Here is a 108,459-nt window from a genome sequence, read left to right as displayed (position 1 = left end):
AGGACTACGAGCTGAGCGAAAAGCTCTTGGAGCGGTTAAAGGACAGGGCCCAGGGTATTTTGATCGCCGGTGCCCCGGGTGAGGGCAAAACGACCTTCGCCCAGGCTCTGGCGGAGTGGTATGCCTCCATGGGCAGAATCGTCAAGACCATGGAGAAGCCGCGCGACCTCCAGGTGAGCGAGGAGATAACGCAGTACACCGCCCTAAACGGCAGGATGGAGCTGACTGGAGACATACTCCTCCTCGTCAGGCCGGACTACACGATATTTGACGAGATGAGGAAGACGAGCGACTTCAAGATCTACGCCGATTTGAGACTGGCCGGCGTTGGAATGGTAGGCGTCGTCCACGCCACAAAGCCCATAGACGCGATTCAGCGCTTCATCGGCAGAGTCGAGCTCGGAATGATACCGCAGATAGTCGATACCGTGATATTCATCAAAGCCGGCCGCGTTGAGAAGGTTCTGACGCTGGAGTACCTCGTCAAGGTGCCGAGCGGCATGAAGGAGGAAGACCTCGCTAGACCAGTCATTGAGGTTAGGGACTTTGAGACCGGCGAGCTCGAGTACGAGATCTACACCTACGGTGAGGAGGTAAGCGTCGTCCCGGTAAAGAAGGAGGAGAAGGCCCCCGCTTTGAAGCTCGCCGAGAGGAGGCTCAAGCAGGAGATAAAGAAGTTCCTCCCGGACGTCTATACTGAGGTGGAGATAGTCAGCCCGCACAAAGCTGTTATCTATGCGGACGAGTTTGACATCCCGGCGATAATTGGGAAGAAGGGCAAGAGGATCACAGATCTGGAGAAGAAGATCGGCATAAGCATCGACGTCAAGAGCTTCACCGAGCGCGAGGCAGAGAAGCCAAAGGAGAAGATACCCGTTGAAGTCGAGGAGAAGAAGAAAACGATAGTGCTCAGAGTTTCACCCGACTATGCCAAGAAGCCGCTCAAGTTCTACGGCGGTGAGCAGTACGTCTTCACGGCGACGCCGAGCAAGAAGGGCCTCGTAAAGGTCAGCAAGAGCACGCCAATAGGCAAGGAGCTCAAGAGGCTCATCGACGCGGGCATACCGATATGGGCAACCACATGAGCCCTGCCAAATTCGCAAACTTTTTATAGTTTGCTTCATTCTTTTTCTTGGTGGTAATAAGTGGAGGAGAGTTATGACACCCTTGAAACGCTCGGTGCTGTTGTGAGCGCCCTTGGGCTGGCGGTTATCCTGATAACTGAAGGTCGCGCTCTGGGGCTTGGTCTCCTCCCCATCACCATTGGCACAGTCGTCTGGAAGATGGGGGAGATGCGGAGGGAGCTGAAGGGTGAGCTCGCCCGCCTGAGGGAGGAGCTGGAACTCCTAAAAAGTATCTCCGGTGTTGAGAATGGTTAGGATCAGCACGCTGGGCTTTTTGATGGTCCTTGCATCCATCCCGCTGCTCATCCACCCCTTCGGCTGGGTTTTGTATGTCGGCATTGCCTTCCTCTTCATCATCACGGGTTTTGCGATGATGAAAATAGGGGGCGAACTCGAGAGCCTGAGGGGAGAGGTGGAGGACCTCCATTCCGAACTCATGAAGATGAGGGAAACTATGAGGGGGCGCGGAAATGAAGCTCGCCAGGGATCTCCCCGCTCTCTTTGCCGTCCTCATCGCGATGGCGATGGTGGCCTTTGGCACGTTTGAGTACAAGGAGACCGGCATCCTCCTTACTGGTTTTCCTCCTACTGGCCGTTGTCTCGGAGGTGGAGCGGCTCCAGGAGAGGATCGGCGAACTTGAGAACCGCCTCGCGGGCAATGGGGAGCGTGAACTGTGAGTCATATGGCATCCGTTTGAATACCGTCATGCTCCCCTCACAACCTTTTTTAACCCCTTCCCAGAGCCACAACCATGCTTGTGCTGGCATCCGCGAGTCCGAGGAGACGGGAGATACTGGGGAGGTTCATACGGGAGTTCGAGGTCGTTCCAAGCGAGGTCGATGAGCACTGTTCCCTTGACGATCCGAGGGAATACGCCCTGGAGCTCGCGCGGAGGAAGGCCAGGGACGTCTACAGCAGAGTGGGTGGGACGGTCATCGGCGCCGACACCGTCGTCAGCATAAACGGCCAGATCCTCGGCAAACCCAAGGATGAGGGGCACGCCTTCAGGATGCTCAGGCTCCTCAGCGGCAGGGTTCACCAGGTCACGACGGGATACTGCATAATCCATGGGGGGAAGGAGCACTGCGGGGCCGTGGTTACGGACGTTAAGTTCCGCGAGCTGGATGACGAGGTCATCAGAGCTTACGTGGCCACGGGTGAGCCGATGGACAAGGCCGGCGCCTACGGCATACAGGGGAAGGGCGGCCTCTTCGTGGAGTGGATAAGGGGCGACTACTACAACGTCGTCGGCTTCCCGCTGGAGATAGTGTGGAAGCTGAGGGAGCTTGGCTTCAGGGTTCTCTGACATTTCTGGGTTTCGAATTCTAAACCTTTAATAGATGTGATGCCCTTATTTATCCGGTGATAACATGAGGCTGATTCTCAAGCCCCTCTTTGACTCCGAGCTTTCAGCCGGTTTCGAGGAGATCGTCAGGACGAAACTCATCGGAAGGGAAGTGAGGACAGGAGAAAAGATAGAGATCACCCTTCTCGGGGAGCCGCTCCACTTCAAGGTTCTCTTGGCGGAGCCGTCCCCGATGAAGGTTGATAAGACCACGAAAATAGAGTTCTCGTTCGGAGACATCGACGTCGTCAACGTTGAATTCGAGAAGCCTGTCGATGACGTGATTCCAACGGGCAGAGGCTTCGTTGTCATCCTCGGTAGGGAGATAGTCGTGCTATCCAAGGACGGGCAAAAGCTGTATAGTGAGGAGTTCAAGGAACTTAAAGGAATTAGGGTAACCGAAGATTCGGTGGTGGTGATACATGGTGACGGCGTCAAAATCATTAGACCTTAGCGCCTTCACCTTTGAGGAAAGCTGGGAGGAAAAGAAGGAAAGGGCCAAGAAAATCGTTGAAATCCTCATGAAAACTTATCCAAGGGAGAAGCTCCTCATAGGCGACCCTTATCGAACACTCGTCCACTGCATAATCTCCCAGCGCATGCGCGATGAGGTAACCTACCGCGTCTGGGAGGAGCTTTTCAAGCGTTATAAGGACATCGAGACGATAGCGGCGACGCCAGTAGAGGAGATGCAGGGGTTCTTGAGAAAGCAGGGCGTCGGCCTCTGGAAGACGAAGGGCGAGTGGATTGTTAAGGCATCCCGGATAATCCTGGAGAAGTACGGCGGGAAGGTTCCGGACGATATAAACGAACTGATGAAGCTGCCGGGCATCGGGAGGAAGTGCGCAAACATCGTCTTGGCCTACGGCTTTGGGAAGCAGGCTATTCCAGTTGATACGCACGTCAACAGGATAAGCAAGCGCCTCGGCCTGGCCCCGCCCAGGGTGGTACCGGAAAAGGTGGAGGAGTACCTAACGGAGCTTATTCCAAGGGACAAGTGGATATACGTGAACCACGCGATGGTTGACCATGGGAGGAGCATCTGCAGGCCCATAAGGCCCAAGTGCGGGGAATGTCCACTTAAGGAGCTCTGCCCCTACGCTAGGGGCCTTGTGGGGGACGAGGACATAAAATAAAAGGGCTACTCCTCTTCCTCTTCTCCCGCGAGCTTCCTGAGCTTGTCGAGGTCAGAGCTGACGGCTATTAGGGTATCACCCTCAAGGATCACGTCATCCTTGCCCGGGTTGTAAATGTAGCGTGTCCCACGCTTTATAGCCAGTATCCTCGTTCCAATCTTGCTCGGGAGCTTGAGCTGTTTCAGGCTCTTACCTATGAGTATTGAGCCAGCTCTAACCGTTACCCTTCCGAGCTCTTCCTCGGTATCTTCCATTATCTTTCTGATAATGGGGTGCGGCTCTATGTCCCTGAGGATTATATCGGCTATTCCATAGGCGGCATCGCTGATGCGCTCGTTTATATCGGCCAAGTCGATTATACTCAAGAGACTCTCTGGGTCTTCCTCGTGCTTGGCCGCCCTGAGGGCGAGCTTTTTAACCTTTAATGTAAGGTCGTCCATCTTTTCCTCGAGTAGGTAGACCTCTTCGGCTATATCCTCGCTGTTGTACATGACAGATGAAAAGGCCAGATCTATCATCAGGGCGGAGAGATCTTTCATCTCAACTAAGCAGTTCCTTATCTCATCGAATTCACTCATTGGACATCACCTTGATAACTCCTCGGGCTATCTCCCTGAGATAGTCCAGAGCTGTTCTCGTTCCCCTTCCGATGATTATGTCTCCAGGCATTATCTTCGTGTCCTCATCGGGGTCGAATATCCACCTCTTCCCCCTTCTTATGGCAATAACCCAGACGCCAGTATTTGTGGAGAGATCCAGCTCCTCGAGGCTTTTTCCAACGAGAGTTGAGTTTGGCGAAACGACTATCTTCCCGATGGTCTCTTCACTTTCAAGGATGACCTCCGTTATTAGGGGGTGAATCTTCTCTTCCAGAACCATTTTTGCCAGATCGGCGGCGGCGTTTGATATGTCGTCTATTGAGCGGGCCATCTGGAGAATAGAAGTTATCTGTTCGGCTTCCTTCATGTTTCTGGCCGCCAGAACGGCCCTTACCATCAGGTGGTAGTTTAGGATGTCCAGGTACTCTTCAAGCTCAAGAACTTCTTCAGCCATCTCCTTCTCTTTAAAAAGTGCAGCCGAATATGCAAGATCAACCATAAGCTCCGCGGTGTTTTTCATCTCGATGAAGATGTCCTTAACGTTCTTTGGAACCTCAACTTCATTCCATTCCTCCATCGAAGTCCCTCCCCTGTTTTGAATCTCCGGGCAGGTTTATTTACTTTTCGCCTTTTGCAACTCTTATAAGGCCGTTTCCCCTAGATGGCCTGGAGGTGGAGGGAATGGGGGTGGAAGATGATGCTCCCTGTGAACGTAACCGTTGGAACCCGCGGATGACGGGAGAGACTGAAGCAGACTTTCCTAATAACGTTTCCAGCCCTATTACTCTGCTTAGCCCTTGATTTCGTTGGTGGGGGTGTTTTGTGTAAGAATTTTGATGAGATTGGAGTCACTTTCGACGTCGGCCACCTCAACACGACGACGAGAAACTTCGACCGCTTTTTGGAGCTCTTTGGGAAGAGAATAGTCCACATCCACCTCCACGACAACTCTGGAAACAGGGATGAGCACCTCCCGGTCGGTGACGGAACCGTCCCCTGGAAAGAGGCTCTCCCAAAGCTGCCCCCTGTGACGAGGGCCCTGGAAGTGAACGACCTTAAATCTGCCAGGAGAAGTCTCGAATTTTTGAAAAGCCTACATTGATGGACGTTTCAGTTCATTGGAGTGCGGTTTTTACAAAACGCAACTCTTTTATACATCTGGAATGAATTTTCCCCGAGAAGCAGTTTCTGGCGGAGGGATACCAATGGCGGAAAGGATAGTGGAAGAAATGAGGCCATTCTTCGACCCGAAGGCGGTCGCTATCATCGGTGCAACCAACAAGAAGGGAAAGGTTGGAAACGTCATTTTTGAGAACTTCAGGATGAACAAGGAGCGCGGAATCTTCAAGGGCAACATCTACCCCGTGAACCCCAAGCTCGACGAGATTGAGGGCTACAAAGTCTACAAGAGCGTTGCAGAGCTCCCGGATGACACTGATCTGGCCGTCATCTCGATTCCAGCCCCATTCGTGCCCCAGACGATGAGGGACATCGCGGAGAAGGGTATCAAGGCCGTTATCATCATCACGGGTGGCTTCGGAGAGCTCGGCGAGGAAGGAAAGAAGCTCGAGCGCGAAATCTATGAGATAGCAAAGGCCAACGGAATACGCGTTATCGGGCCCAACTGTGTTGGCGTTTACGTGCCCGACACGGGCGTTGACACCGTCTTCCTGCCCGAGGAGAAGATGGACAGGCCAAAGAGCGGGCCTATAGCCTTCGTCAGCCAGAGCGGTGCCTTTGCCGCTGCCATGCTCGACTGGGCCGCGATGGCCGGAATAGGAATCGGCAAGATGGTCAGCTACGGCAACAAGCTCGACGTTGACGATGCCGACCTAATGGACTACTTCATCCACGACGACGAGATAAACGTCGTCACCTTCTACATCGAGGGCGTTAAGGACGGAAGAAAGTTCATGGAGGCCGCCAAGAGGATAACCAAGGTCAAGCCTGTGATAGCTCTAAAGAGCGGAAGGACCGAGTACGGTGCTAAAGCAGCATCAAGCCACACCGGTTCTCTGGCCGGAGCGGACACGATTTACGACGCCGTCTTCAAGCAGACGGGCATAATCAGGGCAGAAGATTTTGAGCACATGTTCGACCTGGCCAAGGCCTTCGCGGCACTCAAGGACAAGCTCCCGAAGGGCGACAGGATAGGCATCATCACCGATGGCGGTGGAGCTGGAGTCATGGCCAGCGATGCAGTAGCTAAATTCGGCCTCAAGATGGCCGACCTCAGCGAGGAGACGATAAAGTTCCTTAAGGAGAACTTCCCGCCTCACGCTGTTCCAGGCAACCCGACCGACGTCGTCGGTGACACCGACGCCGAGCGCTACAGGGTAGCTATCGAAGCCTTCACCAAAGATCCGAACGTCGACGCGATAGTTATCATTGTCCTCTTCCAGGTGCCGCTCCTCGAGGAGGAGAAGATAATCGACATTCTCGCGGAGTACCAGAAGAAGAGCGACAAGCCGATAGTGGCAGTGGCGATGGGCGGTAAGAAGACCGACCACTACGCCAGGATACTCGAGGACAAGGGGGTTCCCGTTTATCCGACGCCTGAGAGGGGAGTTAGAGCTATGGCGGGCCTCGTTAAGTATGCCGAATACCTGAAGAGGCTTGAGGAGTGATGGTGGTGGTACTATGAAGGAGGAAGCCCTCAAAGTTATTGAGTCCGTTTTGGCTCAGGGCAGAACTGCCCTCGTCGAGTACGAGGCCAAGCAGGTCCTCAAGGCCTACGGTCTCCCCGTCCCGGAGGAGAAGCTTGCCAAGACCCTCGATGAAGCTTTGAAGTACGCCGAGGAAATAGGCTACCCAGTGGCCATGAAGCTCATGTCACCGCAGATTCTCCACAAGAGCGACGCCAAGGTGGTTCTCCTCAACATAAAGACGCCGGAAGAGCTTAAGGAGAAGTGGGAGGTCATCCACGAGAACGCGCGCAAATACAGGCCGGATGCAGAGATCCTCGGCGTTCTCATTGCCCCAATGCTCAGGCCCGGCAGGGAGATAATCATCGGCGTTACCGAGGATCCGCAGTTCGGCCACGCGATAATGTTCGGTCTCGGCGGAATCTTCGTCGAGGTTCTGAAGGACGTGACCTTCCGCATAATCCCGATAACCGAGCGCGACGCCAGGAAGATGATCCAGGAGATAAAGAGCTACCCGATCTTGGCTGGAGCGCGCGGCGAGGAGCCGGCCGACATAGACGCCATCGTCCAGCTCCTGCTCAAAGTCAGCGAGCTCGTTGACGACCTTAGGGACTACATTAAGGAGATGGACCTCAACCCGGTCTTCGTCTACGAGAGGGGCAAGGGTGCGGTGGTCGTTGACGCGAGGATCATCGTCAAGGAGCCGAAGGAGAATAGAAAGTGATAAGCACTGACTAAAAATGGAGGCGCGCCTGATCAGCGGGATTCAGGCGGTTTCTCAATCTTTTCTTCCCCGTTTGTTTTCTTTTCTCTGGCCGTCTCCTCTCTATAAACCTCCTGGATGTAGCCCAGGATATCGTGCATTATGAAGAAGCTTATCGCCGCGTCAACGGCTGAGTAGAGGTTACCCGCTATGAGGAAGAGCAGACCGAAGAAGAACGCCATTCCAGCGTAGATAAGGGCCACTTTAACGGCGGTTCTGTTCTCCCTGCCGACGCCGTAAGCCAGGAGGAGGCTGAAGAGGGCAAAGGCAAGGTATACGAGTGAGCTCCAAGCGTAAGCGTAGTAGAGGAGAAGGAGACCGTTGATAGAAAGGAGGAGAGTGGCGAGGCCCAGTCTTTTCATGTCATCCCCAGATAGCTCTCAAAGACCTCCACGTATTTAAACCCATCGTCGGGGAAGATGAGGACGTAGGTGCCCTCGCCGAACTCCTCCGAGACCCTCTCGTAGGCCTTCGCTACAGCGCCGGAGCTAAGGCCTATCAGCAGGCCGTCCCTTCTGGCGACGTCTATGGACCCTTCTATGGCCTCTCTCCGCGTTACCTTGACAACGCGGTCTATCTCCACCAGGGGGTACCACTTCTGGCCGGTTTCAAGGCGCTTTATCCCCGGGATCTTCTCCCCCCTGGCTGGCACGACGCCGACGACATAGGTATCGTAGCGCTCCTTGAGGTATTTGGCTATACCCGCTATGTGGCCCGAAGTTCCGATTCCTGCTATCAACACGTCGGGTTCCTTCCCGATGCTTTGCAGCTGCTCCTCGATCTCCCTGGCCGTAACGCGGTAATGGACATCAAAATTGTCGTCGTTCTCGAACTGGTTTAGGTTGGCTGCTCCTTCCTTCCTCGCCTCTTCCTTAACGAACTCGACCATCTCTTGGTCGATGGTCTCGGAGTCCGTGACCACGACCTCAGCGCCGAGAACCCTCAGGAGAACCTGCGTGGCCTTTGGAGTCGGCTTCGGGAGGTAAGCCCGGAACTTTATGCCAAAAACATTGCTCAAAGCGGCAAGGGAGATGCTGGTGTTGCCGGAGCTCGCCTCAAAAAGCTTCCTCGTGCCGTTGATGTCCCCGCGCTCCATCGCGCGCAGAAGCATGTTAAAAGCGGTTCTGTCCTTTATGCTCCTGCTGAAGGGGTTAAAGAACTCCAGCTTGGCAAAAGACATCCCCCCTATCAAAGGAAAGCCGCACAAGGGGGGTGGGCTTGTACTTCTCGTATAGCTCCATGGTGCTGTTAAACACGTTCATTTGCCATCACCGGAAAGAACTCCGGAGAACCCTTTAAAAGCTTTCCTAAAACGAACAGTTATACACAGAAATGGGTAATCAGAGAACGCCTTCCTTCATGAGCCTCTCCCTTATTCTAAGGAACTCTCCAAAGGAGCCCCTTATGACGGGGTGCCTCGGCACGAAGGGGCACGGCTCTTCGGGCTCGATGCTAACATCAAACGTCCCTATCTCCCTGGCTATCCTGACTATCTCCTCCTTGTCCATCCCTATGAGCGGCCTCAGTATAGGCAGGTCGCTGGCGGAGCTTATTATCACCAGGTTGTCGAGGGTCTGGGAAGCGACCTGACCGAGGGAATCTCCGGTCACTATCGCCCTCGCCCCAATTTCATGCCCTATCCTGCAGGCCTTTCTCACCATCGTCCACTTGCAGAAGAGGCACGTCCACTTGGCCTTTCCGAGCTCGGCGAGCTTCGAAAAGACCGGCGCCTGCTCCTCATAGGCGTCTATGACAACGGGCTCGTTGAGCTTTCCGTAGCGCTTGAGGATCTCATATAGCTCCATCACCTTGGACTCCTTTCTGCGGCTCTGCCTGAAGTGGACGGGCGTTATCTCCAGTCCCTTTCGGAGCATTAGGTAAATCGCGACCGGTGAGTCGATGCCCGAGCTGAGTAGTGCAACCGCCTTCATGTTTCGGGAAGGGGAAGGAGGATATATGAAGTTTTTCCCAACTTATGGTTGAGAACACAGCCGGAGCAGCCCGATGTAAACGAACCAAGTGAGTATTGTTATTGCGCCGATCATCTCCGGAATGGCCAAACCCTTGAAGACGCGGGCGTTGACTAGGTAAAACATCAGAAAGAACGTCAGAAGTGCTAGAACTGACCACAGGTATCCAAAAGAAATCCCAGAGCGGCCGAGCTTAATCCCGACGAGGGCTATATCTGCCAGTGCGAGGACGTAGAACAGAACCGCCGAAGGGGAATGATAGGGCAGCTCCTCTGGGAAAACCCCCACGAGGAAGAGTGAAACCGACGCAAAAATCATTAAGTAGCTGAGGCCGCTTCTGAATGCTCCAAAGGCAGCGATGAAGGTTATAACTGCGAAGGTCATCAGAAAGCCGTTGAAGTACCACCTCTCAGGGTTTTTGAGCGAACCCATGTCGCTGAGGGCGTTGTCGGTAAAGGAGAACCACGGGTTTTTGCTAAGCACGATTGTGAGGCCTGCAAGGAATATCACGGGAAGAAAGACCGAGATATATGCGGACAGCTTTTCGAATTCCATAGTCCCACCTCAGCACTCCCTTTTCTTCGGCTCCTCTCCGAATACTGCCTTGTAGAGTTTACGGAATTCCTCCCAGGAGCCCCTTATGACTGGGTGTTTTGGTATAAATGGTATCTCGTCCTCAGGAAGCGTGGAGAGCTCGAAGGTGCCTATTTTCTTGGCTATCTCGACTATTTCCTCCTTGTCCATGCCTATGAGCGGGCGGTATATCGGCAGATCGCTCGCCTGGCTGACGATGTACATGTTCTCGAGCGTCTGACTCGCCACCTGTCCTAGCGAATCTCCCATGACTATGCCCTTTGCACCGAACTCTTTGGCAATCTTGTCGGCGTTCCTCACCATCATGAACTTGCAGAAGACACAGGTGTACTTGTCCTTCTTCATCTCTTTGAGCTTCTGGATGATTTTCTCGCGCTCCTTGGGTTTAACCACTATCAGCTCGCTCTTCCCGCCGTAGTGGTACTTCTTCAGCTGGTTCCATATCTTCCTGACCTTTTCGAGGGTTTTCTCGCCCATGTAGATGTGAACTGGAATGACTTCCACACCGCGCTTCATCATGAGGAAAGCGGCAACCGGCGAGTCAATGCCTCCGCTGAGAAGGGCCACGACCTTGCCCTGCGTCCCTATTGGTAAACCTCCCCATGCCCTCACCTTGTCAACGAAGACGTATGCCTTGCCTTCCATCAGCTCAACGCCGACTTCTATATCGTAGTCGTGAAGGTTTACCTCGCTCTCCTCGTTTTCAAGTATGTACTCCCCAACTTTCGCCTGAATCTCTGGGCTTTTCAGGGGAAATTCCTTGGTTATCCTCCTCGCGGTGACCCTGAAGCGGGGCTTCTCGAGCCCAAGCTCGCGCTTCTTCTTCCTGAAGAGCTTGAGCGCGGTTTTGTTGATCTTCTCCATCTCAGCGTCAACTTCCATCGCCGGGGAGAGCGAGACGATGCCGAAAACCCGGGTGAGGACTTCTACTGCTTCTTTTGCCCTGTTTGTCTTCACCAGAACGCGGCCGTGCTTGGCCTCGACTTTCTTAAAGTCAATCCCTTCACTCACCAGAGCCTCGCGGATGTTGTTCATGAGGAGGTTCTCGAACCATCTCCTCGTCTGCCTCGACTTCGTTCCAATCTCACCGTATCTCACAATCACCACGTTGAACATGCCATCACCCCATCAAGTCAGGGAACTTGATTATTATCTCGACGTACTTCTGGATTCCCTCGTAGAGCAGCAGGGAGACCAGGTACGACGACAGCAGGATGAGTTCGTTCATTTCAAAGATATGAGCGGCTATCGCCTTCGCCCTCGGGGTGGCGTCGACTATTGTCCTCATGTACTTAGCCTTCAGGGACTGGTTGACCAGTATGAATCCGACAAGCAGCAGCACGCCGACGAGCCCCCAGGTCTGGCCGAGGGCAAGCATCAGGAACAGCGTTGATGCCACCACTATCCAGCCGCCGATGACCCCGAGCAGTATGACGAACTCTATCATTCTCCCACCGGTGGGAAATTGAAAGGAAAGGATAAAAACGTTTGGCTCATAGGAACTTCAGGACTTCTTCAATTCCTTTCCGCCTCTTCCGCGGCTTTACTTCCTCCCTCGGATAGCCCACCGGGATGAGGCCGACGAGGTAGTAGTTATCGTCGAGGCCCGCTAGCTCCCGGACTTTCTCCTCTATCCCCCGGAAGTTCGTCACGCCGATGTACACCGTGCCGAGGCCGAGCTCTACCGCTTTCAACATGAGGTTTTGAATCGCCATCGCCGCGCTCTCCACGCTCCATATGAACTCGACCTCGTCGAACTCTTTCCCTTTGAGGAAGCGGACACGCCTGTCGATGAAGACCGCGATGTAGACCGGCGCCCTGTACATGCCCTCCTCGTATATCCGGTTTTTGAGCTTCTCTATCTTCTCCTCGGGCAGGTTCACCGCCCGGTAGTACTCCACCATGCCCTCCGCTATCAGGTCAAAGGCCCTCTTTCTGGCTTCTTCGCTCCGAAACGCTACAAAGAGCCAGTTTTCCAGGCCGCTTGCCGTCGGCGCCCTTATGGCGGCTTTTACTAGCTCTCTGATGGCATCATCGCTTACTGGTTCATCCGAGAAGTACCTGACCGAAGTTCTCCTTAATATAGCTTCGTCCAGCTCCATGCTCTCACCGGACCGATATCGCCGCAGGGCTTAATCAATCTTTCCATTATTTAATCTGTCTTTTCCAGAACCAAAGGTTTAATAGAAGGGATGAGAACTCCCCTCGGTGAAAGAGCATGTACGGATGGAGAGGAAGGCTGGGCCTTATAGTGCCCTCATCGAACACAACCATGGAAATGGAGCTTCACAATTACCTCCCCGAGGGCCTTTCGCTCCACACCGCGAGGGTTCCGCTCAGGAACGTCAACGAGGAAGAGCTGATAAAGATGAACTCCCTGGCCGTTGAGGCAGCCAAGCTCCTCGGGGATGCGGGCGTCGAGTTAATCCTTTATGGCTGTACCAGCGGTTCCTTCATAGGTGGAAAGGACTACGAGAAGGAGCTTGAGGCGAGGATCGAGAGCGAGGCAAACGTTCCAGTGGTGAGCACCAGCACCGCCGTGGTTGAAGCGCTTAAGATACTCGACGCCCAGTCGATTTTAGTGATAACCCCATACACCGACGAGATAAACCGGCGGGAAAAGGAGTTCCTTGAGGCCAACGAGTTCGAAGTCCTCGACATCAGGGGGCTTGGAATTGAGGACAATGCCCAGATTGGAAAGCTTGAGCCTTATGAAGCCTACCGCCTGGCGAAGGCCAGCTTCATAGACGAAGCCGATGCAATCTTCATAAGCTGCACCAACCTGAGGACGTTTGAGATCATCGAGGCTTTGGAAGAAGACCTCGGCGTCCCCGTCGTTACGAGCAACCAGGCATCCTTCTGGCTGGCTTTGAGGGAAATGGACGTTATGGAGAAGATTCCGGAGCTCGGAAGGCTGTTCACGGAGTACTGAGGGGTTCGACTAACTTTATAGTCCTCCCCCTTTTTGGCGATGTTCTCTGCAGGAACGAAACCCTTTTAAGAACCGCGCTACATTTCTCGGATGTTAGTCACTAAGGGTGATACACATGGTCAGGGAGCTCCTTGAGAAGGCGAGGGAACTTTCAATATACACCGCTTACAATACCAACGTTGATGCCATAGTGTACCTGAACGGGGAGATGGTGCAGAGGCTAATAGATGAGTTCGGCGCCGATGCCGTGAAGAAGAGAATGGACGAGTATCCGAGGGAGATAAATGAGCCCCTTGACTTCGTGGCGAGACTGGTTCACGCCCTAAAGACTGGTAAGCCGATGGCCGTTCCTCTGGTTAACGAAGAACTCCACACCTGGTTCGACTCCCACTTCGAATACGATGTCGAGAGGATGGGAGGCCAGGCCGGAATAATAGCCAACCTTTTAGCGAACCTCGACTTCAACCGCGTTCTGGTCTACACTCCTCACCTGGCCAAAAAGCAGGCCATGATGTTTGTGGACAAGCCGAATCTCCTCTATCCAGTCGTTGAGAAGGGAAAGCTTGTTCTCAAGCACCCCCACGAGGCCTACCGCGAGAACGATCCGATAAAGGTCAACCGCATCTTCGAGTTCCGCGCGGGGACAACCTTTAAGCTCGGGAACGAGACGGTGACAGTCCCCTTCTCGGGCCGCTTTATCGTTTCGGCAAGGTTTGAGAGCATAAGGATTTATACCGAGCCCGAGCTTAAGCCGTTCCTGCCAGAGATAGGTGAGATGAGCGATGGTGCTATTCTCTCCGGCTACCAGGGGATAAAGCTCCGCTATTCCGACGGGAAAGATGCAAACCACTACCTGCGCGAGGCAAAGAAGGACATTCTCCTCCTCAAACGCGAGAAGGACGTTAAAGTTCACCTCGAGTTCGCCTCCATACAGAACCGCGAGCTGAGGAAGAAGGTCATATACAACCTCTTCCCTCTCGTCGACAGCGTTGGAATGGACGAGGCGGAAATAGCCCACGTTCTCAACGCTCTCGGCTACTCAAAGCTGGCTGACAGGATATTCACCTACAACCGCATAGAAGATACGGTCCTGGGCGGAAAAATACTCCTTGACGAGATGAACCTTGAAGTTCTTCAGATCCACACGATTTACTACATAATGTACATCACCCACGCCGACAACCCGCTGAGCGAGGACGAGCTGAGGAGCAGCCTTGAACTTGCCACGACCCTTGCCGCGGCGAGGGCCTCTCTGGGAGAGATACGCTCTCCTGAGGACTTCAAGGTTGGCTTAAACGTTCCCTACAACGAGCGCGGCGAATACGTCAAGCTCCGCTTTGAAGAGGCGAAGAGAAGGCTGAGGACACGGGAGTACAAGGTCGTGATAATTCCAACGAGGCTAGTGAAGAACCCCGTTTCAACGGTTGGCCTCGGCGACACGATCTCCGCTGGAGCCTTCACGAGCTACCTCGCATTGCTGAAGAAGAAGGGCACGCTTTGATTCCTTCAATTTTTGGTTTGGTGTGATGGACCGGTACTTTAAAAATAATGGTCTAATTTGTTAGGCCAATCCGGCTCTCAGTCCATCAGCACCTCTATCAGCCTCGCCTTCTCCTGGGCCTTCCGCAGGTGCTCCACCGTGACCTTCGTGTATATCTGTGTCGTCGAGAGGTTGGAGTGGCCGAGAAGCTCCTGAATCGCCCTTATGTCCACGCCGTTCTCAAGCATGTGCGTCGCGAAGCTGTGGCGGAGCTTGTGGGGGGTGACCTCAACGCCGGCCCTCTCACCGTACTTCTTGAGCAGGTGCCAGACCGTCTTTGTGGAGAGCCTGTCCTTTTTTCTCCTTCCCTCTTCAACGATTAGATATTCGCTGTCGTCGTCCCTGCTCTCGAGGTAGTCTCTGATAGCGTCGCTCAGGAAAGCTGGAATCGGGACGACCCTGTCCTTGGCTCCTTTACCGCCACGTACCACTATTAGGTTCCTCTCAAGGTCGATGTCCCTCCTCTTGAGGTTGCACAGCTCGCTGACGCGGAGGCCCGCCCCGTAGAGGAGGAGAACAATGAGCCTGTCGCGCTTCTTTGTCGGGGGGATAACTGAGAGGAGCCTCTTTACCTCCTCCCTCGTCAGGGCCTTCGGCAGACTTCTGGGGACTTTGGGAGGCTTTAGCTTTTCCGCCTCATCATCTGCCCCCTCAAAGCGGAAGTAGGCGCGCAACGCTTGAACAACAAGGTTTAAGCTCCTGTTGGAGTAGCCTTCTCTCCTGAGCCTTGCAAGAAAACGGAGGGCGGAGCGCGCGTTCAGCGTTCCGCCCCACTCGAGGTATCTCCTTATGTAATAGGAGTACATCCTAATCGTGTTGGGGCTCTTGCCCTCGAGGTCGAGGTAGGTTCCGAACTCCTCCACGATCTCTGCGATTTCACTCATCGCCGACGCCCTTCAGCAGGCGCTCTATGTCGTCGGGATTCACTTCGGGGTTTTCAACGATGTTCGTCTCCTCAGGCTTGGAGGCTGACGGCTTCCCCTCCGGCGGTTTGGGGGGCTTTGGCTCTTTCTTCTCCTCAAGCTCCTCCTTAACGGCGAGGCTCAGATAAACCGTCTTGAGGAGTTCCTCTATTAGCGATTCGTCCTCGGCAAAGATGTAACCCTGCCCGACGATTATCTTCCCGGCAAGACCAAGCTTTTCAACGGCCAGCGCGAGTATTCTCTCCTCCGGCACAGGCTCGGCCGGGAAGAGGCCCTTCCACGCGTCTTCTATCTTAACAGGTCTGCTCTTCTTGGTGAGGAGTTCTCTCAACCCCTCGTTTTCGCTCCTGAGCCGGGTGTATTCGGCGTGAAGCTCCTCGTACTTCTTCTGGAGCTCCTCGTGCTCTTTGTAGAGGGCCTCGTAGTCGTTGGCCAGCTGGTCGTACTTGCCCTTGACGTCAAGGAGTTCCTTCCTTATTTCCATGTAGCCGGGAAGAACCTGAAGGCTCTTAAGTCCGGCCCTCACGAGCGTGTTCCTCAACTCCTTCCTCACGAGTTCAACATCGACGTGTTCTAAATCGTGGCCAAGGGGGAGCTTCATCCGCTCGACGTGACCGACCATCTCGTTAAGTTCGTTGTAGAGCCTCTCCGCGAGATCCCTTCCAACCCTGTCGGCGTCGGTGGCTATTATGAGAAGGTCGGCTCCAGCGGCCGCGCTCTTCGCTATCTCCACGTTGGTCGTTGGGATTATCGCGGAAATCGTGATGTTGTACTCGCTTCCGAGTGCGAGCCCCTGGAGGGCTTTGCTTACCACCTCAACGTCGCTCGCGCCTTCAACGAGAATTCTAACATCGACTATGGTCATTCCCATCACCTCATGGGGCCTTTCCCCTTTGAAAAGTGGGGTGTGATCTTTAAAAATCCTCCCTCAGCTCGACCTCAAGGCTCGGTCTCTCAAGGACTACCCTGCCGTCCGGGAGGAGTGAGATGCTCAAGGCATGGATTTCAACTCCGGCCTTCCTAGCCTCTTTCAGAAGGCGCGCTATCTCCGGGTCTCCCTTTTCGTAGGGTGTGAACTTCTCCACCCCCGGCATCGCCCCGATGAAGAATATCATCGTCCTCTTGCCTTCCTTTGAGAGTCCTATAAGCTCCCTTATATGCTTCTGGCCCCGCGTTGAGGGACAGTCCGGGTACATGGCGTACTCTCCCCTATCTCCACCCCTCAGCACGGCGCTCTTCATTTCAGCGTGGATCTCCCCGTCGGGGCACTCGAAGAGGTAATCGAGGCGGGACTTCCCAGTCCGTACCTCCTTTCGCTTTATCCTGCAGTCTTTGAGCCATGGGACGAGGTTTAGCTCAAGGGCCCTTTCGAAGGCTTTGGCCTGGGTCCTAGTGTCTATCACCGCACCCCTTCCGCCCAGGTCCTCAAAAGCCACCAGGACAAAGTCCGTCTTTCCCCCGCTCTTCGGGGTGCAGAATGCCTTCCTACCGGGGGTCATGAACTCTTCCAAGCGGCCGGTGTTTGTGATAAGAGCTTTTCTGGTTTCCCCTTTGACATCAACCAAAGCGACGAAGCGGTTGAGCCTCTCGATGAAAGTGCAGGGGACGACGTTGAGCTCCAGCAGTACGGGCTTTCTCATGGACGGTATTAGGCCGGAAGGCGTTTTTAACTTTAAGGTACTCCTAAACGGTGGCTCGACAGGTGCGCTGTGAGGTCGAGTGCACGGGGGTGACGTGATATGGGCCTACTTTTCTGAAAGTCCCTTTCAGGACGGGCTGAGTCAGCCGTGGGTACCTAAAACCTTAAATATCTTTCACCCCACATTTAGATGGAAATCTAAACGGAAGGTGATGGAAATGGTTGACTTCGAACTGCTGAAGAGGATTATAGAGGCACCGGGCGTTACCGGCTACGAGTTCCTTGGAGTAAGGGACGTCGTCATCGAGGCTTTCAAGCCCTACGTTGACGAGATAAAGGTCGACAAGCTCGGTAACGTTATAGCTCACAAGAAGGGTTCCGGGCCGAAGGTCATGCTCGCGGGTCATATGGACCAGATAGGCCTCATGGTCACACACATAGAGAAGAACGGCTTTTTGAGGGTTGCACCGGTCGGCGGCGTTGACCCGAGGACGCTGATAGCCCAGCGCTTCAAGGTCTGGGTTGGGCCGAACGAGTACATCTACGGCGTTGGCGGAAGCGTTCCGCCGCACATCCAGAAACCAGAGGAGAGAAGCAAGGCCCCGACCTGGGACCAGGTCTTCATTGACGTTGGGGCGGAGAGCAAGGAAGAGGCCGAGGAGATGGGCGTCAAGATAGGCACCGTCATCACCTGGGACGGCCGCCTGGAGCGCCTTGGAAAGCACCGTCTGGTCAGCATCGCCCACGACGACAGGATAGCCGTCTACATCCTCGTTGAGGCCGCCAGACAGCTAGCCAAGACCGATGCGGATGTCTACTTCGTTGCAACCGTCCAGGAGGAGGTCGGCCTCCGCGGTGCCAAGGTTTCGGCCTTCGGAATCGACCCGGACTACGGCTTCGCCTTGGATGTAACCATAGCGGCCGACGTTCCTGGCACGCCGGAGCACAAGCAGGTAACCCAGCTCGGAAAGGGCGTCGCCATAAAAATAATGGACCGCTCGGTCATCTGCCACCCGACGATAGTTCGCTGGATGGAGGAGCTGGCAAAGAAGCACGAGATTCCCTACCAGTGGGACATCCTCCTCGGTGGCGGAACCGACGCCGGAGCCATCCACCTCAACAAGGCGGGCGTCCCGACGGGCGGAATAAGCATTCCGGCAAGGTACATCCACTCGAACACCGAAGTGGTTGACGAGAGGGACGTTGATGCCGCGGTTAAGTTGACCGTCAAGGTTCTCGAAGAGATTCCGGAGCTCAAGCTCTGATTTCTCCCCTTCTGTTCTTCCTTCCCCTCCGCCAACTTTAAAAATCGGCGGGGACTCGGCAGGAAGCTGGCTTTTCTGGCGGAGAGCTACCACATAGTGGCCACGAGGACCGTTGTTCCCCGAGAAACTTTGTGATACGGGACTTCAGCCCGTCCCTGCTCCCGCACACGCTCAGGTACGTCCGCTTCAACTTGGGTGCCTCCAGCTTTAAGCTGACCGGGAAAAACGGCAGGAGCAGGTTCATCGTCGCCGTTGAGAACAACATTGTGAGGGGAGTAGAGTACGAGTCGGAGTCTGAGAGCCTCATAACAGAGGTCGATAAGAACGTTCTTGAAGTTGGGGAGGACGAGTTTGGGGGATGAACCCAAAGGGGGATTACATGGTGGAGGTTAGCGAGTGATATCTCCGCTGCTCCCCGTGCTCCTTTCCCCCGGCTTTTCCTCGGGAGTGCTGTTTGTGGGGATTGAGCTCTAATCCATTGAAACGTCCGGGGCGGCCGATTCCGAGGCAGTGCGGTGCTTTTTTTCAAGTTCCCTCTCGAACTTGAACCATTCGTACAAGAACAGCAACGCTCCCACGATTATCCCCGCGATAATGAACGGGGTCTTTGAGGGCAGCGGAAGCCCGCGGTGCCATCTGTAGAGGAGGTAGTTCTGGTAGAAGAACAGGTAGCTCAGCCAAGAGACTAGGAGAGCCTCAGCCGTATATTCAATGAGCCTGCTAGTTCTCTCGTCCATTATTTCCACCTGGGGAAAAGTTAAAAGAGAGCCGTTAAAACTCTTTCCCATGAGCGAACCCAGCGACGCATTCGAGTACTTTCCCTACAGGGGCCTGAGGCCAAACCAGCGGGAGTTCATAGAGCTGGTGTCAGAGGCGGTTAGGAACGGGGAGAACGCGATAATAGAAGCTCCCACAGGCTTCGGAAAGACGGTGAGTGTTTTGGCCGGGATACTCCCCTACGCCAAGGAAGAGGGCTACAAGGTACTCTACCTCGCGAGAACCCACAGGCAGATGGACAGGGTTGTAGAGGAGCTCAAGGCCATAAGCGGGAAGAACCCTGTCTCTGGCGTCGAGCTCAGGAGCAGGAAGGAGCTGTGCCTCCACAATTACCTCACCCAGTTCACGACCGATGCCTACACCGCCATGGTTGTGTGCAAGAACCTGAAGAAGCTCGGAAAGTGCCCCTTCTACGAGAACGAGAAGAAGAAAAAGGCCGAATTTGATGAGCTTGTGCGCTTCTTCCTTGAAAGCCCCAGCCACCCAGCGGAGATTCTGAGCTACGCCGAAACACTCGAACTTTGTCCCTACGATTTGACTAAGCGTATGGCCGAGAAAGCCGATGTGATAGTGGCGAGCTACCTCTACCTCCTCAGTCCCTCGATAAGGGAGAACTTCATCAGCTCACTCGATATGGATTACTCCGACCTCATAGTGGTTTTCGACGAGGCCCATAACCTTCCAGATCAGGCGATTTCGGCTTTGAGCGACAAAATCAGCATAAACACTGTGAACAGGGCCATAAAGGAGGCCGACGAGTACAACGAGCACGAGATAGCAAACTTCCTCAGCATCTTCGGCAGGGGACTTGAGATTCTCTTCCAGGAGAAGCTTGGAAGCAAGGATGTCCAGGAGACGCCTATTCAGCCCGAACTCGTCTTCGAGCACGTCGTCAGCGTTCTCAACTTCGACACGCGCTGGCTCGTCAAGACGCTCAACGACATGGTTGCTGTTGGGGACTCGATAAGGGAAGACAGGATAGAGAAGGGCAAGCCGCCGCGCTCCTACATTGGTCGCGTTGGTGAGTTCCTCCTTCTGTGGCTGTCGTTGATAGGGAGGGAGGACTACCTCTTCATTCTGAGCAGGGACCGGGGTCTGAGCCTTGAACTCGTTGCCCTCGACCCCTCGAAGGCCCTCGGCTTCATCCGGGATGTCCAGAGTGCAATCTTCATGTCCGGGACACTCACACCCCTTGAGGCCTTCAGGGATATTATGGGCATCGAGAACGCCCGACTTAAGAAGTTCCCACGCATGGTAAAGAGCGAAAACGCGCAGGTGTTGGTTGCAAAGGACGTCTCGACGCGCGGAGAGGAGCGGTCGCTTCAGGTTTACAGGAAGATGGTGGACTACATAGTCGAGGCGGCGAAGATAATCCCCAAGAACGTCGGCGTTTTTACGGCATCGTATGAGGTTCTTCAAGGGCTTCTTTCGGCCAACCTGCAGGTTCGCCTTGAGGAAACTGGGAAGGCAGTGTTCGTTGAGAAGCAGGGTGTTTCATCCGCCGAGAACGACTCCCTCGTGAGGGCTTTCAAGGCCCACGCGAAGGGCAACGGCGCGGTTCTGCTCGGCGTCATGGGGGGCAGAAACAGCGAGGGTCAGGATTACTCCGGGGATGAGATGAACGGGGTTATCTTAGTTGGGATACCCTACGCGAGGCCGACCCCGAGGGTTCAGGCGCAGATACGCTATTTCGAGAGGAAGTTCCCGGAGAAAGGGCGCTACTACGGCTATTTCCTTCCCGCCCACAGAAAGCTGGTTCAAGCAGCTGGAAGGGTTCACCGCTCGGCCGAGGAGAAGGGGAGCATAATCGTCCTCGACTACCGCCTGCTCTGGCGCGGAATAAGGAAGGACCTGCCGGACTGGATGGTCGAGACTATGCGGCCCGTTGACCTCGGGCGGATGAGGCTCTACCTGAGGAGGTTCTGGACGAACGGACAGTGAACGAATGCTTCTCCTTTTGTTATGGCACTCTCAGGCGTCTTTTTGGTGTAAACCTCTTTAAAATGAGTTCCTAAGGGGGTTCTCTCCCAAAACAATCAAGACAATGGGCTTCAAGTAGAAAACTTTCATGAATGGCTTTCCAAAGGAGCTATGAACTTTGATGAAACTTTTGCTCGGCAAACAAACTTTGCAGAGTAAAGTTTGATCAAAGAGTGCCCTTCTGAAGAAAAGAGCAAAAGACCAGTCGTGCCCTGTCCAAGAGCAAGTTTTAAGGGGTTTAACATTAAACCACACTCTTTAAGCAGTTTCAACTTTAATCAGCGCCCTAAGGGCGCGCTTTAGGGAGTGAAACACTCATCAAAGGAGCAAGCGAGTAAAAACCCTTTCAGAATCCGAACATTGTAGAGAAGGCACATAATTTTCCGCCAGCGCTTGCGCAAGCAAGGGCTGTTGTGGTGCGGGGGCGGGGATTTGAACCCCGGAACCCCTACGGGACGGGACCCTCAATCCCGCGCCTTTGACCAGGCTTGGCAACCCCCGCGTCGCCAAACTATAAGGCTCATGGAGGCTTTATAAATTTTTCTGTCGCCTCTGCGCCCGGAACCGACCGAAAAATTTATAAATGCACCTCCCGTCTATGGTTTCGGGTTGAGGGCCGGTAGCTCAGCATGGTTAGAGCGCGGGACTCTTAATCCCGTGGTCGGGGGTTCGAATCCCCCCCGGCCCGCCAGATCGCGTTTCTTCTCGGCGCGTTCCGTTTGAGAAGGAATGCGTTTGAGCAACGTAAGGAGTTAGGAAAATGAGTTTTGAAAAATTGGGTTTATCTGAGGCCACGTTAGTGGCGGTAAGGCAAAAAGGCTTCTCACAGCCAACCGACATCCAGAGGGAGGTCATACCGCGTCTTTTGAGCGGGGAGACAGATATAATCGGCCAGTCCCAGACCGGAACTGGAAAGACAGCAGCTTTTGCGCTTCCGATAATCGAGGCGATTGACCCGAGGGAGAGGGGAGTCCAGGCGATAATCCTTACCCCGACGAGGGAATTAGCCCTCCAGGTGGCGGACGAGATCAAGAGCCTCCGCGGGAGGAAGAGGGTTTACGTCTACGCGGTCTACGGCGGCCAGCCGATAGGCCCGCAGATAAGGGCCCTTGAGAGGGGCACCCACGTTGTTGTTGGAACCCCCGGAAGGGTTCTCGACCACATAAGGCGCGGCACCCTTGATCTGAGCGGCGTTAAGTTCTTCATCCTCGACGAGGCCGACAGGATGCTCGACATGGGCTTCATAGACGACATCGAGGCGATATTCAGGGAGACGCCGGAGCAGAAGAGGGTTCTCATGTTCTCGGCAACTATGCCGCCCGAGATCAAGAGGCTTGCCAGGCGCTACATGGGTGATTATGAGGTCATAAGCGTCAGCAGCGACGAGCTTGTGCCCGAGATGGTCGACCAGGAGTACCTTGAGGTAGTCCCGGCCAGAAAGTTCACTGTGCTGAAGAAGATACTCGACGGCAACGAGGACTTTTACGGCATAGTCTTCTGCGCCACAAAGAGGGAAACGCATGAGCTGAGCGAGAGGCTTAGGAGCAACGGCTACAGGGCCGAGGCTTTAAACGGCGACATGAGCCAAGCCGCCAGGGAGAGGACCTTCTGGCGCTTCAAGAACAAGAAGACAAAAGTTTTGGTCGCTACCGACGTCGCCGCGAGGGGCCTTGACGTGCAGGACATCAGCCACATCGTCAACTACTCCCTGCCCATGACGGCTGAAGACTACGTCCACAGGATAGGCAGGACAGGTAGGATGGGCAAAAAGGGAAGGGCTGTAACATTCATCATGCCCGGCGAGTTCAGAAGGCTCCGCTACATCGCCCAGCAGGCGGGCGTCGAGATTAGGAAGTCGGAGTTGAGCGAGGAGATACCGCGCGAGTACCGCGAGAGGTACGAGAGGAGCCAGGGACATCCCGGTTCAAGGAACTACTCCAGAAACTCCAGCCGCTCCAGGAATTACGGCAGTGGCAGCGGAAAGAGAAACAATGGAAGGAGCAAGAAGGGCGGAAGGAAAAACTACTTCGACGGCTATTCGGACTACCGCTACTGAGCCCCACTACTTGACTTAATTGGGCACTCAGGTGAGCTGTGCCCCCGGGGAGCGAAGGGGACTCACGGCTCGCCGAGGCGCTCATCCCCCGCGGTTTCCCGGGGGCGTTACCCTTTTGCACCTCCGTAACTTAAGCTTTACCTCGTGACCACTGCGTTAACGCCGGCGGCAGCCAGGGTAAGGAGCTCGAATATCCTGTATGCGTCTTCAACCTTTTCCGCCTCGAACTCCACGGTCTTTCCATCGACGCGCTTCACTGCCGGCAGGAGCTCGGCCGCGTCGGCAAAGGCGCTGTTCAAGAAGCGCAGGATAACGTGTACAGGTTCTTCGGTTACCAATGGCTTTGCTTTCCCAGTTTTCAGCCTTTCAACCGCCTCCCTCACGCCTGCCTCGAGCATGCCCTTTACCCTCGCCATGCTGGGGCTCTTGGCGGCGTAGCGCGAGGACGCTTCCTTGAAGGGAATTCCAACGACCCACGGGGCGTGGTTCCTCACGTCTGTCTCTATGAGCCTCCTGTCTCCCCCCACGAGGATGACGGGGATTCCCCAGCTCCCGAGGAGGTAAGAGTTCAGAAGGAACTCGCTCACCTCCACGCCGTTTATCTCGAGCCTGTCCACGCTCGCCCCACTGTATGTGTGGTCGAAGGTGGCGTAGCCAGTGCCAGCCTTGGCGTGGTAGCCCAGGAAGAGGGCCGCGTCGCTCCCCTTCGCGAAGGCCACCATGCTCAGCGGCCTCGGAAAGCCTCTGACGAGCTCGACATACTCCGGCATCTCCTCCGGCAGGACGTTCACCATCGGCCCGTGGCTGTCGGCCACTACAACTTCGTCAAAACCGTTCTCGTGGAGCGCTCTGGCAAGGGTTTTTACGATCTCAGTCGCTATCCTCCTCGCCTCAGCGTACAGGGCTCCCTTGACGAAGAGGTGCTCCCTGCTGACTATGTACGGCAACCCCTCAAGGTCGAGGGAGATAAATGCGCGCATGAGTTTCACCACGATGTAAATCGAAGTGGTAAGGGATAAATCTTTCGGAACCTCGTATAACCTAGGAGAATATTCTCTAAAGGAACCAATAATTCCCGTTCATGAAAAAGGTTTTATGGGGCTTTTTTCATAGAATAATGCGGTGATAGACATGCAAATTGTTGAACTCGACATAAAATTGCCCTACGAGGGGAGGGGAAAGATTCTAAGCCGTTTATATTCCAAGGTTAGGGGCAAGATTAGGGACATACACTTCCTCCCGCCCACCTCTAATGGCATCAGCGAGATCAGGATGGAGATCGTCGAGGACGACGCCCCAAAGCTCCTCTCGGAGCTCAAAAAGATAATCAAGAACGGAAGGATAACCTTTAAGGTTCTCTCCGAGGCCTGAGCCTCATCCCTTTATACCCCTGTTCAGCTCCTCAAGCTTTTCCTCGGCCTTATCCATGGAGCCAGCCTTTTCTATGGCGGTCCCCGTTACTATTATGTCCGCCCCAGCTTTCACGGCTGCCCTGGCCTGTTCCCCGGTTCGTATACCGCCGCCGACTATCAGCGGAACATCTATGACTTTCTTGACGACCGCTATCATCTCGGGCGGCACCGGCTGTGGCGCACCGCTTCCAGCCTCGAGGTAGACGAGTCGCATACCGAGATACTGGCCGGCCAAGGCGTAGGCAGCGGCTATCTTGGGCTTGTGCCTCGGTATCGGCTTCGCATCGCCGACCCAGCCGACGGTTTCTCCGGGCTCGACTATGAGATATGCCATTGGAATGGGTTCTATGCCGTAGCGCTTTACTTGGAACGCCCCCAGGGCCTGGGCGCCGGTGATAAAGAAGGGGTTCGTCGAGTTGAGGAGGCTCATGAAAAATATCGCGTCTGCGTATTTGCTTATCCCTCCGTGGGAGCCCGGGAAGAGTATCGTCGGCAGCGAAGAGGACTCCTTTATGGCCCTAACGACGCCGTCCAGAACTTCCCCCTCAGCTCCGGTTGAACCACCTATCATTATTGCGTCAACGCCGATTTCTTCGCTCATCTCGGCTATCTTCCCAGCCGTTTCGGGGTCAACGTCATCCGGATCGAGGAGCACGAAGTGAAGTTTTTCCCTTTCGAGCTTTTCGTGAATGTAGGATTCAACCTTACCGATCTTGGGCTTCATTTTCTCCCACCGAACTCTATAACCTCTTCCCTGCTTTTAACCCTTTTCCACTTCAGTCCGAGCCCCTCTAGGATAGCCCGTAGGACATCGTCCGGCTCTTCTTCGAAGCGGTAGAGGTTCGTGTTGAGCTTGATGTCTCCAGCACCGAAGCCATTCACCGGCTCTCCGTACCGTGCTACTTCCAGTGAAAGTCTCTCCTCAAGTCTCTCCTCACTCGGAACCAGATATGCCCTCAAAAGCTCCGCCTCATTCAGCAGGTGGTCTATGTGCCAGTGCAACTTCTTTTCCTTCGAGAAATGCCTGGCGACGCGCTTTTCAAGGGAGTTCATGGCAGAGCCCACATAGACGTAGTAACCCTCCTTCAGGCGAAACTCTCGTCCCCTGGTCCTCACGTTTCGGTCTCTACCGAGCCGTATGACGAGGAAGTAAGAGCCCTTCATGGGAAAGAGTTCTACCCATGATTTATAAACCCTTGAGTCCAAACTAGACTAGGTGTGGAGGATGGAAGAGAAGAAAAAGAAGCGGCCCGTCGATGACTTCGCCTGGCAGGAATATGATAGACAAGAGTTCGAGGAGACATTTCCTGCCCTCGCGAGGGAGCTCAAGGGAGAAGGAATCCCCGTGGATGCTTACAGGGCCAAGGAAGAGGGCGAGATCCTGAAAGAAGAAGACGAGATCATGGACTTCTCAGGGTACAGCCCCACCGTCATCGATTTCTTGAGGAGATGCGAGACCGACGAGGAGGCCCTCGAGATAATAAACTGGATGGAGGAGAGAGGGGAGATAACCCATGAGATGGCCAAGGAGCTGCGCATAACCCTCGTCGAGAAGGGAGTCAGGGCCTTCGGGCCCAAGAAGGAGTGGGGCTGGTACGAGAGACACAGAAAACGCGAGTGATTGATTTTTGCTTTTCTGAAAAATCGATAGAAGAGAAGATGGGAGATCATCAGATGTTCCCAATCCTCTGGAGGACCATGCCCTCTATTCTGATGGGCTCAGTCCTCCTTGCGAAGACTATGGCCTGATCGAGCCTGGCCTCGCTCTCCGCGTGGATGGTGAAGAGCGGATCACCCTCCTTGACCTTCTCGCCAACCTTGACGTAGAGCTCTATTCCTGCCCCCTTGTCTTCAGGCGCTCCAGCGGCCCTGGCGATCCCTGTTATGGCCCTGTTGTCGATGGAGGTGACGTAGCCGCTCGTTGATGCTGTGAAAGTGTAGGTCTTGTCGCCGACGGGAATATCATCTGGCTTGATGTTCGGGTCTCCGCCCTGCTCCTCTATGATCTCCTTCATCTTCTCCCAGGCCTTTCCGCTCTCGAGGATCTCCTTGGCCATCTTCTTGCCCATTCCGGTGGGGGCGACGCCGCCCATCTCGAGGAGAACGCCGGCGAGTCCGGTGGCCTTCTCTATGAGGCTTCCCGGGCCGGTTCCCGTCATGAGTGCTGAGAGGGCCTCCCTCGCTTCAAGGGCCGGGCCGACGGTGTGACCTATCGGCTGGCCACCGTAGGTTATAGCGACCTCGACGTACTGGCCGAGTCTCTTTCCAAGCTCTATAAAGTCCCTCGCAAGAGCCCTGGCTTGGTCAACTGACTCAACCTTGACGCCCTTTCCGGTCGGAATGTCGATGAGGACGTACTGGCTGCCCATGGCGTATTTCTTTGACATTATGCTCGCGAGCATCAGACCCGTCGGGTCAATGCTGAGGGCGCGCTCGGCCTTTATCGTTATGTCGTCCGCGGGGGCAAGATTCAGGGCGCCACCCCAGACGAGGCACGCGCCGACCTTCTCCACTATACGCTTTATCTCGTCAAGGGAGAAGCTCACGTCGGCGAAGACCTCAACTACATCAGCGGTTCCGGCGGCGCTGGTTATGGCCCTTGAGCTTGTCTTGGGTATGGTCAGTCCGGCGGCGGCAACTATCGGCACGACGAGGATGTTGGTCTTGTTTCCGGGGACGCCGCCGATGCTGTGGACGTCCATGATGGGCTTCCTGTCGATGTCGAGCATGTCACCGGTTTCGGCCATCGCTATGGTGAGAGCGGCTATCTCATCCATGTCGAGGCCGTTTATCTCGAGTGCGGTTACAAAGGAGCTTATCTCGATGTCCCTCAGCTTCCTGTCGACGATGTCCCTCACGATGGCCTCTATTTCGACCTTTCTCAGCTTCTCGCCGTTCATCTTCTTCTTTATGTAGCGGACGCTCTCAGGGGTTCCGCTTGGGAGAACGGTGATGACCTCTCCCTCTGAGAAGTTGTGGAGCTGGAGGATGTCCCGGCTTATACCTATCTCTCCCTCATCGATAAGACTGCTTATAACCACGCTTCCGTAGACCGTCTTCTTGCCGGCCTCAAGCCTCACAAGGTCATCAGGGTGGAGCTTGGCTTCCCTAGCCTCCTTCTCATTTATAAATACCGAGTATCTGCCGCTGTAGATGTCCAGTATCCTAACCTTTGCCTTCACTCTCTTTCCCCCCTTTGGTTTGTTCCATCCGTTTAGTGGGTGGTTCCATCTATATGGTGAGAAGAATACTTAAACCTTTTTAACCGATACTCATGAAAAGGGGCTCTCCAAAAAAGGATATCTTTGCAGAAGGATGTAAAAAATCAGCCGCTTATGCTGTGCAGGGCTTGGAGAGCTGCGGAGGGTTCGTTCTGGAGGGCACTTGTTCTGAGAATGGCGGCAACAACATCTCGCGAAATCTCTCTGATCGCGGGGGGAAGTAGGGCGTCCTCTCCGCGGTAGTATCTCACAACCTCCTTGAGGGGGGCACTCACGAGTCTGCCCCTGAAGACGTAGACGGCCTCACCATCGACCTCGACTATCCTATCGGGATAGCCGAGTCTGACCTTCATGGGGCCCCACCCCCGGTTTGAGGGTTATAGAAGAACTCTTTTAAAATTTAACGCCACAAAAACCTTTAATAACAAAGGGAACAAAAAAGTTCAGAGGTTCCTGACCTCTTCGTCTATGGACTCCTCGAGGGTCCTCTCCCATTCCTCGACGTCGAAGTCGACGAGCTCGCTCTCAAGGTCTTCCTTAAGGGTGCTGACACGCCTCTTTAGCGCGCTCTTGGTTTCCTCGTCGTAGACGACGTAGTAGGGATTGCTCTTGGCGGAGTAGTAGAGCATCAGTAGTACGATGTTGATGAGGATGAGGATTATGACAATCCCGTAGATAATTGCGCTGGCCATCAGCGCTTCCCTCCAAAGATCGCTTTGAAGACTCTCTTGATCGGGCTCTCCGGCTCCGGGGCCTGCCACTTGATGCCCGCGAGCTTGGCCGCGAGCTGCTTGATGGCTATCGCGGCTGGGCTTGTCGGGTTCTTGATGACGAGGGGAACACCGTAGGCACTGGCGCGCTTGACCTCCGGATCCTCCGGAATCATTGTCAGAACTGGAACCTCAAGGATCGCCTCGATCTCCTCCTGGGTGAGCTCGGTCTTCTCGTTGGTGACCCTGTTGAGGATCGCGCCGAGCGGGAGTGTTCCGAGTTTCTCTGCGATGAGTTTGGTCTTGAGGGAGTCTGTGATGGCCGATATCTCGGGGTTGGTGACAATTATAAGCTCCTTACCGATGAGAAGTGCCGTAACCGAGGTCATCTCCAGTCCAGCGGGGGCATCAATGAGGACGAAGTCAGCCATCTGGCCTATCTCCCTGATGAGCTGCCTGAGCTTCTCAGGCTTGGCCTTCTTTACCTTCTCAAGGCTCAGTCCACCGGGGATGACCTTAACCCCCGCCGGACCCTCGTATATGGCGTCCTTGAGGTCAGCCTCTCCCGCTAAGACGTCGTGCAGGGTTATCGGAATGTCCTCCATTCCAAGGACGAGGCTGAGGTTGGCCATGGTTATGTCCGCGTCCAGCAGTATCACTTCCTTTCCGAACTGGGCCAGAGCGACACCCAGGTTCGCAACCGTCGTTGTTTTACCGGTTCCGCCTTTTCCCGATGCGAAAACAATCGAACGCCCCTCCAAAGTCAACACCTCCGGAATAAGCGGTACAGGCATGCTAGATTTAATGCCGCGTAGTCTACTTTTGTTTTGCAATCATTAAATATAAGCATGTGCTTTTATTCTTTGCGGTTGATTCAAGAGATATGAAAAAATCTGGATGAAGAGAAAAGGTCACTCGGCCGCATCATGCTTCTCTTCGCTATCTTTGGCAGCGCGGTTCTTGAAGAATAGCTTAGCGGCCTCGGCACTGTCGGATAAGCTCCTGAAGAGTTTGAGCATCTCCATCGGGAGCGGCAATATTATGACGTTGCTCTTGTCGCTCGCGACGTCGCTTATGGTCTGGAGAGTTCTCAACTGCAATGCCATCGGGTGCTCGCTTATGATCTCCGCGGCCTCACGGAGCTTCTCGGCCGCCTGTCTCTCGGCCTCTGCAAGGGTTATCCTGGCCCTCCTCTCCCTCTCGGCCTCAGCCTGCCTTGCCATTGCCCTCTGCATGCCACTCGGAAGCTCGACGTCCTTTATCTCGACTGTTGAGACCTTTATCCCCCATGGGTCCGTTGCCTCATCGATGATCTTCTGGAGCTGGAGGTTGAGCTTCTCCCTCTCGCTCAGCAGTTCATCGAGGTGCGCCTGACCGATGACGCTCCTCAGCGTCGTCTGGGCTATCTGACTGGTGGCCATAATGTAGTTGGCGACCTGTGTAACCGCCTTGACAGGATCTATGACGCGGAAGTAGACGACGGCGTTGACCCTGACGGGCACGTTGTCCTTAGTTATGGTCTCCTGGACCGGGACGTCGAGAACTCTGGTACGCAGGTCGACTATCACTGCCTTCTCGAATATCGGTATGATGAAGAACAGTCCCGGACCTCTGGCACCGACGACCCTACCGAGGCGGAATATGACCGCCCTCTCGTACTCCTTGACTATCTTTATGGCCGTCGCCAGTATAATCAACACAAACAACAAAACGATGGCAAGAACCACGTTGCTGACATTCGCAAGTGCCATACCTCATCCCTCCTCATTTCCTTCAACTTTTTTGACTATAAGAGTGAGACCTTCCACCTTCACCACCCTCACCTTCTCCCCCACGGGTATCCTGCTGCCATCACTGCTCCTCGCCTTCCAGAGCTCCCCGCGGAGTTTGACGACTCCCTCGGGATCGAGGTCTTCCACGACCTTCCCAACGGTTCCCACCAGTTCCTCCTTCCCGGCTTCGGGCTTCCTCTTGTGGGCCCGCACCACGGCGGCGACGCCGAAGAGGAAGAACAGGCCAAGGAGTACGGCCGTCACTATTATTGCTATCCTGAGTATCGAGTATGTTTCACCAGTCACCAGGTATTCACCCCCGCTGCCGCTGAAGAGCATTATCCCCCCGACGATGAAGGTTATCACGCCCGCGACCGTGAAGAGGCCGAAGGTAGGCGTCAGCGCCTCCGCGATGAAGAATATCATTGCGAGGATCAGAAGAACCAGCCCCGCGCTCTCGTAGCCGAAGTAGCCAAGCCCGACGAGACCGAGAACCAGCATTATGGCGCCGATGGTCTCCGGGACGTGCCAGCCGGGGGTCAGGAAGCCGAATATAAGCCCTATCATGCCTATGTTGATGAGCAGGTACGCGATGGTTGGGTCGGTTATGTACTTTACGACCGTGTCCCTGAACGACGGCTCGATGTAAACGAGGCGGGCGTCCCTGAGGCGGAGGGTTACTTTTCCCTTTCCGTCAACGGGGAGCTTCGTCTCCATGCCGTCCGCCTTCTGGAGTAGGTCACCGACGTCGGTGGCTATGACCTCGATGACGCCGTATTTGAGCGCTTCCTCAGGCGTCACGCTCCTGTCCTCGGTTATGAACTCCTCTGCCAGCGTCTCGTTCCTGCCGCTCATCTGGGCCAGCTCACGTATGTAAGCGACGTAGAAGTTGGTTATCTTTGGGGGGGCCTCGACGATGCTTCCGTTCTGCCCGTAGCCGAGTATCGGCCGGCAGGCCCCTATGACAGTCCCGGGAGTCATTGCGATGAGGTGGGACCCGAGGGCTATGTATGTTCCGGCAGAGGCTGCCATTCCCCCGGAGGGGTGGACGTAGATTATAACTGGAACCTTTGAGCTCTGTATTCTAGAAACGATGGCCTGCATCGCGTCGGCCCTGCCGCCTGGCGTGTTCAGCTCGATTATCAGTGCCTCGGCGTTCGCATCCTCGGCCATGGTGATGTACCTGTCGAACTGGTCGACGGTGTAGCCGGTTATCATCCCGTCTACCTTCGCAACGTAAACGGTGCCGCCCTGGGCGCTCACGCCGGGAAGGAACACCATGAGCAAAACCAGGATTGTCAGGGCAACGTTCAGCCTCATCATTACCGCCTGATATTGATACCACTTTAAGGTTTAAATCTTTTGCCTGTTGGCCAAAAGTGATTTATACATCGGAAGCAAACTCTCTAACATGAGTTTGAAGACCCTTGTCAAGCTCTACCGCGTGGCGAAGGGGAAGGAGAAGGTGGCAATAGCGTGGAAGCTCGTCCACGAGGCCGCGAGGTACTCCAACCACGAGCCCTACTGGGAGTTCCTGAAGGAGAACTTTGAAGTCCGGGCGGACGAGATAAAAGACGTCCTCAGGTTCCTTGAGGGGAGGGGGGAACTCCAAATCAAGCGCTCCATCGACGGAAAGCGCCTCTACGTCTCAACCCTAAAGGATATAAGGGAGAACCCCGTTAGGCTCGACCGATGGTTGAGGTTGACATCCAGAAGACGGCCCATGAGATGATACGCAACGGCACCTGGAAGTTCGAAGGAGGGATATTTTACCAGGCCCTCCGCCTTCCGGGTGGAAAAGCGGTTGTGGCAGGTTACAATGGGGAGGACTTCATAATCCCCGAGGACCTCGATGATGGCGATAAAAGGCTCATCGAGGAAAGACTCTTCTTCATCCTCGGCCTCGGCACTGACCTGGACTCCTTCTACGCAGAGATAAGCGATTCGCCCTTTGCATTCCTTGCCGAGGAGTTCCGGGGTTTAACTGTCCCTGCCGCCCCAAGCCCGTACCAGGCGCTGATGGAGGCCATAGCGCAGCAGCAGGTGAGCTTCGACTTCGCCCAGAGGACGATTGCAAACCTCGTGATGCTCGCTGGAAAGCGGGTTGGAGAGGTCTACGCCTTTCCAAGGCCAGAAGAAATAGCCCAACTGGGTGAGGAAAAGCTCAGGGAGGCGAAGCTCGGCTACCGCGCCCAATACATAAAGAACCTGACGGCACTCTACCTCGAAGGGAAGCTCGGCCTCGACCTGTGGGGCTGGGGTGTGGAAGATGCCATAAAGTACCTGACGAAGTTCAGAGGAATAGGAAAGTGGACGGCCGAGCTCTTTTTGGCCTACGGCCTGAGGAAGAACGTCTATCCGGCTGGCGACCTCGGACTTAGAAGGGGAATGGCGAAGATTTTTGGGAAGAGAGTGAAGGAAGTGAAGGAGCGGGACGTGCGGGAAGTAATCGAGCCCTACGGGAAGTGGAAGAGTTTGCTGGCCTTTTATGTAACCTGCTACGACAGGAAGACGGAGCTGGAGAGGAAAGTTAAAATACAAAACCGACGAAAAAATTCTGGGTGGTGAAATGCTCATTGATATGAAAACCCTCTCCGCGCTGATGGAGATCAGGTCCAAAAGGGGAGGTAAAAAAGGGTCCGCTGAGAGGATGCTCGGCATGCTGGAAGGAAAGCTCCCCAAGGGAATGACCAGCGTAGAACTTCTCAGAAGGATGCGGGAGGAGGAGTATGATTAGGGTCTATCTCGACACAAACGTCCTCCTGAACGTCTGGTTCAAGGAGGAGAACCCCAAAACTGGAGAGAAGCTGTGGGAAGCCTCCCTTCAGATTTTAAAACTTATCGAAAACGGAAAGATTGAAGGTGTCGTTTCGATATTCACGCTGATGGAAAGTGCCCACGTGTTCAAAAGAAACAAGTTGAATCCCGAAAGGGTCAAAGAGATTGAGGACGTTGGTATTGAGGTTTACATTCCCAACGAACTGACTCTGATTGATGCGTTCTCTTTTCAGTTGAAACTCGGCACTGACCCTTACGATTCTGTGGCGCTGGCATCCGCACTGGCGTCGGGGTGTGATGTCCTGATAACGCGAGACGAAGACTTTAGAAAGAAGGCGGAGAATCAGATAATGATCTTGAGCCCTGAAGAATTCCTTGAATGGATTGCGGCGAGTGGAGGTCTATGAAGATAGAACTCATTATTCCTCGTGAGAGGTTCAAAGCCATCAAGGGCAAAGATATAAACGCCCTCCTCAGAGAAAACCTGCCGAAGGCGGAGGAGACACTAAAGGCCGACCGGGAGGAGTTCCTCTGCGAGAAGATTGGAAAACTCGAGGAAAAGCTCCGCGAGATGGAAAGCGAGATTGAAGAGCTCAGGGAGTTCTACGAGAAAGCCTTGAGGGATAAGGAGCTAATGATGGCGGAGCGCGACAGGCTCAGAAAGGAAAACGCTGAGCTGAGGGCGAAGTTCGAGGAGAAGAAAAGTGGGCTGGAGAAGGTTCACAAAACGTGAACGAGTCGTTCATGGAGCGTGAACGAAATGAAGCTCATCATCAGGCCAGAGAAGGGCTTGGGGAAGATCGAGGTCGAGCTCGATGATGAACTCACTGGAGAGATAAACCGGCTAAGCGAGAGGTACGGCGTCCCGGCCGAGAGGGTAATTGAGATAGCCCTCACCGGCGAGTTTAGAGAATCCGCGGGGGAGATTGAAGAGCTTGAGAATAAGGTCAAAGAGCTCGAGGAGAGGACCTGGGAGCTTGAGAGAGAGTATGCACCGCTCCGCTTCAAGGCCTACGGCATCAGCGAAGATAACAAAATCCTCGCCATCGAGCTTTCTGGCCTGATAGCGGAAAACAACCAGCTGAGGCGCTTCTTAAGGCTCCCCCTGAAGGGGAACCCCGAGCTGAGAAAGCTTATATCCTATTATATGAAATAGCCCACGCGGATGATGAGAGCGAATTGCGCGGATCGGTGAAGAGAAGCACACTCTGACGCCGTCCCGGACGGGCCGTGACGATTCCAAGACGGGCTGAGCAAAGGCGATGACGTACCCTATGAGCGCCGAGCCCGTCCGGGACGTAAAGAAAGGGGTGATAAACGTGATCATAGCGGTAACCGGGACTCCAGGAGTGGGAAAAACCACGGTTTCGAAGCTCCTCGCGGAGAGGTTGAAATATGGCTATGTGAACCTCAGGGACTACGCCCTTGAGAAGGGTCTTGGAGAGATGAAAGGGGACGAGCTGGAGCTGGACGTTGATGAGCTGGCCGAGAACTTCGCCAGGGACTTCAGCGGTAAGGACGTTGTCGTTGACAGCCACCTCGCCCACTACATGCCCGCCGATATCGTGGTCGTCCTGAGGGCCCATCCGAGGCTTGTAGGGGAAAGACTGAAAGCGAGAGGCTATTCGAAGGAGAAAGTTGGGGAAAACGTTGAGGCGGAGCTGGTCGATGTTATCCTTGTGGAGGCCCTCGAAGAAAACGAGAACGTAATCGAGGTTGACACGACCGGAAAGACGCCGGAGGAAGTTGTTGAGGAGATACTGGGTCTCCTTGAGAAAGGAGTTAAGAGAAGGGTCGGCGTCGTTGACTGGAGCGGAGTTTACGATGAGGTTGTCCCCTACCTACGCCTTTGACGCCTCTTTTTCCTCGGGATCAGCCTCACGGGACTTCCGCAGTCGGGGCAGACTCCATCCGGGGGCATCTCCTCAAATTTTCTCCCGCAACCGATGCAGACGTAGTTCCAGCGGATGACGCGCTTTATACCGCGCTTTAGCGTTTTGAACTCTGTGCCGAGAGTTCTGGCTATGTTCTGGAGGTTGTAGTCGTCGGTGAAGAGAACACCGTTAAGCTCGTAGGCCAACGCGAGGATTTCCAAATCGGCCTCGCTCAGCTCATTCAGCTCGCCCGTCCTCCTCGCGGCGTCTTTAACGGCCTCGATGCTCTCCTTCGAGGGAACCAGAACCCTGACCTTGCCCGCGCTTATCAGGCTCTCCAAGAAAAGCCTCGATTCAGGATCCTTTACCTCTTCGACGACCTTGGGAGTGGTTACGCCTTCTACGTCAACGCCCTGGATGAATATCGCCGCATCGATTACCCGGACTTTTCCGTCTTCCCTCATGGCCTTAACTCGGAGAAACACTTTTTTAGATTTCCGTCGAAAGGGAAGTGGTGGGAATATGAAGGTTGACCTAAACTCCGACCTTGGCGAGAGCTTTGGAAGGTACAAGCTCGGCCTCGATGAGGAGGTTATGAAGTATATAAGCTCGGCCAACATCGCGACCGGCTGGCACGCCGGCGATCCAATCGTCATGAGAAAGACGGTGAGGCTCGCGAAAGAGAACAGCGTAGCCGTTGGCGCGCATCCGGGCTACCCAGACCTGCTCGGATTTGGAAGGAGATACATGAAGCTTTCTCCAGAGGAAGCGAGAAACTACATCCTTTATCAGGTGGGTGCACTTTACGCCTTTGCCAGAGCAGAAGGCCTTGAGCTACAGCACGTTAAGCCTCACGGTGCCCTCTACAACGCCCTCGTGAAGGAGGAAGAGCTTGCGAGGGCCGTCATCGAGGGAATAGCGGATTTTGACAGAAAGCTAATCTTCGTGACCCTCTCAGGCTCAAGGCCTGCTGAAATAGCGGAGGAGATGGGCGTTAAGGTTGCCCACGAGGTCTTCGCCGATAGGGCCTACAACCCGGATGGTACGCTCGTCCCCCGCTCGAAACCCGGTGCCGTGATACACGATAAGGACGAGATAGCGGAGCGCGTGGTTTCGATGGTCAAGGACGGCGGGGTTAGAGCCATAAACGGCGAGTGGGTGGAACTTAAAGCCGACACCATCTGCGTCCACGGGGACAACCCGAAGGCTGTGGAGATTGCAAAGTACATCAGAGATGTCCTTGAAAGGGAAGGCGTTAAGATAGTGCCGATGAAAGAAATCGTTCGGTGAGCCCCATGCAACCTGTAATAAATCCTGCCGGGGACTCCACTCTTCTGATCTCCTTTGGTGAGACCATAGACGAGGGGATAAACGAGAGAGTTCACGCAATAGCGAGGGCAATAGAAAAGGCGGGCTTTGAGTGGCTGGTCGAGACGGTTCCGGCTTACTCCTCGCTCTTGGTGATTTACGACCCCCTTAAAGTCACCTACACCGAAGTCGAAGCTTCAATAAAGCCCCTGCTGAATGCCGAGGGGTGTACCGTTGAGGGCAGGCTCGTTAAAATACCTGTGGTTTACGGCGGTAAATACGGGCCGGACATCGAGTTCGTGGCGGAGCACAACGGCCTCACCGTTGATGACGTTATCGAGATTCACTCCAGGCCTGTTTACCGCGTCTACTTCCTCGGCTTCCTTCCCGGCTTTGCTTACCTCGGCGGAATGGATGAGCGCATAGCAACGCCCCGCCTGGAAAAGCCTCGCCTGAAAGTTCCGGCCGGTTCGGTTGGCATAGCGGGAAAGCAAACTGGAATTTACCCCCTCGAAAGCCCCGGCGGCTGGCGGCTAATAGGGAGGACACCTTTGAGGCTGTTCAACCCTGCAAAAGAACCGCCAACCCTTCTCCAGCCCGGTGATAGGGTGAAGTTCGTGCCGATAGATGAGGAGGAGTTCAGGGAGCTGTACGAGAAGGAATGGGGTGAAGGCGTTGATTGAGCTTCTTAAAGTTCCCTCCCTTCTGACGGTGCAGGATTCTGGCAGGAAAGGCTACAGAAAACTCGGCGTCCCCGTCTCTGGTTACATGGACGATTACTCAGCGAGGATAGCCAACTACCTCGTCGGAAACCCCGGTGATGCACCTCTCCTGGAGTTCCTCCTCGCTGGGCCGACGCTGAGATTCAACGCTTCAGCAGTCTTTGCCGTTGCAGGGGACGTTGATTTGAAACTTAACGGCCTTCCCATTGAACCCTGGGAGAGCCACTGGGCGAAGAGGGGCGACGTTCTTGAAGTGGGGACTCTTAGGAGCGGGCTCTACGGCTACATCGCCTTCGCGGGTGGAATAAAGTGTGAAAAATTACTTGGAAGCTGTTCAACATACTCAAGGGCGAACCTTGGAAGGCCGCTAAAGGCTGGGGATAGACTCACCCTGGGCTACGCCATCCTGGCCGGTAAGGAAGGGCGCTCTCTGCATAGAGACCTCAGGCCCGACTACTCAGGCAACGAGAGAGAAATAAGGGTCCTCCTCGGGCCGAACCTGGAGCACTTTACCGAGGAAGGCGTCGGGACGTTCATAAGCGAGACCTACACCGTAACTCCTGAATCTGACAGGATGGGCTACAGGTTTGACGGGCCGGCAATAGGGCACTCCTCCCTTGGAGCCGATATCGTAACCGAGCCGCTTGTGCCCGGGGCCGTTCAGGTTCCCGCGAACGGAAAGCCGATAGTGATGATGCGTGACGCTCAGACAACCGGCGGCTACGCGAAGATAGCGACGGTGATAAGCGCCGATTTGCACCTCTTGGCTCAGAGCAGGCCAGGAACAAGGGTGCGCTTTAAAGCAGTAAACGTTGAAGAGGCCCAGGAAATCCTGAGAAGGTGCGAGAAAACACTGAGGGCAATAGAAGAGTTCCTTGCGGGAAAAATGAAATCCTACAGGATCAGAACCTTTGGGGAAGAGAAAATAGCCTTCACAAAAGTGGAAAAAGGAGGTTAATCCTTCTTGCGCATGACCTTGGCGACCTTGTAGGTCTTCCCGTCGCACTCTACTTCCCCGGTTACCTCGATTATCTTCACCTGGTCGCCCTCAAGGAGGCCCTCGGGCCGGAAGAGGTCTGCCTTCTCCTTATCGCTGCAGTCCGCGAACTGGAGCTTTATCACCGAGCCCGCTATAGCGAGCCTCGGCTCTATTGCCACCTCGATGCTCGGCTCCACTACCTCGACGACCCTCACCTTGCCCTCGTGGAGGGGGCATGAGTGGGAGGGCATGCTCCTTACGCGGAGGATTTTATACCTCCGTCCGGGCTCGAGGTTTCCAACGCAGACTCCAGCAAGCTTGCACGTCTTGCACGGCTCAGCAGGGCCGTAGAATATGAACTCAACCCCAGGCCTTGCCAGCTTTTCCCCAACTAACGTGATTATTGCCATTCCAAACACCTCCGTCATGAGTGATGACAGTCAGATGACCCCTGTGATTTTAGCGGCCTTTTCGGCTGCTTCTCTCGTCAAACCGTCCTTCCCGAGGATTGTATAGCGCTCGGGCCGTATGGTGTGGGCTATGGTAAGGGCCTCGATTACAAGCTCGGGCTCGATTCCCAACTCGTATGCGTTAGTTGGCGCACCAACCCTCTTTAAGGTTTCCCTAACGCGCTCCCACTTGAGGCCGTGGAGGTAGGCCATTATTATCGTCCCGACGCCGACCTGCTCGCCGTGCAGCGCTGGTTTCGGGGCTATCATGTCGAGAGCGTGGCTGAAGAGGTGCTCCGCACCGCTGGCAGGTCTTGAGGAACCCGCTATGCTCATGGCGACGCCGCAGGAGATCAGGCCCTTGACGACCTTTCTAACGCTCTCCTCATTGCCGAGCCTTATGATGTCGGCGTTCTTTATCACCATCTTGGCGCTCATCAAGCTCAGCGAAGCAGCATACTCACTGTAGTACTCACCCTTTATCCTGTGGGCCAGCTGCCAGTCCCTTACTGCCGTCAGGTTGCTTATCATGTCACCGACTCCCGCCGCCAAATAGCGGTAGGGGGCGGTCTTTATCACCTTCACGTCCGCTATGACCGCTATGGGAGGGACTGCCTTAACGGAGGTCTTCGAGCCCAGGTCCTTTATTGAGGCGTTGGCACTCGCTATGCCGTCATGGGAAGCCGTTGTTGGGAAGCTGATGAAGGGAACCCCCGCTTTGAAGGAAGCCAACTTCGCCACGTCGATTATGCTCCCTCCGCCAACGGCGATGAGCCAGTCAGAGCCGTGGTCACCGATTATCGAAAGGACCCTCTCCACCTCTTCCATCGTCGCGCCCTTAACGGTCACGCCCTCAACTTCATACTCCTCCCGGAGGACGTCCTCAACATCTTTCCCAGCTATCTTCTTCGTCCTCGGGCCGTAGAGCACGAGAGCTTTCCTTCCAAGTCCAAGTCTATTCGCAACGTTGACGACCTCCCCGACCAGGTTCTCGCCCAGAAGCACTTCTCGCGGGAGCTGCATCAGGTGCACTTCTCTCACCACCCTTGACATTAAGGTGGGAAAAGCTTTAAGGCTATCGGATGGACTCCCTACGGTGGTCAAATGGGGCTCTACGAGTTCTTTTACAAGTACTTCGTGCTCCCAATCAAGGAGAACCAGGGTTACAACCCAGTGAACACGGTAACCTACGCGATAATTCTGGGCATAGCAGTCATACTGCTCTACAAGATGCTCAAGCGCATGGGCATCAGGGTCGACGACCGCTTCTTCAAGGCATTAATCCCCTACATAATCCTCGGCCCGCTTATGAGGGGCATGACTGACGTTGGAATCCTGCCGAGGACATACTTAACGGTCAGCCCCGGTGGCTACTTCGTCATAGCGGCCTTCGCGATAGCGTCCCTCTACGTCGTGTGGAAGCACATCGGGCCGGGCGAGAAGCTCTATCCCCTCTACAGGGACTTTGGATGGATTCTCGTTGGTGGTCTGCTCTTCGTGCTGGTGATAAACCTTGACAGGGTAAGCTTCAACTGGAAGGCTCTGGGGTACTTCGTTCCTTTCCTCATCATAGCGGAAGCGTTCATCTGGCTCATTGCGAAGAAGGCCCCGCTCATCGCGGACAACAAGACACTCTTCTACACACATTTCTACGACGCGACGACGACCTTCGTCGGAATCCAGTTCTTCGGCTTCTGGGAGCAGCACGTTCTTGCGAGATGGCTGATGGATACGCTGGGAACTCCCGCGGTGATGTACCTTGAGAAGTTCTTCATCCTCCTGCCGGTGGTCTGGATACTCGATAGGGAAATGAAGGATGAAGACCCCGATTTAATCAACTTCGTGAAGCTTACCGTGTTCATCCTCGGCTTTGGACCGGGGACGAGGAACCTGCTGATAATGCTCATGGGTGGTGGTTGATATGGAGATAGCGTGGAACGAAATAGCGAGGAGCTTGGCTTTGGACGTTGAGAAGGTCGTTATGCCGCTCTTCGGAACGTCCCGGGCTGGAGAGACAGTGGGGATGAACGTGAGCGGCGACGTCACCAAGTACGTCGACAAGGTGGCTGAAGACCTTGTCATCGAGAGGCTCAAACCCCTCGGGGTCAACATAGTCAGCGAGGAGATAGGCTTCATAGACAACGGGAGCGACTACACCGTCGTCGTCGACCCGATAGACGGCTCCTACAACTTCGCCGCGGGGATTCCCATCTTCGCCTTCAGCTTCGCCGTCTTCAAGGGAAAGAAGCCGGTCTACGGCTCGATACACGAGTTCGTGCCGAGGCACTTCTACGAGGCGGTTCCGGGCGAAGGTGCCTTCATGGACGGGGAGAGGATTTACGTGAGGAAGCCGGAGCGTGGAAAGGAAGCCCTCAGCTTCTACACGCGCGGAAGGTGCACCGGGCTTATAAAGAGGGTCAAGCGCGTTCGCGTTCTTGGAGCTATAGCGGTGGAGCTCACCTACCTCGCGAAGGGGGCTTTGGACGGAGTCTTAGACATAAGGAACTACGTGAGGCCGACGGATATAGCGGCTGGCGTTCTCATAGCGAGGGAAGCCGGGGCCATTGTGACGGACGAGCGGGGAAAGGAGCTTGAGGTCCACCTGAGCGCCACAGAGCAGACCAACGTGATAGCGGTTAACGACGAATACCTTCTGAAAATCATCCTGGAGGAGCTGGAAAATGGGCCTTGAGCGCTATTTCTACCGCTATGGAAAGGCGACCTTCAGCCTCTTCCTGATAAACGCCGCGGTCTACGTGGTGGAGGCCGTTCTGAGCGGCAATCCAATAAGTATAGGCTCAAACGTCCTGCTCTTGCTCGGCCAGTGGAACTACGCAGTGCTCAACGGAGCATGGTGGCAGCTCTTCACAGCCATGTTCGTCCACGTCGGGATACTCCACATAGGCTTCAACATGTACTTCCTCCTCATGATGGGCAGACAGCTGGAGCACATATTGGGGCCGAAGAGGCTGGTGATGGTCTACATCGTCTCGGGCCTCATGGGAAACCTATTGACGCTCGTCCTGCTGCCGCCGAACACCGTCAGCGCCGGTGCGAGCGGAGCGCTCTTCGGAATAGCGGGAACTCTGATAGTCATGATGGGTGTCATCGGCGGCAACATGCAGGGGGCCCTGGTGAACGCCTTCGTGCTCTTCCTGATAAACAGCATCCTGCCGGGGGTCAACCCATACGCCCACCTCGGCGGCTTGCTCGTTGGTATGGTCATCGGCTATTACTATGGCAAGAAGATCCGGAGACGTATGGTCCTCGCCTACGGATACGGCTACTACTGAGGGGCGCCGAAAGATTTAAAAATGCCCCTCTGGAGGTATAGGTCGAGCGCTCGGGTTGTGCCGGGGTAGCTTAGCCTGGTCAGAGCGCTCGGCTCATAGGGCTGCTCCCCTTCGGGGGAGCCTGAGAAACCGAGAGGTCCGGGGTTCAAAGCCCCGCCCCGGCACCATATCAGCCCTTGCAAAGCAAGCGCTGGCGGAAAACAAGTGCCTTTTCTGTAATGTTTGAATTCTGAAAGGGGTTTTTTAACTCGCTTGCTCCTTTGACGAGTGTTTCGCTCTCTAAAGGCGCCCTTCGGGCGCTGATTAAAGTTGAAACTGTCTGAAGAGCTAATCTGGTGGATTAAACCCACATTTAACATTGCACTTGAGTAGTGCACACTGATTTTTGCTCTTTTGATGAGAAGGGTACTCTTTGATCAAACTTTGCAGAGCAAAGTTTGCCTGCCAGGCAAAAGTTTCATCAAAGTTTGTAGCTCCTTCTTGAAGTGCCGCTCGTGAAGGTTTTCTACTTGAAATCAATTGTTTTGAGTGAGAACACTCTCAAGAGCTCCTTGTAAAAAGGGTCAACTCTAAAATCGACGCCCGCAGGGCGTCAAAGGAAGAGCAAACCCCCGCCAATGGCTCACTTGAATGTTCCCTCATTTTGGGAGTGAACTGTGAGAGGATAAAACCTACAGCACGCCTTCTCAAAGAGGAGCTACAAACTTTTAGTCAAGCTTTTTCCAAAGCTTGCTCACATTCGCGACGCGGAGGAGAGCTCCAACTCCGAAACTCCAAAATTTTCAGGGGGTGTTGGCTCATACTTTGAGCTCTCGTGGTCTTTGCCACCTTCAAGGAATTGGCGGGCGGTGGAGGATTCTTGAAATGTGGCGTTTCAAAGTTTGAGCAGGCAAAACCTATTTAATTTTTCAATTCGTAAAACTCCTCGGTGGTCAAGATGGAAAGAACCTCAAAAGGTCTGGTGGTTGTGTTTCTGGCAGGGATGATCCTCGGAATCCTTACCTCTTACGCCTTCATCCATGATTCCGGCCCCTCCCCCGAGGTTCGTACATGTCCTATAGTCAATCATGAGGTATTGATGGAGTATCTGGTGAGGGCCAGCCCGACGGCCGGCGGAGAGGCGACGGCTAAGGCAGTTGAAAGTGCATACCTTGAGCAACGTAGCCCCAACTATCCCCTTGAGCTGTTCAGGGAGATGTACCGTGACGTTCCAGGGAGGAAGGAATTCCTTGGGCTATCATACATTTTCTCAAATGACACTCTCTCCTACGGCAAATTCACACTCACCAACGAAACGCCCCCTAGGTTTGAGTTCGCGAGCCCCGCTCCGGGCATGAGTCAGAGGGTAGACGGGGCCGGAATAATAGCCTCCCGGTGGGCGGTTATCTTTGTGAGCCTCTATGACTTCGGGGGGATGAATGAGGTTGAGGAGCTTTACCTCACCGTGCCGGAGGGATGGAAGCTCGAGTACTACGGAGGAACGGGAGACCTTCTGCCCGGAACCGTGCTCCGCGTGAGGTTCTCTAGTACGAAAAGGAACAACTACGTGGTTCTAGCCTTCAGCACCGGCGGTGTGCTGGATCCTTTGGATCTAGAGGTCACCGTGAACGGGGACACCTATCGGCTAGTTCATTCCTCCTCAACATAGGGTGCCGTTATGACCCTCCTTATCTCCCTCGCCTTCTTGGGGCCTATCCCCTCGACCTCTTTCAGCTCCTCCTCAGTCGCAGTGAAAACGCGCTCCACGTTGCCAAAGTGCTTCAAAAGTCTCTTCGCCAGGGTCGCCGAGACGTTGGGCAGGCCCTCAACTATCAAACGCTGCCTCTCGGCTAGCGTTAGGGCCTTCTTCTCGCTCCTCAGCCTTACTTCCTTCTTCCTTTCCTCCTGCTCGCGCTTCGCCATCAAGTAGATAAACTGGGCGGTCTCCTTGACTCCAGAGGAGAAGAGTATCGGCACGCCCCAGTCAAGGGTCACCGCGGTTATAGCGCCGCGGATGGCGTTGGGGTGGACGTTCCTTATGCCGTAGAGCTCGCCCTCGATGATTATGACCGGCTTCTCGTAGGCCCGCTTTAAGCGCTCCACCTGGTCAAAGAGGCGGCCGTCTATTATGGACTGTATGAAGTCGTTGGCGCTCTTGCGCTCTATGCCAACGTCCTCGCTGACAACGTAGTCGGCCACGTCCAGCGTCCTCACCTCAACATCGGCACCGAGCTCCTTCAGGTGCTTCGGGACGCCGCTCCTCAGCTCGCGGTTGTCGACGTAAACGACTATTCCCTTCGGTTTCCTGACGAAGATTGGCTTTATTGGAAGATCCTCCACGGAGTCCTTTTCCATCTTTTTGGGTTCTTCGACCTTTTCCGCCTTGGAGTCTTCCTCAACTTTCTCCGACTTCTTTTCCTCGCTCTTCTTGGGCTTCAGGAATGCATCCAGGGAAGTGACCTTTCCCCTACTCATCTCGGCACGCTCCGGGACTTTCTCCCTTATTTCAGCCCGCTTCGGTTTCTCCCTCTCAAGCTCCCTCGCTATCCTCTTTATCGCGTCGAACATCCCCTTCTCCTTCCGCTTTGAGCTCCAGTAGTAAGCCTCGTCCCTGGTTCCCTTCGCCATCAGGATGACGACCCTCCCAGGCCTGTGCCTGCCCGTTCTGCCACGCCTCTGGATGCTCCTTATGGCGGAAGGCACAGGCTCGTAGAAGACCACGAGGTCGACCTCCGGCACGTCGAGGCCTTCCTCACCAACGCTTGTAGCCACCAGAACGTTGAATTCGGCCCTTGAGAAGCGCTCCAGCGTTTCCTTCTGCTTCTTCTGGCTCATACCCTTATCCTCGCCCCTACTGGCCTGGCCGATGAAGCGCTCGGAGGAAATCCCCCTCTTCGTAAGCTCCTCCACTATCTTCTTCCCCGTGTCGCGGTAGTTCGTGAAGACTATTATCTTGGAATCGGGCTTCCGCCCCAGCTGCTTCCCCACGAGCTCCAGGAGCCTCTCCATCTTCGGGTGGTCTATCCCCAGCTCCTTCGCCTGGACGAGGAGGTATATAACCTTCCTCATACGGGGGTCTTCCATGAGCTGCCTGCTCGATTTCGTCCGTTTATCCTCACGGAGCTTCTTCAGGTAGGCCCTCAAAGCCGTCAGCCCCTGGGTCTCAAGGAGCTCAATGGCGTGCTGGAGCTTCACTGCCTTCGCCTGATACACCCTCAGCCTTCCAAGCTCGTAGTTGCCCTGCGCCACCTCCCTGTTTATCCTGGAGCCCGCCTGGAGGACTTCCCTCTTCGGTATGTCCGGTGAGTAAGTTGAGACGAGCTTGAACTGGGCCAGGGGCTTAAGGCTCTCCTTCAGCATCTCCCTCAGGAGAGAGCGAACTTCCTTGTAGATCTCCGGTAGTTCTACTTTAACCCATTCGAAGGCTATCCTCTGGACGTAGGGCTTAACATCCGGCGAGCTCTCAGTTCTAACCTCGATGTGCTCTATCCCAAGGTTCTCCACTATCTCGCGGATCTTCTCCTCGTCGCTTCCCGGTGAAGCCGTCAGACCGAGAACGAGAGGGTGCCTGGCGGTCTTCAGGTACTCCTTCGCGATGAAGACGTAGGAGTAGCCGCCAACGGCCCTGTGGGCCTCGTCTATCACTAACAGGACAACGTCCTCGAGGGATATCTTCCCGGTTATCACGTCGTTCTCGACCGTCTGGGGGGTGGCGGTTATGATTGTGCTCTTCTCCCATATCTCCTGCCGTTTGTTTGGGGGGAGCTCACCGGTAAGGACGTTTATCTGCTCCGGGGAGAGGTTGAAGAGCCGCTTGAAGCTCTCCGCATGTTGGACTGCCAGGGGCTTCGTCGGGGCGAGCATGAGGACTTTACCGCCGTAGGTGGAAAGCCTGTAATCAGCTATGAGCATCGCTATGAGCGTCTTTCCGAGGCCAGTTGGGAGAACGACTAAGCAGTTCGTCTCTTTGCACCGGGCGTAGATGACCTCCTGGTAAACGCGTGGCTCTATTATATCCCTGCGGAGATACGGCATATAGGAAAATTATAGCGGGGAGAATAAAAAGGTTCCCAATGGGCCATAGGCGAAAGGAATTTAGCCGGTTGGGCTGAGGGGTTTTTATGCTCCTGACAAGGCACGCCTGGGAGAGGCTCATCAAAAGGCTGGCGAAGAAGCGGAAGCTCGAACGCATCTACGCCGAGCTGTGGGACTTTCTCGACCGTTCCAGAAGAATCGACGTCAATGAGAAGGTCGTGATCTTCACGGACAGCAGGAAGAGCCTCGTCTGTGCCAGGCTAGACTGCGAGAGGCTCTCCAGGGAAGAGATTGAGGAGGCCCTCGGTGGGATTGAGAATCCCTACAAGTGTGTCTTCTTCGATGAAAGACTTGTGAGGGAGACAGTTCCGAGGAAGTTCCTCGAGCTGGTTCCGGACGGTGTTTACTGCTTCTACATCAACCGTGAGAAGAGGAGCATCTACATTGGGAGCGAGCCGCCGCTCCTCGTCGTCACGATTAGGCCCGCGAAGAAAAACGAGAGGGAGGGTTAGGCGTTCTCCTCGACCGGAACGACGAGTATCTCCCCAAAGGGCTCCTCCTGGATGAGGTCGACCTTTCCCATGTTGGACAGGAAAAGGAGGTAGAGGAAAGTCCTTGCCACTATCTTTGGGCTGGGGTCGAAGATGAGGTCCCAGAACCTTATCGGCTCCCTGCTCTCCCTGTACATCTCCACAACAATCTCGTGCAGCCTGTAGACGTGCTTCTCGATGTCCACCCTGAAGTCATCTACGACGAAGACCTCCTCTTCTATCTCGACCTTCTTTTTCTTCCTCGGTTTTCTCTTCTCTGCCTCCTCCAGGGCGTCCATGAGGGCATCAAGCAGATCGTCGAAGGTGTAGTAGCGCTCCACCCTTCTGAGCGGCGGCGCCAGCGGCTCAACATCAACGTGGAAGCTCTCCTCAGGACTCTCTTCCTCTTCCTCGTCATCTGCGTGGAGCAAAGCTTCACTCTTCATCCTGACAAGGATTGAGGCTGCCAGGATAGCCCTCGCCGAGACCCTGAGGTCGAGCTCCTTCATCTCCCTCAGTCTCTCTATGTACTTCTCGGTCAGATCGACTATGTCTATGTTCCAGGGGTCTACCTTGCCCATCGTGACGAGCTGAAGGAGGATGTCAACGGGGGTTATCTCCTCTTCACGGCGCGATTCCATCTTCCTCACCCGCTCAGGTGCCCGAACATCTCGGCGTGTTCCGCCTCGCTCTTCTTCCTCGCCTCTTCGAGGATCTTCATGGCCTTCTCAAGGCTTAGGGCGACGACCCTGCTGACGCCCTTCCTCATGCTGACACCGATTATCTTGTCCGCGTTGGCCATCATGACGTCCCTCAGGGTTATCACGATGAACTGACTGTTCTGCGAGGCCTCCTTTATGAGGTCGGCAACGCGCTTGACGTTGGCATCGTCGAGGTGTGCATCGATCTCGTCGAAGAGGTAGAAGGGGGCGGGCTTGTAGCGCTGTATCGCGAAGACGAAGGCGAGGGCAGTTAAAGCCTTCTCACCACCACTCATCGCCTCGATCCTCTTGACGTCCTTTCCAGCGGGCTTTGCCTCTATCTCAAGGCCGCCCGCGAACGGATCCTCAGGGTTCTCGAGGATGAGCCTGGCGCTTCCTCCCGGCGAGAGCTTGGCGAAGAGTTCCGAGAAGTTCTTGGCTATCTCGTTGAGGGTCTGCATGAAGACGTTCCTCTTCTGGCCCTCTATCTCCTCGATGAACTCCTCTATGCTCTCCTTCTCGGCGACAACCTGCTCGCGCTTGCTCTTGAGCTCAAGGTAGCGGCGCTCAACTACCTCGAAGTCCTCTATGGCCTTCATGTTGACCGGCTCGAGGGAGCGTATCTCCTCCTCCATCTTCTCTATCTGCTCGCGGAGGGCCTCAAGTTCGAGCGGTATCTCCTTGATGCTCTTGATGAGCTTTGGATCAAAGTGCTTCAGCTCGTCCTGCTTCTCCTTCAGCGTAGCCTCGTACTGGGCGAGCTTTATCTTTAGCGTGTTGGCCTCTATGCGGAGCTCCTGGAGTTTTGAAGAAAGCTCGTCCTTCTCGCTTCTCAGGTCAATTATCTCGTTCTTGAGCCTCTCGCGCCTCTCGCGGAGCCCCTTGAGTTCGTCCTTGACGTTCTCCTCGGCCTTCCTGAGCTCCTCGAGCTCGGCCTCGAAGTCCTTTATGGCCTTCTCGTTCTCCCCGATGTTCGCCCTGAGGGCGTTTATCCTGTTGACGAGGCCCTCTATCTCCTCCTCGAGATCGGCCTTCCTCGGGAGCAGCTCCTCGTTTATCCTGACCTCGAGCCCTTCGAGCTTGCTCTCGACCTTTCCGAGCTCCTCGCGGAGCTTGCTTATCTCCGCCTCCACCTCGCGTATCTTCTGGTTGAGCTCCCTCGCCTCCGGGTTCTCGAGGGCCCTCTTGAGCTTCTCGCGCTTCTTCTCAAGGCGCTCTATTCTTCCCCTGAGCTTGGCCATCTCGCCCTTAGTATCGTGTATCTTCTTCTCTAGAGCCTCGATGAGCCTCTCGTTCTCCTCTATCTCCTCGGCTAGGGCTTTGTCCTCGGCCAGAAGCCTGTCCATCTCGTTTTGGACCACCTGGAGGTCCTTGCTCAGCTCGCTCTTCTTCATACGCAGGTTGAAGAGCTCGTTCTCCAGCCCCCTGACCTCCAGCTTGAGGGCGTTGACGGCCGATTCAAGGGCTTCCTTCTCGCGCTCCAGCTTTTCGACGCGCTTCCTTATCTCGTCGACGTTGACTCCGAGCTTGCCCCTTGGGCGGTAGTGGCCGCCGGTTATGGCACCGCTCCTCTCGAGCAGCTCACCGCCGAGGGTCACCATGCGGACCTTCCCTATCCCGACGGTTCTCGCCTCGTCCATGTCCTCAACTATAAGCGTATCTCCGAGCGCGTAGGCAACCGCGTTCTTAAAGCGCGGATCGTAGTGGACGACGTCTATAGCTGGGACTCCAAGGGGAGGTTTTTCACGCATCGAGCGGGGCTTTATCTTGTTGAGCGGAAGGAAGGTGAGCCTCCCGAGCTTCTTCTCCTTAAGGAGTTTTATGGCCTTCTCGGCAACTCTGTCGTCCTCAACGACAACGTTGTCGTAGTTGCCGCCGAGGGCCACCTCCACGGCTAATGCGTACTTCTCGTCCGCCACGGTTATCAGCTCGCCGAGTGTGCCGTAGAGGCCGGGAATGTTCTGTCCCTTCAGGAAATCAACGGCGCGGTTTCCGCGAACCTCGCGTTGGGCCTCCGCCTTTATGAGCTCCTCCTTGGCCTTGGCCAGTTCGCTCTCTGTCTTCCTGAGGGCCTTTGTCTTCTCCTCAAGCTCCTTCTCGGCTTTCCTGAGTCTCGCTTCGGCCTTTGATATCTTGCCGTCGATATCACCCAGCTCGGAGCGCTTCGACTCCAGGGACTTCCTCGCCTCACCTATCTTGGACTTGAGGGCGACCTTCTTCGCGTTGTTCTGGGCGATCTTGGCCTTTGCTCGCTCTATCTCTTCCTCGAACTTCTTAATGTCGCTCTCCTTCATGTAGAGCTCCTTCTTGGCCTCCTCCAGCTCGTCCACGACCTTGTCAAACTCCTCTTTGGCAACCGCGAAGTCCCTGTCTATCTCACCGAGCTTGATGACAAGCTCGTTCTTGACGACCTCTTTCTCCTTTATCTCCGCCTTGAGCTTCTCGCGCCTCTTGCTCCAGCGGTTTATGGCGCTCTTGCTCTTCTCTATCTCCTCAGAGACCTTCTTGAGCTCCTCCTTCGCCTTGGCGAGCCTCCTCTGGCTGTCCTCTATCTCCTTGTGGGCGAGCTCGATGTTCTTCCTGGCCATCTCGATCTTCGACTGAACCTCGCTTATCTTCCTCGTGACCTCGAGGATTCCGTCTTCGCTCTTCTCCTCAAGCTCCTTCTCTACCGCGTTCAGCTCCTTCTCCTTGGCGACTATCTCCCTGGCGATGTCCTTCAGGCGAGCTTCCATAGCCGCTATCTCGGCCTCGATCTCCTTGTCCCGGAGGTTGCTCTCCTCTATGAGGCTCTGGAGCTTCCTTATCTCTCCCAGAAGGAGCGTGACCTTGGCCTTCTCGACCCTGTCTTTTAGATCGAGGTAGCGAAGCGCATCGTTGCGCTCCTTTTCGAGCTTGTCGAGCTGGGCCTTAACCTCGCGTATGAGCAGATCGACGCGCGCCAGATTCTCTTCCGCCTGCTTGAGCTCTTGAAGGGCTTTCTCCTTCTTGGCGTCGTACTCTGCTATGCCCGAAATCTCGTCGATGAGGAGCCTCCTCTCGGTGGGGCTCATCTTGATGAACTTGGTGATGTCACCCTGCAGAACGAGGTTGTAGCCCTCAGGCGATATCATTGCCGCACTGAGGACGTCCAGTATGTCGCTCCTGCTCGTCCTTTTGCCGTTGAGCCAGTAGGTGCTCCTCCCGTCGGGATAAACGCGGCGCTTTATCACGACCTCGTCCTCGTCAACCGGAAAGCCTCTGTCCTCGTTGTTGAAGTACATCGCAACCTCGGCATACTTCGCCGGAGGCTCGGTCTTGGTGCCCGCGAAGATGAGGTCGCTTATCCTCGTCGCACGCATCGCTTTGGCGGACAGACCGCCGAGAACGAAGAGAACGGCGTCACCTATGTTGCTCTTTCCAGAACCGTTGGCACCTACGATCGCTGTAAACCCCTTAGAAAGCGGAACGACGACCTTTCGATTACCGTAGGATTTGAAGCCCTTCATTTCAATCTTCTCAATGTAAGGCATAGCTCACACCTAACACGAGAATGGTGCGGAAGGTTATATAACTTTATCCGACTCAGTCGAGTATTCTGCGGAGCAGGTGGATCGTCCTCTCTTCAAGGGCGTCGCTAACAGTGACGTAGAAGCGCGAACCTGTTAGAACTGCCATGTCGCGCAGCTTGCCCGTGAATTTGAGCGCTGTTTCAAGGCCGTTCTCGATGGCAAGGTACTCAAAGGCGTCGAGAATCACATCCGATGGGGAGTTTTGGAGGTGTCTCCACAGGTTCTGCTCCAGGACGTAGAGCTTTGAGGGGTCAAAGTATCCGGGACGGGACACCTTGGAGAGATAGATGGTCCTGGTGTTTCTTAAGTCGTTGAGGTTGTTCTTTCGGGTTATAACTATCTTCTGCCTCGATGGGTTTGAGCGGAGCACCCTCCATAGCTCCTCGTCATTGATGAGTCCTGAACTCCAGAACACAGATGACTTCCTGCCGAACCACAGTGCCACACGCCTCGCCGGCGGAGGGTTCGATTTAATCACATGATTTAACCGGAGTGAAGTGGTAACAAAAATTTATAAGATTTTCCCCTTTGACTGGTTAAAGAACACATTTAGATATTTAAATTTAACAGAAATAAACATTGGGGAGTAAAGGAGAGCAGATAATCACTCCCTCTGGCAGAGTTCGAGAAGGACACCGGTTACGGCCTTGGGGTGGACGAAGGCTATCTTCGCACCGCCGGCACCGATGCGCGGCTTCTCGTCGATGAGCCTGTAGCCCTTCTCCTTGAGTTCTTCAAGGTGCTTCTCTATGTCATCAACACCGAGGGCTATGTGGTGTATGCCCTCACCGCGCTTGGCTATGAACTTGGCGATCGGCGAGTCTTCCGCCGTTGGCTCAAGGAGCTCTATCCTGCTCTCCCCGACGTGGATTATCGCGGTTCTAACTTTCTGGTCCGGAACCTCTTCTATCTCCTCGACCCTGAGGCCGAGGCCCTCCCAGACCTTTATTGCCTCGTCGAGGTTCTTGACGGCGATACCAACGTGGTCTATCTTCTTTATCATATCTTCACCCCCAGGGCTTTTTCAAGAACTGTATCAGCGGCAGAGTACGGGTCGATTTCGCGCTTAACGACCCGCTCAATCAAAGACGAAACCTCCTCATCGTCGAGCCTCTCCTCAACGGCCCTCGCTATCCTTCCAGAGACGATGGTCTTGACCTCCTCCTCGGCGCGGAACTTCCTCTTCTCGGCCAGCCTGCCGCTCTCCTCGAGGGACTTCCTGTGGTCGTTTATCGCCTTCCAGAGGTCGCGTATGCCCCTCATCGTCGTCGCAACGGTCTCAATTATCGGCGGCCTCCAGCCCCTCTTTTCCCAGCGCTCCTTTTCGAGGTCGAGCATGAGGTTGAGCTCGAAGTAGGTGGCATCGGCCCCTTCCTTGTCGGCTTTGTTGATCACGAATACGTCCGCTATCTCCATGAGGCCGGCCTTGATCGCCTGTATGTCATCGCCCAGGCCGGGGACGGTGACGAGGACAACAGTGTCGGCCGTCTTCACGATGTCTATCTCTATCTGGCCGACTCCTACTGTCTCAACGAAGATCACGTCGCAACCATAGGCGTCGAGAACTTTGATGGCGTCGTTGGTGGCTTTCGCCAGTCCACCGAGTGAGCCGCGGGTGGCCATGCTCCTTATGAAAACGCCGGGGTCAGTTGAGTGCCTCTGCATCCTTATCCTATCGCCGAGCAGCGCTCCGCCCGTGAATGGCGAGGTTGGGTCGATGGCTATGACCCCAACGACCTTCCCTTCCTCGCGGACCACTTTGATGAGCTTGTCGAGAAGCGTCGATTTTCCTGCCCCTGGCGGCCCGGTTATTCCAACGATGTATGCGTTGCCGGTGTGGGGGTAGACCTTTGAGATTATCTCTCTGGCCTTCTCCTCGTCGTTCTCGACGAGGGTTATGAGCCTGGCTGCGGCGCGCTTGTCGCCGCGGAGCATGCGCTCTATGAGGTCGTCTATCATCGTCACCACTCGGACAAATTATCCAGAAAGAAATTATAAAGGTTGCTCAGCTCCCCCGGAACTTCTTGAGCTTTGGCACGTTCTCATCTATGAAGCGTATTATTGCCTCAATCGGGCTTCCCGGGCCGAAGACCTTGGCGACGCCCATCTTTTCAAGCTGCTCGGCGTCGTCGGGCGGGATTATTCCACCGGCTATGACGAGGACGTCCTCACCGACCTTGAGGCCCTTCTCCTCGAGGAGCTTGAGTATCTTCGGTATGAGAACCATGTGAGCGCCGGAGAGGATGCTTATTCCAAGGACGTCGACGTCCTCCTGAATCACGCTCTCAACTATCTGCTCCGGGGTCTGCCTTATGCCGGTGTAGATGACCTCAAAACCGGCGTCGCGCAGGGCCCTGGCAACGACCTTAGCGCCTCTGTCGTGACCATCAAGTCCCGGCTTTGCAACGAGAACCCTAACCTTGGAGCGCTCGACCATCTTCACCACCGCCCTCTTTTGGAGATGAAGATATTTAAATCTTTGTCAAAGTTCAAGGGTCGGCTTTACGTTGGATATTTTGTCCAGAAGCCTTTTTAATTCGGGAACCCTATTCCCCACCATGATGTTCCCGCACGACACGCACACGCACACGGTCTACTCCGACGGCACTGGCGCCATAGCGGACAACATAGCCGCCGCCGAGGAGAGGGGGCTGAAGGTTCTTGCAATAACCGACCACAGCCGCTACCTCGGGCCGAAGACCGTAAACCGCTACGTCCGCGAGGTGAGGCGCTGGGCGGAAGATTCGGAGGTCATGGTTCTGGTCGGAATAGAGGGCAACATAACCGGGAACGGCGTCGACGTTCCGGCTTTCATGGCCGAGAAGCTCGACTTCGTGATAGCGAGCGTCCACGAGTGGCTTGAAACGCCCGAGCAGTATCTGGAGCTCGTCAAAATCGCTCTGATGGACGAGGACGTTGACGTCATCGGCCACTTCGGGGCCAACTTTCCGTACATAGGCTTTCCCAGGGCGGAAGAGCTTGAGGAAATCCTCGAACTTGCCGAGGCGAACGGAAAGGCCTTCGAGATAAGCTCCCGCTACAAAGTCCCGGACGTCGAGTTCATCAGGGAGTGCGTACGACGTGGGATAAAGCTCACTTTCGCGAGCGACGCCCACACTCCCCGGAGCGTGGGAAACGTGGGCTGGAGTGAGAGGGCGTTCATAAAGGCGGGCGGAAAGAAGGAGGATCTACTTTTCGAGGAGTTTCTGTAATCACTGTAGGACCTTTCGAAACCTTTATAAACCAACATATCGAACGACATATCGGTGATACTATGGAACGTCCGCACTTCAAGGGGCACCTCAAACTGTTCATACTCAAGATACTGGCGGAGAGGCCCATGCACGGCTACGGCATAATGGCCGAGCTTGAGAGGACCTACGGTATTCCGCACCCCAGTCCGGGGACAGTTTACCCTATACTGACCTCTCTAAGGAAGGCCGGGCTCATTGAGACGGTCGGAGAGGGCAAGAGGGACAAGAGGCTTTACAGGGCCACGGAGAAGGGGAAGGAGTACCTGAGGGAGCATGAGGTGGAGCTCAGGGAAGGTGAGGAGCTCGCCTATAGGTTCAGGGAGTTCGCGAGGCTTGGCGGCAGGGAGCTGGCAGAGGTGATGAAGGAAGCCTTCAACTCTATTGACGACCTGACGGAGGCGCAGAAGAAAGCCCTCGCGAGGGAGTTTGGGGAGTTCACCAAGAGGGTGAGACTGATCCTCCTCGGCGAGATTGAGAGGGGTGAGGGAAGTGAGTGAATACGCCATAGAGGTGGAGAACCTCGTGAAGAAATACGGCGATTTCGAGGCCGTTAAGGGCATCTCTTTCAAAGTTAGGAGGGGAGAGATATTCGCTTTTCTCGGGCCGAACGGGGCTGGAAAAACCACAACGGTGCACGTGCTCACCACGCTCCTAAAGCCGACCTCTGGGAAAGTGTTTGTTGCCGGTCACGATGTTGTGGCAGAACCCAACGAGGTGAGGAGGAAGATAGGGATAGTCTTCCAGGACCCGAGCCTCGACAGGGAGCTGACGGCCTACGAGAACATGTACCTCCACGGCAGGATATACGGCCTGGGCGGGAATGAGCTGAGGGAGAAGATTGAGAAGCTCCTGAAGTTCGTTGAACTCTGGGACTTCAGGGACAGACAAGTCAAGACCTTCAGCGGAGGCATGAGGAGGAGGCTTGAGCTAGCGCGCTCCCTTCTCCACGAGCCAGAAGTTCTGTTCCTCGACGAGCCGACCGTAGGCCTCGACCCGCAGACGAGGGCCCACATATGGGACTACATAAGGGTCATGAAGGAGGAGCACAACATGACCATCTTCCTGACAACGCACTACATGGACGAGGCCGAGATGCTGGCGGACAGGATAGCGATAATGGACCACGGGAAAATAATAGCGGAGGGAACCGCTGAGGAGCTCAAGAAACTGATCGGCAACGACGTTGTTTACCTCAAACTCGAAGGTCCTGAAGAGATCAGGTGCCTTAAGGCGGACTTCATAAGGGGGTGCAAGCTCCTCCCCGATGGAAGGGTTGCGCTGGAGGTTGAGAACGCCGCCGAGGCACTGCCGAGGCTCTTTGAGCTCGCGAAGGAGAGGGGAGTGAAAATACTCGAGGTTACCTACCACAGGCCCACGCTTAACGACGTCTTCCTGCACCTGACGGGCAGGGAGATAAGGGACGAAGGTGGAGAGCAGAAGTTCCCTATGCCGTTTAAGAGGAGGTGAAGGAGATGAGGACGTTCACCACGATGATATACCGCGAGCTGAAGCGTTTTTCCCGTTCCCGCGCAAGGGTGGTCGGGAGCCTGATAAACCCGCTCATCTGGCTCATATTCTTCGGAATGGGCTGGAGCGGGGTGTTCAACAACCCAATGGCGAAGAGTGTCTTCGGCGGCGTTGATTACCTGACCTACCTCGTCCCCGGTGTCTTCGCAATGACCGTCTTCAACATGAGCTTCATGCAGGGCGTAACGCTCATATTGGACAAGCAGTTCGACTTCCTCAAGGAGATACTCGTGGCCCCGGCCAGCAGGGCGGAGGCGATACTAGGCAGGATAACAGGGGGTTCTCTAATGGCCCTGATACAGGGGACAATCCTGCTTGCCCTGAGCTTCGCGCTCGCCGACCTCAAATTGAGGGGCGTGCTTCCCGCCCTGGGGCTCGGCTTCCTCGTTGGAATTGCTATAGCGGGCATGGGAGTAGCTATAGCACTCAAAATGACCAGCATGGAAGGCTTCCAGATGGTGGTAGCGATGATAACGATGCCCATGACCTTCCTCAGCGGCGCAATATACCCCATAGAAGCTATGCCCGGCTGGATGAAGGCAATCGCCTACGTTAATCCCCTCACCTACGCCGTTGACGGGGCGAGACGCTACCTCGTGGGCGATGCCATAGCGAAGTTCTCGCCCGTGGTCGAGTGGGGCGTGCTGGCGCTCCTGGCGCTCGCCTTCTCGGCCCTCGCTGCGCTGGAGTTTGAAAAAGCCACCATTGACTGAGGAGGAACCCACAAAGCCCCGTGTGGCCTCGCTGGCATAGCGGCCCTCGAGTTCAGGAAGGCGACGATAGACTGAGGTTCCCTTTCTTTTTTGATTTGTCTTTGGGAGTGTTCTGGGTTATGGAAGCCACCATCGCTGACTGCCTCTACTCCCCCTTGATTTTATCCTTAAACCGTTCGTAGCTTATCCTGAACGCCTCAATAACCGGTAGCTTTTCGCCGGCGAAGAAGCTCAGCATCGCCCCGCCACCGGTGGAGACGTGGCTTATCCCGGTTATGTTGTGCTGGTAAATGCTCGCTATCGAATGTCCTCCCCCGACCACGCTGAAAGCCGGGCTTTCTCCTATCGCCCTGAAGACCCCCACTGTTCCAAGGGCGAACTCCTCCCTCTCAAAGACTCCCATCGGGCCGTTGGCGACTATTACCTTTGCCTTCATGAGGATGTCGCGGTACTTCTCGACCGTGCGGGAACCTATGTCGAGGATCGGGTAGCGGTCAAAGAGCCATTTCTCGCCGCTCAGGAGGTCAACCTCAACGCGCTCCCCATCTTTGTCCACGGCGAAATCTACCGGTGTTCTGACGTAGGGGTAGAAGTCATCGAGGATTTTCTCGGCCCAATCCACGAGCTCAAGGAGGTCCTTCTTTTCCATAAACTCGATGTTCGCATCGCCGAGGTTGAAGCCCTTGGCGAGCGTGAAGACTTGGCCAACGAGGCCACCGGTGAGAATGAGATCCGCCCTTCCATTCCTCAGGACGTTCTCCGCAACGCGGAGGGAATCATCAACCTTCGCCCCTCCAAGGACGTAGGCGCGGGGCCGCTCCTCTGTGTCGTACGCCCTCGCCAGCGCTTCAACTTCCTTCTCCATCAGGAAGCCCATTATCATCGGCTTTAAGCGGGCGAAACCGACAAGCGAGGGCTGGCTTCTGTGGGCGGCGGCGAAGGCATCGTTTACAACGTAGTCTATTAGCGGAGCAAGCTTCCTTACGAAGAACGTCTTCTCGCAGTCTTCAATCGGTTTGTATTTGACCTCCTCGGCCGCAAAGCGGAGGTTCTCCAGCATTAGAGCTTCACCGGGCTTCAGCTCCCTGATCCTCTCGCGGGCGTACCTCCCGAAGATGTCCTCGACGTATTCTACATCCTGACCGAGCAATTCGCTCAGAATCTCCGCGTGCTCCTCGGTGGTCGTGTAGTCCCCCTTGTAGGGCTTGCTCTGGTGTGTGCCGATGATGACCTTCGCCCCGTGTTCGAGGAGGTAGCTCACCGTCGGGAGAACCGCCCTGAACCTTGCGTCGCTGATTATCCTTCCATCCTTAACAGGGGAGTTAAGGTCGGCCCTCAGAAACACGGTTTTGTTGTGAAAGTTGAAGTCGGTGAGCCTGAACATTCCATCACCGTCTTGATGTTAAAACGGTGCAGTTAAAAGCTTATTTTGAACACCTTTGGTGATAAGTTGCCAGAGGGGAAAGAGATTTATAAAATGGGGGCGAAGAAACTTTGAGGGGATTTCACTTCCATGGGTGAGACTGATGCAGTGGACACCGGCTTTAATAAGACTGGCCTCGGACGAGACTCTGATTGAGAACGTCATTGAGTTACTGAAGAGAATGGGCTTCCGGGAGTACGAGCGAGTTTCAGGCAAAAAGGAGTGGGGCATAGATGTCGTTGCAATACGGGACGACCCGATAGCTGGAACCGAGAAGGTGGTTCTGGCTCTCCACTCCAAGGGTCTTGCCTCGTCGAAGGATGTCAACGTTTTTGCGGATCTCGTGGATAAGTACAAGGCAGACAAGGGGATAATAATCTCCCCCGTCGGCTTCACGAAAGACGCCAAGGTTCTCATATCCAGGGAGCACCGCGGCAGGATAGTGCCGTGGGACGGCGAGAAGCTGGCGTCGCTCTTCAACAACTACTCCCTCGAGCCCCCTGAGGATCTAATCGAGGCCCTTGAGTCTAAGGCTGATGAGGAGAAAGAGGAAAGCTCCCTAAAGGAGTTCGAGCTCGACGCACCGCTGCTCCATGAGTTCTCCCCAGAGGCGGTTCTCAAGAGAGTGGCCTCTGCGGCGGTATCCAAGTACCCGATAAAGTCCGACGAGGTGAAGCTCGATTCCGTTTCCGTCCTTCTCTCCAGTGCTTACATTTTCTCCTGGTCCGTTGAGAGGGACGATGGGACTGAGGAGAAGGACAAGGCGGTCGTCTTCTCCAAGGAGAGGATGGTTCTTCGGGCGATCCAGGACAAGGTTCTGAGCGTGCCGATAACGAAGGCCCTCCTCAACGATGGTTCCGTGATCCATGCCACGGAGAGGGAAATCGACGTTCCAATAAGCCCAAGCGAGGCGGTTTTCATACTCAAGGAAACCGCCTCGAAGGAGCTCGGCGTTCCTGAGGGGAGGATAAAAATACACGAGAGGAAGAAGGTGTACATCCCCAAAAAGGCTGAGTTGAGCCTCAGGGTCGGGGAAAACACTGCCCGGGCGGAAGTTGACCTTGAGAACGATGAAGTTAGGTTCGAGATAAGTCCACTTCCCGATGAGTACTTCGTCGAGAGAACCGCCGCTGCTGTGGAGGCTCAAACGGGCGAGGCTGTGGTGGATTATTCCCTCAAGCGTGCCGGAGGAAAGGTCAAGGTGTCCGGAAAGACCGAAAGGTTCTCCTTTGAGCTCTCCTTCAACGAGTACACCGGGAAGCTCCTCGGCATGGAGGCCCTCATGAGCGATGAGGCCCTCGACGAGCTCCTCATGAGTGCCTACCCGGAGGGACAAGTAGTCAACCTTGAGAAGGGCAAGAAGGTGGCCGTGGCAGACATACTCATTCCCGAAGGGATAGCAGTGATGCAGGTCGACCTGACGAGCGGGAAGCACAGGGAAGCTAGGAGGATTCCCTCACCGGAGACTGCCTTTGGGAACGCTAGGAAGGTGATAGAGGAGAACTTCCCGCTCAGGAATCTGGAACTTAGATCCTACCGCGTTCTGGAACACAAGTACCTTGAGCTTAACATGGAAAGCAGCGATGGAAAGGCCGCTGTCAAGGTGGATGGCCAGACCGGGGACATCCTGGACTACGTGGCAGAGGTAACACCTGAGAGGGCCAGGGAGCTGGCTTCCCAGAAGTACGCGGGCTTTGAGGTGACCGTCGCGGAGAGCGGTGAGACGGAGTACGTCCTTAAGGCAGAGAACGACAGACACGTCGTCACAATTAAGGTCAGCAGGGACGGGAAACTAATCGAGGAGGCCGACCGTGTTCTCAGGAGGGAGGTGGCGGAAGAGCTGGCCGAGCGGGCCGCAAAGGAGGTTGATGAAGAGGCAGTAGTCAAGAACCTGGCCCTCAACGAGAACTGGGAGGTTGAGTTCGCGGGCAGGACCAAGACGGGAAAGCTCGTCCTTCACAGGGCCACCGGCGAGGTCGTAGAGAAGGACGTCCGCTTCACGGAGATGGCTATAAAGGAGGCCTATCTCGCCCACGTGAAGGAGAAGCATGGCGAGGAGAACCCCGTTGTGGAGCGCATGACCCTCTACGAGGAGAAGGGCTACGTCCACATAAAGGTCGAGGGGAAAGAGAACCTGTACTACGCGAGGATAGACCTCAAAAGCGGGAAAGTTATAAGTGAGGACGTGGCTCCGACCAAGGGACTGACGGCGAAGCTGAAGCAGTTCCAGCTCGAGAACAAGTACAAATGAATGAAGGAATAAGAGAGAGGGACTAGGCCATAAGCATGCTCTCTATCATCCTTATGGCTTCCACTATCTTCTTTTCCGGCTTCTCTTCGTTCTTGGGTATCTCAAGGTTGATGACGAGCCTCTCCTCCTTGCCATCCTCGAAGTCGTAGACCTCCAGCTCTTCAACCTCAACGTCCTCGAAGATGCTCTCCAGCTCGGGACTGATTATCTTCTTGTCGTTGCCGTAGACCTCTACGCGGACGATGTCGTCTGTCGTTGAGGCGACCACAACGATGCTGTACGGGCCGACCTTCTTGATGAAGCGGAGGACACTTCCGTAGCCTTCCACCTCTTCCTTAAAGCCGAGCTGCTGCATGGTGCCCCTTATCGCCTCGGTCTTGCTCTTTATCCTGTTGAGAACCCTCTCGCGGAGCCTGTAGCTCTCGAGTAGGGCCTTCTTTATACCCTCACCGGCATTCTCAACGGTGCCTTCCCATATCCCGATGACCTTTATACCTGAAGAAGTCGGCTTGAGCTCTATCCTGATGGAATCAACATCAAAGTCTCGCAGGTCGTCTATTTTAAGCTCGCTCAGCGTGAGGATGTCAAACTCCATCCTCACCATACTGCCGAAGGCTTTGCCTTTGAACTTCACCTTCATCACCAGGGTGGGCTTATGGGGACGGTTTAAAAACTCTTCCCTCCCCAAACTAACGTGAGGTTAGCCGTACGGAGTATAAAATGGAAGAAAAGGGTCACTCCCTCCTCTTGAGGAGAACGGGGAGGAGAGCCAGGCCAACGAGTATTCCCGGGCCGCAGGTGCTTTCCGAGCTCTGGCTCGTGCTCTGGGAGCTACCGGTTGTGGTCGTGGTGGTGCCGCCGACCTCGTAGGTAGCCTCCGCGGTGTTGTCGTAGAAGTCTGTGGCTATGACCTTGATTGTGAACTCTGTGGCGTTGACGCCCGGAACCGTGGTGAGGTAGGTCGCCGAGACCGTGGACGGCTTCATTGAGAACGCCGGATACTCGGCGAGGACCTTTCCGTCGCTTACTATCTGAACCTTCATGTCCCTTATTCCAACGTTGTCGCTCGCGGAGATGTAGACCTTGAAGAGGCTTCCCGGCTTCGGCTTGCTCGGTGTGATGTAGCCCACCTTGACGTCCGGCGGCTTGGTGTCGGTCTCCTTAACCGCCGCTATCTGGCTTATCCCCTCCGGAACCGTGGCGTTTATGAGAACGTAATACGCCCCACCTATTTCCCTCTCACCGAGGACGGTGTAGGTTATGTTGGTGTGGTCCGGGTCTATCTTGGCACCCTCTGGTATCTGGAGAACAAGCGGCCCGCTGACGGTCTGATCAAGTTCATTCACGAACTTGATGGCCGTTCCGTCTTCACCATTCTGCCTGTAAACGATGAACTTCTGCGGGATCGGCAGTGAGCTTATACCCTCGTGGAGAACGTCCCCGGTGAGCGGGAACTCAACGGTGCCGTTGGAGTACACGTAGATGACCTGTGAGCCATACCAGCTTGGCACGGTGTAGCCCAGTTTCTTGTCCGTTTCGCTCGGCGGGTTGCTGGTCTTGTCCGGGGCGCCGGTGGTAGTTACCGTGTAGAACCAGTGCTCGTTACCGTTCTTGTCAACGTATAGAACCGGCTTGTCCTTGTGAATGTGTCCTGCAAGGACGAGCCTGATGTTGTACTTCTCAACCATCTGGAGGAAGTACCTCGCTATGTCGTCGTACTCGCCGTTCCTTCCCTCCCAGTCCCAGCTGACGAACTTGGTGAGGGCACTCCAGTCGCCGTCATCAAAGGCGGTGTAGCCCTTTATGGTTCCGCCCCACTTCCCATCGGGGGTGCTGTACCAGAACGGGTGGTGGACGAGGACGATGACGGTCTTGTTCGGGTGGGCCTTGAGGACGTCCTCCATCCACTGGAGCTGCTCCATCTCCGGGTGCCTCTCCTCGCCGCGGCTGTCGAGGCCGATTATGAGGAAGTCACCGATGACCTCGTAGAAATACCTGGGGTTCACGTACTTGGTGTAGTAGGTCGGTGGATGGTCGTGGTTGCCCTTTATGCTTATGAAGGGCGTTCCTGCGGCAGTCCCCATGAGAATGCCGTGATCAAACATCCTGTAGCCTTCCTGGTCGCCACTGGTGTCCACGTCGTCACCGGTGCTGACTATCACGTTGACGACGCCCTGGCCCTGGAGGCCGGTCATGGCGTAGTAGGTCATGGCACTCACGTGGGCGGTGTAGCTGTGCATCGCGTACGGGTGGTCGCAGTACTTCAGTATCTCCGGGAGGCTCTTCTGGAAGTAGTCCCCACAGACGAAGCCTATCTTAGCACCGCTGGTGACGTGGATGTCGCTGAGGTGGGCTATCCTGAGGAGCTTGGGGTTCTCCTTCACCACCCAGACGCCGTTGGGTATCGCTACCTCGCCCTCGTCGCTCTTGACGACGAGGAAGTAAACGTCCGGAACGGCGTCCTCTGGTATCTTGGCCTTCAGGACACCGTTATCCGTTCCAATGATCTCCAGATCGTAGGGACCGTGGAGTATCGAAACTATCTGGAGTGACTGTATCGAGACCCCCTCGGCGGGACGTATTTCAACAATTTCTCCTGGACTTCCTATCACGGGGGCACCGGGCAGCGGCTGGAGGAGGATTTCACCGGGTGCTGGAGATGCTGAAGCTGCTGAAACTGTGCTGACTGGTATTGCTACTACTGCGAGAAGGGCCATTAAAAGGGCCAGAAGCTTTTTGCCCTGCATGGTATCACCGTCCTATGTCGGCCAGAACGGGTTATAAGTTTTCCCTCGGCCTGGGAAATGGGAGCATTACTTTGTTCTCTTGAAAGCCTCGCTCTTTAGGGCGAGGGAGGAGGTCAGTCAAAAGTGCCCATGGCAATTTCTAACATTCTCTCGGCTGTTTCCGAGCCGCCTCCAAACTTTTTGTACATGTCATAGTCGCGGACGACCTCCAGGTAAAGCCTCTCCGCCTCTTCCCTCTTCCCGTTCCTCACCGCCACGAGGAGTCTCGTCAGGTTCACCGCCATCTCGAGGAGGTAGTTGTCGGCGCGGCTTACCGGCCTTGGGGGCTGGTTCCCCCTAATCTCTCCTTCCGGAACGAGAGAGCACTTAAGAACTACCGTTGAACCAAGTTCATCCTCATGATGCTCCTCTCCGAACTCAACACGCCCGTAAACGCCCGGAAGCCCCTTTATCCACCTGTGTCCGTCCTTCTCCTCAAACTCCAGAGTAATCTCAAGGTTGAGGGCGAGCCTCACCAGAAGCTCCACGTCGTTGGTTATTTGTATCGATGCTAGGGGGCGCCTTTTTATCTCAACCGCACTCTTACCGCCGAAGAGCTTGAAGAAGAGCGAGTGTCCCCTCCTAACAACCCCAACGGGGGTTACGTTCGACTCTGTTACCAGAAGAACCTCGTAGACCTGGCCCTCGTTGAGGAGTTCCAGCAGTTCCATGGGACCACCTAAAGGGAATAGAAAAGGGGGATTTAAAGATGCTGCTTCGGGAGGACTATGATGTCGTCCCTCTCCACGTAGAAGGTCACCGGCTGGGTCGGCCTGAGGCCGGCAACGTCCCTGTCGCTGATGGTCCTTGCTATGATCCTCGTGTCGCCGAAGAGGCCGACGACCTCTATGAAGAACCCGTAGTACTCGACGAGGTCAACCGTTCCGGTGAACGAGACCGCGTTTTCAACGGGTTTGAGCTTTATCCTCTCCGGCCTTATGACGACAACCACGTCATCGCTCTTCTCCGTGTAGTGGAGGCCGTCCAGCCTTATACCCTCGAACTCGACGGTGACGCGATCCCCGTTCCTCTCGACGACCTTCGCTGGAATGACGTTGGTCTTGCCCATGAAGCTGGCAACGAACTCAGTCTTGGGCGTCTCGTATATTTCCTTCGGGGTCCCTACCTGCTCGACGGTTCCGACGTTCATGACGGCTATCCTGTCGCTTATGGCCATTGCCTCCTCCTGGTCGTGGGTGACGTAGATGACGGTGATTCCGAGCTCCCTCTGTATTCTCCTTATTTCCGAGCGCATCTCAAGCCTTAGCTTGGCGTCGAGGTTGCTCAGCGGCTCGTCGAGGAGGAGAACTTTCGGCTCAACGACGAGGGCCCTGGCTATTGCCACACGCTGCTGCTGACCACCGCTCAGCTGGGTCGGGTAGCGGTCCTCAAACCCCTGGAGCTTGACCAGCTCAAGGGCCCACTTGACCCTCTTCTCTATCTCGGCCTTCGGGACCTTCCTCAGCTTCAGGCCGTAGGCGACGTTGTCGAAGACCGTCATGTGGGGCCAGAGGGCGTAGTTCTGGAAGACGAGCACTGCGCCGCGCTTGCTGGACGGGAGGTATGTGACCTCCTCGTCGCCGAAGTAGATGGTTCCGCTGTCAGGGAAGTCGAGGCCCGCTATTATCCTCAGCGTTGTTGACTTTCCGCACCCGCTCGGGCCGAGCAGGGTGAAGAGCTCACCAGCCTTGATGTGGAGGTTTATTCCCTTGAGGGCAACGGTTTCTCCAAAGGTTTTGACTATGTTCTCGAGCTTGACATCAACCATTCCAACCACCTCATGTGAGACCTATGAAGGAGTACCTCTGCTTGGTTATCACGTTCGCAAGGACTATGGCGATTATCTGAACCGTCATAAGGAAGACACCGAGCGCAGCGGCGAGGTTGGCGCTTCCAACGGCGCTCGTCATCAGCTCGACCATCCTGGCGGTTATCGGGTAGTAGTCAGGGTTGATTGAACCCAAGGTGATGCCGACGCTGGTCTCGCTCATACAGTAGACGAAGCTGAGCATGGCTCCACCGAGGAGGTTCAGGAGTATCAGCGGTATCAGGATTCCAGTGAGGGCCTTCCACCTGCTCGCACCGAGGTTAAGTGCCGCCTCCTCGAGCGAGACGTGAACCTGCTGGATTCCCGCTGAGATGGAGCGCGCCGCGAAGGGCAGACGCCTTATGGAGTATGCCAGCACGAGCACCATCGCGGGGTTGAAGCCGAGCAGGTTGGTCGGGTCGAGGGGAGTGTTCGGGAAGACCTTGGCGAAGAAGAAGAAATAGCCCATCGCTATGACGATACCGGGAACGGCTATCGGAATCGTGGCTAGGCTATCGAGGACCGGGCCGAGCTGGCTCTTCTTGAACCTGCTGGAGGCGTAGGAAGCCGTGAGGGACAGCAGAATGATGACCACAATGGCCACGGTCGAGTACATGACGCTGTTCATGATGACACGCTCGATGTCCGGCTGGGTGATTATGCTCATTATGTGCTGGGTCGTGAAGCCATCTGGCCAGGTTCCGGACCAGCTCTCGCTGAATGCCAGCAGGACGACACCGACCTGTGGGAATATTGACAGGAGGAGCAACGGGAGGACGACGAGGTAAATGAGAGCCGCCTGCCAGCCCTTGGGCTTCGCAACCCTCGGCTTCCACCTTCCTCCCTTGCTGAGCATGGCGTACTGCCTCATGCTAACGTACTTCCTTATTCCAAGGAACATCAGAATCGCTATGGTGAGCATGATGATTGCCAGGGCCGCGAGCTGCGGGCTTCCAACGTTGAAGCCGCTGGTGAATGCGCTGTAGATCTGGAAGGACATGAGCTTCCTGGCGAGCGGGTTGCCCTGGAAGACGATGGGGGCGGCCAGGTCTTCAAGGCTGAATATTCCAACGAGAGTAGCCCCCGCCGCTATTCCGGGGAGGGCAAGCGGGAACGTGACCGTCCTGAAGAGGTGGAAGCCGCCGCTCCCAAGGTTCTCGGCCTGCTCCTCAAGCGTCGGATCAATGTTGATGAAGCTCGCGTAGGCGTTGAGGTAAACGATGGGGTAGTATGTCAGGGACTGGGCGACTATGACGCCGACGAGGCCGTCTATGACGATTCTGTGCGGGAATAGGTGCAGGAGGTCATAGAAGAGCCAGTTGATGATGCCGTCCGGAAGGAACATCTTCTTGACGATGAAGACGTTAACGAAGGGCGTGACGAGAAGCGGCACGAAGAGGAGTATCCTGACGATGTTCTTACCCGGGAAGTCGTAGCGGGCCATCACGAAGGCGAACACCGTTCCGAGGATGGTGGTCAGTATCATGACGCTGATCGACACTATTATCGAGTTGAGTATGACCCCAAAGTCAACGCCCTGGACGTAGTATATCTTCTCCCCGCTGGGCATCGTGATAAGCCTGTAGAACTCGCCGGTCGGCCGGCTTATGTAGTAGTCAGACTTCAGAATGTTGCTGAACCAGTGCAGTGAGATATGGCCGTTGTAGACGAAGGCTATTGTCAGCATCGCCAGCACTGGTATTATTAGAAACGCTATCAGATACAGGAGGGGGAACAGGAACGACGTCGTCACGACGGGGTCAAATATAGGTGTTCCGAAGAGTCTCTCGCTCCACTTGCTAACCTTCATTGAGCATCAACCTCCGCTCCGATTCAGACCGTACACGTCACTCTGAGTTGGTCGAGCCGGGGTCTATTTAAATATTTCCAAAAATTTGTTGATTCGCACACAGTGAAAAAGTGCAAGAAAATTGAAGAAATGTGCAGGAAATTATCAAAGGTTTCAGCCGGTTATGGCCTTGAGGTCTTGGAGTACCTTGTCGTACTTGTCGCTAGCGGCCTGGCGCCACTCCTGAACGAGCTGGTCCTGGAAGTTCCTGTCCTTCATGATCCTTTCGTTTATGCTCTTGGCGTAGTCTTCGGTCAAGGTGACGGTCTTGCCGGTGTCAGGGTCCTTGAACTCTATCGGAGCGGTGAGCTCGTCCTTGAGCTGGTTGAACTGCTCCTCACTTATCTTTCCATCCTTGTAGGCCTGGACTATGGCAACCCATGCGTCGTGGAGCTTCTGATTCGGGTCGACGAGGGTGGCCTTGAAGTAGTACTGGAGCGCGTTGATAGTCTCGAGGGCGCGCTTGTCGTCGAAGGGTATTCCCTCGGCGTGTATGGCGTCCTCGTAGGCCTTCTTGAGGGCAGGCCTCGCCTCACCGTAGGTCTCGCCAACGTGCTCGCCCTTGAAGACTACGTCAGCGTACTCCTTGGTAACCTTCATATCAAAGACCTGCGGGTTGATGGGGAGCCTGTTGATGTCTGGGCTCATCCAGATGGTCTGGCCCTCAGTGAGCACCCAGTATATGAAGGCCTGCGCCGCCTCTGGGTGCTGGGCCTTGGCGAGAAGCGCTATCGGGTCACCGTTTATGATGCTCTCCCCCTTCGGGACGACGTAGAGACAGTCGGGGTTCTGCTGCATCGCGGTGTAACCGTAGAAGTCTATGGTGTTTCCAGCCGCTATCTCACCGTTTATGACTGCATCCCTAACCGCGTCACTCTGCATGTATATCTTGGAGTTGGCCGCTATAAGGGTCATGATGCGCCATCCCTGATCCCAGCCAAAGGCCTGGAGGATGATCTGGTATATCCTCGTGTTGGAGGTGCTCCTCGTCGGGTCGGCCAGACCGTACTGGGGCGGGTTGAGAGCCCACTGCTCGCTGGCTATGTCCTCCCACTTCTGGGGTATCGGGAGGTTCCACTCGGCGAGCTTCTTCTTGTTGACCGTGAATCCAAAGGACGAGAGCGCCGCCGCTATCCAGTAGACCTTGTCGCCGTCCTTCCTTATCATGGGCATTCCCGCAAGCTCTGTCGGTAGCGGGTTGCCTATGAGCTTGAGAACCCTCTCGTCAGTTATTGGGGCAAGGTGGCCGGCTTTGTAGAGGTCGTCGAAGAGGGTCGGGCCTCCACCCCAGCCGACGTCCGCTCCTTTCTCGATGTAGCTTGGCCAGAGGCTCTCAGGAACCTTGATGAACTTGATGTCTTCGATGTTGTACTCCTTTGCTATGTCGCTCTGGAGGAAGAGCTGCTTTGCCATATACTGGATGGTTGCGTCATGTCTCGTGACGACGACGAGGGTTATGCCACTCGTTTCGTCGCCGCCACCGCTACTGACGCAACCACTGGCCACGACGCTGAGGGCAAGCAGGAGAATAACCCCAATTGACGCGAGCTTCTTCATGTTTATCACCCGGTTATGCCAATCGAGGAAAGTTCGAGAAACTCAATAAAAAATTAATGGTTCAACGGGCAAAGAAAGAAGGAAGAAGAATCACTCCCTCTTCCTGTAGAGGGCGAGTGGTATGAGGGCGAGACCGACGAGAGCGGCCGGACCGCAGGTGCTTCCGCTGCCCTCGCTACCCTCTTCCTCACCAAGGCTCTGCTGGGTGCTCACGGCCCAGTGGATGAAGTTGGTGACGAAGGTCGGCCCGTCGAGCTTGACCTCACTGTACTCCGGGGCCCACATGGGTTCATAGCCACCGTAGGGAGTCTCACCGCTGACGATGAGGACGTTCTTCTTGTCCGGGAAGACCTGAACGGCCAGAAGCGGGAACTTCCCAGTATCACCTACAGTGTAAGCGTTGGCAGCCGGGTCGCTGTTCTCGACGATCTGCCCGTTCTCGCTGCTGGTGACGATAACGTAAACGTTCTCAAGGCCGGCGTTCGGCTGGATGGTCTGCCAGTTGCCGCTGTCGTCAACGTAAGCTACGACGCCAGGCCCGTGGAAGAGGACCTTTCCGCCGTTCTGGAGGTCCTTGGTGATGTCCTCCTTGTTGGGGGTCTTGTCGTCCGGGTTGACGATTCCAACGACACGGTAGCCGGCTCCAGCGTTGCTCTGGGAGTCCTCGACTGAACACTGGTCGAGCCTGAGGTTAACACCGAGGGCGTCGAGAACAGCATTAACGTTGTCTATTGTCTGGACGCCGCTTCCGTAGTCGCTGTCACCGGCGATCCAGAGGATTCTGTTGCCGTCGTCCCACCACTGCTTGAGGGCGTTGATCTCGTCAGGTGTAAAGGCCTGGGCCGGCTGGCCTATGATGAGGAAGTCAATGTCCTTTATGGCATCGTAGGTGATCTGCTCGCCAACCTGCTGGATTCCGAGGGTGTCGGCCTTGTCGGCCGGGCCGATGTAAGCCCAAGTAACATCGCTGATGGTCTTTATCATTCCGTCCGCTACAACGTTACCATCCTTGTCCGTCAGAACTGTCAATCCCTTGTCGTTCTCGCCGTGGGCGAGGTCAACTCCTATGGTGGTGGCACTTGCCGCCGCAAAACCAAAAACACCAAAGAGTACAAACACCGCAAGTATTATTGCAGCCTTCTTCATGGTATCACCGGCCTATTTAAGAATTAGGAAGTTATAAATCTTATGAATGGGAAGTTTTTCGCCTCTGTTAAACTTTTGGCCATTCTGAGGGAACCCCACCTTGGGGCAAAATCCTTAAAGGCTTGCACCGTTTCGCCACTAGGTGGTGAGTATGGACATTGAGAGCAGGATAGAACTCATAAAGAAGAAGCCCACGGAGGAACTCCTTACGGAAGAGAACCTCAGGCATCTCCTCGAAGTCGGAATCCCGATGCAGCACTACATCGGCTTCGAAATAAGCGGTTACATTCACCTCGGAACCGGTCTCATGGCGGGAGCGAAGATAGCCGACCTCCAGAAGGCTGGCGTTAAAACGAGGATTTTCCTGGCCGACTGGCACAGCTGGATCAACGACAAGCTCGGTGGAGATTTGGACGTCATCCAGAAGGTTGCACTAACCTACTTCAAGGAGGGCATGAAGCAGAGCATAAAGGTCATGGGCGGCGACCCTGACAAGGTGGAGTTCGTTTTAGCGAGCGAGATACTTGAGAAGGGCGACTACTGGCAGACCGTCATAGATATCTCCAAGAACGTTACCCTGGCAAGAATGATGCGCTCCATCACGATTATGGGAAGGCAGATGGGCGAAGCGATAGACTTCGCCAAGCTCATCTACCCGGCCATGCAGGTGGCGGACATATTCTACCAGGGCGTTACCATTGCCCACGCCGGAATGGACCAGAGGAAGGCCCACGTTATAGCGATTGAAGTGGCTCAGAAGCTCAAGTACCACGCCCTCGAGTGGAACGGCGAGAAGCTCAAACCGGTGGCTTTACACCACCACCTCCTCCTCGGCCTGCAGGAGCCGCCGGTCTGGCCGATCGAGAGCGAGGAGCAGTTCAAAGAGCTCAAGACCCAGATGAAGATGAGCAAGAGCAAGCCCTACTCCGCTGTGTTTATCCACGACACTCCGGAGGAGATAAGGCAGAAGCTCAGGAAGGCATTCTGCCCGGCAAAGGAGGTCAACTACAACCCGGTCCTCGACTGGGCCGAGCACATAATCTTCCGCGAGGAGCCGACAGAGTTCACCATCCACAGGCCGGCCAAGTTCGGTGGAGATATCACCTACACCACCTTCGAGGAGCTCAAGAGGGACTTCGCGGAAGGAAAGCTCCACCCGCTCGACCTCAAGAACGCGGTTGCGGAATACCTCATTGAGTTGCTCAAGCCGATCAGGGACTACTTTGAGAGGCACCCGGAGCCGCTTGAGCTGATGAACCAGGTGAAGATAACCCGCTGATTTCGTTTTTCTTCCCATTTCCCAATCCGGTGAAGGCCATGCCTGGAGTGGACGAGAAAGACAGGGAGATACTGCGTATTCTGCGGAAGGAAGGCAGGATTACCCTAACGGAGCTGGGCAAGAGGGTGAACCTCTCCCCGGCGAGCGTTAAAAACCGGGTTGAGAAGCTTGAAAAGCTCGGTGCCATCAGGGGCTACTCCGCCGTTGTAAACCCCACATTCCTTGGGGAGTACGTCTCGGTCTTCCTTGAGCTTAAGCTGGCGATAGACGACCACACGGTCGACCCCATACTGAGAAAGGTAGCCGGGATGGAGAACGTCGAGGCAGTCTATAGGAGAAGCGGCGAGAGGCAGATACTGGTGAAGGCCCACTTCCAGGATACCGACGAGGTCAAGGCCTTCGCCGGAAAGTTAAAGCGCCTCTTCGGCAGGAACCTGGAACGGGTTGAGGCCACGCTCGTCATAGATACGTTCAAAGAATCCTGGATCGATCTGGAAAGAAAAACCCGCTGATCCATGAATTAGTAATGATTTACAGGGGCGGTGAGAATGCTCTTCGTTGTGAGACCTGGCAGGAAAAAGAACGAGCTTGAGGCCTTTTTCATCGAGAACGAGCCCGAGAAGCTGGCTCAAATGAGGAATCTAAAAGCTGATGCGATTTACCGCTTCATAATGCGCGAGGGAAGGCTCTTCAAGGTCCTTGAGGGGAGCCAGTACAGGAACCCAAAGGAGATGGAGAAACTATTAAGACAGGCCAGAATAGTCCTCGTGAACGCCGACGAGTGGGAGGACTACTTTAAGAGACGCCTTCAGAACAAGCGCGTTGAGAGGGCCGAACTCTGTCGCCTCTGCCTCATGGAGGGAAGGATAACCGTTCTCACCGAGGGGAACCGCGTTAAGTATCACAACGAGTACATCTGCGAGCGCTGCGCCGAGGACGAGCTTAAGAGGGAGCTTCGCTTCCGCTTCAAGAGCGTGGCAATGTTCGATCAGGCGAAGAAGCTCCTTGAGCGCTTCCGCGATCTGGACAAGGTCCTCTACGCCTTCGACCCGCGCTTTGACCCGACGAGGCATCCTGAAGTAACCAAGTGGGACGAGCTGAAGGCGAAGCACGTGAAGGTGGATAAAGTCAAAGTCGATGAGCTTCCCGTTCCAGAGAAGTTCAAATCCGTCCTAAAGGCAGAGGGCGTAAACGAACTCCTCCCGGTTCAGAGCTTGGCCGTTAAGAACGGCCTCCTTGAAGGCGAGAACCTCCTCGTTGTTTCGGCAACGGCGAGCGGAAAGACGCTGATAGGCGAGCTTGCTGGAGTTCCAAAGGCTATGAAAGGCCAGAAGATGCTCTTCCTCGTTCCGCTCGTTGCCCTTGCAAACCAGAAGTACGAGGACTTCAAGAGGAGGTATTCCAAACTCGGCCTCCGTGTTGCCATCCGCGTTGGAATGAGCAGGATTAAGACCAAAGACGAGCTCGTTGTTGTCGACACGGGCATAGACGCCGACATCATAGTGGGAACCTACGAAGGGATTGACTATCTCCTCAGGGCTGGAAGAAAAATTGGCAACGTCGGGACTATAGTCATAGACGAGATCCACACGTTGGACGATGAGGAGAGGGGATCCCGTTTAGACGGCCTCATCGCAAGGCTGAGAAAGCTCTATCCCAAGGCCCAGTTCATAGGTTTAAGCGCAACCGTTGGGAATCCGGAGGAACTGGCCAAGGAACTCGGGTTAAAACTGGTCCTCTACGACGAGAGGCCCGTTGACCTTGAGAGGCACATCATCATAGCGAGAAACGAGGGCGAGAAGTGGCGGCATATAGCGAACCTCTGTAAAGCTGAGGCAAACAGGAAGTCTAAACAGGGTTATAAAGGGCAGACGATAGTCTTCACCTTCTCAAGGAAGAGGACGCATGAGCTTGCCGCTTACCTCACGAGCAAGGGACTGAGGGCGAAGCCCTATCACTCCGGCCTGCCTTACAAGCAGAGAAAGCTCACCGAGATGGAGTTTCTGGCTCAGATGCTCGACGTTGTTGTTACCACCGCGGCCCTCGGGGCTGGAGTGGACTTTCCGGCTTCCCAGGTGATCTTTGAGAGCCTCGCGATGGGCAACAAGTGGCTAAGCGTGAGGGAGTTCCACCAGATGCTCGGCCGTGCTGGGAGGCCGCTCTACCACGAGAAGGGGAGGGTCTACCTCATAGTCGAGCCAGGGAGAAAGTACTCGGCCCAGATGGAAGGCAGTGAAGATGAAGTTGCCTTCAAGCTCTTGACTGCACCGATAGAGCCTGTCGTAGTCGAATGGAGCGACGAGCTCGAGCAGGACAACGTTCTGGCCCACTCGTGCGTCTTCAACAGGCTCGACGTCATTGAAGAAGTCCAGTCAAGGTGCCTCGGGGCGAACCAGAGCGCGGAGAAGGTCCTGGAGAAGCTGGAGGAGTTCGACTTCGTCCGGCTTAATGGTTCTCTCGTTGAGGTCACCCACTACGGAAGGGCCGTGAGCATGAGCTTTTTGCTGCCGAAGGAAGCCACATTCATCCGCGAGAACCTTGGCGAGAAACCGGCCCAGTGGATAGCGGTAAAACTGCTCCCCTTCGAGAACCTCTACCTGAGCAGCGTCCTCCAGAGGGAGCTTGAGAGCGCAGTTAGGGGCCGCCTCAGCGCCAACGTCTTCTCCCCGAGCTTCGCCTCCATCCTGGACGAGCTCGACAAGGTGATTCCGGAGCTGAGTCCAAACGCCGCCGAGAGACTCTTCACGCTCTACCAGGAGTTCTTCATGTGCCCAGAGGATGACTGCACCGACTACGCGATGGAGCGGGTAAGCAACATGATAATCGAGCTGAGGAGGAGCGGGAAACATCCCACTCAAATAGCCGAGCACTTCAGGAAGGTCTACGGGCTGATAGTCTATCCCGGCGACGTCTTCACGTGGCTCGATGGTATAGTAAGGAAGCTTGAGGCAATAGAGAGAATAGCGAGGGTCTTCCGCGTTAGGGATGCTGAGGAAGAGGCGAAGATCCTGAAGAGGGAGATTGAGGAGGGCAGGACGATACGAAGGGAAGGTGGAGAAAGAAGGAACCATCCGGGACATCAGGATCTGAGGAATCAGAGGGGTCAGAGTCTGCAGAACTGGAAAGGAAAGGGGCGAAAAAACTGGGAAAAGCGAAGGGACGTGTGAGGTTGAGCATCAGCCCGGAATTTGCAGTACGAGCTGCGCCGGGTCCCTTATCGCCGGGCCGAGGCCGAGGATGTATATCGCGAGGTACCAGAAGCGCCTCTCCTCCTCTTCCGGCACCAGGTATTTCAGGCCGTAGTAGACAACCACCAGTATGATGGTTATCCAGGGGTAGTAGAAGTAGGCCCCGAAGTGGTTGACGAGTATGTTCTCCAGCCAGTGAACCTCGCGGTAGCCGTAGAATTGTATGGCCACGACCGTCGAGCCCATGTCGTAGAAGTGGGCCAGGACGGCGTAGAGGTAGAGCTTATCGAAGGGCCTCCACCTGTAGAACGCCAGAATCACGGCCCAGCTAACGGCCGTGTGAACCAGTGTCAGCTCGTAGGGTTCCCAGTTCTTTGCGTGGGTTACGAGGAGGTAGTTTGCCCATAGGGCAAGGATCGTGCCCCATGCTATCGTTACCTTGGGATAGCTCTTGAGTTTGGCGTCCAGTGCTATCGCGGGCACGATGAGGAAGAAGGCCGTAAAGAACACACCTGGGGTGAGAATCAAGGGGTTCTTCGGCAGGACTCCGCCGTCCACAAGCGCCCTAACCGTTGCTCCAAAGACCACCATCGGGGTTACCGCCCAGAAGAGCCTCTCATCGACGGGTATCTTCAGCGGCTTGATTATGTAACGATAGCTGTAGATCACACCAAGTCCCAAGAGGAACGCGTAGACGAACGTGTTCACCGGATTGTAGCCGCTCCTCGTGAACATCGGCTCCCAGAAGTAAGTGTGGAAGAACCACCATATTTCATGCCACACCGATTCCAGCATCTTTACACCCACCGAGAGTTGAAGGGTTGGCTTAAAACCCTTTTGGGGGCGGGAACACCTTTCTAAGGGCTCCACCCGAAACGCTAATTAAACCCCTCCGCCTACTGAAACCGAGGTGATGTTATGGTTGGAGCCATGCATGGGGCCGCCCTTTTTGCTGCCATGGGTGTCATGGGGGTGCTCTCATTCCTGATCGCACTGTTCATAGCGGCCATATTCCTCTCGCTCGCGGGCAAGCTCGTCGGCATTGAGAAGGCATCGATCGGAAGGTCCATGATAGCCATACTCGGCGGCGGAATACTCGGCGGGATCGTGACGCTCCTTGTTGCCCTAGTGTTCGCGCCCCTGGCGCCGCTCCTGGGTTTCCTCGCCAACCTGTGGGTCATAAAGACAGTCTTCGAAACCGGCTGGCTCAGGGCTTTCCTGGCATGGCTGCTCTCCGCGGTGATGGCGGCCGTTATAATGATGCTCCTGGCGGCCTTCGGCCTCTTCACCATAGGGGCCCTCTCGGCCCTCTGACCCTTCTTTTTTGTGGCAGACCTAGGAAAATTATAAATACATCTTGAACCAAAATTCCCCGATGGCCATGTTCTTTAAACCGGCCGAGCTCGAACCGCGGGAGGTCAAGCCCTTCGATGCCTTTCCCCTGGCGTTTGCCGAGGGAAGCCTATCCGGGATTGTCTCCACCGACGAGCTTGCCGAGACGGTTTTTCTGCACCACCTCATAGCTTCATCCCTTGAAAACGGCCCCGTCTACCACGTGGGCCCCGGCAGCTCCCTTTCGCTCAAGTCCCTCAGGAACCTGGTCGAAGACCTCTCCAACCTCTACGCGGGCAACGTCTATTCTGTGGACGAGCTGCTTGAGGCACTTAAAATCGTTGATGACGGCTCTCTCGTCATCGTCTCCCGCTTCCCGGCACTTCTGAACCGCTCCGCGGAGAAGCTCGTGGAGATAAGGAGGCTGGTCGATAAGAAGGGCATCACCCTTGTTCTCGGCCACTCCACGATGGAGCTCAACGAGCTTGACCTGCCCGGAGAGTTCCGCCGCCTCTACGACCTTCCGGAGCTCTTTGAAGCACTCCTCGTTCTGAGGACGAGCTCCTACCGCGGCCACTACAGGATGAACCTGACGGTTCTCCGCGCGCCCGCCGAACACGTGGCGAGCGTCGGCGACCACTCGATACCGATAGACTCGCTGGTGAGGCCGTTTCTCTGAGCTCAGGAGTATATCCTCACGTGCCCTATCCCGAGGCCGTACCTCACGTAGATGGTCAGGGCGAAGAGGGCCAGGATGAGAACCACCGCGGCGTAGTCCTTCCTCCCCATCCTGATGTCGTAGAGGAACGTCCTCTTCTCAGATGCCCCGAGGGCCCTGCTCTCGAGGGCTATGCTCAGCTCGTGGGCGGTCTTGAGGGAAGCAACGAGGAGCGGTATTAGAACCGCCGTCATCTTCCTGGCCCTCACTATGAAGTTGCCCTTCTCAACCTCCCAGCCGCGGCTCCTCTGGGCGTCCATTATGTTCCTGGAGAGGATGTATAGGGTCGGGATGTAGCGGAGGGCTATCGATATCGTCAGCCCGAACTCATAGGGCATGCCCAGCCTGACGAAGCCGAGGATCAGATCCCTCTGGCTCGTCGTCATCAGCAGCAGGAACGTGATGAGGGCAAAGGTGAGCAGCCTCATGGCGAACGAAACTCCGAAGAGGAGCCCCATAAGCCTCGGCCGGTAAATAAACGGCCACACAACTATCGTTATGATGACTATCGGCAGGAGGGGCTTCAGGAGCCTGAGCTGCTCACCTATCCCCACTTTTCCGAGGAACCTTCCGATGACGAGGAAGACGAAGAACAGCGGTATCAGTATCTTGGGGTCGTTGTAGAGCATTATCGCGGCTATCCCAGCAGCGGTTCCGATTATCTTGACCCTTGGGTCAAGGGAGTGGAGGAGCGAGTCCCTCTCCGAGTAGAACAGGTATATCATCTCTCACCACCCACGAGAACCTCTACCAGCTCCGGGACGCTTTTCACAAAGCCCACCCCAACTTTCTCGCTTATCCTGAGCAACTCGGGCTTCTCAAGCCCGTAATCATGAAGCTCAAGTGAGAAGAACTCCTCGACCGGCCCGTCAAAGGCCTTCTCTCCCCTGTGGAGCAGAACTACCCTCTCGGCAAGCTCCAGGACGAGCTCCATATCGTGGGTTATCAGGAGGATGCCGTGCCCTTCCGAGTGGAGCTTCCGTATGGCCTCGACGACGCTCGCCGAGCTCCTTCCGTCCAGCCCCGTGGTTGGCTCGTCGAGGATCAGGTACTTCGGCCTCATCGCCAGGACGCAGGCTATAGCGAGCCTCTGCTTCTCGCCACCGCTCAGTGAATACGGCGTCCTCTCCTCGTAGCCCTCGAGGTTGACGGCCCTCAAAGCCCACCTCACGCGCTCCTCAATCTCGCCCTCGCTTAACCCGAGGTTCCTCGGGCCAAAGGCCACTTCCCTAAAGACGCTCTCCTCGAAGAACATGTGCTCCGGGTTCTGGAAGACGTAGCCGACCAGCCTGCTAAGCTCTGCAACCGTGTGCTCCCTCGTGTCGAGCCCATCTACCTCCACCGTTCCTTTCGTCGGCTTAAGCAGACCGTTCAGGTGCTTCGCAAACGTGGTCTTCCCGCTCCCGTTCTGGCCGACTAGGGCGACTATCTCGCTCCCCATCTCAAAGTCAACGCCCTTCAGCGCTTCTCTGCCATTCTCGTAGACGTGCCAGAGGTTTTTAACCCGGATCATCGAACCTCACTCCAGGCTCACGCTTAAAAGCCTTCCTTTGACGGTGGGAAACAGGGTCTTCCCCACCTCCAGGAGGGATGGAGCTCGACCCAGCTCCAGTGAGAGTGAAGTTGCTCCCTCAGGCACCTCGTTCGAGACGTTGATCCCTGCCCCCACGACGGCAAGGCGGACCTCACCGAGCTCCCCCATGACCTCGACCAGCACCCCTGCGATTTTCTTCCCGTCAACATAGACCCCGTTATCCTCGATGTACCCATCGACCCCGTATCGCCGCAGGGAGTCAAGGATTGAATCGAGGGTTTCATCAAGCAGGACGTCAGCCCTGGAGAGGGGCAGGGCAGGTTTCAGTATTACCGAGAAGTAAAGACCTCCCTTTTCGGAACGCCAGCGCCTTCCCCGCCTGCCCCTGCCCCGTGTCTGCCTCTCCGCTATTACAAATGTCCCTGCAGGTTCCTCGGCTTCGGCGAGTTTCCATGCAATATCCATTGTTGAAGTTGTTTCCAAAAGGTAGTAAGCCCGAACATCCAGCTCCCAGGGATAGGGCTTTTCAGGGCTGGAAACAAGCGAGTACCCCTTTCGAGAGGCCCTTATTTCGTAGCCAAGAGAGATAAGCTCTCTGATGTTCTTCCAGACAGCTACCCTCGATACGCCGAGGCTCTCGGCCAGGAATTCTCCAGAAACGCATTCCTTCTCCCTGAGTTCCCTCAGGATTGCCCTTTTTATCCTGCTGTCGCGCACCAACCCCCTCATCGAAATTTCGTTAACCAAACTATTTTAAAACTTAACGTTACTCCCCCCCGGGTGGTGACATGAACGCGAGGGACGTTGCTTTTGCTGGTCTCTTCGCCGCGCTAACGGCCGTTGGCGCTCAAATAGCGGTTCCCATTGGGCCTGTGCCCTTCACCCTCCAGGTTCTCCTGGTGTTGCTGAGCGGTCTTGTCCTCGGCTCAAGGCTCGGCCTCGTGAGTCAGCTGGTCTACTTGGTGGCGGGTGCGGTCGGTTTTCCAGTCTTCGCGGAGTTCTCGGGCGGCTTTGCCCACATCTATGGCCCGACCGGGGGCTACCTGCTCGCGTTCCCCATAGCGGCGTTTCTGGCAGGCTACATCACCGAGAAAACAGGTGAAAGCGTCTGGGGCATGACCGCTGGCTCGCTGTTCGGTGTGGTGGTAATCTACGCCCTCGGCTGGCTCCGCCTGTGCCTCTTCATGGCCGGCGACTTTGGAAAAGCGTTCAAACTCGGCGTGCTTCCCTTCGTGCCGTTTGACGTCCTGAAGGCAGGCATAGCCGTTGGGGTTGCAAAAACAGTGAGAAAAATGGTGGAAGTGGCGTGAGGGCCAGAGGCCCCAGGAGTTTCTATTTTTTAGAATCAACACTCTGCACACTTTTGGGGCAGAAACCGGCCGCCCTGCGGCGGCCATCAGACTGAAGATCACCGGCAGATTTACACTCTAACAGAGTCCTTAAGTGCCTGCTCTGCAAAGCGGACGTCGAGAGAGCTTTTGACCCTGAAGAAGCTCAGCGTCACCTTGGGGTTCCTCTTGGAGAGCTCCTCTATGGAAACCGACTCGTAGTCGAGGAACTCGGTTATCTTGCTCATGCTCCGGTGTCCCTCGGCTAAAGCCGCCTCTATTGCGTCCGTCAGCGCGTCAGGCTCGTAGACCGCGTGAGTTACCTCCGCCGTCCCATCCTTCCAGACGGGTATCAGCGCCTCCGGTTCGTTCTCGTAGAAGAGGCCAATCAGGTAGTTCACGAGGAACGGCATCACAAGGGGCATGTTGCCCTCAACGAGGAAGAAGGGCTCATCTGGGAGAGCCTTAAGGAGGGCCTCCATCTTGCTCCTCGCCGAGACGGGAACTGGGTTCGAGACGTGGAGGGAGTAAGTCTTCAGCTTGTCCTTTCTGACGATGGTGAAGACCTCGTCAATCCTCTTGCTCATCAAAAGTCTTTTCTCGGTGAGCTTCACTACCGGCTCGTCGTTGATTGGGATTGTGTAGTTCTCCCATCTCTTCTCTGGAAACGCCATGACCACTGCCCGCATGAGGACGGGGTCTCCATTCGTCCTTAAAAACCTTTTTTAACGTGGTTGTCATATATCCAGAATTTCCTCGAAAACTTAAACTTTATCTTGTCTTTCCATGGAATAATGGTCTAAATGATACAAGATTGGTGAGCACCCAGCATTTTGACGACGTTTTACACCCTTCTTCGCCAGTTCCCTGCGATGAAGGAGAATTGACGAGGCCATCATAGTTGGAGGCTAGGCATGAGGTTCTTAGGTTAGCGTTAACCTTTTATTATTCTCCACAAGATTAAACGAGGTGGTACAATGCTCCCGGAGCTCGTTATGGGCTTTATCTTCACCATTGTGTGGGCCCTGTCCTACGTCCTCGTTTTGAAGCAGAGAAGCGTTGCAAGGGCCCTACTTGGCGTCCTCGTACTCTTTGGGGCTATTGTTCTCTTCACCCCTTACCGTTTCCAAGGGAACCTCCTTGGATGGTTCATTGGCATCTCCGCGGGCTTCTTTGTAGGCCTCCAACTCGTCCAGAAGTATGGCCCCGAAAAGCCAACGGACGAGAGCGCTATAGCCGTTTTCCTCCTCGGCCCGCTGATTTTTGCCCTTCTTTTGATCCTCGTTCTTCTGTTCTGAGCGAAATTTTTATATACCTTATGTTACTAAAATATCCTGGCAAAAACACGGAGGTGATGGCCATGGCGGAGATGATAATCCCCTACCCGCAGCTCCAGAAGATACTGGAGAGGACGTGTGAGCTCGCGGTAATCAAGCCACGCGCCGAGGAAATGATGGACATCGTCGAGAAGAAGCTCGCCGACCTCTTTGAGGTTGCCTATGAGAACGCCATGGCCGAGGGGAGCGAGACGATAAAGCTCAGGCACATACCCATTACCAAGGGCTTCAAAAACAGCATGAACCTCTTCAGGGCAGTCATAGAGGACGAGAAGGTCCAGATGGAGCCCATCAGAAAGTTCGTCCTCAAGAAGATACCCGGCGACATACCGCTCGAGGAGGAGGTCGTAAACGAGCTTCCCACCATAGCCGGAACCCTCTTCGTGCTCGTCGGTAGGGTCATCAAGGCCCTCCACCCGGAGATCAAGAACGTTTATCCTGAGCACATTGAAGAGGCTGAGAAGGTGCTGGATTACACGCTTTGATGCCCTTTCTCTTTTAAGTTTCCTAGTGGTCTAATGGGGTTTCTTCTGGGAAACTGATATGGACGCCCACGTCTTGGTTATGTCTTCATCTTATAGGGGTTTTGGAAGAAGCCAGAGAAAGCCGTTTTTCGGTCTCAGGCCTTCAGCCTTTTGATGACATAGTTATGTCTTATTTAAAATAGACGGGTTGCAGAACCCCGATTACGGGTAAAAGGGAAACCCGAGAAGATCAAGTTAAAAAGTTGAAGCGGTGGTGGTGCTCAGCCTCCTGAGAAGAAGGTGAGTTTTTTTGCTTTTTTGATTTGTCAAACCCAAACCCGGAAAGTTATCCGTAACGGGCTCCGGATTCTAAGGAGTTCTCCCTTAAAACAGATAATTATAAATGTTCCGAACTCCTATAAACTAAATGAGGTGAACTCAATGAAAAATGGAGAGGTTTTTCCACCCGTTACGGGCTCACTGATGTCCTACAAGGAGGCAGTGGTATGAGTCAAATGAAAGCGCGCGTCCCCACGATCGTCCTGGTGTTTTTGCTCGTTTTTTCGGCAGTGCTGGTTCAGGCACCGGGCATTAAAGCGGACAGCTTCAACTACTGGGCGAAGAGTTACGAGGGAACTGATGCCATCAACGACGTTAAAGTCCTCTCGGACGGGAGCATCATCGCAGTGGGTTACACTTCCAGCTTCGGTCCAGGTGGTAATGATGCCCTCGTGATAAAGTTAAACCCTGACGGAAGCATAGCATGGGCAAGAACATATAGATGCGATATTTATGATAGGGCTACCGCGGTTGCGGTAGCGGATAACGGGGACATTATTGTGGCCGGATGGACTGAAAGCTTCGGCGCTGGTTATGATGATGCTTGGGTTCTTAGGCTTGACGCTAATGGTAACATAAAATGGCAGAAGACTTACGGTGGGAGAGATCATGACGATGCTCGCGCGGTTGCCATAGCGGATAACGGGGACATTATCGTGGCTGGCCGCACTTGGAGCTTCGGCGCTGGTAGAGCGGACGTTTGGGTTCTTAGGCTTGATGAGAATGGAAACGTTAAATGGCAGAAGACTTACGGAGGAAGCGGAAGAGATGGGTTCTGGGGTGTTAATCTTGCCATAGCTGATAACGGGGACATTATAGTGGCCAGCTCTACTGAAAGCTTTGGCACTGAAACTCCACATTACTCAAACGTTTGGGTTCTGAGACTTGACGCTAATGGTAATATCAAATGGCAGAAGACCTATGGAGGACGCAGTAATGACCATGCTCACGCGGTTGCCATAGCGGATAATGGAGACATTATCGTGGCCAGCTATACTTACAGTTTCGGCGCTGGTGAAGGGGATTTTTGGGTTCTTAGGCTTGACACTAATGGTAACGTAAAATGGCAGAAAACTTACGGAGGAGAAAATGAGGATGTGGCTTACGCGGTTGCGTTAGCGGATAACGGGGACATTATAGTGGCCGGCTCTACTGTAAGCGTTGGTGGTTGGGTTCTCAGGCTTGACGAGAATGGGGACATAAAATGGCAGAAGGCTTACCGCAGTGACCCTCACGCGGTTGCTCTCGCTCCCACTGGAGATATTATAGTAGCCGGGGGTGCGTTGGTTCTCCGGCTTCCGCCGGATGGTGACCTGCCCGGCTTCTCCGGGGATACGAACGCGAAAATAACCATCCCCAATCCCGGGGTGATGGACTCTCAAGCCGAAATCGTAAACTCCAGCGTAACCCCCCAGGACTCGCAAGCTTATTCTAATCCCGTGGAGCTGACGGTTAGAACCTTTTACGGGTCGGCAACACTCACAATCAACTCAACCCCGTCCGGGGCTGAAGTTTACATCGATGGAGAATACAAGGGGACTACCCCATTAGCTGTACAACTCTATTCGGGCACTCATACGATAAAACTCACCAAGCAGGATTATGAGAACTACACGACGACAATAACCCTCATCCCAGGAGAGAGCAAAGTCCTAAATATCACGCTAACTCCGACCTTCGGTTTCCTAACGGTTTACTCTGACCCAAGTGGTGCTAAAGTCTACGTTGATGGTTCTTACATTGGGGACACTCCCATTGAAAACTACAAGCTCTCGACAGGAGAACACACCATAAAGCTCGTCAAGGAAAACTATGCGGATTACGTGAGGGAAATAACAATAGAACTGGGGAAAACGACGAAAATTGAGGCAACCCTAACCTCAAACACAAAGCACACGACAACTAATACACACCAAGGCACAGGTGGTATCTGCGGCCCGGCCGCTATAATAGGCCTTTCAGTGATTCCCGTTCTCTTGAGGAGGAAAAGGTGAGTTTTTCTTTTTTTCTTTTTGATTCATAGAACTCTTAATGCTTATCCCAAACCCACCGATGAGAAAACGGCCTTAAGACTCATCAATGGTATTACCAAGGAATTAAAACACGCATCTTTGCATTGGAAGTACGGTTGAATATAATGAAACCCTAAGCTAGATGGTGGCCCTTGTGAGAATCGGGTCTTGGTCGCTTAAGCCATGCCTTGAGAGGCTCCAAAACCTTGAGGCCGAGCTCAGAGCCCTCAAGGAAGACAACATTAAGGGAGCACTTTAAGTTTCTGTTCACCCCGAAATGTGGAAGTTGAAGCGTTCAGCTAGGACCCCCTTGATGACGTCGCTCCTCTCAACGATCTCCGCGGCCCTCCAGATTGAGTTTTATGTAATCTTTCCGTCCTCCACCTCAGCGGCTGGCCTTCCCGAAGAGCCTGACGGTTCCTTCGTCATAGGTCAGCAGACAGCTCAAAATCTTGATAAGGGTGGTTTTCCCGGCACCGTTGGGCCCGATTACTCCTAAGATAACTCCTTCGGGGACGGAAAATGAAACGGAGTCGAGGGCCCTCAGCTTCCCGTAGTACTTGGTCAGGTTTTCGACTTCGATGACATTCATACCTAGGAACTTTCGGGGGCGAAAAAATAAAAGATTTTGGGCTTACTTAAGCCACCTCTCCATCCACCCGGCAATAAGCTCAAGCCTTCTCACACGGTGCTTCGGCTTTCCGCCCCTGCTTAAGTCGTGGTTCTCGCCCGGGAAGAGCGCCAGCTCTACTGTCTTGCCGAGGTACTTCAAGGCCGTGAAGAACTGAAGGGCCTCCGGAAGCCAGCAGCGGTAGTCTTCCATCGAGTGGATTATGAGGAGCGGCGTCTCCACGTTCGGCGCGTACTTCAGCGGGCTCTTCTCCCAGTAGCCCTCTGTGTTGCTCCACGGGTCGCCGCCTATCTGGTCGGGAGCGAAGTAGTAGCCTATGTCCGTCGTCCCAAAGAAGCTCGTCCAGTTGGAGATGGAGCGCTGGGTTACCGCGGCCTTAAAGCGGTTCGTGTGGCCCACTATCCAGTTCGTCATGAAGCCGCCGTATGAACCCCCGGTGACACCTATCCTCTCCGGGTCAATGAAGTCGAAGCGCTTTAGGGCCTCATCAACGACCTCCATCAGGTCCTGATAATCCCTCTCCCCGTAGTGCCCCCTTATGTCGGCGAACTCTTCTCCATAACCGTCGCTTCCCCTTGGATTGGAGAATATCACAACGAAGCCCTTGGCAGTCAAGACGTGGAACTCGTGCATGAAGGAGTAGCCGTAAGCTGTTTTAGGCCCGCCGTGGATTTCAAGAACCGCGGGATACTTCTTGCCCGGCTCGAAGCCAAGGGGCCTCATAACCCACGCGTCTATCTCAGCGCCATCGCTGGCCTTAACCTTAAAGTGTTCGGGCTGTGAGAGGTTGTAATCCTTAATCCAGCCGTTGAAGTCTGTAACGCGCTTCTCCTTCCCGTCCCTCATGACGTAAAGCTCCGTTGGAGTTACCGCGTCCTGGGCGGTGAAGGCTATGTAGTCGCCTATGGCAAAGCTCTCGACGCTCCTATCGCCGCCGACAACGCGCTCGATCTTCCCGTCGAGGTTTACCCTGAAGAGGTTCGCCCTCGGGCCGTCGGTGGCGACGTAGTAAACCCAGCCGTCCTTAAAGACGAGCTCTGCCCTCTGGCTTCCCCTAACGTCGCAGTTGAGCGAGTTGTAAGCGGAGCGGTCGAGGTTTTTCGTGAGCTTCCTCATCTCGCCGGTCTGGGGGTCGTAGTGGTAGATGTGCGTGTTGGTCGGGATTCCCCTTTCCCTCGTGTTAGCCTTGAGGATAAAGGTTCCGTCGTCGAGCGGGATGAAGTCGCTCACACTCCACTTTCCGGGCGTTAGGCGCTTTGCCTTCCTCCCCTCAAGGACGTAGAGGTCGCTGACCATCGGCTTCCTCTCGCGGTCCTCTTGGGCGGTAAAGTAGAACCTGCCGTTGTGGAAGCGGATCTGGCTTACGTCGAGGTTCTTTGGCGTCAGGCGCTTCTTCCGTCCGGTTTCGACGTCCACCAGATAGACAACGCTCCTCCTTCCATAGACCCAGCCAACGCCGTTGAACCAGAAGGGTATCTCCTTGATGACGTGGACGTCATCCTTCGGCTTCTTCTCGACGTCTATTGGCGTCACAACGGCTATGCTCTTACCGTCCTCCGTGAAGCGGAGATTTCTTATCCCGTACTTGAACTTCGCTAAGAGCCTCGCCTCGCCTCCGTCAGTGGGAATAACGTAAAGCTCGGCCTCCTTGCTCTCCTTGTCGCGCTTGGAGGTGAAGGCCACGAGCTTTCCGTCCGGTGAAAAGCGCGGGTTTCCATCTTTTTTGCCAGAGGTGAAGGGCTTGACCTTCCTGCCGTCGTAGAGGTAGAGCCTTGAGAAGTAGTCGTCTTTCTCAACACTTATCTCCGTCACCTGGAAGACGAGTTTCCTCTTGAAGGCGTCGATGTTTCCTACGAGCTTGAACTTTCCGAGGTCTTTCTCGGTTAGGCCTTTCGCCATTTAGAATCACCGGATTAATTCGGTCTTTTTCGTATAAAAGCTTAGCGTTTCGATGGTTGTCTCACAAGTCTTTGCAATCTCGAAAGGTATTTAAGGACATTAACTATGGTTGTGGTGATGAAACTCTCGAGAATAAAACTCCTCACGGGACTCTTAGTAGCTTTGATTCTCGTGCTTTCCGCCTCTACAATTCAATGGATAGCGTACGAAAACGCCCGGACAAAGGCTAGCGCGCTCCCTTGCAACCTCTCGCCGGCACCTTACCGGCTGGAGGTCGAGTCCTTCCTCCCCCCGGAAGAGCTGCTTGATAGGGCGGTCGGTCACCGCTACAACGATGGGGAACTTGAGATTCTGGTTCCGGAAAAGATTGGAAGTATGGACCCCAGTTACAAACACCTCACCTGGCTCCTCTCATGGAAACTAAACGACTCCGTATCATCTCTCCGGGATTTTCTTGACAACGGCAGCGACGAGGAAGTGCAAATGGCGTTTCAGGTTGTTAAGAGATACTACCTCATGCTCAGGCTTGAGAAAGAATACTGCCGGAAGAACCTGACTGCGGTGGTTTTCCGGCCCTCGCCTCCCCTGAAATGGCTCCTGTCCATGAAATCCTCCGCTGGAAAACTCGCCGGATCGCCGGACTTTAGCGCGTCACTCCTTGCCCTTTCAGTGGCATTTCTAATCTCGGCGCTCTTCTGGCTCTGGCTCTTTTTGGTCTCGAAGCTTTCGCTTAGGGGGCATCTTCGGGTGATGGTGGCTTTTGTTCTCCTGATACTCTTCTTTGGTTCGATGATTTTCGCGTTGAACAGCTTGCTGTCAAGTGGAATGGACGATGGGAAATCACCCAGTTCACAGGAGTGCGACGTCTGGCACACTATGGACTGCTACTCGCTTCTGTTCAATGAGGCGTTTGACCATATGGACAGTGCCGCCACCTGCGAAACCCTGGATTATCTCAGGGACAGGCTCGACGCCCAGGAGATGGGGCGGTTGGAAGAGGCCCTTGGAGTAGCGTACCCCTGAGCTACCTTTTTAAATCCCTCCTCTCCCTTTTACCAGGGAGGTGACGGCCGTGACCGTCAAGGTCCGCTTTGATAAGGACGTGAGAGAGTACGCCAAAGGCGAGAAGGTTAAGGACGAGGTACTCAAGCTCACCGAGACCGCCCTTGCTCAAGCACTTGAGAAGTTCCACAGGAGAATGATAGTTATTGAAGGCGACACCGAAAGGAAGGCCGAACTGGCTGGAATTTTGGCCGGGGCCTCGGCTAGGGTTTTGAGTGAGGTTCTCGACGAGCTTATGAAGAAACGCCTGAGAGATGAAAGCGAGAGCGCGATAGAGGTTCTCTACGCCACCGATGCTCTGGGTGAGGACACCTTCGGTAGAAAGCGCTACGAAGCTTTCAGAAAGCACTTCGACGTCTTAGCGGGTTCGGAGGCTAATGTCCAGGCGGTTACCTTTAAACACACCCGCGACATACTCGGAAGGACTTACGACCTTCTAATTCTGGACATGAGCTACGACTACTCTCCTAACGACCTCGGTAGGATTATTGAAACGGTTAGGGGCGGCGGGCTGATATTCATCCTCGCTCACCCATTCAAGAAGTGGAAGGACATGTGGACGGGCTTCCACAAGAGCCTGGTAACCCCTCCCTACACTATAGACGACGTGAAGAAGCGCTTCAACAGGAGGCTCATCCGTAAGTTCACCGAGTACGGCGAGATCTACATAATCACCGAGAACGGCAAGATACGGAAGAAGCCGAAGCGCTCAAAGAGCCAAGCGAAGATAAAGGGCAGGAAAGGTGTTCCAATCCCGGAGGAAACCCTCTTTCCCAGAGAACTCTACGAGATGGCCCTCACGGAAGGGCAGGTTGAAGTTCTCAAAGCCTTTGAAGACCTTGTTGAGAACGAGGGCATGCTCGTTCTGACGGCCGACAGGGGAAGGGGTAAGAGCGTTTCCGTCGGAATAGCGGCTGTTGGCCTGGCCCTCGCTCTGAAAAAGCGCACGCGCATAGTTGTAACCGCCCCCGAGCCTGAGAACGTCCAATCGCTTTTCCGCTTCGCAAAGAGGGCTTTGGAGAGGCTCGGCTTCAAGCCCTACGTTGTGGAAGAAAAGGGCCTTATAAAAGAGCTCTACGCGAGGAAGATAGGCCTGCGTTATTATCCGCCGGCCGAAGGCTACAAGAAGAGCGCCGACCTTTACATACTCGACGAGGCGGCGGGAATCCACGTGCCGATACTCCACAAGTACCTTAACAAGCCCCGCGTCGTTTACTCCTCAACTGTGCACGGCTATGAGGGAGCAGGCAGGGGCTTCTCGGTCAAGTTCCTCAAGAAGGCCCGCGAGAAGCGCGAGTTTAGGGAGCTTCACATGGACGAGCCGATTAGATACGCCGACCACGATCCCATTGAGAAGTGGCTCTTTGATGTCCTCCTCCTCGATGCGGAACCTGTTGAGCTCACAGAGGAGGACTACGAGCTGATAAAGAGAAAGGAGGTCTACTTCGAGGAGCCTGACCTCGACGACTGGTTCGAGCACGACAGGGAAGACCTGAGACACTTCGTTGGAATCTACATCCTGGCGCACTACCGCAACAGGCCGAGCGACGTAGCGCTTTTGGCAGACGCGCCCCACCACGAGGCGAGGGTTTTGAGGCTCAAGAACGGCAAGATAGTTACCGCCGTGCAGATAGCGAAAGAGGGCAACATCCCCAAGAACGTCATAGAGAAGATGGCCAAGGGCTACAAGCCGCGCGGAAACATAATCCCGGACATGATGGTCAAGCACCACATGCTGAAGGAGTTCGCCAAGCTCAAGGGCTACCGCATCGTGAGGATAGCTACGCACCCGGACGCAATGGACATGGGCCTTGGAAGCAAGGCGCTTGAGCTCCTTGAGAAGGAAGCTCGCGAGAAGGGCCTCGACTGGATAGGTTCCGGCTTTGGTGCCAGCGAGGAGCTTGCTCGCTTCTGGGTGAAGAACGGCTTCGCTGTTGTTCACCTCAGCCCAGCGAGAAACCCGGTCAGCGGCGAGTTCACCGCGATAGTCCTCAAGCCGATAAGCGAGAAGGCGAAGAAGCTCATAAAGCAGGCCAACGACGAGTTCAGGATTAGACTTACAGAGTGGTTGGGCGACACACACCGCGAGCTTGAGCCGGAAATCGCGCGCTGGCTCTTTGAGACGCCATTTGGAGAGGCCGTTGAATACCCCGTCCACCTGACGGATGTCCAGAAGAAGCGCCTCGATGCCTTCACAGGCAAGGTTCTCACCTACGACACCGTCGTCGACGCGGTAAAGCCGGTAGTCAAGCTCTACTTCCTCGACGGCTGGATGAAGCCCTACCTCGATGAGAGGCAGATAAAGCTGCTGATTTACAGGGTTCTGCAGGCCCACAGCTGGGAGGAAACGGCGAAGCTCATAGACAGGACAGAGATGTTTACCATGATTGAGGTCAGGGACATAATCAGGGGCCTCTGGTACTACTACAAGCGGCTTCTCTAAGGGGTTTTCGTCCTGTATCTTTTCTCCACGATTTTTATCACGCCGTAGTCCAACAATGCCAGCGGAGTATAAACCGCCAGGAACATTACCATGAATTCCGCGGTGTTCTCAGGGTGAAGCCCGAAGCGCAGGACGGCGAAAGCGGAAGCAAACGTGTTAAGGAAGACGAGTCCGATGTAAAGCTTAAATGCGTGCTTCTTCAACCTTTTGAGGGTTTTGCTTAGGAGGTCCGCGGCGCTTATACCGGCCACAGCCCCAGTTAGTCCTCCGTCGCTAACGCCGCCGGTGAACGGATAAACAATCAAAACCGCCAAGATCGCTGTGAGCAGGGCGATTAGCAGGCCCGTCAGCTTCCCCTTCCAGGAATTTTCCTCCCGGGTGTACACCCAAGCTCTGGACACGGCCGTTCACCCATAAGAGGGTCCTGTACCTTTTGCAGGTGGTTGGTATTTTGTTATTACTCGGTTTAAAATTTTCTGCATCCTGGGGAATCAACCTTTTTATAGGATTACCCCGTAGGTAGTGTGGTGTCACACCGATTCCTTTCAACAATCCCAACGGTGATTCCCTATGGCGGGCAGCAACTGGGAGCGTATAATTTCGATGACGAAGGACGGAATGAGGAGTATTGGGATGATGCGACGCAAAATAAGCAGAGGAAAGAGGATAGCGCTTCTCATAGACGGCCCCAACATCCTCCGCAAGGAGTTCGGAATAAAGCTCGAGGACATAGTCGAGGCCCTTGAGGGGCTGGGTGATCTGAGGGTTGCGAAGGTCATACTCAACCAGTACGCGCCGCAGGGCCTCATAGAGGCCGTCTCAAACCAGGGATTTGACGTTATCGTTGTCTCGGGTGAGACAGGCGTTAAGCTCGCCGTCGAGGCTATGCGCGAGATATACAACCCAAACATCGACGCGATAGCTCTTGCCACGCGAAACGCGGAGTTCCTCCCGGTAATCCTGAAGGCAAAGGAGAAGGGCAAGGAGACCATAGTCCTTGGTGTAGAACCCGGGTTCTCCGCGGCTCTAAAGCACGCCGCGGACTACACGATAATCTTGAACCCAGAGGGGGATGAGAAATGAAGGAGACGCTCTTCAAGGTTCTCCGCAGGGGCGGCAGGGAGGTCAGTGAGGAACCTGTGAAATCTGTGAAGGGGAAGAGCATCGGGCTCATCATAGACGGTCCGAACATTCTCCGCAAGGAGTTCGGAATAAAGCTCGAAGACATCATAGAGGTCCTTGAGAGAATAGGGAAGATACGCGTCGCCAAGGTAGTCCTCAACCAGTACGCGCCACAAGGGCTCATTGAGGCGGTGGTGAACCAGGGGCTCGAGCCGATAATTGTGGCCGGCGACACCGACGTCAGGATAGCGATAGAGGCGATGGAGCTCATATACAACTCCGACGTGGAGGTCATAGCCCTCGCCACGCGCGACGCCGACTTCCTCCCGATAATCAACGAGGCCAAGAGGAAGGGCAAGGAGACCATAGTCATAGGCGTCGAGCCGGGCTTCTCCGTGGCGCTCCAGAACGCTGCAGATTACGTCATTAAGATGGAAGGAAAGGGCGAAGAGAGAGAATGACTTTTAAACCTCTCTCCCATTCCCGCCCCAGTGGGATAAGGTGATAGTCGACCTAATCCTCTTCATCGTTGGACTCGTCCTGCTCATCAAGGGGAGCGACTTCTTTGTTGAGGCCGCTTCTGGGGAGCAAATCTTTTTAATCGCATGTATTACAGCATTATTGAAGCTCAAAACCGACTAATTGGAGGGTGATGACATGAGAAAGCTCACCACCGTAATGCTCGTGTTCCTTCTCATGGGGCCGCTTGGAGCTATAAAACCGGTCACGGCCGAGGAGACACTGACTGTCTACTCTTATGACAGCATCGAGTGGTGGATGAAGGAGATAATCCCCCTGTTCGAGGAGAAGTACGGAGTCAAGGTAAACCTTGTCCTCATAGGAGATGCCGGCCAAGTTCTCAACAGGCTCATCCTTGAGAAGGACAACCCACAGGCCGACGTTGTCGTCGGGATAGACAACAGCTACCTGGCGAAGGCGATACACGCGGGCGTTCTGGAGCCCTACAGGCCGACCAACGCGGACGTTATCCCCGACTGGATAGTTGAGAAGTTCGATCCGACCTTCCACCTCACGCCCTACGACTACGGCTACATAGCCATCAACTATCGCAAGGACATGGTTCAGAACCCGCCCAAGAGCCTTGAGGATCTTACCAAACCCGAGTGGAAAGGCAAGCTGATAATCGAGGACCCACGCACCAGTTCTCCAGGGATGGCCTTCCTCCTCTGGACGATAGCTGTCTACGGCGACGACTGGCTGGAGTACTGGCAGAAGCTCAAGGAGAACGACGTCCAGATCGTCAAGGGCTGGAGCGAGGCCTGGGGGGCCTTCAGCGAGGGGGAGTACCCACTTGTACTGAGCTACGCGACCTCCCCGGCAGCCACAGTTTACTACGAGAACAATACCAACGTCGGCGCGGTTGCCTTCGAGGAGGGCAACTACCTCCAGATTGAGGGCGCTGGAGTGGTCAAAGGCGCCAGGCATCCCGAGCTGGCCAAGAAGTTCATCGAGTTCCTCATAAGCGAGGAGGCCCAGGAGAAGCTCCCTCTCAACCAGTGGATGTACCCCGTGAACAAGAACGTCCAGATCCCTGACGTCTTCAAGTACGCGGTCGAGGTGGACAAGCCTGTTACCGTCGACCCCAAAGACATAGAGGAGAACTACGACACCTGGCTCAAGCAGTGGACTGCACTTATGGTCGAGGGTAAGAGTCCGGACGAGATACTTGGGAAGACGAGCACCATCACAGAATCCGAGGGCAATGGTGGAATCTGCGGACCGGGAATCATCGTCGGTCTCGCCCTCCTGCCGGTTCTGCTCAGAAGGAGGAAGTGATTCAATGTCTCCTCTTTTTGTATTTTAAATAATGAAGAGTTATTTTCACAGTGAAACACTGCAAAACCCGCAAGTGAAAGAGCAAACCCTCCTTAAAATCGAGAATTTCCAAAAACGACATGCGAACTTTGATGAAGCTTTGCGAAGGCAAAGTTTCTGTGGCGGGCCCGGCGGGATTCGAACCCGCGACCTCCGGCTTAGAAGGCCGGCGCCCTATCCTGCTAGGCTACGGGCCCTCGGGCTAAAGCTCTCAGGAAGAGTCTTATAAAAGTTGTGGTGGGGGCAGGCTCACGGGTAGAGCCTGCTTGGCGTCCTCGGGAAGAGGGTCGCCCACCTCACGTGGTCAAGCTTGAGAACCCATGCTACGAGCCTTTCCAAGCCGAGACCGAAGCCACTGTGCGGGACTGAACCGTACTTCCTGAGGTCGAGGTACCACTCGTAGTCCTCCGGTTTCATGCCCTCCTCAAGGATTCTCTGCACGAGCTTGTCGTAGCTGTCCTCACGCTGGCTTCCGCCGATGATTTCGCCGTATCCCTCTGGCGCGAGCATGTCTGCGGCGAGGACTTTTCTCGGGTCGCTGGGGTCTTCCTTCATGTAGAAGGCCTTGATATGCTTGGGATAACCGTAGACGAAGAACGGGGCCTCAAACTCCTGGGTGAGGATCCTCTCCTCGTCGGCTCCCATGTCCTCGCCCCACTCTATCTGGACGCCCTTGCTCTGGAGTATGTCGATGGCTTCATCGTAGCTTATCCTCGGGAACGGCGGGACAGCGTTCTTGAGAGTTTTGATGTCGTCCTTGCGGTAGAGCTCGATCTCCTTCTTCCTGAGTTCAAGCGTCCTCTGCACCATGTAACTTACCAGCTCTTCCTCGACCTTCATGATGTCCCAGAGGTCCATCCAGGCGGCCTCAAGCTCCAAGTGCCAGAACTCTGTCAAATGTCTCCTCGTCCTGCTCTTCTCTGCCCTAAAGCTCGGCGTGAGAGACCAGACCTTCTCAAGGCCGAAGATTGCCGCCTCAAGGTAGAGCTGGGCTGACTGGCTTAGGTAAGCGGTCTTGTCGAAGTACTTGAGCTTGAAGAGGGTCGCGCCGCCTTCGACCGCTCCAGTAACCAGTATCGGCGGGAAGACCTCGTACCAGCCGTCCTGGGTCAGCCACTCTCTGGCGGCCTGCATCAGTGTGGCTTTGACCTTCATCACCGCGGCGACCTTCGGTGAGTGCAGGTGCAGGTGCCTGACGTCGAGCAGGAACTCCTCGCTCGCGTCCTTCGTTATCGGGAAGAAGTCCACGTTCTGGATGACCTCTATCCTGTCCGCCTGAACCTCGACCCCCGTCGGGGCGCGGGGGTCTGCCTTGACGGTCCCCTCGATGATGACGCTGGACTCGATTCCGACCTTTTTGGCCTCGGCGTAGGCCTCTTCACTCAGCTCCTTCTTGAATACCGTTTGGACTATCCCGCTTGAGTCGCGGAGGACTATGAAAACCTTCTTTCCTACCTCTCTCTTCCTGTAAACCCATCCGGCGAGCTTGACGCGCTTACCTTCCATTTCAGGGGTTACATCGGCACAGTAAACCTTATCTATCATCTTACCACCTCCAGAGGCTTTGAGAGTGGGTTTATAACGATAGCGATGGTCCGGGATGGAACCGGACGCCGAGTAATCCGGGCCAATCAAAGCTAACCGAGAAGAGTCAATTCATCCACGGCTCGATGGCCAGTATGCCGGCTTTTATCACAATTATCGGGGGCATACTCTTAGTTCCCGAGCTTAAAATTTAAACTCTTTGGGTCGTTATATGCCGATGTGTCAAAACCCTTAAGTATCCATCTGCCAGATCTCCAAGTGTGATGTCGATGATTGCGCTCACAGGCACCTTGGTGGATGCCCAGAGGACGCTCCGCGACGTTGCGGTTATCGTTGAGTCCGGCATAATCCGGGCGGTTGTGCCGGCCGATGAGCTGAGGGAATATGGCGTTGACAAAGTCTACGGGGGTAGGGGTTATCTGATCCTGCCCGGCCTCGTGAACGCCCACACCCACGTCGCGATGGCCCGCTTTAGAGGGCTCGGCGAGGACGTCCCAATAGAGCGGTGGCTCAACGAGATCATATGGCCGGCGGAGCTTGAGTGGGATCCCAAAGAAATCCGTCGCTGGGCGTTGCTTGGAATGGCCGAGGCCCTGGCAAACGGCTCGACAACGATAAACGACCACTACTTCTTCGCTAATGAGATAGCGGAAGTCGCCCAGAAGCTGGGAATCCGCGCCTTCATAGGCCAGACCATCATGGACGAGGTTGATTTTCCGATAGCCTCTCCAGAAGAGGGCTTCCGCTTCTTCAAACGCTGGGACGGGAAGGACGACCTCGTTAGGCCCACGTTAGCCCCCCACGCCACCAACACCGTCTCACTTGAGCTTATGAAGGAAATCGGAGAGTTCGCCCGCGAGAGGGATGCTTTAATCCACGTCCACCTCTCCCAGAGCCGGGGTGAGGTTGAAACTGTGAAGCGCCGCTACGGCCTTACTCCAGTGGAGTATCTCAAAAGGGCCGGCGTTCTGAACGAAAGGCTCATCGGCGTCCACGGCATCTACTTGGGCGATAGTGAGGTTGAACTTTACTCCCGGAGTGGTGCTACGCTTGTCCACTGCTCGCTCAGTATGGCGAAGCTCGAAGGAAGGATAGCCCCTATAATCGAGCTGGCGGAGCGAGGAACCAACATAGCCCTCGGCAACGACTCTCCAAACCCGGTTGGACTGATGGACATGTTCGAGGAGATGCGCTTCGCCGCGGTCCTTAACAAGGTTTGGAGGAAGAGGACAGACGTTGCAAGCGCCAGAGAGGTTTTCCGCTGGGCAACTGTCGGTGGCGCAAAGGCGCTGGGGCTGAGGGCGGGGCTGGTAAAACCTGGCTACCTCGCGGACCTGATCCTCATAGACGCCAGAAAACCGCAGTTCCTTCCGGGGGAGAACCCCTACTCCCACGTCGTTTACTCCGCGAGAGGGAGCGACGTGGAGATGGTCATGGTGAACGGGGAAGTGGTTTACAGAAACGGCCTGTTAACAAAGATTGGAAAAACTCTGGGGGAGCTGTGGGGAGAGACGGAGAAAAACTTGGCCACCTAATCCTCAGACCTTTCTTACTATAAGCTTCACGCCATCGACGTCGACGACCTCGACGACGTCATCTATCTTCAGCTTTTCATCGCCCTCGGGCAGCGCTATCCACTTATCGCCCTCAAGCTCCACGATGTAGTGTTCCTTTCCAATCTCCACAACCTTTCCCCTCTTGCCCTTAAGCTCGAAAGTGTACTTTTTCTCCCTCGCGCCGATGTCCTGCACGTCCCTCCTGATATAGCGGCCCACCGCAAAGTAGGCCAGGACCGCGGCTATCAGGGAAAGAACGAAGCTCTCCGTGAACTCGATTCCGAAGCCAAGCAGGATTCCAAGGGTAGCGAAGGCCACGCCTATCGGCGTTATGAAGGCGGCCACCATCATGTCGAGGACTATTATCAGGAGGCCGAGAATAAGAAGGGAGATGGGGAGGGGGTCCATGCCCATCACCTTTTAAAAATTGGTTGAGAGGGCTTTAAGCCTTTTCCGCCCCCGCAGGGTTCTCGCCGGAGTTTCCATCCTCCGGTGGCCTGGGCTCCGGGAGCGGTGTCTCTTTGACCTTCTGGAGTATCCTCAGCAGGCCGATGAGTGATTCCGTGTCGTAGGGGACGATGAGGTTGCCGTACTTGGCAAGGTCCGGAAGCTTTTCAATGTACTGAAGGGTCAGATACTTCTCGTCCGCCATCCGGAGGGCCTCAAGAACCTTTCTTATGGCCTCTGCCTGGCCCTCGGCAACGAGTATCTGCCTCTGCTTCTCACCCTCGGCCTTGAGTATAGCGGCCTGCTTCTGACCCTCAGCTTCCTTGATGGCGCTCTCCTTCTTACCCTCCGCGAGGAGGATCATGGCCCTCTTCTCACGCTCTGCCGTCATCTGCTTGGCCATCGCCTCCTGGATGTCCTTCGGCGGGTCTATGCGCTGTATCTCGACGCGCGTTATCTTGACACCCCAGCGGTCGGTTATCTTGTCGAGTTCTTCTCTTAAGCGGGCGTTGATTATGTCCCTCCCTGAGAGGGTCTCGTCGAGCTCCATCTCACCGATTATGGCACGGAGGTTCGTCTGGGCGAGCTTCACAATCGCCATCAGGAAGTTGCTGACATTGTAGACGGCCTTCACGGGATCCATTATCTGGTAGTAGACGACGGCATCGACGGTTACGACGACGTTGTCCTTACAGATGACCTCCTGGGGCGGGACATCGACGACGTGCTCGCGCATGTCCACAACTCTAACGCGCTCCATGAACGGCACTATGAAGTGTATTCCCGGTTCCAGGATTCTGTTGAACTTTCCGAGCCTCTCCACCAGTCCCTTCTGGTAGGGCCTTATCACCTTGACGCTCAGCAGGAGCAGTATCAACAGAAAAACGCCGACGATAACCAGAGCCGCAGCAGCAAAGCTCATTACCATCACCACCAGGAAATTTTCATGTCCTGTTAATATTTTTCCTTATAAACATTTCCTCGAAAAAAAGTTGGACAATACCGGGGGAGGAGAATTCCAGTCGTCCTATTACCTTATAAACCCTCACCCCCTTCTCGCCTCGGGTGAGAGAAATGGGAAGGCCTGTCTTCCTCGGTAAGGCTTACATCAACTGGTGCGAGGAGTGTAACGTCCCGCTCATCGGCGATAGCTGTGCCGTTCATGGAAAGGAAGCCCTCTTCAGGCTCGATATAACTCCACCGGGCGACCTGCGCTTTGCCTTTGAAAAGGACATAGAGTTCATCCGTTCCGTCTTCAAAGAGCACTACGGCGTCGACGTCGGCGAGCTCTTTGACGGCAAGATAGTCCTCCTAAGCAAAACCCCCGGTGAGGATGACGTCTACGAGATAATCCTCGACGGCTACGTCTTCGGCTGGATCCGCTTCGACCCGCTCGAGCTGAGGTGGAAGCCAGGCCTCAAGGTCGAGGGAGCAATTGCCCTCTGGAAGCGCTTTGGTAAGAATATGAAAAAGTGGATAATCGTCGATAGGGGCGCGGTTGAACCCATCCTCAGCGGCTCCAACCTCCTCCCGGTTGGGATAACCGAGGCCGAGCCGAGCATAAGGCGGGGAGACGACGTCATTTTAATATCGGAGGACTGTGAGGTCATCGCGACGGGCATAGCAAAGAAGGACTACGAGGGGCTGGCCAACAAGGAGCGCGGCACCGGAGTGAAGGTTAGGCGCCAGAAGTCGGTCAACTACCGCGAGGGGAAGAAAGCAACTATGGAGGACGTCCTCCGCGCCAACAGCATCGAGCTGGAGAAGAAGGTTGAAGAAGCGAGGCGCTTCATGAGGAAGACCGCGAACAGGTATTCGGACCTTCCGGTGGCGGTGGCGTTCTCCGGCGGGAAGGACAGCTTAGCCGTCCTCGGACTGGCGCTTGAAGAGTTTAGCGAAGATGGCTTCACCGTCTTCTTCAACAACACTGGCATAGAGTTCCCCGAGACGCTTGAATACGTCGAGGAGCTGAAGAAGGAGCTTGAGCCGAAGGGGATAAAGTTCATCGCCGCTGACGCCGGCGACGCCTTCTGGAGGGCCATACACGTCTTCTCTCCGCCTGGGAGGGACTACCGCTGGTGCTGTAAGGTCACGAAGCTCGGCCCGATAACGATGGCGATAAAGGAGAACTACCCGCAGGGAGTTCTCATGTTTGTCGGTCAGAGGAAGTACGAGAGCATAAAGCGCTTTAAACAGCCCCGCGTGTGGAGGAACCCCTGGGTGCCGAACGAGACCGGGGCATCGCCGATATTCCACTGGCGCGCATTGGAGGTATGGCTCTACATATTCTCCAGGAAACTGAAGTACAACCCGCTCTACGAGGACCGCCTGGATAGGATAGGTTGCTTCCTCTGCCCCAGCGCTTCCCTTGCTGAGATTTACACGCTGAAGGAGGAGAAGCCCGAACTGTGGGCGAAGTGGGAGAGTGAGCTTAAACGCTGGCAAAAACGCTTCAACATGCCGGACGAGTGGATAACCTACGGCTTCTGGCGCTGGAAGAAGCTCAGCAAGGGTGAGAAAGCCATTGCAAGAGAACTCGGCGTCGAAGTCCCGGAGGAGCGCTCCTGGGAGCCGGTTAAGTACTCAATGGAAGAAACAGAAGACGGCACCTTCATAGTCCGCTTCAACACGGTTGTCAACCTCAACAGGATCCGCGAGGTCGCGCCGATACTCGGGGAGGTCGAGGAGGGCGAAAACTACATAAGAGCGGGCGACGTTGTCTTTAGAGAGGATGGGGCTTATGCCGAGGACTTCAACGAGGGAGTGCAGGCTTATCACCTCGTCAAGCGCGCCTACGAGTGCGTTGGATGCGGCGTCTGCGTCGGCAAGTGTCCCGAGGGGGCGCTCAGCATAGACCCGAGGAGCAAGAAGATAGTGGTGAACTACGACCTCTGCACCCACTGTAGGGAGTGTATGGACGTATGTCCGCTGTTGAAAATAAAGAACCCCGAGGAAGGAAGCCAGCTTTAATCGGGTTAGTCCTCCCCTTCCTCCTTTTGAGCCTTTTCCTGCCCATGGTTCACGCCCAGGCCTACGATTATGAGATAAACGCCTACGCAGTTTATTTTGACGTCATAACCCCCGATAACATACGGGAAACGGTTGAGATGGACCTGACATCCCGGGTCAACCTGACCCGGTACGTGATATACACCGATTACCCCGTCGAGAACCCGAAGGCGGTTATGGAACGCGGCAACACGACGGTTCCGGTAAACGTTACCGTTGGGGATGTTCTAGGCGGGACGAATGCGGTCTATATGAACTTCCCCCTGCTCAGACCCGGCGAGAGCGCAAAGATACGCCTGACCTTCAGGACGCGGGGAATGATAACCGAGACTGATGGAAAGCAGCAATTCACCTACTACGTTAAGTTCAGCCAGCCGGTCGGCCTTCTCCACGTCCAGCTTGTCGTTCCGAAGGGCTACGCCGTTCTCTCGCCCATAATCCCCTCCCCGGACAGGGTGGAAAGCTCGACGACAAGGCTCCTTCTTGAGTGGGACAGGCAAAACGTCCGCGCCGGCGAGGAGTTCTACTTCATAGTCGGCTTTTCGGGCGAGATAACGCCACCGAAACAGCCGTCACCGCTCTTCTATGCGGGGCTTTTCATGGCAGGCCTTGTAATCGGCGGCGGCACAGTTTACGGTTACATCCTCTACCGCGAGAGAAAGAGGAGTGGGGAGCTCACCCATCTCAGAACCGACGAGGAGAAGGTGCTGGCCATCCTGAAGGAGGGTCCTGTTCTTCAGAGCGAGCTGGCCGAGAAGCTGGGAGTTTCAAAGGCCAAGGTCAGCATACTCCTCCGCGAGATGGAGGAGAAGGGCCTTATAGTGCGCGTCAAGGAGGGGAGGACTTACAGGGTGGAGCTGGCCACGAGGGAGACTTAATCATTATATAAATATAAAATATGATACGGTGGAGAGGCACACATCGAAGAAATGAGTATGTGAAGATGGATCAGAGTGCCAATGGCACGGGGAGGGTTAAGGCGGTCGTTCAGTCAACATGGAAAGGTTCGACCGGCGTTAAGTGGAGAGAGGGTGATGATAAGGAAGGTCGTTGACCTGATGAGGGATGGCAGAAAGCTCGTCGACAAGATGATGAAGTACGGAACTGGCATGATGTGAGCCCGACCCAGTACCTTTTTTAAACCTTCTTTCCTAAGCGCGGGTGGTGATGAAAATGGAGGAGTATTTTGTGTGTCCCGAGTGCGGGAGCGATGATGTTGAGGTCATCAAGGAGAGGGGGAGGGAGCTTACCCTCAAGTGCAACGAGTGCGGGAACGTCTGGCACGTTACGCTGCCAAAGTTCGTCAAGGTTCCGCTCATAGTCAGCAAGCACGAGAGGAGCTTCAAGAGCGAGGTGGAACTTCCTGAAGGGGAAGAAATCAGAGTCGGCGACATAGTTGAGACTGAGGATGACGAAGTCAGGATAACGGGCATAGAGCTTGAAGGTGACAAACGCGTCGAGAAGGCCAGGATAGGGGAGATTAAAACACTCTGGGGCGAGAGTCTGACCTATCCAAAGGTCATCAAGGTCTCCATCTACCTCCCGAAGGGCCTCACGCAGGCCTTCAAGGTCAAGGTTCCGAGGGATGAAGAGTTCGTCGTCGGCGAGGTTCTTGAAGTCGGCGGCTACACCTTCAAGGTCGAGAAGATAAAGACGGAGAGAAAGATGCTCCACCACGGCAAGGCGAAGGCCGATGAGATTGTCGCTATAATGGGCCACCAGATACCGCGCGCTAGAGCTAAGAGAAGCCTTGAAATCTACCGCGGCTACGCGAAGGAGTCTAAGTAGCGTCAGAATCCGAACCGGCAAGATGATGAGGTTTTCCTTCTTTTATCCCGCTGACCCGCTGGGAATGACGAGCTTGGCCGCTGCTGATATCGAAATCCTTTTAAAGCCTCCCCCGGAATCGAGCATGCTAAACTCGATGAACGATGAGGATTCCGGAGGGATGAAGGATGGCTAAGCCAAGCTACGTCAAGTTTGAGGTTCCGCAGGAGCTTGCTGAGAAGGCCCTTGAGGCCGTTGAGCTCGCTCGCGACACCGGAAGAATAAGGAAGGGTACCAACGAGACGACCAAGGCCGTTGAGAGGGGCCAGGCCAAGCTCGTTGTCATCGCTGAGGATGTCGACCCTGAGGAGATAGTTGCCCACCTCCCGCCGCTGTGCGAGGAGAAGGAGATACCGTACATATACGTCCCGAGCAAGAAGGAGCTCGGTGCCGCCGCCGGGCTTGAGGTTCCCTCTGCCAGCGTTGCCATAGTTGAGCCCGGCAAGGCCCGCGAGCTCGTTGAGGACATCGCCACGAAGGTCAGGGAGCTCATGAAGTGAGCTCCTTTTCCTTCCTTATGCTCACGGAAAGGTTTAAGGTGATCTCTGCGTTGAGAGTTTTGAATTTAGGGGTGTGAGATATGAGCGACGAAGGCTTCCCAGCTGAGGTAATAGAGATCGTTGGAAGGACCGGCGTCACCGGTGGCGTTACTCAGGTCAAGGTTAGGGTCCTTGAGGGCCGCGACAAGGGCAGGGTTATAAGAAGGAACATAAAGGGCCCGGTCCGCGTCGGCGACATAGTCATACTCAGAGAGACCGAGCGTGAGGCCAGAGAAATCAAGAGGAGGAGGTAAAGATGGCCCGCTGGAACGTCTGCTCCTACTGTGGAAAGGAATTCGAGCCGGGAACGGGCAAGATGTTCGTCAGGAACGACGGCAGAGTCATGTTCTTCTGCTCCAGCAAGTGCGAGAAGCTCTACTTCATGGGCAGGAACCCCAGGAAGCTCAAGTGGACCAAGGCCTTCGAGGAGGCCCGCCTCCAGAGGGCCAAGAGGAAGTGATTTCCTTCTTTTCTCCCTGTTTCCGGCGTTTCTGGTGAACCTTCTTAGGGTTGATTTCCAAAAAGCCTATTAACACTACAACCCAATTACCCCCGGTGTTGCCGATGGCCGACAAACAGATTGAAAGAACCCTCGTTATTCTGAAGCCGGACGCAGTCGTTAGGGGCCTAATGGGCGAAATTATATCTCGCTTTGAGAAGAGAGGCCTCAAAATAGTCGGAATGAAGATGATGTGGATTGACAGAGAGCTTGCCGAGAAGCACTATGAGGAGCACAAGGGCAAGCCCTTCTTCGAGCCTCTCATCGACTACATAACCAAGGCCCCGAGCGTCGTCATGGTCGTCGAGGGCAGATACGCTATAAGCGTCGTCAGGAAGATGGCGGGAGCAACAGACCCGAAGGACGCCGAGCCGGGGAGCATAAGGGGGGACTACGGCCTCGACGTCGGCGATGCAATCTACAACGTCATCCACGCTTCGGACAGCCCTGAAAGCGCGGAGAGGGAGATAAACCTCTACTTCAAGCCGGAGGAGCTTTTCGAATACTGCAAGGCCGCTGACTGGTTCTATCACACCCATGCAAGGACAAAGAAAGAATACCTAGACAGCACGGACTGCCTGGAGCGCTAGTCTATTACAATCGACCTTTTATCCCTCTCCTTTGCCTTCTTTCTGTAGAACTCCGCGTACTCTTTCATCACTTCCTTGCAGTCCTCCGGAATGTGCTTCTTTGTTCTTCTAACAAGATACGCCGCAACTCCCATCATCATGACAAAGGCAAGAGCATACAACACCGCGATAGCGAAGAGGCCTGGAGGAAGGACAAACCCCACGGCAACCATAAGGAACGAGGAACTGTAACCGAGGATTTTCTGCGGTGTTTCACTATATGGGACTCTCAGGAGGCACTCAACGACCTCCCTCCAGCGCGGAAACTCTTTAACGAATTTCCCACCGACAACCAGAGTGTTTCTGCCCCTGTAACCCCCATAGCTCACGTTGTCCGTCAGGCAGTCTATTTCTCTGCCATTGACCAGAGTTCTCAGGGTTTCTCCGCAGGGGACGGCCTTGAGTGCCCTCATCGGGTCCCTCGAGGATAGGAAGTTGAAACCCGCGACGAGGGCGAGGCTGAGAAGAAAGGGAAGCAGACCCCCACTCGCGGCTAGTCCAGCTCCGGCCATTAGGGCGTAGTTCACCGAAAGAGAAGTTCCCATCAGTCCGTCTATCGTGAGGGCATTCTTGGAGCGAACCAGACGTATGTGAATGCAACGAGGGTGGCGAGAAACGTCTCAAGACCTATCAGCTCGTTCGGCGTGAAGTTCCCGAGAGGGGTGCTAAAAAAGACGGAACCCCCGGCAAAGTCCCAACCACTGTAGAACCCCATAGCGGCCAGGTAGGTAAACAACGGAATCCCCATCGCGGCCATCGTCAGCTCTCCGGCTTTCCCTTTGAACCTGCCGTAGATTAAAGCTGCCGCTATTCCAAGAACCGTGCCGATGACGAACCCTATCATCCAACCACCGAGCGGAATTACTATGGGGACTTTTAATTTTTGCGCCGAACCCTTTAAAAGCACTCAAAGGAGTTAGGGTCAGAGGTGAGGGAAATGACGAAGAAGATTAGACAGCCCATCATCGCGGTTCTCGGTCACGTTGACCATGGAAAGACGACCCTGCTTGACAGGATAAGGCGCACGAAGGTTGCGGCCAAAGAGGCCGGTGGAATAACGCAGCACATCGGTGCGACGGAGGTTCCGATAGAGACCGTTAGAACCTTAGCGGGCCCGCTCATCAAGCTCTGGAAGGGTGAGATAAAGCTCCCGGGACTGCTCTTCATCGACACACCCGGCCACGAGGCCTTCACGAGCCTGCGCGCCCGCGGAGGAAGTTTAGCGGACCTGGCCGTCCTCATAGTGGACATCAACGAGGGCTTCCAGCCGCAGACGATAGAGAGCATCGAGATACTCAGGAAGAACAGGACGCCCTTCATCGTCGCCGCCAACAAGATAGACAGGATAAAGGGCTGGAAGGTCGAGGAGGACGAACCGTTTTTGGTGAACATCAAAAAGCAGGACCCGAGGGCACAGCAGGAGTTAGAAACCAAGCTCTGGGAGCTGATAGGGAAGTTCTACGAGATGGGCTTCCAGGCGAACAGGTTTGATAGGGTTCAGAACTTCACGCGCGAGCTTGCGATAGTCCCGATTTCCGCCAAATACGGAATAGGCGTTCCCGAGCTGCTCGTTCTCATCGCCGGATTGAGCCAGAAGTACCTCGAGGAGCAGCTGAAGATAGAGGTCGAGGGACCAGCAAGGGGCACCATCCTTGAAGTTAGGGAAGAACTTGGCCTTGGAACCACGATAGACGTCATCGTCTACGATGGAACACTCAGAAAGGACGACACGATAGTGGTTGGCGGAAAGGACAAGGCGATAGTTACCAAAATTCGCGCCCTGCTCAAGCCCAAGCCCCTCGACGAGATTAGAGACCCGCGCTTCCGCTTCGATCAGGTCGACGAAGTTGTGGCAGCGGCAGGTATAAAGATAGCCGCCCCCGGCCTTGAGGAAGCGTTAGCCGGTTCACCGGTCATTGCCGCCCGCTCCGAGGAAGAAATCGAGAAAGCCAAAGAAGAAATCCTTAGCCAGATACAGAGTGTCGTCATAAACACCGGAAAGGTAGGCGTCATAGTGAAGGCCGACACCCTCGGCTCTCTGGAGGCTTTGAGCAAGGAGCTAAGCGAGAAGAACATCCCGATAAGGAAGGCCGACGTCGGGAACATCAGCAAGACCGACGTGATGGAGGCCTTAAGCGTCAAAGAAGAGGACGAAAAGTATGGTGTCGTCCTCGGCTTCAACGTTAAGGTGAACGAAGACGCCGAGGAAGTAGCGAAGGCCAAGGGCGTCCCCATCTTCGTGGGCAACATCATCTACAAGCTCATCGAGGACTACGAGGCTTGGGTCACGGAGCAAGAGGAGAAGAAGAAGCGCGAGCTCCTCAAGAACGTGACCTTCCCGGGCGTTATAAGACTCTACCCTGATGAACGCTACGTCTTCAGGAGGAGCAAGCCGGCTATAGTCGGCGTTGAGGTTCTTGAGGGCAGGATAAGGCCCGGAGTCGTCCTCATCAAGCAGAACGGGGAGAAAGTAGGAGTTATAAAGTCCATCAAGAACAAGAACGACTTCGTCCAGGAGGCCAAGAAGGGTGACGCTGTTGCAGTGGCGATCGAGGGGGCTATAGTCGGCAGGCACATCCAACCCGGCGAGACCCTCTACGTCGACCTCAGCAAGAACGACGTCATACTCCTCGCCAAGCAGCTCAAGAACGAGCTCGACGAGACGGACATAAAGGCGCTGAAAATGACGGCGAAGGTGAAGGCCCAGCAGGATCCGTTCTGGAAGGCGGTTTAACCCCCTTTCTTTTTCAACTCCACAACAGCCTCCACGTGCGGCGTGTGCGGAAACATATCGATAAGAACGGCGTTTTCAACGCGGTATGCATTCTTCAAATGCTTCTTGTAGTCGAGCCTGAACGCTTTAGGATTGCAGGAGACGTAAACGATTTTCTCAACGCCGCCTTTCACGAGCAAATCGGCCGCATCCTTCAGCCCCTTTCTCGGCGGGTCAACGATTACGGTGTCGTAGTCCCCTATTGGCGTCTCTTCAGCCCTTCCAACCCTAAAGGTGGCATCAACACCGTTGAGCTCGGCGTTTTTGTTTGCCATCTCCACCGCGAAGGGATTCAGCTCAACGCCCTCAACCTTGAACCCTTTCTTAGCCAGCCACACCCCAAAGGTGCCGACGCCGGAGTAGAGGTCGAGAACCTTCTCTCCGTCCGTGAAGCCTTCAACGGCCTTAAGGAGAAGCGGCAGAGCGTAGCTGTTCGTCTGGAAGAAGCTGTTGGGGTGTATCAGGTAGACGACGTCCTCAATACGCTCGTGTATGTAGGGTTCTCCCGCTATAAGCTCCGCTTCACCGCGAGGGTCGTCCCTTGTATCGGTTTTCAGGCTCCAGTAGAGTGAGTCCGCGAAGGAGAAATATCCTTTGAAAGCTTCTATGACACCACCCAGAGGTTTCATGTGGGCAATGAGGTTCACCATGACCTCGCCTGTGAACTTGCCCTCCCTCACCTGGAGGTAGTGAACTTCTCCGGTTTTCTCCCTCAAATCCCAGGGCTTGAGGCGGGTTTCATTAAGGAATTCGCGGAGAGAGTGGAGGTATTCCGGCGTTCTCTTCGAGAAGACGGGGCACTCTCTCAGGTCGGCAACGCCCAAAGGATTCCCGTACTCCTTAAGGCCGATTCCACTCACTGTGACTATGAAGTTGCTCACGTTGCGGAAGCCCCAGATTCTGGGTGAGCCCCTTATCTCGGCATCTATTCCTGTTATTCTCTCGAAAATCTCCGCTTTTAGCCCCAGTTGCTCCTTATACTTCAGCCCCTGCCAGAGGCAGCCACCACAGGTCCCAAAGTGGGGACATCTTGCCCCCTGCCTCAGTGGGGATCCCTCGACCAGCTCAAAATCCCGCGCGATTTTCCTTCCAAAGCGGCGCTTTGCCTCCTTAACCCCTACAACATCGCCCGGATAGGCGAACGGGACGTAAAACCTTCTCCCGTTAACTTCAAGTACGCCGAGACCGTCGTCGCTGATGCCTGCAACCCTGCCTTTCAAGCTCATGCAGTCATCTTGGTGAAGGTTTTTAAGAAACTTTCCCGTGGCAAAAAGCTTTTATATTCCAACTCCTACTAAATGTGGTGGTAATAATGGAAAGGCGCCAGCTTGTGTGTCCCCTCTGCGGGAATACTGACTTCCAGGTCGAGGAGGGCAAGCTCGACAGCAAGTGGGGCTTTACGGCACACAAGGTCAAGATAGTCATCTGCAAAAACTGCGGCTACGTCATGATGTTCTACAAGGGAAGGACGATATGGGACTTCGACTGAGTGAAAAAAGAAAGGGTCAGAACTTCTCGCGGTACAGCTCCGCGAGCCTCTTTATGCCCTCCTCTATCTCCTCTTTGCCGGGTCTTGAGAAGTTCAGCCTAATAGCGTTTTTCCCGCTCTCGTCGGTGTAGAACGGCCCGCCCGGGACAACGACAACGCCTTTCTTCTCCATGAGCTCCGATGCAAAGGCCATGCCGTCGGCCCCGCTGGGAAGGAAGAACATCACGAACATTCCAGCTATTGGCCTGGTGAACTCCGCGTCCGGCAGGTTCTCCTCAAGCGCCGAGAGCATCACGTCCCTCTTCTCCTTGTAGCCCAGCAGGCCCCTCTTGAGGTGGTACTCCTCGAAGTAGCCCCTTCTTAGGTACTCGAGGGCTATGTACTGCGATATCGTGGGCGCGCAGAAGTCTATGGGTGACTTCTCCATTAGTATCTTCTGCTTGACCTCGCCATGAGCGATTACCCAGCCGACCCTGAAACCCGTACCGAGCACCTTGCTCAGGGTTCCGGCCACTATGACGCGCCCCTCATCGTCCATTGCCTTTAGCGGCGTCGCTTCGCCCTCGTAGCGCATGAAGTTGTAGGCTGAGTCCTCAACGATGAGGAGGTCGTGCTCGCTGGCAATCTCCAGGAGGGCCTTTCTCCTCTCGTGACTCATGGTCACGCCCATCGGGTTCTGGCCGGTTGGGATTGTGTATATGAACTTCACCTTCACACCCTTGGCCCTGAGTTCCCTGAGCTTCTCCTCGAGGAGGTCTACCCTCATTCCCTCCCCGTCAACGGGAACACCGTAAATCTTTGCCCCAAGCTGCTCAAATGCCAGCAGGGTGTTTATGTAGCTCGGGTTCTCTGTTATCACCGCGTCACCTGGGTCTATGAGGATCCTTCCGAGGAGGTCGAGGGCACCGGTGCCGCCGACTGTTATTATGATGTCCTCTGGGGAGACTTTATAGCCCTCGTATCTCTCAAGGAACCTCGATATCTCCTCCCTGAGCTCGGGAATCCCATTTGCAGGGGTGTACATCACTGAGGCAGGGACGTTTGAAAGAACTTCCCTCGCCAGCTCGCCGAGAATCTCCCTCGGAATCAGGTTCGGGTCGGGGTCACCTGCCGAAAGGGAGATTAACTCCTTCCCCCGGGCCCTGAGCTCGGCTGCCTTCTTCATAACCTCCGCGAGGGCAGAGCCCTTTACCCAGTTAGCCCGGCCGGCAAGAAACTTCTCGTACCTCATGGGAAATCACCGAGTAAACATCGCTCCGAAAGTATTAATAGTTTACCCGCATCAAAACGTTCAGGTGGGAGTATGAAGCCGAAGGTGTTCATAACCAGAAACATCCCTGAAAACGGTATAAAACTCCTCAGAGAGCACTTCGAGGTCGAGGTTTGGGAGGGGGAGCATGAAATACCAAGAGAGCTCTTCCTCGAAAAGGCCCGTGACGCTGACGCTCTAGTTACAATGGTCAGCGAAAGGGTTGATAAAGAGGTTTTCGAGAACGCCCCAAGGCTTAGAATCGTGGCGAACTACGCCGTCGGCTATGACAACATAGACATTGGGGAAGCAACAAAGCGCGGAATCTACGTTACCAACACGCCCGATGTGCTTACCAACGCCACAGCCGACTTCGCCTGGACGCTTCTATTGGCTACCGCCAGGAGGCTGGTTGAAGCCGATAACTTCGTCCGCTCCGGTGAGTGGAAGAGGCGCGGTGTTGCCTGGCACCCGCTCATGTTCCTCGGCTACGATGTCTACGGTAAAACTATTGGAATAGTCGGCTTTGGAAGGATAGGGCAGGCCATAGCGAGGAGGGCAAAAGGCTTTGGTATGAGAATACTCTACAACTCCCGCACAAGAAAGCCCGAAGTCGAGAAGGAGCTTGGCGCGGAGTTCAGGCCGCTCGAAGAACTATTGAGGGAGAGCGACTTCGTTGTTCTTGCCGTCCCGCTCACGAAGGAGACCTACCACATGATAAACGAGGAGAGGCTTAGGCTCATGAAACCGACCGCGATTCTGGTGAACATAGCGCGCGGGAAGGTAGTGGATACCGAGGCACTGGTAAAAGCCCTGAAGGAGGGCTGGATAGCCGGAGCTGGCTTAGATGTCTTCGAGGAGGAGCCTTACTATCACGAGGAGCTGTTCAAGCTGAAGAACGTGGTCCTGGCACCGCACATAGGCAGCGCCACCCACGGGGCGAGGGAGGGCATGGCGGAGTTAGTGGCCAGAAACCTCATAGCATTCAAGAACGGCGAAGTCCCGCCCACCCTGGTCAACAGAGAGGTGGTAAAGGTAAGAAAACCGGGCTTCGAGTGAATCTCCGGGGCGATGATGAGGCATTAACCGGCTGACGGTGACGAGCTGGACCCGTGCCTGAGCCTTGGACCTTAAATGTCCTCTGCCCCCTGGAAGGCCTTGATGGAAAAGGTGAAGCCCTCCGGGGCCTCTTTCCTCCACCTTTTGAGAGTCTTTTCCCGGAGTATCCTGTAGAATGTCTGCTGTACCTCCACCGCATCGAAGTCCCTGTAGTACTTTCCGCGCCCCTCGCAGAAGCCGCAGGTTCCAACCCTTATCATTTCCCTCACTCCAGCGGCTCCCTGCCGTAGCGCAGGAAGCTCAGGAAGCGCTCGTCCTCCCCCACCAGCGCGCTCAGCACCGCGTTGACGTAGGCGTCGAACTCCTGCTTCTTTATGACTACAGAGTGGTGGGCGTAC

The 108,459-nt window shown here is 55.1% G+C and carries 120 protein-coding genes, 4 tRNA genes and 1 pseudogene (2 of these 125 running past the window's edge); 66 read left to right on the top strand and 59 right to left on the bottom strand.

What is annotated here, in order from left to right; translation table 11 throughout:
• From A3L08_RS09375 to A3L08_RS09350, 6 genes are all read left to right on the top strand, one after another.
• Window positions 1-1,085: the 3' portion of a PINc/VapC family ATPase gene (locus A3L08_RS09375; RefSeq protein WP_088854754.1), read on the top strand. The gene continues 724 nt to the left of window position 1, outside the view; only the last 1,085 of its 1,809 coding nucleotides appear in the window; its start codon lies beyond the left edge, outside the window; it ends in the stop codon at window positions 1,083-1,085.
• A gap of 60 nt (window positions 1,086-1,145) precedes the next feature.
• Window positions 1,146-1,379: a hypothetical protein gene (locus tag A3L08_RS09370; protein ID WP_088854753.1), complete on the top strand. Its 234-nt coding sequence runs from the start codon at window positions 1,146-1,148 to the stop codon at window positions 1,377-1,379.
• Window positions 1,372-1,671 carry a hypothetical protein gene (locus A3L08_RS09365; protein ID WP_088854752.1) on the top strand — a complete coding sequence of 100 codons (300 nt, stop codon included), beginning with the start codon at window positions 1,372-1,374 and terminating at the stop codon, window positions 1,669-1,671. Before A3L08_RS09370 ends, A3L08_RS09365 begins: the two co-directional genes overlap by 8 nt.
• Window positions 1,672-1,876: 205 nt before the next feature.
• The gene (locus tag A3L08_RS09360) at window positions 1,877-2,431 is read left to right on the top strand and encodes a Maf-like protein (protein WP_088854751.1); all 555 of its coding nucleotides are present in this window, start codon (window positions 1,877-1,879) and stop codon (window positions 2,429-2,431) included.
• A 64-nt stretch (window positions 2,432-2,495) separates the two neighbouring features.
• Window positions 2,496-2,924 carry a DUF6849 domain-containing protein gene (locus tag A3L08_RS09355; RefSeq protein ID WP_088854750.1) on the top strand — a complete coding sequence of 143 codons (429 nt, stop codon included), beginning with the start codon at window positions 2,496-2,498 and terminating at the stop codon, window positions 2,922-2,924.
• The gene (locus tag A3L08_RS09350; RefSeq protein ID WP_088854749.1) at window positions 2,893-3,606 is read left to right on the top strand and encodes an endonuclease III domain-containing protein; all 714 of its coding nucleotides are present in this window, start codon (window positions 2,893-2,895) and stop codon (window positions 3,604-3,606) included. The genes A3L08_RS09355 and A3L08_RS09350 overlap by 32 nt, the downstream gene beginning before the upstream one ends.
• A gap of 5 nt (window positions 3,607-3,611) precedes the next feature.
• Here A3L08_RS09350 and A3L08_RS09345 read toward each other — a convergent pair whose 3' ends face one another.
• Together A3L08_RS09345 and A3L08_RS09340 are read right to left on the bottom strand one after the other, a co-directional pair.
• Window positions 3,612-4,184, bottom strand: coding sequence for a potassium channel family protein (locus tag A3L08_RS09345; protein ID WP_088854748.1), 573 nt, complete (start codon window positions 4,182-4,184; stop codon window positions 3,612-3,614).
• The gene (locus tag A3L08_RS09340) at window positions 4,177-4,782 is read right to left on the bottom strand and encodes a potassium channel family protein (protein WP_088854747.1); all 606 of its coding nucleotides are present in this window, start codon (window positions 4,780-4,782) and stop codon (window positions 4,177-4,179) included. Before A3L08_RS09340 ends, A3L08_RS09345 begins: the two co-directional genes overlap by 8 nt.
• 243 nt (window positions 4,783-5,025) lie before the next feature.
• Here A3L08_RS09340 and A3L08_RS09335 point away from each other — a divergent pair, with 243 nt between their 5' ends.
• From A3L08_RS09335 to A3L08_RS09325, 3 genes are all read left to right on the top strand, one after another.
• Window positions 5,026-5,307 carry a sugar phosphate isomerase/epimerase family protein gene (locus A3L08_RS09335; RefSeq protein ID WP_232461728.1) on the top strand — a complete coding sequence of 94 codons (282 nt, stop codon included), beginning with the start codon at window positions 5,026-5,028 and terminating at the stop codon, window positions 5,305-5,307.
• Between the two features lie 103 nt (window positions 5,308-5,410).
• Window positions 5,411-6,832, top strand: coding sequence for an acetate--CoA ligase family protein (locus tag A3L08_RS09330; RefSeq protein ID WP_088854745.1), 1,422 nt, complete (start codon window positions 5,411-5,413; stop codon window positions 6,830-6,832).
• 13 nt (window positions 6,833-6,845) lie between these two features.
• Window positions 6,846-7,574 (top strand): acetate--CoA ligase family protein, encoded by a 729-nt coding sequence (locus A3L08_RS09325; RefSeq protein ID WP_088854744.1) that lies wholly within the window; start codon window positions 6,846-6,848, stop codon window positions 7,572-7,574.
• 32 nt (window positions 7,575-7,606) lie between these two features.
• On the opposite strand, the gene A3L08_RS09320 is transcribed toward A3L08_RS09325, so the two are convergent.
• From A3L08_RS09320 to A3L08_RS09290, 7 genes are all read right to left on the bottom strand, one after another.
• On the bottom strand, window positions 7,607-7,975 hold the full coding sequence (locus A3L08_RS09320; protein WP_088854743.1) for a hypothetical protein: 369 nt from the start codon (window positions 7,973-7,975) through the stop codon (window positions 7,607-7,609).
• Complete coding sequence (locus tag A3L08_RS09315) at window positions 7,972-8,793, bottom strand: cysteine synthase family protein (RefSeq protein ID WP_088854742.1); 822 nt, start codon at window positions 8,791-8,793, stop codon at window positions 7,972-7,974. The genes A3L08_RS09320 and A3L08_RS09315 overlap by 4 nt, the downstream gene beginning before the upstream one ends.
• Before the next feature lie 160 nt (window positions 8,794-8,953).
• Window positions 8,954-9,544, bottom strand: a complete 591-nt coding sequence (locus A3L08_RS09310) for a 7-cyano-7-deazaguanine synthase (RefSeq protein ID WP_088854741.1) — start codon at window positions 9,542-9,544, stop codon at window positions 8,954-8,956.
• A 42-nt stretch (window positions 9,545-9,586) separates the two neighbouring features.
• The gene (locus tag A3L08_RS09305) at window positions 9,587-10,138 is read right to left on the bottom strand and encodes a DUF998 domain-containing protein (protein ID WP_088854740.1); all 552 of its coding nucleotides are present in this window, start codon (window positions 10,136-10,138) and stop codon (window positions 9,587-9,589) included.
• A gap of 9 nt (window positions 10,139-10,147) precedes the next feature.
• The gene (gene thiI / locus A3L08_RS09300; protein WP_088854739.1) at window positions 10,148-11,293 is read right to left on the bottom strand and encodes a tRNA uracil 4-sulfurtransferase ThiI; all 1,146 of its coding nucleotides are present in this window, start codon (window positions 11,291-11,293) and stop codon (window positions 10,148-10,150) included.
• 4 nt (window positions 11,294-11,297) lie between these two features.
• Window positions 11,298-11,624, bottom strand: a complete 327-nt coding sequence (locus tag A3L08_RS09295) for a hypothetical protein (RefSeq protein WP_088854738.1) — start codon at window positions 11,622-11,624, stop codon at window positions 11,298-11,300.
• A gap of 46 nt (window positions 11,625-11,670) precedes the next feature.
• Window positions 11,671-12,279 carry a nitroreductase family protein gene (locus tag A3L08_RS09290; protein ID WP_088854737.1) on the bottom strand — a complete coding sequence of 203 codons (609 nt, stop codon included), beginning with the start codon at window positions 12,277-12,279 and terminating at the stop codon, window positions 11,671-11,673.
• Window positions 12,280-12,395: 116 nt separating this feature from the next.
• Between A3L08_RS09290 and A3L08_RS09285 the strand changes: the two genes are divergently transcribed.
• Both A3L08_RS09285 and pfkC read left to right on the top strand, forming a co-directional pair.
• Window positions 12,396-13,109 carry a maleate cis-trans isomerase family protein gene (locus tag A3L08_RS09285; RefSeq protein WP_088854736.1) on the top strand — a complete coding sequence of 238 codons (714 nt, stop codon included), beginning with the start codon at window positions 12,396-12,398 and terminating at the stop codon, window positions 13,107-13,109.
• 115 nt (window positions 13,110-13,224) lie between these two features.
• On the top strand, window positions 13,225-14,610 hold the full coding sequence (pfkC, locus tag A3L08_RS09280; RefSeq protein WP_088854735.1) for an ADP-specific phosphofructokinase: 1,386 nt from the start codon (window positions 13,225-13,227) through the stop codon (window positions 14,608-14,610).
• Between the two features lie 77 nt (window positions 14,611-14,687).
• On the opposite strand, the gene xerA is transcribed toward pfkC, so the two are convergent.
• From xerA to sfsA, 3 genes are read right to left on the bottom strand one after another with little or no spacing between them, the layout of a single operon-like run.
• The gene (gene xerA / locus A3L08_RS09275) at window positions 14,688-15,533 is read right to left on the bottom strand and encodes a site-specific tyrosine recombinase/integron integrase (RefSeq protein WP_088854734.1); all 846 of its coding nucleotides are present in this window, start codon (window positions 15,531-15,533) and stop codon (window positions 14,688-14,690) included.
• Window positions 15,526-16,437 (bottom strand): toprim domain-containing protein, encoded by a 912-nt coding sequence (locus A3L08_RS09270; RefSeq protein ID WP_088854733.1) that lies wholly within the window; start codon window positions 16,435-16,437, stop codon window positions 15,526-15,528. Before A3L08_RS09270 ends, xerA begins: the two co-directional genes overlap by 8 nt.
• Before the next feature lie 49 nt (window positions 16,438-16,486).
• Complete coding sequence (sfsA, locus tag A3L08_RS09265) at window positions 16,487-17,212, bottom strand: DNA/RNA nuclease SfsA (RefSeq protein WP_088854732.1); 726 nt, start codon at window positions 17,210-17,212, stop codon at window positions 16,487-16,489.
• Window positions 17,213-17,429: 217 nt separating this feature from the next.
• Between sfsA and A3L08_RS09260 the strand changes: the two genes are divergently transcribed.
• A complete protein-coding gene (locus tag A3L08_RS09260; RefSeq protein ID WP_088854731.1) occupies window positions 17,430-18,476 on the top strand; it encodes a M42 family metallopeptidase in 1,047 nt (348 codons plus the stop codon).
• A 131-nt stretch (window positions 18,477-18,607) separates the two neighbouring features.
• Window positions 18,608-18,838 (top strand): hypothetical protein, encoded by a 231-nt coding sequence (locus A3L08_RS09255; protein ID WP_088854730.1) that lies wholly within the window; start codon window positions 18,608-18,610, stop codon window positions 18,836-18,838.
• A gap of 108 nt (window positions 18,839-18,946) precedes the next feature.
• Here A3L08_RS09255 and A3L08_RS09250 read toward each other — a convergent pair whose 3' ends face one another.
• Window positions 18,947-19,213 (bottom strand): hypothetical protein, encoded by a 267-nt coding sequence (locus A3L08_RS09250; RefSeq protein ID WP_088854729.1) that lies wholly within the window; start codon window positions 19,211-19,213, stop codon window positions 18,947-18,949.
• A 49-nt stretch (window positions 19,214-19,262) separates the two neighbouring features.
• On the opposite strand from A3L08_RS09250, the gene A3L08_RS09245 reads away from it, so the two are divergent.
• Window positions 19,263-21,194 (top strand): helicase C-terminal domain-containing protein, encoded by a 1,932-nt coding sequence (locus tag A3L08_RS09245; RefSeq protein WP_088854942.1) that lies wholly within the window; start codon window positions 19,263-19,265, stop codon window positions 21,192-21,194.
• A gap of 453 nt (window positions 21,195-21,647) precedes the next feature.
• Here the strand turns inward: A3L08_RS09245 and A3L08_RS09240 are convergent.
• Window positions 21,648-21,735, bottom strand: a tRNA-Leu gene (locus tag A3L08_RS09240).
• Between the two features lie 111 nt (window positions 21,736-21,846).
• On the opposite strand from A3L08_RS09240, the gene A3L08_RS09235 reads away from it, so the two are divergent.
• Together A3L08_RS09235 and A3L08_RS09230 are read left to right on the top strand one after the other, a co-directional pair.
• A tRNA-Lys gene (locus A3L08_RS09235) sits at window positions 21,847-21,924 on the top strand.
• A 69-nt stretch (window positions 21,925-21,993) separates the two neighbouring features.
• Complete coding sequence (locus A3L08_RS09230) at window positions 21,994-23,289, top strand: DEAD/DEAH box helicase (RefSeq protein WP_232461727.1); 1,296 nt, start codon at window positions 21,994-21,996, stop codon at window positions 23,287-23,289.
• A 137-nt stretch (window positions 23,290-23,426) separates the two neighbouring features.
• Here A3L08_RS09230 and A3L08_RS09225 read toward each other — a convergent pair whose 3' ends face one another.
• Window positions 23,427-24,269: a M55 family metallopeptidase gene (locus A3L08_RS09225; RefSeq protein ID WP_088854728.1), complete on the bottom strand. Its 843-nt coding sequence runs from the start codon at window positions 24,267-24,269 to the stop codon at window positions 23,427-23,429.
• A 151-nt stretch (window positions 24,270-24,420) separates the two neighbouring features.
• On the opposite strand from A3L08_RS09225, the gene A3L08_RS09220 reads away from it, so the two are divergent.
• On the top strand, window positions 24,421-24,660 hold the full coding sequence (locus tag A3L08_RS09220) for a hypothetical protein (protein ID WP_088854727.1): 240 nt from the start codon (window positions 24,421-24,423) through the stop codon (window positions 24,658-24,660).
• A gap of 3 nt (window positions 24,661-24,663) precedes the next feature.
• Here the strand turns inward: A3L08_RS09220 and A3L08_RS09215 are convergent, their stop codons facing one another.
• Together A3L08_RS09215 and A3L08_RS09210 are read right to left on the bottom strand one after the other, a co-directional pair.
• Window positions 24,664-25,425 carry a geranylgeranylglyceryl/heptaprenylglyceryl phosphate synthase gene (locus A3L08_RS09215; protein WP_088854726.1) on the bottom strand — a complete coding sequence of 254 codons (762 nt, stop codon included), beginning with the start codon at window positions 25,423-25,425 and terminating at the stop codon, window positions 24,664-24,666.
• A complete protein-coding gene (locus tag A3L08_RS09210) occupies window positions 25,422-25,865 on the bottom strand; it encodes a GIY-YIG nuclease family protein (RefSeq protein WP_088854725.1) in 444 nt (147 codons plus the stop codon). Before A3L08_RS09210 ends, A3L08_RS09215 begins: the two co-directional genes overlap by 4 nt.
• Window positions 25,866-25,926: 61 nt before the next feature.
• Here A3L08_RS09210 and A3L08_RS09205 point away from each other — a divergent pair, with 61 nt between their 5' ends.
• A complete protein-coding gene (locus A3L08_RS09205; RefSeq protein WP_088854724.1) occupies window positions 25,927-26,322 on the top strand; it encodes a DUF2095 family protein in 396 nt (131 codons plus the stop codon).
• Window positions 26,323-26,371: 49 nt separating this feature from the next.
• Here the strand turns inward: A3L08_RS09205 and A3L08_RS09200 are convergent, their stop codons facing one another.
• The 6 genes from A3L08_RS09200 to A3L08_RS09175 all read right to left on the bottom strand — a co-directional run bounded on the left by A3L08_RS09200 (window position 26,372) and on the right by A3L08_RS09175 (window position 31,724).
• Window positions 26,372-27,883, bottom strand: coding sequence for an AMP phosphorylase (locus A3L08_RS09200; protein WP_088854723.1), 1,512 nt, complete (start codon window positions 27,881-27,883; stop codon window positions 26,372-26,374).
• Between the two features lie 143 nt (window positions 27,884-28,026).
• The gene (locus A3L08_RS09195) at window positions 28,027-28,275 is read right to left on the bottom strand and encodes a hypothetical protein (RefSeq protein ID WP_088854722.1); all 249 of its coding nucleotides are present in this window, start codon (window positions 28,273-28,275) and stop codon (window positions 28,027-28,029) included.
• Window positions 28,276-28,365: 90 nt separating this feature from the next.
• A complete protein-coding gene (locus A3L08_RS09190) occupies window positions 28,366-28,614 on the bottom strand; it encodes a hypothetical protein (protein ID WP_198362119.1) in 249 nt (82 codons plus the stop codon).
• Entirely contained in the window at window positions 28,614-29,393 is a 780-nt protein-coding gene (gene minD, locus A3L08_RS09185) for a cell division ATPase MinD (protein ID WP_088854721.1), read from the bottom strand. Before minD ends, A3L08_RS09190 begins: the two co-directional genes overlap by 1 nt.
• A gap of 150 nt (window positions 29,394-29,543) precedes the next feature.
• Window positions 29,544-30,383, bottom strand: coding sequence for a slipin family protein (locus A3L08_RS09180; protein ID WP_088854720.1), 840 nt, complete (start codon window positions 30,381-30,383; stop codon window positions 29,544-29,546).
• A 3-nt stretch (window positions 30,384-30,386) separates the two neighbouring features.
• Window positions 30,387-31,724, bottom strand: a complete 1,338-nt coding sequence (locus A3L08_RS09175; RefSeq protein WP_088854719.1) for an NfeD family protein — start codon at window positions 31,722-31,724, stop codon at window positions 30,387-30,389.
• Between the two features lie 91 nt (window positions 31,725-31,815).
• Between A3L08_RS09175 and A3L08_RS09170 the strand changes: the two genes are divergently transcribed.
• The 7 genes from A3L08_RS09170 (at window position 31,816) to A3L08_RS09145 (ending at window position 35,035) form a co-directional block, all read left to right on the top strand.
• Entirely contained in the window at window positions 31,816-32,136 is a 321-nt protein-coding gene (locus A3L08_RS09170) for a hypothetical protein (protein WP_088854718.1), read from the top strand.
• The gene (locus tag A3L08_RS09165; protein WP_088854717.1) at window positions 32,097-32,972 is read left to right on the top strand and encodes a DNA-3-methyladenine glycosylase family protein; all 876 of its coding nucleotides are present in this window, start codon (window positions 32,097-32,099) and stop codon (window positions 32,970-32,972) included. Before A3L08_RS09170 ends, A3L08_RS09165 begins: the two co-directional genes overlap by 40 nt.
• Before the next feature lies 1 nt (window position 32,973).
• Window positions 32,974-33,141: a hypothetical protein gene (locus A3L08_RS10025; RefSeq protein WP_198362118.1), complete on the top strand. Its 168-nt coding sequence runs from the start codon at window positions 32,974-32,976 to the stop codon at window positions 33,139-33,141.
• Window positions 33,134-33,589: a type II toxin-antitoxin system VapC family toxin gene (locus A3L08_RS09160; protein WP_088854716.1), complete on the top strand. Its 456-nt coding sequence runs from the start codon at window positions 33,134-33,136 to the stop codon at window positions 33,587-33,589. Before A3L08_RS10025 ends, A3L08_RS09160 begins: the two co-directional genes overlap by 8 nt.
• Entirely contained in the window at window positions 33,586-33,915 is a 330-nt protein-coding gene (locus A3L08_RS09155) for a restriction endonuclease subunit S domain-containing protein (RefSeq protein WP_088854715.1), read from the top strand. The genes A3L08_RS09160 and A3L08_RS09155 overlap by 4 nt, the downstream gene beginning before the upstream one ends.
• A 27-nt stretch (window positions 33,916-33,942) precedes the next feature.
• Window positions 33,943-34,338, top strand: coding sequence for a hypothetical protein (locus tag A3L08_RS09150; RefSeq protein WP_088854714.1), 396 nt, complete (start codon window positions 33,943-33,945; stop codon window positions 34,336-34,338).
• A 163-nt stretch (window positions 34,339-34,501) separates the two neighbouring features.
• Entirely contained in the window at window positions 34,502-35,035 is a 534-nt protein-coding gene (locus tag A3L08_RS09145) for an adenylate kinase family protein (protein ID WP_088854940.1), read from the top strand.
• Here A3L08_RS09145 and A3L08_RS09140 read toward each other — a convergent pair.
• Entirely contained in the window at window positions 35,020-35,520 is a 501-nt protein-coding gene (locus tag A3L08_RS09140) for a type II toxin-antitoxin system VapC family toxin (protein ID WP_088854713.1), read from the bottom strand. The two genes, A3L08_RS09145 and A3L08_RS09140, sit on opposite strands and share 16 nt — an antisense overlap.
• 58 nt (window positions 35,521-35,578) lie before the next feature.
• Between A3L08_RS09140 and A3L08_RS09135 the strand changes: the two genes are divergently transcribed.
• Genes A3L08_RS09135 through A3L08_RS09125 form a run of 3 tightly spaced genes read left to right on the top strand, consistent with a single transcriptional unit; the run spans window position 35,579 to window position 38,044 of the window.
• Window positions 35,579-36,346: a LamB/YcsF family protein gene (locus A3L08_RS09135; RefSeq protein ID WP_088854712.1), complete on the top strand. Its 768-nt coding sequence runs from the start codon at window positions 35,579-35,581 to the stop codon at window positions 36,344-36,346.
• Between the two features lie 5 nt (window positions 36,347-36,351).
• Window positions 36,352-37,047, top strand: a complete 696-nt coding sequence (pxpB, locus tag A3L08_RS09130; protein ID WP_088854711.1) for a 5-oxoprolinase subunit PxpB — start codon at window positions 36,352-36,354, stop codon at window positions 37,045-37,047.
• Window positions 37,040-38,044, top strand: coding sequence for a 5-oxoprolinase subunit C family protein (locus A3L08_RS09125; protein WP_088854710.1), 1,005 nt, complete (start codon window positions 37,040-37,042; stop codon window positions 38,042-38,044). Before pxpB ends, A3L08_RS09125 begins: the two co-directional genes overlap by 8 nt.
• Here A3L08_RS09125 and A3L08_RS09120 read toward each other — a convergent pair.
• Together A3L08_RS09120 and A3L08_RS09115 are read right to left on the bottom strand one after the other, a co-directional pair.
• A complete protein-coding gene (locus A3L08_RS09120; RefSeq protein ID WP_088854709.1) occupies window positions 38,041-38,475 on the bottom strand; it encodes a UPF0179 family protein in 435 nt (144 codons plus the stop codon). The genes A3L08_RS09125 and A3L08_RS09120 overlap by 4 nt on opposite strands.
• Window positions 38,476-38,505: 30 nt before the next feature.
• Complete coding sequence (locus A3L08_RS09115; RefSeq protein ID WP_088854708.1) at window positions 38,506-39,546, bottom strand: NAD(P)-dependent glycerol-1-phosphate dehydrogenase; 1,041 nt, start codon at window positions 39,544-39,546, stop codon at window positions 38,506-38,508.
• Between the two features lie 72 nt (window positions 39,547-39,618).
• On the opposite strand from A3L08_RS09115, the gene A3L08_RS09110 reads away from it, so the two are divergent.
• The 5 genes from A3L08_RS09110 (at window position 39,619) to A3L08_RS09090 (ending at window position 43,455) form a co-directional block, all read left to right on the top strand.
• Window positions 39,619-40,434: a DUF63 family protein gene (locus A3L08_RS09110; RefSeq protein WP_088854707.1), complete on the top strand. Its 816-nt coding sequence runs from the start codon at window positions 39,619-39,621 to the stop codon at window positions 40,432-40,434.
• A 1-nt stretch (window position 40,435) separates the two neighbouring features.
• On the top strand, window positions 40,436-41,206 hold the full coding sequence (locus tag A3L08_RS09105; protein ID WP_088854706.1) for a bifunctional fructose-bisphosphatase/inositol-phosphate phosphatase: 771 nt from the start codon (window positions 40,436-40,438) through the stop codon (window positions 41,204-41,206).
• On the top strand, window positions 41,196-41,807 hold the full coding sequence (locus A3L08_RS09100; RefSeq protein ID WP_088854705.1) for a rhomboid family intramembrane serine protease: 612 nt from the start codon (window positions 41,196-41,198) through the stop codon (window positions 41,805-41,807). Before A3L08_RS09105 ends, A3L08_RS09100 begins: the two co-directional genes overlap by 11 nt.
• Before the next feature lie 59 nt (window positions 41,808-41,866).
• Window positions 41,867-41,974 (top strand) — tRNA-Met (locus A3L08_RS09095).
• Window positions 41,975-42,744: 770 nt separating this feature from the next.
• A complete protein-coding gene (locus tag A3L08_RS09090; protein WP_088854704.1) occupies window positions 42,745-43,455 on the top strand; it encodes a hypothetical protein in 711 nt (236 codons plus the stop codon).
• On the opposite strand, the gene A3L08_RS09085 is transcribed toward A3L08_RS09090, so the two are convergent.
• Window positions 43,437-45,821 carry a DEAD/DEAH box helicase gene (locus A3L08_RS09085; protein WP_088854703.1) on the bottom strand — a complete coding sequence of 795 codons (2,385 nt, stop codon included), beginning with the start codon at window positions 45,819-45,821 and terminating at the stop codon, window positions 43,437-43,439. The genes A3L08_RS09090 and A3L08_RS09085 overlap by 19 nt on opposite strands.
• An 86-nt stretch (window positions 45,822-45,907) precedes the next feature.
• Here A3L08_RS09085 and A3L08_RS09080 point away from each other — a divergent pair, with 86 nt between their 5' ends.
• Complete coding sequence (locus tag A3L08_RS09080) at window positions 45,908-46,333, top strand: hypothetical protein (RefSeq protein ID WP_088854702.1); 426 nt, start codon at window positions 45,908-45,910, stop codon at window positions 46,331-46,333.
• On the opposite strand, the gene A3L08_RS09075 is transcribed toward A3L08_RS09080, so the two are convergent.
• The 6 genes from A3L08_RS09075 to A3L08_RS09050 form a co-directional block, all read right to left on the bottom strand.
• Complete coding sequence (locus A3L08_RS09075) at window positions 46,330-46,992, bottom strand: segregation and condensation protein A (protein WP_088854701.1); 663 nt, start codon at window positions 46,990-46,992, stop codon at window positions 46,330-46,332. The genes A3L08_RS09080 and A3L08_RS09075 overlap by 4 nt on opposite strands.
• 5 nt (window positions 46,993-46,997) lie before the next feature.
• Window positions 46,998-50,564, bottom strand: a complete 3,567-nt coding sequence (gene smc, locus A3L08_RS09070; RefSeq protein WP_088854700.1) for a chromosome segregation protein SMC — start codon at window positions 50,562-50,564, stop codon at window positions 46,998-47,000.
• Between the two features lie 52 nt (window positions 50,565-50,616).
• Window positions 50,617-51,081, bottom strand: coding sequence for a DUF835 domain-containing protein (locus tag A3L08_RS09065; RefSeq protein WP_157721616.1), 465 nt, complete (start codon window positions 51,079-51,081; stop codon window positions 50,617-50,619).
• A 126-nt stretch (window positions 51,082-51,207) separates the two neighbouring features.
• A complete protein-coding gene (gene mce / locus A3L08_RS09060; protein WP_088854698.1) occupies window positions 51,208-51,606 on the bottom strand; it encodes a methylmalonyl-CoA epimerase in 399 nt (132 codons plus the stop codon).
• Complete coding sequence (meaB, locus tag A3L08_RS09055; RefSeq protein WP_088854697.1) at window positions 51,603-52,562, bottom strand: methylmalonyl Co-A mutase-associated GTPase MeaB; 960 nt, start codon at window positions 52,560-52,562, stop codon at window positions 51,603-51,605. Before meaB ends, mce begins: the two co-directional genes overlap by 4 nt.
• Window positions 52,563-52,608: 46 nt before the next feature.
• Window positions 52,609-53,040, bottom strand: coding sequence for a cobalamin B12-binding domain-containing protein (locus tag A3L08_RS09050; RefSeq protein WP_088854696.1), 432 nt, complete (start codon window positions 53,038-53,040; stop codon window positions 52,609-52,611).
• Between the two features lie 121 nt (window positions 53,041-53,161).
• Here A3L08_RS09050 and A3L08_RS09045 point away from each other — a divergent pair, with 121 nt between their 5' ends.
• The 4 genes from A3L08_RS09045 (at window position 53,162) to A3L08_RS09030 (ending at window position 56,097) form a co-directional block, all read left to right on the top strand.
• Window positions 53,162-53,815, top strand: coding sequence for a PHP domain-containing protein (locus A3L08_RS09045; RefSeq protein WP_088854939.1), 654 nt, complete (start codon window positions 53,162-53,164; stop codon window positions 53,813-53,815).
• Window positions 53,816-53,877: 62 nt separating this feature from the next.
• Complete coding sequence (locus A3L08_RS09040) at window positions 53,878-54,354, top strand: PadR family transcriptional regulator (protein ID WP_088854695.1); 477 nt, start codon at window positions 53,878-53,880, stop codon at window positions 54,352-54,354.
• On the top strand, window positions 54,347-55,324 hold the full coding sequence (locus A3L08_RS09035) for an ATP-binding cassette domain-containing protein (RefSeq protein WP_088854694.1): 978 nt from the start codon (window positions 54,347-54,349) through the stop codon (window positions 55,322-55,324). Before A3L08_RS09040 ends, A3L08_RS09035 begins: the two co-directional genes overlap by 8 nt.
• A gap of 5 nt (window positions 55,325-55,329) precedes the next feature.
• A complete protein-coding gene (locus A3L08_RS09030; RefSeq protein ID WP_088854693.1) occupies window positions 55,330-56,097 on the top strand; it encodes an ABC transporter permease in 768 nt (255 codons plus the stop codon).
• A gap of 145 nt (window positions 56,098-56,242) precedes the next feature.
• Here the strand turns inward: A3L08_RS09030 and A3L08_RS09025 are convergent, their stop codons facing one another.
• On the bottom strand, window positions 56,243-57,481 hold the full coding sequence (locus tag A3L08_RS09025) for a phosphoglycerate kinase (RefSeq protein ID WP_088854692.1): 1,239 nt from the start codon (window positions 57,479-57,481) through the stop codon (window positions 56,243-56,245).
• Window positions 57,482-57,623: 142 nt separating this feature from the next.
• On the opposite strand from A3L08_RS09025, the gene A3L08_RS09020 reads away from it, so the two are divergent.
• Entirely contained in the window at window positions 57,624-59,771 is a 2,148-nt protein-coding gene (locus tag A3L08_RS09020) for a restriction endonuclease (protein WP_088854691.1), read from the top strand.
• A 22-nt stretch (window positions 59,772-59,793) separates the two neighbouring features.
• Here the strand turns inward: A3L08_RS09020 and A3L08_RS09015 are convergent, their stop codons facing one another.
• The 7 genes from A3L08_RS09015 to A3L08_RS08985 all read right to left on the bottom strand — a co-directional run bounded on the left by A3L08_RS09015 (window position 59,794) and on the right by A3L08_RS08985 (window position 68,916).
• Window positions 59,794-60,405 carry a hypothetical protein gene (locus A3L08_RS09015; RefSeq protein ID WP_198362155.1) on the bottom strand — a complete coding sequence of 204 codons (612 nt, stop codon included), beginning with the start codon at window positions 60,403-60,405 and terminating at the stop codon, window positions 59,794-59,796.
• A gap of 100 nt (window positions 60,406-60,505) precedes the next feature.
• A complete protein-coding gene (locus A3L08_RS09010) occupies window positions 60,506-62,518 on the bottom strand; it encodes a metallophosphoesterase (RefSeq protein ID WP_088854690.1) in 2,013 nt (670 codons plus the stop codon).
• Between the two features lie 113 nt (window positions 62,519-62,631).
• A complete protein-coding gene (locus A3L08_RS09005) occupies window positions 62,632-63,228 on the bottom strand; it encodes a DUF447 domain-containing protein (protein ID WP_088854689.1) in 597 nt (198 codons plus the stop codon).
• A gap of 32 nt (window positions 63,229-63,260) precedes the next feature.
• The gene (locus tag A3L08_RS09000) at window positions 63,261-64,325 is read right to left on the bottom strand and encodes an ABC transporter ATP-binding protein (protein ID WP_088854688.1); all 1,065 of its coding nucleotides are present in this window, start codon (window positions 64,323-64,325) and stop codon (window positions 63,261-63,263) included.
• Window positions 64,326-64,335: 10 nt separating this feature from the next.
• Window positions 64,336-66,174: an ABC transporter permease gene (locus A3L08_RS08995; protein WP_088854687.1), complete on the bottom strand. Its 1,839-nt coding sequence runs from the start codon at window positions 66,172-66,174 to the stop codon at window positions 64,336-64,338.
• Window positions 66,175-66,327: 153 nt separating this feature from the next.
• A complete protein-coding gene (locus tag A3L08_RS08990) occupies window positions 66,328-67,770 on the bottom strand; it encodes an ABC transporter substrate-binding protein (protein WP_088854686.1) in 1,443 nt (480 codons plus the stop codon).
• 90 nt (window positions 67,771-67,860) lie between these two features.
• Window positions 67,861-68,916 (bottom strand): CGP-CTERM sorting domain-containing protein, encoded by a 1,056-nt coding sequence (locus A3L08_RS08985; RefSeq protein ID WP_088854685.1) that lies wholly within the window; start codon window positions 68,914-68,916, stop codon window positions 67,861-67,863.
• Window positions 68,917-69,067: 151 nt separating this feature from the next.
• On the opposite strand from A3L08_RS08985, the gene A3L08_RS08980 reads away from it, so the two are divergent.
• Genes A3L08_RS08980 through A3L08_RS08970 form a run of 3 tightly spaced genes read left to right on the top strand, consistent with a single transcriptional unit; the run spans window position 69,068 to window position 73,362 of the window.
• Window positions 69,068-70,195: a tyrosine--tRNA ligase gene (locus A3L08_RS08980; protein ID WP_088854684.1), complete on the top strand. Its 1,128-nt coding sequence runs from the start codon at window positions 69,068-69,070 to the stop codon at window positions 70,193-70,195.
• Between the two features lie 38 nt (window positions 70,196-70,233).
• Window positions 70,234-70,707: an Lrp/AsnC family transcriptional regulator gene (locus A3L08_RS08975; protein ID WP_088854683.1), complete on the top strand. Its 474-nt coding sequence runs from the start codon at window positions 70,234-70,236 to the stop codon at window positions 70,705-70,707.
• A gap of 36 nt (window positions 70,708-70,743) precedes the next feature.
• The gene (locus tag A3L08_RS08970) at window positions 70,744-73,362 is read left to right on the top strand and encodes a DUF5814 domain-containing protein (protein WP_088854682.1); all 2,619 of its coding nucleotides are present in this window, start codon (window positions 70,744-70,746) and stop codon (window positions 73,360-73,362) included.
• A 9-nt stretch (window positions 73,363-73,371) separates the two neighbouring features.
• Here the strand turns inward: A3L08_RS08970 and A3L08_RS08965 are convergent, their stop codons facing one another.
• The gene (locus tag A3L08_RS08965) at window positions 73,372-74,178 is read right to left on the bottom strand and encodes a DUF63 family protein (protein ID WP_088854681.1); all 807 of its coding nucleotides are present in this window, start codon (window positions 74,176-74,178) and stop codon (window positions 73,372-73,374) included.
• A 123-nt stretch (window positions 74,179-74,301) separates the two neighbouring features.
• Between A3L08_RS08965 and A3L08_RS08960 the strand changes: the two genes are divergently transcribed.
• Window positions 74,302-74,697, top strand: coding sequence for a hypothetical protein (locus tag A3L08_RS08960; protein WP_232461726.1), 396 nt, complete (start codon window positions 74,302-74,304; stop codon window positions 74,695-74,697).
• Between the two features lie 61 nt (window positions 74,698-74,758).
• Complete coding sequence (locus A3L08_RS08955) at window positions 74,759-75,394, top strand: hypothetical protein (protein WP_232461725.1); 636 nt, start codon at window positions 74,759-74,761, stop codon at window positions 75,392-75,394.
• Window positions 75,395-75,396: 2 nt separating this feature from the next.
• Here the strand turns inward: A3L08_RS08955 and A3L08_RS08950 are convergent, their stop codons facing one another.
• Genes A3L08_RS08950 through A3L08_RS08940 form a run of 3 tightly spaced genes read right to left on the bottom strand, consistent with a single transcriptional unit; the run spans window position 75,397 to window position 77,696 of the window.
• Window positions 75,397-76,158 carry an energy-coupling factor transporter transmembrane component T family protein gene (locus A3L08_RS08950; protein WP_088854680.1) on the bottom strand — a complete coding sequence of 254 codons (762 nt, stop codon included), beginning with the start codon at window positions 76,156-76,158 and terminating at the stop codon, window positions 75,397-75,399.
• Window positions 76,155-76,946, bottom strand: a complete 792-nt coding sequence (locus A3L08_RS08945) for an energy-coupling factor ABC transporter ATP-binding protein (protein ID WP_088854679.1) — start codon at window positions 76,944-76,946, stop codon at window positions 76,155-76,157. Before A3L08_RS08945 ends, A3L08_RS08950 begins: the two co-directional genes overlap by 4 nt.
• A gap of 6 nt (window positions 76,947-76,952) precedes the next feature.
• Window positions 76,953-77,696 (bottom strand): biotin--[acetyl-CoA-carboxylase] ligase, encoded by a 744-nt coding sequence (locus A3L08_RS08940; protein WP_198362116.1) that lies wholly within the window; start codon window positions 77,694-77,696, stop codon window positions 76,953-76,955.
• Between the two features lie 59 nt (window positions 77,697-77,755).
• On the opposite strand from A3L08_RS08940, the gene A3L08_RS08935 reads away from it, so the two are divergent.
• Window positions 77,756-78,277 (top strand): biotin transporter BioY, encoded by a 522-nt coding sequence (locus tag A3L08_RS08935; RefSeq protein ID WP_088854677.1) that lies wholly within the window; start codon window positions 77,756-77,758, stop codon window positions 78,275-78,277.
• Window positions 78,278-78,387: 110 nt separating this feature from the next.
• On the opposite strand, the gene mobA is transcribed toward A3L08_RS08935, so the two are convergent.
• Window positions 78,388-78,984 carry a molybdenum cofactor guanylyltransferase gene (gene mobA / locus A3L08_RS08930; RefSeq protein WP_088854676.1) on the bottom strand — a complete coding sequence of 199 codons (597 nt, stop codon included), beginning with the start codon at window positions 78,982-78,984 and terminating at the stop codon, window positions 78,388-78,390.
• 288 nt (window positions 78,985-79,272) lie between these two features.
• On the opposite strand from mobA, the gene A3L08_RS08925 reads away from it, so the two are divergent.
• The 3 genes from A3L08_RS08925 (at window position 79,273) to A3L08_RS08915 (ending at window position 82,429) form a co-directional block, all read left to right on the top strand.
• Entirely contained in the window at window positions 79,273-79,593 is a 321-nt protein-coding gene (locus tag A3L08_RS08925) for a hypothetical protein (RefSeq protein ID WP_088854675.1), read from the top strand.
• Between the two features lie 62 nt (window positions 79,594-79,655).
• Complete coding sequence (locus tag A3L08_RS08920) at window positions 79,656-80,117, top strand: DUF1931 family protein (RefSeq protein WP_088854674.1); 462 nt, start codon at window positions 79,656-79,658, stop codon at window positions 80,115-80,117.
• Window positions 80,118-80,611: 494 nt separating this feature from the next.
• A complete protein-coding gene (locus A3L08_RS08915) occupies window positions 80,612-82,429 on the top strand; it encodes a PEGA domain-containing protein (RefSeq protein WP_198362115.1) in 1,818 nt (605 codons plus the stop codon).
• 403 nt (window positions 82,430-82,832) lie between these two features.
• Here the strand turns inward: A3L08_RS08915 and A3L08_RS08910 are convergent, their stop codons facing one another.
• Window positions 82,833-83,039, bottom strand: coding sequence for an ATP-binding cassette domain-containing protein (locus A3L08_RS08910; RefSeq protein ID WP_088854673.1), 207 nt, complete (start codon window positions 83,037-83,039; stop codon window positions 82,833-82,835).
• 42 nt (window positions 83,040-83,081) lie between these two features.
• Window positions 83,082-84,977, bottom strand: a complete 1,896-nt coding sequence (locus tag A3L08_RS08905) for a S9 family peptidase (protein WP_088854672.1) — start codon at window positions 84,975-84,977, stop codon at window positions 83,082-83,084.
• A gap of 117 nt (window positions 84,978-85,094) precedes the next feature.
• Here A3L08_RS08905 and A3L08_RS08900 point away from each other — a divergent pair, with 117 nt between their 5' ends.
• Window positions 85,095-86,000 carry a hypothetical protein gene (locus tag A3L08_RS08900; RefSeq protein ID WP_088854671.1) on the top strand — a complete coding sequence of 302 codons (906 nt, stop codon included), beginning with the start codon at window positions 85,095-85,097 and terminating at the stop codon, window positions 85,998-86,000.
• Between the two features lie 49 nt (window positions 86,001-86,049).
• A complete protein-coding gene (locus tag A3L08_RS08895; RefSeq protein WP_088854670.1) occupies window positions 86,050-88,482 on the top strand; it encodes a tRNA(Met) cytidine acetyltransferase TmcA in 2,433 nt (810 codons plus the stop codon).
• On the opposite strand, the gene A3L08_RS08890 is transcribed toward A3L08_RS08895, so the two are convergent.
• The gene (locus A3L08_RS08890; RefSeq protein WP_088854669.1) at window positions 88,479-88,883 is read right to left on the bottom strand and encodes a hypothetical protein; all 405 of its coding nucleotides are present in this window, start codon (window positions 88,881-88,883) and stop codon (window positions 88,479-88,481) included. The two genes, A3L08_RS08895 and A3L08_RS08890, sit on opposite strands and share 4 nt — an antisense overlap.
• A gap of 169 nt (window positions 88,884-89,052) precedes the next feature.
• Between A3L08_RS08890 and A3L08_RS08885 the strand changes: the two genes are divergently transcribed.
• From A3L08_RS08885 to A3L08_RS08875, 4 genes are read left to right on the top strand one after another with little or no spacing between them, the layout of a single operon-like run.
• Window positions 89,053-89,565 carry a TIGR00288 family NYN domain-containing protein gene (locus A3L08_RS08885; protein ID WP_088854668.1) on the top strand — a complete coding sequence of 171 codons (513 nt, stop codon included), beginning with the start codon at window positions 89,053-89,055 and terminating at the stop codon, window positions 89,563-89,565.
• Window positions 89,562-90,065, top strand: coding sequence for a TIGR00288 family NYN domain-containing protein (locus A3L08_RS08880; protein WP_088854667.1), 504 nt, complete (start codon window positions 89,562-89,564; stop codon window positions 90,063-90,065). The genes A3L08_RS08885 and A3L08_RS08880 overlap by 4 nt, the downstream gene beginning before the upstream one ends.
• Before the next feature lie 40 nt (window positions 90,066-90,105).
• Complete coding sequence (locus tag A3L08_RS09960; protein WP_157721615.1) at window positions 90,106-90,246, top strand: hypothetical protein; 141 nt, start codon at window positions 90,106-90,108, stop codon at window positions 90,244-90,246.
• Between the two features lie 15 nt (window positions 90,247-90,261).
• Window positions 90,262-91,401 (top strand): thiamine ABC transporter substrate-binding protein, encoded by a 1,140-nt coding sequence (locus A3L08_RS08875; RefSeq protein ID WP_088854666.1) that lies wholly within the window; start codon window positions 90,262-90,264, stop codon window positions 91,399-91,401.
• 159 nt (window positions 91,402-91,560) lie between these two features.
• Here the strand turns inward: A3L08_RS08875 and A3L08_RS08870 are convergent.
• A tRNA-Arg gene (locus tag A3L08_RS08870) sits at window positions 91,561-91,637 on the bottom strand.
• A gap of 52 nt (window positions 91,638-91,689) precedes the next feature.
• Window positions 91,690-92,985: an asparagine--tRNA ligase gene (asnS, locus tag A3L08_RS08865; RefSeq protein WP_088854665.1), complete on the bottom strand. Its 1,296-nt coding sequence runs from the start codon at window positions 92,983-92,985 to the stop codon at window positions 91,690-91,692.
• A gap of 269 nt (window positions 92,986-93,254) precedes the next feature.
• Between asnS and A3L08_RS08860 the strand changes: the two genes are divergently transcribed.
• Window positions 93,255-94,520 (top strand): amidohydrolase family protein, encoded by a 1,266-nt coding sequence (locus tag A3L08_RS08860; protein WP_088854664.1) that lies wholly within the window; start codon window positions 93,255-93,257, stop codon window positions 94,518-94,520.
• A gap of 3 nt (window positions 94,521-94,523) precedes the next feature.
• On the opposite strand, the gene A3L08_RS08855 is transcribed toward A3L08_RS08860, so the two are convergent.
• A complete protein-coding gene (locus A3L08_RS08855) occupies window positions 94,524-94,949 on the bottom strand; it encodes an NfeD family protein (protein WP_088854663.1) in 426 nt (141 codons plus the stop codon).
• A gap of 34 nt (window positions 94,950-94,983) precedes the next feature.
• Window positions 94,984-95,910, bottom strand: a complete 927-nt coding sequence (locus A3L08_RS08850) for an SPFH domain-containing protein (RefSeq protein WP_088854662.1) — start codon at window positions 95,908-95,910, stop codon at window positions 94,984-94,986.
• Between the two features lie 152 nt (window positions 95,911-96,062).
• On the opposite strand from A3L08_RS08850, the gene A3L08_RS08845 reads away from it, so the two are divergent.
• The 8 genes from A3L08_RS08845 to ndk all read left to right on the top strand — a co-directional run bounded on the left by A3L08_RS08845 (window position 96,063) and on the right by ndk (window position 101,452).
• The gene (locus tag A3L08_RS08845) at window positions 96,063-97,958 is read left to right on the top strand and encodes a phosphoadenosine phosphosulfate reductase domain-containing protein (RefSeq protein ID WP_088854661.1); all 1,896 of its coding nucleotides are present in this window, start codon (window positions 96,063-96,065) and stop codon (window positions 97,956-97,958) included.
• Window positions 97,910-98,875: a helix-turn-helix transcriptional regulator gene (locus tag A3L08_RS08840; protein ID WP_088854660.1), complete on the top strand. Its 966-nt coding sequence runs from the start codon at window positions 97,910-97,912 to the stop codon at window positions 98,873-98,875. The genes A3L08_RS08845 and A3L08_RS08840 overlap by 49 nt, the downstream gene beginning before the upstream one ends.
• 75 nt (window positions 98,876-98,950) lie before the next feature.
• Window positions 98,951-99,115, top strand: a complete 165-nt coding sequence (locus tag A3L08_RS09955) for a hypothetical protein (protein WP_157721614.1) — start codon at window positions 98,951-98,953, stop codon at window positions 99,113-99,115.
• Between the two features lie 55 nt (window positions 99,116-99,170).
• Window positions 99,171-99,785: an HVO_0476 family zinc finger protein gene (locus A3L08_RS08835; protein ID WP_088854659.1), complete on the top strand. Its 615-nt coding sequence runs from the start codon at window positions 99,171-99,173 to the stop codon at window positions 99,783-99,785.
• A 167-nt stretch (window positions 99,786-99,952) separates the two neighbouring features.
• Window positions 99,953-100,324, top strand: coding sequence for a 50S ribosomal protein L7Ae (gene rpl7ae / locus A3L08_RS08830; protein WP_088854658.1), 372 nt, complete (start codon window positions 99,953-99,955; stop codon window positions 100,322-100,324).
• An 80-nt stretch (window positions 100,325-100,404) separates the two neighbouring features.
• Window positions 100,405-100,617 (top strand): 30S ribosomal protein S28e, encoded by a 213-nt coding sequence (locus tag A3L08_RS08825; protein ID WP_088854657.1) that lies wholly within the window; start codon window positions 100,405-100,407, stop codon window positions 100,615-100,617.
• A gap of 2 nt (window positions 100,618-100,619) precedes the next feature.
• A complete protein-coding gene (locus tag A3L08_RS08820) occupies window positions 100,620-100,823 on the top strand; it encodes a 50S ribosomal protein L24e (RefSeq protein WP_088854656.1) in 204 nt (67 codons plus the stop codon).
• Window positions 100,824-100,927: 104 nt separating this feature from the next.
• Window positions 100,928-101,452 (top strand): nucleoside-diphosphate kinase, encoded by a 525-nt coding sequence (gene ndk / locus A3L08_RS08815; RefSeq protein WP_088854655.1) that lies wholly within the window; start codon window positions 100,928-100,930, stop codon window positions 101,450-101,452.
• On the opposite strand, the gene A3L08_RS08810 is transcribed toward ndk, so the two are convergent.
• Entirely contained in the window at window positions 101,449-102,036 is a 588-nt protein-coding gene (locus A3L08_RS08810; RefSeq protein ID WP_157721613.1) for a hypothetical protein, read from the bottom strand. The genes ndk and A3L08_RS08810 overlap by 4 nt on opposite strands.
• Window positions 102,037-102,044: 8 nt before the next feature.
• Window positions 102,045-102,335, bottom strand: a complete 291-nt coding sequence (locus A3L08_RS08805) for a hypothetical protein (RefSeq protein WP_088854653.1) — start codon at window positions 102,333-102,335, stop codon at window positions 102,045-102,047.
• Window positions 102,336-102,419: 84 nt separating this feature from the next.
• Here A3L08_RS08805 and infB point away from each other — a divergent pair, with 84 nt between their 5' ends.
• A complete protein-coding gene (gene infB / locus A3L08_RS08800; protein WP_232461724.1) occupies window positions 102,420-104,225 on the top strand; it encodes a translation initiation factor IF-2 in 1,806 nt (601 codons plus the stop codon).
• On the opposite strand, the gene rlmD is transcribed toward infB, so the two are convergent.
• Entirely contained in the window at window positions 104,222-105,490 is a 1,269-nt protein-coding gene (gene rlmD / locus A3L08_RS08795) for a 23S rRNA (uracil(1939)-C(5))-methyltransferase RlmD (RefSeq protein ID WP_088854651.1), read from the bottom strand. The genes infB and rlmD overlap by 4 nt on opposite strands.
• Window positions 105,491-105,576: 86 nt before the next feature.
• Between rlmD and A3L08_RS09950 the strand changes: the two genes are divergently transcribed.
• The gene (locus A3L08_RS09950) at window positions 105,577-105,753 is read left to right on the top strand and encodes a zinc ribbon domain-containing protein (protein ID WP_232461793.1); all 177 of its coding nucleotides are present in this window, start codon (window positions 105,577-105,579) and stop codon (window positions 105,751-105,753) included.
• Window positions 105,754-105,769: 16 nt separating this feature from the next.
• On the opposite strand, the gene A3L08_RS08790 is transcribed toward A3L08_RS09950, so the two are convergent.
• Window positions 105,770-106,984, bottom strand: coding sequence for an aminotransferase-like domain-containing protein (locus A3L08_RS08790; protein ID WP_088854650.1), 1,215 nt, complete (start codon window positions 106,982-106,984; stop codon window positions 105,770-105,772).
• Between the two features lie 72 nt (window positions 106,985-107,056).
• Here A3L08_RS08790 and gyaR point away from each other — a divergent pair, with 72 nt between their 5' ends.
• A complete protein-coding gene (gyaR, locus tag A3L08_RS08785; RefSeq protein WP_088854649.1) occupies window positions 107,057-108,061 on the top strand; it encodes a glyoxylate reductase in 1,005 nt (334 codons plus the stop codon).
• An 86-nt stretch (window positions 108,062-108,147) separates the two neighbouring features.
• Here the strand turns inward: gyaR and A3L08_RS08780 are convergent.
• Together A3L08_RS08780 and A3L08_RS08775 are read right to left on the bottom strand one after the other, a co-directional pair.
• A pseudogene (locus tag A3L08_RS08780) lies at window positions 108,148-108,321 on the bottom strand (DUF72 domain-containing protein); the annotation flags it as partial.
• 5 nt (window positions 108,322-108,326) lie between these two features.
• Window positions 108,327-108,459: the final stretch of a DNA double-strand break repair nuclease NurA gene (locus A3L08_RS08775; RefSeq protein WP_088854648.1), read on the bottom strand. The gene runs 1,118 nt beyond the window's last position; 133 of the gene's 1,251 nt are visible here — the last part of the coding sequence; its start codon lies off the right edge, out of view; its stop codon occupies window positions 108,327-108,329.

It is taken from the genome of Thermococcus pacificus (assembly GCF_002214485.1).
GTDB classification, from domain to species: domain Archaea; phylum Methanobacteriota_B; class Thermococci; order Thermococcales; family Thermococcaceae; genus Thermococcus; species Thermococcus pacificus.
This window is presented reverse-complemented; position numbering and strand designations above follow the sequence as displayed.

Excerpts from the sequence above, each read along its gene's own strand:
- A3L08_RS09365 (WP_088854752.1), top strand. The coding sequence starts at position 1,372 with ATGGTTAGGATCAGCACGCTGGGCTTTTTGATGGTCCTTGCATCCATC.
- A3L08_RS09360 (WP_088854751.1), top strand. The coding sequence starts at position 1,877 with ATGCTTGTGCTGGCATCCGCGAGTCCGAGGAGACGGGAGATACTGGGG.
- A3L08_RS09355 (WP_088854750.1), top strand. The coding sequence starts at position 2,496 with ATGAGGCTGATTCTCAAGCCCCTCTTTGACTCCGAGCTTTCAGCCGGT.
- A3L08_RS09350 (WP_088854749.1), top strand. The coding sequence starts at position 2,893 with ATGGTGACGGCGTCAAAATCATTAGACCTTAGCGCCTTCACCTTTGAG.
- A3L08_RS09345 (WP_088854748.1), bottom strand. The coding sequence starts at position 4,184 with ATGAGTGAATTCGATGAGATAAGGAACTGCTTAGTTGAGATGAAAGAT.
- A3L08_RS09340 (WP_088854747.1), bottom strand. The coding sequence starts at position 4,782 with ATGGAGGAATGGAATGAAGTTGAGGTTCCAAAGAACGTTAAGGACATC.
- A3L08_RS09330 (WP_088854745.1), top strand. The coding sequence starts at position 5,411 with ATGGCGGAAAGGATAGTGGAAGAAATGAGGCCATTCTTCGACCCGAAG.
- A3L08_RS09325 (WP_088854744.1), top strand. The coding sequence starts at position 6,846 with ATGAAGGAGGAAGCCCTCAAAGTTATTGAGTCCGTTTTGGCTCAGGGC.
- A3L08_RS09320 (WP_088854743.1), bottom strand. The coding sequence starts at position 7,975 with ATGAAAAGACTGGGCCTCGCCACTCTCCTCCTTTCTATCAACGGTCTC.
- A3L08_RS09315 (WP_088854742.1), bottom strand. The coding sequence starts at position 8,793 with ATGTCTTTTGCCAAGCTGGAGTTCTTTAACCCCTTCAGCAGGAGCATA.
- A3L08_RS09310 (WP_088854741.1), bottom strand. The coding sequence starts at position 9,544 with ATGAAGGCGGTTGCACTACTCAGCTCGGGCATCGACTCACCGGTCGCG.
- A3L08_RS09305 (WP_088854740.1), bottom strand. The coding sequence starts at position 10,138 with ATGGAATTCGAAAAGCTGTCCGCATATATCTCGGTCTTTCTTCCCGTG.
- thiI (WP_088854739.1), bottom strand. The coding sequence starts at position 11,293 with ATGTTCAACGTGGTGATTGTGAGATACGGTGAGATTGGAACGAAGTCG.
- A3L08_RS09295 (WP_088854738.1), bottom strand. The coding sequence starts at position 11,624 with ATGATAGAGTTCGTCATACTGCTCGGGGTCATCGGCGGCTGGATAGTG.
- A3L08_RS09290 (WP_088854737.1), bottom strand. The coding sequence starts at position 12,279 with ATGGAGCTGGACGAAGCTATATTAAGGAGAACTTCGGTCAGGTACTTC.
- A3L08_RS09285 (WP_088854736.1), top strand. The coding sequence starts at position 12,396 with ATGTACGGATGGAGAGGAAGGCTGGGCCTTATAGTGCCCTCATCGAAC.
- pfkC (WP_088854735.1), top strand. The coding sequence starts at position 13,225 with ATGGTCAGGGAGCTCCTTGAGAAGGCGAGGGAACTTTCAATATACACC.
- xerA (WP_088854734.1), bottom strand. The coding sequence starts at position 15,533 with ATGAGTGAAATCGCAGAGATCGTGGAGGAGTTCGGAACCTACCTCGAC.
- A3L08_RS09270 (WP_088854733.1), bottom strand. The coding sequence starts at position 16,437 with ATGACCATAGTCGATGTTAGAATTCTCGTTGAAGGCGCGAGCGACGTT.
- sfsA (WP_088854732.1), bottom strand. The coding sequence starts at position 17,212 with ATGAGAAAGCCCGTACTGCTGGAGCTCAACGTCGTCCCCTGCACTTTC.
- A3L08_RS09260 (WP_088854731.1), top strand. The coding sequence starts at position 17,430 with ATGGTTGACTTCGAACTGCTGAAGAGGATTATAGAGGCACCGGGCGTT.
- A3L08_RS09250 (WP_088854729.1), bottom strand. The coding sequence starts at position 19,213 with ATGGACGAGAGAACTAGCAGGCTCATTGAATATACGGCTGAGGCTCTC.
- A3L08_RS09245 (WP_088854942.1), top strand. The coding sequence starts at position 19,263 with ATGAGCGAACCCAGCGACGCATTCGAGTACTTTCCCTACAGGGGCCTG.
- A3L08_RS09230 (WP_232461727.1), top strand. The coding sequence starts at position 21,994 with ATGAGTTTTGAAAAATTGGGTTTATCTGAGGCCACGTTAGTGGCGGTA.
- A3L08_RS09225 (WP_088854728.1), bottom strand. The coding sequence starts at position 24,269 with ATGCGCGCATTTATCTCCCTCGACCTTGAGGGGTTGCCGTACATAGTC.
- A3L08_RS09220 (WP_088854727.1), top strand. The coding sequence starts at position 24,421 with ATGCAAATTGTTGAACTCGACATAAAATTGCCCTACGAGGGGAGGGGA.
- A3L08_RS09215 (WP_088854726.1), bottom strand. The coding sequence starts at position 25,425 with ATGAAGCCCAAGATCGGTAAGGTTGAATCCTACATTCACGAAAAGCTC.
- A3L08_RS09210 (WP_088854725.1), bottom strand. The coding sequence starts at position 25,865 with ATGAAGGGCTCTTACTTCCTCGTCATACGGCTCGGTAGAGACCGAAAC.
- A3L08_RS09205 (WP_088854724.1), top strand. The coding sequence starts at position 25,927 with ATGGAAGAGAAGAAAAAGAAGCGGCCCGTCGATGACTTCGCCTGGCAG.
- A3L08_RS09195 (WP_088854722.1), bottom strand. The coding sequence starts at position 28,275 with ATGAAGGTCAGACTCGGCTATCCCGATAGGATAGTCGAGGTCGATGGT.
- A3L08_RS09190 (WP_198362119.1), bottom strand. The coding sequence starts at position 28,614 with ATGGCCAGCGCAATTATCTACGGGATTGTCATAATCCTCATCCTCATC.
- A3L08_RS09180 (WP_088854720.1), bottom strand. The coding sequence starts at position 30,383 with ATGGCACTTGCGAATGTCAGCAACGTGGTTCTTGCCATCGTTTTGTTG.
- A3L08_RS09175 (WP_088854719.1), bottom strand. The coding sequence starts at position 31,724 with ATGAGGCTGAACGTTGCCCTGACAATCCTGGTTTTGCTCATGGTGTTC.
- A3L08_RS09170 (WP_088854718.1), top strand. The coding sequence starts at position 31,816 with ATGAGTTTGAAGACCCTTGTCAAGCTCTACCGCGTGGCGAAGGGGAAG.
- A3L08_RS09165 (WP_088854717.1), top strand. The coding sequence starts at position 32,097 with ATGGTTGAGGTTGACATCCAGAAGACGGCCCATGAGATGATACGCAAC.
- A3L08_RS10025 (WP_198362118.1), top strand. The coding sequence starts at position 32,974 with ATGCTCATTGATATGAAAACCCTCTCCGCGCTGATGGAGATCAGGTCC.
- A3L08_RS09160 (WP_088854716.1), top strand. The coding sequence starts at position 33,134 with ATGATTAGGGTCTATCTCGACACAAACGTCCTCCTGAACGTCTGGTTC.
- A3L08_RS09155 (WP_088854715.1), top strand. The coding sequence starts at position 33,586 with ATGAAGATAGAACTCATTATTCCTCGTGAGAGGTTCAAAGCCATCAAG.
- A3L08_RS09150 (WP_088854714.1), top strand. The coding sequence starts at position 33,943 with ATGAAGCTCATCATCAGGCCAGAGAAGGGCTTGGGGAAGATCGAGGTC.
- A3L08_RS09140 (WP_088854713.1), bottom strand. The coding sequence starts at position 35,520 with ATGAGGGAAGACGGAAAAGTCCGGGTAATCGATGCGGCGATATTCATC.
- A3L08_RS09135 (WP_088854712.1), top strand. The coding sequence starts at position 35,579 with ATGAAGGTTGACCTAAACTCCGACCTTGGCGAGAGCTTTGGAAGGTAC.
- pxpB (WP_088854711.1), top strand. The coding sequence starts at position 36,352 with ATGCAACCTGTAATAAATCCTGCCGGGGACTCCACTCTTCTGATCTCC.
- A3L08_RS09120 (WP_088854709.1), bottom strand. The coding sequence starts at position 38,475 with ATGGCAATAATCACGTTAGTTGGGGAAAAGCTGGCAAGGCCTGGGGTT.
- A3L08_RS09110 (WP_088854707.1), top strand. The coding sequence starts at position 39,619 with ATGGGGCTCTACGAGTTCTTTTACAAGTACTTCGTGCTCCCAATCAAG.
- A3L08_RS09105 (WP_088854706.1), top strand. The coding sequence starts at position 40,436 with ATGGAGATAGCGTGGAACGAAATAGCGAGGAGCTTGGCTTTGGACGTT.
- A3L08_RS09100 (WP_088854705.1), top strand. The coding sequence starts at position 41,196 with ATGGGCCTTGAGCGCTATTTCTACCGCTATGGAAAGGCGACCTTCAGC.
- A3L08_RS09090 (WP_088854704.1), top strand. The coding sequence starts at position 42,745 with ATGGAAAGAACCTCAAAAGGTCTGGTGGTTGTGTTTCTGGCAGGGATG.
- A3L08_RS09085 (WP_088854703.1), bottom strand. The coding sequence starts at position 45,821 with ATGCCGTATCTCCGCAGGGATATAATAGAGCCACGCGTTTACCAGGAG.
- A3L08_RS09080 (WP_088854702.1), top strand. The coding sequence starts at position 45,908 with ATGCTCCTGACAAGGCACGCCTGGGAGAGGCTCATCAAAAGGCTGGCG.
- A3L08_RS09075 (WP_088854701.1), bottom strand. The coding sequence starts at position 46,992 with ATGGAATCGCGCCGTGAAGAGGAGATAACCCCCGTTGACATCCTCCTT.
- smc (WP_088854700.1), bottom strand. The coding sequence starts at position 50,564 with ATGCCTTACATTGAGAAGATTGAAATGAAGGGCTTCAAATCCTACGGT.
- mce (WP_088854698.1), bottom strand. The coding sequence starts at position 51,606 with ATGATAAAGAAGATAGACCACGTTGGTATCGCCGTCAAGAACCTCGAC.
- meaB (WP_088854697.1), bottom strand. The coding sequence starts at position 52,562 with ATGATAGACGACCTCATAGAGCGCATGCTCCGCGGCGACAAGCGCGCC.
- A3L08_RS09050 (WP_088854696.1), bottom strand. The coding sequence starts at position 53,040 with ATGGTCGAGCGCTCCAAGGTTAGGGTTCTCGTTGCAAAGCCGGGACTT.
- A3L08_RS09045 (WP_088854939.1), top strand. The coding sequence starts at position 53,162 with ATGATGTTCCCGCACGACACGCACACGCACACGGTCTACTCCGACGGC.
- A3L08_RS09040 (WP_088854695.1), top strand. The coding sequence starts at position 53,878 with ATGGAACGTCCGCACTTCAAGGGGCACCTCAAACTGTTCATACTCAAG.
- A3L08_RS09030 (WP_088854693.1), top strand. The coding sequence starts at position 55,330 with ATGAGGACGTTCACCACGATGATATACCGCGAGCTGAAGCGTTTTTCC.
- A3L08_RS09025 (WP_088854692.1), bottom strand. The coding sequence starts at position 57,481 with ATGTTCAGGCTCACCGACTTCAACTTTCACAACAAAACCGTGTTTCTG.
- A3L08_RS09020 (WP_088854691.1), top strand. The coding sequence starts at position 57,624 with ATGCAGTGGACACCGGCTTTAATAAGACTGGCCTCGGACGAGACTCTG.
- A3L08_RS09010 (WP_088854690.1), bottom strand. The coding sequence starts at position 62,518 with ATGCAGGGCAAAAAGCTTCTGGCCCTTTTAATGGCCCTTCTCGCAGTA.
- A3L08_RS09005 (WP_088854689.1), bottom strand. The coding sequence starts at position 63,228 with ATGGAACTGCTGGAACTCCTCAACGAGGGCCAGGTCTACGAGGTTCTT.
- A3L08_RS09000 (WP_088854688.1), bottom strand. The coding sequence starts at position 64,325 with ATGGTTGATGTCAAGCTCGAGAACATAGTCAAAACCTTTGGAGAAACC.
- A3L08_RS08995 (WP_088854687.1), bottom strand. The coding sequence starts at position 66,174 with ATGAAGGTTAGCAAGTGGAGCGAGAGACTCTTCGGAACACCTATATTT.
- A3L08_RS08990 (WP_088854686.1), bottom strand. The coding sequence starts at position 67,770 with ATGAAGAAGCTCGCGTCAATTGGGGTTATTCTCCTGCTTGCCCTCAGC.
- A3L08_RS08985 (WP_088854685.1), bottom strand. The coding sequence starts at position 68,916 with ATGAAGAAGGCTGCAATAATACTTGCGGTGTTTGTACTCTTTGGTGTT.
- A3L08_RS08980 (WP_088854684.1), top strand. The coding sequence starts at position 69,068 with ATGGACATTGAGAGCAGGATAGAACTCATAAAGAAGAAGCCCACGGAG.
- A3L08_RS08975 (WP_088854683.1), top strand. The coding sequence starts at position 70,234 with ATGCCTGGAGTGGACGAGAAAGACAGGGAGATACTGCGTATTCTGCGG.
- A3L08_RS08970 (WP_088854682.1), top strand. The coding sequence starts at position 70,744 with ATGCTCTTCGTTGTGAGACCTGGCAGGAAAAAGAACGAGCTTGAGGCC.
- A3L08_RS08965 (WP_088854681.1), bottom strand. The coding sequence starts at position 74,178 with ATGCTGGAATCGGTGTGGCATGAAATATGGTGGTTCTTCCACACTTAC.
- A3L08_RS08960 (WP_232461726.1), top strand. The coding sequence starts at position 74,302 with ATGGTTGGAGCCATGCATGGGGCCGCCCTTTTTGCTGCCATGGGTGTC.
- A3L08_RS08955 (WP_232461725.1), top strand. The coding sequence starts at position 74,759 with ATGGCCATGTTCTTTAAACCGGCCGAGCTCGAACCGCGGGAGGTCAAG.
- A3L08_RS08950 (WP_088854680.1), bottom strand. The coding sequence starts at position 76,158 with ATGATATACCTGTTCTACTCGGAGAGGGACTCGCTCCTCCACTCCCTT.
- A3L08_RS08945 (WP_088854679.1), bottom strand. The coding sequence starts at position 76,946 with ATGATCCGGGTTAAAAACCTCTGGCACGTCTACGAGAATGGCAGAGAA.
- A3L08_RS08940 (WP_198362116.1), bottom strand. The coding sequence starts at position 77,696 with ATGAGGGGGTTGGTGCGCGACAGCAGGATAAAAAGGGCAATCCTGAGG.
- A3L08_RS08935 (WP_088854677.1), top strand. The coding sequence starts at position 77,756 with ATGAACGCGAGGGACGTTGCTTTTGCTGGTCTCTTCGCCGCGCTAACG.
- mobA (WP_088854676.1), bottom strand. The coding sequence starts at position 78,984 with ATGCGGGCAGTGGTCATGGCGTTTCCAGAGAAGAGATGGGAGAACTAC.
- A3L08_RS08925 (WP_088854675.1), top strand. The coding sequence starts at position 79,273 with ATGCTCCCGGAGCTCGTTATGGGCTTTATCTTCACCATTGTGTGGGCC.
- A3L08_RS08920 (WP_088854674.1), top strand. The coding sequence starts at position 79,656 with ATGGCGGAGATGATAATCCCCTACCCGCAGCTCCAGAAGATACTGGAG.
- A3L08_RS08915 (WP_198362115.1), top strand. The coding sequence starts at position 80,612 with ATGAAAGCGCGCGTCCCCACGATCGTCCTGGTGTTTTTGCTCGTTTTT.
- A3L08_RS08910 (WP_088854673.1), bottom strand. The coding sequence starts at position 83,039 with ATGAATGTCATCGAAGTCGAAAACCTGACCAAGTACTACGGGAAGCTG.
- A3L08_RS08905 (WP_088854672.1), bottom strand. The coding sequence starts at position 84,977 with ATGGCGAAAGGCCTAACCGAGAAAGACCTCGGAAAGTTCAAGCTCGTA.
- A3L08_RS08900 (WP_088854671.1), top strand. The coding sequence starts at position 85,095 with ATGAAACTCTCGAGAATAAAACTCCTCACGGGACTCTTAGTAGCTTTG.
- A3L08_RS08885 (WP_088854668.1), top strand. The coding sequence starts at position 89,053 with ATGGCGGGCAGCAACTGGGAGCGTATAATTTCGATGACGAAGGACGGA.
- A3L08_RS08880 (WP_088854667.1), top strand. The coding sequence starts at position 89,562 with ATGAAGGAGACGCTCTTCAAGGTTCTCCGCAGGGGCGGCAGGGAGGTC.
- A3L08_RS08875 (WP_088854666.1), top strand. The coding sequence starts at position 90,262 with ATGAGAAAGCTCACCACCGTAATGCTCGTGTTCCTTCTCATGGGGCCG.
- asnS (WP_088854665.1), bottom strand. The coding sequence starts at position 92,985 with ATGATAGATAAGGTTTACTGTGCCGATGTAACCCCTGAAATGGAAGGT.
- A3L08_RS08860 (WP_088854664.1), top strand. The coding sequence starts at position 93,255 with ATGATTGCGCTCACAGGCACCTTGGTGGATGCCCAGAGGACGCTCCGC.
- A3L08_RS08855 (WP_088854663.1), bottom strand. The coding sequence starts at position 94,949 with ATGGACCCCCTCCCCATCTCCCTTCTTATTCTCGGCCTCCTGATAATA.
- A3L08_RS08850 (WP_088854662.1), bottom strand. The coding sequence starts at position 95,910 with ATGAGCTTTGCTGCTGCGGCTCTGGTTATCGTCGGCGTTTTTCTGTTG.
- A3L08_RS08845 (WP_088854661.1), top strand. The coding sequence starts at position 96,063 with ATGGGAAGGCCTGTCTTCCTCGGTAAGGCTTACATCAACTGGTGCGAG.
- A3L08_RS08840 (WP_088854660.1), top strand. The coding sequence starts at position 97,910 with ATGTCCGCTGTTGAAAATAAAGAACCCCGAGGAAGGAAGCCAGCTTTA.
- A3L08_RS08835 (WP_088854659.1), top strand. The coding sequence starts at position 99,171 with ATGGAGGAGTATTTTGTGTGTCCCGAGTGCGGGAGCGATGATGTTGAG.
- rpl7ae (WP_088854658.1), top strand. The coding sequence starts at position 99,953 with ATGGCTAAGCCAAGCTACGTCAAGTTTGAGGTTCCGCAGGAGCTTGCT.
- A3L08_RS08825 (WP_088854657.1), top strand. The coding sequence starts at position 100,405 with ATGAGCGACGAAGGCTTCCCAGCTGAGGTAATAGAGATCGTTGGAAGG.
- A3L08_RS08820 (WP_088854656.1), top strand. The coding sequence starts at position 100,620 with ATGGCCCGCTGGAACGTCTGCTCCTACTGTGGAAAGGAATTCGAGCCG.
- ndk (WP_088854655.1), top strand. The coding sequence starts at position 100,928 with ATGGCCGACAAACAGATTGAAAGAACCCTCGTTATTCTGAAGCCGGAC.
- A3L08_RS08810 (WP_157721613.1), bottom strand. The coding sequence starts at position 102,036 with ATGGGAACTTCTCTTTCGGTGAACTACGCCCTAATGGCCGGAGCTGGA.
- A3L08_RS08805 (WP_088854653.1), bottom strand. The coding sequence starts at position 102,335 with ATGATAGGGTTCGTCATCGGCACGGTTCTTGGAATAGCGGCAGCTTTA.
- rlmD (WP_088854651.1), bottom strand. The coding sequence starts at position 105,490 with ATGAGCTTGAAAGGCAGGGTTGCAGGCATCAGCGACGACGGTCTCGGC.
- A3L08_RS09950 (WP_232461793.1), top strand. The coding sequence starts at position 105,577 with ATGGAAAGGCGCCAGCTTGTGTGTCCCCTCTGCGGGAATACTGACTTC.
- A3L08_RS08790 (WP_088854650.1), bottom strand. The coding sequence starts at position 106,984 with ATGAGGTACGAGAAGTTTCTTGCCGGCCGGGCTAACTGGGTAAAGGGC.
- gyaR (WP_088854649.1), top strand. The coding sequence starts at position 107,057 with ATGAAGCCGAAGGTGTTCATAACCAGAAACATCCCTGAAAACGGTATA.